At 62.2% G+C, this 85,147-nt stretch carries 92 protein-coding genes, 4 tRNA genes and 1 pseudogene (1 of these 97 cut by a window edge); 54 read left to right on the forward strand and 43 right to left on the reverse strand.

The genetic code is table 11. The features are described from left to right. On the reverse strand, positions 1–61 hold the beginning of the coding sequence (locus AC07SZ_RS28790) for a helix-turn-helix transcriptional regulator (RefSeq protein ID WP_065005069.1). It extends 731 nt beyond the left edge of the window; only the first 61 of its 792 coding nucleotides appear in the window; its start codon is at positions 59–61; its stop codon lies off the left edge, out of view. Positions 62–198: 137 nt separating this feature from the next. On the opposite strand from AC07SZ_RS28790, the gene AC07SZ_RS28795 reads away from it, so the two are divergent. The 6 genes from AC07SZ_RS28795 (at position 199) to AC07SZ_RS28820 (ending at position 6,849) form a co-directional block, all read left to right on the forward strand. Continuing rightward, on the forward strand, positions 199–1,542 hold the full coding sequence (locus AC07SZ_RS28795; RefSeq protein ID WP_065005070.1) for a glutamine synthetase family protein: 1,344 nt from the start codon (positions 199–201) through the stop codon (positions 1,540–1,542). Positions 1,543–1,584: 42 nt separating this feature from the next. After that, entirely contained in the window at positions 1,585–2,724 is a 1,140-nt protein-coding gene (locus AC07SZ_RS28800; RefSeq protein ID WP_494916941.1) for an ABC transporter substrate-binding protein, read from the forward strand. A gap of 84 nt (positions 2,725–2,808) precedes the next feature. Further along, the gene (locus tag AC07SZ_RS28805; RefSeq protein WP_056566631.1) at positions 2,809–3,918 is read left to right on the forward strand and encodes an ABC transporter ATP-binding protein; all 1,110 of its coding nucleotides are present in this window, start codon (positions 2,809–2,811) and stop codon (positions 3,916–3,918) included. Between the two features lie 3 nt (positions 3,919–3,921). Next, positions 3,922–4,800 carry an ABC transporter permease gene (locus tag AC07SZ_RS28810; protein WP_494916943.1) on the forward strand — a complete coding sequence of 293 codons (879 nt, stop codon included), beginning with the start codon at positions 3,922–3,924 and terminating at the stop codon, positions 4,798–4,800. Next, positions 4,797–5,627, forward strand: a complete 831-nt coding sequence (locus tag AC07SZ_RS28815; protein ID WP_056566626.1) for an ABC transporter permease — start codon at positions 4,797–4,799, stop codon at positions 5,625–5,627. Before AC07SZ_RS28810 ends, AC07SZ_RS28815 begins: the two co-directional genes overlap by 4 nt. 52 nt (positions 5,628–5,679) lie before the next feature. Then, the gene (locus tag AC07SZ_RS28820) at positions 5,680–6,849 is read left to right on the forward strand and encodes an iron-containing alcohol dehydrogenase (RefSeq protein ID WP_056566624.1); all 1,170 of its coding nucleotides are present in this window, start codon (positions 5,680–5,682) and stop codon (positions 6,847–6,849) included. Positions 6,850–6,878: 29 nt separating this feature from the next. Here the strand turns inward: AC07SZ_RS28820 and AC07SZ_RS28825 are convergent, their stop codons facing one another. Beyond that, complete coding sequence (locus tag AC07SZ_RS28825) at positions 6,879–7,982, reverse strand: NADH:flavin oxidoreductase/NADH oxidase (RefSeq protein WP_172373949.1); 1,104 nt, start codon at positions 7,980–7,982, stop codon at positions 6,879–6,881. Between the two features lie 153 nt (positions 7,983–8,135). On the opposite strand from AC07SZ_RS28825, the gene AC07SZ_RS28830 reads away from it, so the two are divergent. Beyond that, a complete protein-coding gene (locus tag AC07SZ_RS28830) occupies positions 8,136–8,714 on the forward strand; it encodes an NUDIX domain-containing protein (protein WP_494916945.1) in 579 nt (192 codons plus the stop codon). A gap of 185 nt (positions 8,715–8,899) precedes the next feature. Beyond that, complete coding sequence (locus AC07SZ_RS28835; RefSeq protein ID WP_494916947.1) at positions 8,900–9,211, forward strand: hypothetical protein; 312 nt, start codon at positions 8,900–8,902, stop codon at positions 9,209–9,211. Between the two features lie 45 nt (positions 9,212–9,256). On the opposite strand, the gene AC07SZ_RS28840 is transcribed toward AC07SZ_RS28835, so the two are convergent. Continuing rightward, a tRNA-Leu gene (locus tag AC07SZ_RS28840) sits at positions 9,257–9,342 on the reverse strand. Between the two features lie 282 nt (positions 9,343–9,624). Continuing rightward, positions 9,625–10,290 (reverse strand): outer membrane protein, encoded by a 666-nt coding sequence (locus AC07SZ_RS28845; RefSeq protein ID WP_172373948.1) that lies wholly within the window; start codon positions 10,288–10,290, stop codon positions 9,625–9,627. Positions 10,291–10,459: 169 nt separating this feature from the next. Here AC07SZ_RS28845 and ade point away from each other — a divergent pair, with 169 nt between their 5' ends. Beyond that, complete coding sequence (ade, locus tag AC07SZ_RS28850) at positions 10,460–12,277, forward strand: adenine deaminase (RefSeq protein ID WP_172373947.1); 1,818 nt, start codon at positions 10,460–10,462, stop codon at positions 12,275–12,277. Between the two features lie 20 nt (positions 12,278–12,297). On the opposite strand, the gene AC07SZ_RS28855 is transcribed toward ade, so the two are convergent. The 3 genes from AC07SZ_RS28855 to AC07SZ_RS28865 form a co-directional block, all read right to left on the reverse strand. Then, a complete protein-coding gene (locus AC07SZ_RS28855) occupies positions 12,298–13,461 on the reverse strand; it encodes an alpha/beta hydrolase (protein WP_056566609.1) in 1,164 nt (387 codons plus the stop codon). Between the two features lie 143 nt (positions 13,462–13,604). Further along, positions 13,605–14,678, reverse strand: a complete 1,074-nt coding sequence (locus tag AC07SZ_RS28860; RefSeq protein ID WP_056566606.1) for an alpha/beta hydrolase — start codon at positions 14,676–14,678, stop codon at positions 13,605–13,607. Positions 14,679–14,778: 100 nt separating this feature from the next. Next, complete coding sequence (locus tag AC07SZ_RS28865) at positions 14,779–15,102, reverse strand: hypothetical protein (RefSeq protein ID WP_494916951.1); 324 nt, start codon at positions 15,100–15,102, stop codon at positions 14,779–14,781. Between the two features lie 200 nt (positions 15,103–15,302). On the opposite strand from AC07SZ_RS28865, the gene ilvA reads away from it, so the two are divergent. Both ilvA and AC07SZ_RS28875 read left to right on the forward strand, forming a co-directional pair. Beyond that, positions 15,303–16,559, forward strand: a complete 1,257-nt coding sequence (gene ilvA, locus AC07SZ_RS28870) for a threonine ammonia-lyase IlvA (RefSeq protein ID WP_494916953.1) — start codon at positions 15,303–15,305, stop codon at positions 16,557–16,559. Continuing rightward, positions 16,556–17,110, forward strand: coding sequence for a DUF1697 domain-containing protein (locus tag AC07SZ_RS28875; protein WP_494916955.1), 555 nt, complete (start codon positions 16,556–16,558; stop codon positions 17,108–17,110). Before ilvA ends, AC07SZ_RS28875 begins: the two co-directional genes overlap by 4 nt. A gap of 1 nt (position 17,111) precedes the next feature. Here AC07SZ_RS28875 and AC07SZ_RS28880 read toward each other — a convergent pair whose 3' ends face one another. Both AC07SZ_RS28880 and gloA read right to left on the reverse strand, forming a co-directional pair. Further along, entirely contained in the window at positions 17,112–17,402 is a 291-nt protein-coding gene (locus AC07SZ_RS28880; RefSeq protein WP_056566595.1) for a DUF2218 domain-containing protein, read from the reverse strand. A gap of 131 nt (positions 17,403–17,533) precedes the next feature. Beyond that, on the reverse strand, positions 17,534–17,974 hold the full coding sequence (gene gloA / locus AC07SZ_RS28885; RefSeq protein WP_056566592.1) for a lactoylglutathione lyase: 441 nt from the start codon (positions 17,972–17,974) through the stop codon (positions 17,534–17,536). Between the two features lie 217 nt (positions 17,975–18,191). Here gloA and AC07SZ_RS28890 point away from each other — a divergent pair, with 217 nt between their 5' ends. The 3 genes from AC07SZ_RS28890 to AC07SZ_RS28900 are packed head-to-tail and all read left to right on the forward strand — an operon-like array spanning position 18,192 to position 20,163. Further along, complete coding sequence (locus tag AC07SZ_RS28890; protein WP_056566589.1) at positions 18,192–18,788, forward strand: cold-shock protein; 597 nt, start codon at positions 18,192–18,194, stop codon at positions 18,786–18,788. A gap of 24 nt (positions 18,789–18,812) precedes the next feature. Next, positions 18,813–19,376 carry a DUF192 domain-containing protein gene (locus AC07SZ_RS28895; protein ID WP_494916957.1) on the forward strand — a complete coding sequence of 188 codons (564 nt, stop codon included), beginning with the start codon at positions 18,813–18,815 and terminating at the stop codon, positions 19,374–19,376. Positions 19,377–19,395: 19 nt separating this feature from the next. Then, positions 19,396–20,163: an alpha/beta fold hydrolase gene (locus AC07SZ_RS28900; protein ID WP_494916959.1), complete on the forward strand. Its 768-nt coding sequence runs from the start codon at positions 19,396–19,398 to the stop codon at positions 20,161–20,163. 22 nt (positions 20,164–20,185) lie between these two features. On the opposite strand, the gene speB is transcribed toward AC07SZ_RS28900, so the two are convergent. Together speB and AC07SZ_RS28910 are read right to left on the reverse strand one after the other, a co-directional pair. Continuing rightward, entirely contained in the window at positions 20,186–21,151 is a 966-nt protein-coding gene (gene speB / locus AC07SZ_RS28905; RefSeq protein WP_494916961.1) for an agmatinase, read from the reverse strand. 101 nt (positions 21,152–21,252) lie between these two features. Beyond that, positions 21,253–21,858 (reverse strand): HD domain-containing protein, encoded by a 606-nt coding sequence (locus AC07SZ_RS28910; RefSeq protein ID WP_056566581.1) that lies wholly within the window; start codon positions 21,856–21,858, stop codon positions 21,253–21,255. 146 nt (positions 21,859–22,004) lie between these two features. Here AC07SZ_RS28910 and cysE point away from each other — a divergent pair, with 146 nt between their 5' ends. Further along, positions 22,005–22,853 carry a serine O-acetyltransferase gene (cysE, locus tag AC07SZ_RS28915; protein WP_056566866.1) on the forward strand — a complete coding sequence of 283 codons (849 nt, stop codon included), beginning with the start codon at positions 22,005–22,007 and terminating at the stop codon, positions 22,851–22,853. Positions 22,854–23,004: 151 nt separating this feature from the next. Then, on the forward strand, positions 23,005–23,208 hold the full coding sequence (locus AC07SZ_RS28920) for a DUF3126 family protein (protein WP_019857879.1): 204 nt from the start codon (positions 23,005–23,007) through the stop codon (positions 23,206–23,208). A 48-nt stretch (positions 23,209–23,256) separates the two neighbouring features. On the opposite strand, the gene AC07SZ_RS28925 is transcribed toward AC07SZ_RS28920, so the two are convergent. Further along, positions 23,257–23,988: a hypothetical protein gene (locus AC07SZ_RS28925; RefSeq protein WP_056566863.1), complete on the reverse strand. Its 732-nt coding sequence runs from the start codon at positions 23,986–23,988 to the stop codon at positions 23,257–23,259. A gap of 132 nt (positions 23,989–24,120) precedes the next feature. On the opposite strand from AC07SZ_RS28925, the gene AC07SZ_RS28930 reads away from it, so the two are divergent. Both AC07SZ_RS28930 and AC07SZ_RS28935 read left to right on the forward strand, forming a co-directional pair. After that, on the forward strand, positions 24,121–24,447 hold the full coding sequence (locus AC07SZ_RS28930; RefSeq protein WP_056566577.1) for a DUF6949 family protein: 327 nt from the start codon (positions 24,121–24,123) through the stop codon (positions 24,445–24,447). A 19-nt stretch (positions 24,448–24,466) separates the two neighbouring features. Beyond that, complete coding sequence (locus tag AC07SZ_RS28935; RefSeq protein WP_056566573.1) at positions 24,467–24,994, forward strand: gamma carbonic anhydrase family protein; 528 nt, start codon at positions 24,467–24,469, stop codon at positions 24,992–24,994. A 47-nt stretch (positions 24,995–25,041) separates the two neighbouring features. Here the strand turns inward: AC07SZ_RS28935 and AC07SZ_RS28940 are convergent, their stop codons facing one another. The 4 genes from AC07SZ_RS28940 to AC07SZ_RS28955 all read right to left on the reverse strand — a co-directional run bounded on the left by AC07SZ_RS28940 (position 25,042) and on the right by AC07SZ_RS28955 (position 28,324). Then, the gene (locus AC07SZ_RS28940; protein ID WP_494916963.1) at positions 25,042–25,794 is read right to left on the reverse strand and encodes an NYN domain-containing protein; all 753 of its coding nucleotides are present in this window, start codon (positions 25,792–25,794) and stop codon (positions 25,042–25,044) included. A gap of 257 nt (positions 25,795–26,051) precedes the next feature. After that, positions 26,052–26,660 (reverse strand): transglutaminase-like cysteine peptidase, encoded by a 609-nt coding sequence (locus AC07SZ_RS28945; RefSeq protein ID WP_056566567.1) that lies wholly within the window; start codon positions 26,658–26,660, stop codon positions 26,052–26,054. Positions 26,661–26,953: 293 nt separating this feature from the next. Beyond that, the gene (locus tag AC07SZ_RS28950; RefSeq protein WP_056566564.1) at positions 26,954–27,571 is read right to left on the reverse strand and encodes a PilZ domain-containing protein; all 618 of its coding nucleotides are present in this window, start codon (positions 27,569–27,571) and stop codon (positions 26,954–26,956) included. 120 nt (positions 27,572–27,691) lie between these two features. Continuing rightward, a complete protein-coding gene (locus AC07SZ_RS28955; RefSeq protein WP_494916966.1) occupies positions 27,692–28,324 on the reverse strand; it encodes a PAS domain-containing protein in 633 nt (210 codons plus the stop codon). Positions 28,325–28,745: 421 nt separating this feature from the next. Between AC07SZ_RS28955 and AC07SZ_RS28960 the strand changes: the two genes are divergently transcribed. Both AC07SZ_RS28960 and AC07SZ_RS28965 read left to right on the forward strand, forming a co-directional pair. Further along, the gene (locus AC07SZ_RS28960; RefSeq protein WP_056566558.1) at positions 28,746–29,504 is read left to right on the forward strand and encodes a rhomboid family intramembrane serine protease; all 759 of its coding nucleotides are present in this window, start codon (positions 28,746–28,748) and stop codon (positions 29,502–29,504) included. Positions 29,505–29,592: 88 nt separating this feature from the next. After that, complete coding sequence (locus tag AC07SZ_RS28965) at positions 29,593–30,024, forward strand: CBS domain-containing protein (protein WP_056566860.1); 432 nt, start codon at positions 29,593–29,595, stop codon at positions 30,022–30,024. 48 nt (positions 30,025–30,072) lie between these two features. Here the strand turns inward: AC07SZ_RS28965 and AC07SZ_RS28970 are convergent, their stop codons facing one another. After that, positions 30,073–30,330, reverse strand: coding sequence for a YjhX family toxin (locus AC07SZ_RS28970; protein ID WP_013895772.1), 258 nt, complete (start codon positions 30,328–30,330; stop codon positions 30,073–30,075). 281 nt (positions 30,331–30,611) lie between these two features. On the opposite strand from AC07SZ_RS28970, the gene gatB reads away from it, so the two are divergent. The 4 genes from gatB to AC07SZ_RS28990 all read left to right on the forward strand — a co-directional run bounded on the left by gatB (position 30,612) and on the right by AC07SZ_RS28990 (position 34,156). Next, positions 30,612–32,111, forward strand: a complete 1,500-nt coding sequence (gatB, locus tag AC07SZ_RS28975; protein ID WP_056566555.1) for an Asp-tRNA(Asn)/Glu-tRNA(Gln) amidotransferase subunit GatB — start codon at positions 30,612–30,614, stop codon at positions 32,109–32,111. A gap of 4 nt (positions 32,112–32,115) precedes the next feature. Continuing rightward, a complete protein-coding gene (locus tag AC07SZ_RS28980; RefSeq protein ID WP_056566553.1) occupies positions 32,116–32,607 on the forward strand; it encodes a GNAT family N-acetyltransferase in 492 nt (163 codons plus the stop codon). Between the two features lie 152 nt (positions 32,608–32,759). Beyond that, on the forward strand, positions 32,760–33,458 hold the full coding sequence (locus tag AC07SZ_RS28985) for an AIM24 family protein (RefSeq protein ID WP_172373944.1): 699 nt from the start codon (positions 32,760–32,762) through the stop codon (positions 33,456–33,458). Between the two features lie 353 nt (positions 33,459–33,811). Beyond that, on the forward strand, positions 33,812–34,156 hold the full coding sequence (locus AC07SZ_RS28990; RefSeq protein ID WP_172373943.1) for a VanZ family protein: 345 nt from the start codon (positions 33,812–33,814) through the stop codon (positions 34,154–34,156). A 40-nt stretch (positions 34,157–34,196) separates the two neighbouring features. On the opposite strand, the gene panC is transcribed toward AC07SZ_RS28990, so the two are convergent. Together panC and panB are read right to left on the reverse strand one after the other, a co-directional pair. Further along, complete coding sequence (gene panC / locus AC07SZ_RS28995; RefSeq protein WP_494916970.1) at positions 34,197–35,048, reverse strand: pantoate--beta-alanine ligase; 852 nt, start codon at positions 35,046–35,048, stop codon at positions 34,197–34,199. Continuing rightward, positions 35,045–35,893 (reverse strand): 3-methyl-2-oxobutanoate hydroxymethyltransferase, encoded by an 849-nt coding sequence (gene panB, locus AC07SZ_RS29000; RefSeq protein ID WP_056566542.1) that lies wholly within the window; start codon positions 35,891–35,893, stop codon positions 35,045–35,047. The genes panC and panB overlap by 4 nt, the downstream gene beginning before the upstream one ends. 228 nt (positions 35,894–36,121) lie before the next feature. Here panB and AC07SZ_RS29005 point away from each other — a divergent pair, with 228 nt between their 5' ends. From AC07SZ_RS29005 to AC07SZ_RS29015, 3 genes are all read left to right on the forward strand, one after another. Further along, positions 36,122–36,520 carry an NADH:ubiquinone oxidoreductase subunit NDUFA12 gene (locus AC07SZ_RS29005; RefSeq protein ID WP_056566539.1) on the forward strand — a complete coding sequence of 133 codons (399 nt, stop codon included), beginning with the start codon at positions 36,122–36,124 and terminating at the stop codon, positions 36,518–36,520. A 141-nt stretch (positions 36,521–36,661) separates the two neighbouring features. Next, positions 36,662–37,252 carry a DUF2155 domain-containing protein gene (locus AC07SZ_RS29010; protein WP_056566536.1) on the forward strand — a complete coding sequence of 197 codons (591 nt, stop codon included), beginning with the start codon at positions 36,662–36,664 and terminating at the stop codon, positions 37,250–37,252. 74 nt (positions 37,253–37,326) lie between these two features. Then, positions 37,327–37,710 (forward strand): hypothetical protein, encoded by a 384-nt coding sequence (locus AC07SZ_RS29015; protein WP_056566533.1) that lies wholly within the window; start codon positions 37,327–37,329, stop codon positions 37,708–37,710. Between the two features lie 12 nt (positions 37,711–37,722). Here AC07SZ_RS29015 and aat read toward each other — a convergent pair whose 3' ends face one another. The 6 genes from aat to AC07SZ_RS29045 all read right to left on the reverse strand — a co-directional run bounded on the left by aat (position 37,723) and on the right by AC07SZ_RS29045 (position 43,052). Then, entirely contained in the window at positions 37,723–38,340 is a 618-nt protein-coding gene (gene aat, locus AC07SZ_RS29020) for a leucyl/phenylalanyl-tRNA--protein transferase (RefSeq protein WP_056566530.1), read from the reverse strand. 12 nt (positions 38,341–38,352) lie between these two features. Next, positions 38,353–39,696 (reverse strand): acetyl-CoA carboxylase biotin carboxylase subunit, encoded by a 1,344-nt coding sequence (gene accC, locus AC07SZ_RS29025; RefSeq protein ID WP_056566529.1) that lies wholly within the window; start codon positions 39,694–39,696, stop codon positions 38,353–38,355. A gap of 10 nt (positions 39,697–39,706) precedes the next feature. Further along, a complete protein-coding gene (gene accB / locus AC07SZ_RS29030) occupies positions 39,707–40,168 on the reverse strand; it encodes an acetyl-CoA carboxylase biotin carboxyl carrier protein (RefSeq protein WP_056566525.1) in 462 nt (153 codons plus the stop codon). Between the two features lie 26 nt (positions 40,169–40,194). Beyond that, a complete protein-coding gene (aroQ, locus tag AC07SZ_RS29035) occupies positions 40,195–40,629 on the reverse strand; it encodes a type II 3-dehydroquinate dehydratase (protein ID WP_056566522.1) in 435 nt (144 codons plus the stop codon). Between the two features lie 145 nt (positions 40,630–40,774). Beyond that, positions 40,775–41,596 carry a DsbA family protein gene (locus AC07SZ_RS29040; protein ID WP_056566519.1) on the reverse strand — a complete coding sequence of 274 codons (822 nt, stop codon included), beginning with the start codon at positions 41,594–41,596 and terminating at the stop codon, positions 40,775–40,777. A 64-nt stretch (positions 41,597–41,660) separates the two neighbouring features. Beyond that, positions 41,661–43,052 carry a tetratricopeptide repeat protein gene (locus AC07SZ_RS29045; protein WP_056566516.1) on the reverse strand — a complete coding sequence of 464 codons (1,392 nt, stop codon included), beginning with the start codon at positions 43,050–43,052 and terminating at the stop codon, positions 41,661–41,663. Between the two features lie 147 nt (positions 43,053–43,199). Here AC07SZ_RS29045 and AC07SZ_RS29050 point away from each other — a divergent pair, with 147 nt between their 5' ends. Further along, complete coding sequence (locus tag AC07SZ_RS29050; RefSeq protein ID WP_056566514.1) at positions 43,200–44,348, forward strand: pyridoxal phosphate-dependent aminotransferase; 1,149 nt, start codon at positions 43,200–43,202, stop codon at positions 44,346–44,348. Positions 44,349–44,352: 4 nt separating this feature from the next. Then, entirely contained in the window at positions 44,353–45,300 is a 948-nt protein-coding gene (locus AC07SZ_RS29055; RefSeq protein WP_056566511.1) for a glutaminase, read from the forward strand. A gap of 134 nt (positions 45,301–45,434) precedes the next feature. Here the strand turns inward: AC07SZ_RS29055 and AC07SZ_RS29060 are convergent, their stop codons facing one another. Continuing rightward, on the reverse strand, positions 45,435–48,389 hold the full coding sequence (locus AC07SZ_RS29060; RefSeq protein WP_494916975.1) for an Rne/Rng family ribonuclease: 2,955 nt from the start codon (positions 48,387–48,389) through the stop codon (positions 45,435–45,437). A gap of 653 nt (positions 48,390–49,042) precedes the next feature. Here AC07SZ_RS29060 and AC07SZ_RS29065 point away from each other — a divergent pair. The 3 genes from AC07SZ_RS29065 (at position 49,043) to prfB (ending at position 54,232) form a co-directional block, all read left to right on the forward strand. Then, positions 49,043–50,305 (forward strand): N-acetylmuramoyl-L-alanine amidase, encoded by a 1,263-nt coding sequence (locus AC07SZ_RS29065; protein ID WP_494916976.1) that lies wholly within the window; start codon positions 49,043–49,045, stop codon positions 50,303–50,305. Between the two features lie 213 nt (positions 50,306–50,518). Continuing rightward, positions 50,519–52,975: a penicillin-binding protein 1A gene (locus AC07SZ_RS29070; protein ID WP_056566501.1), complete on the forward strand. Its 2,457-nt coding sequence runs from the start codon at positions 50,519–50,521 to the stop codon at positions 52,973–52,975. A 125-nt stretch (positions 52,976–53,100) separates the two neighbouring features. Continuing rightward, positions 53,101–54,232 (forward strand): peptide chain release factor 2 gene (prfB, locus tag AC07SZ_RS29075; RefSeq protein ID WP_155772406.1). Its coding sequence is split into 2 segments (ribosomal slippage): positions 53,101–53,166 and positions 53,168–54,232, totalling 1,131 coding nucleotides; the frame shifts between segments, so codons are not numbered across the junction. A 42-nt stretch (positions 54,233–54,274) separates the two neighbouring features. On the opposite strand, the gene AC07SZ_RS29080 is transcribed toward prfB, so the two are convergent. Then, on the reverse strand, positions 54,275–54,556 hold the full coding sequence (locus AC07SZ_RS29080) for a hypothetical protein (protein WP_494916977.1): 282 nt from the start codon (positions 54,554–54,556) through the stop codon (positions 54,275–54,277). On the opposite strand from AC07SZ_RS29080, the gene AC07SZ_RS29085 reads away from it, so the two are divergent. From AC07SZ_RS29085 to AC07SZ_RS29100, 4 genes are all read left to right on the forward strand, one after another. Next, the gene (locus tag AC07SZ_RS29085) at positions 54,528–54,905 is read left to right on the forward strand and encodes a hypothetical protein (RefSeq protein WP_056566494.1); all 378 of its coding nucleotides are present in this window, start codon (positions 54,528–54,530) and stop codon (positions 54,903–54,905) included. The genes AC07SZ_RS29080 and AC07SZ_RS29085 overlap by 29 nt on opposite strands. A gap of 109 nt (positions 54,906–55,014) precedes the next feature. Next, positions 55,015–55,383, forward strand: a complete 369-nt coding sequence (locus AC07SZ_RS29090) for a GFA family protein (RefSeq protein ID WP_056566491.1) — start codon at positions 55,015–55,017, stop codon at positions 55,381–55,383. A gap of 151 nt (positions 55,384–55,534) precedes the next feature. Continuing rightward, positions 55,535–56,185: a YiaD family glycine zipper/OmpA-like lipoprotein gene (locus AC07SZ_RS29095; protein ID WP_056566487.1), complete on the forward strand. Its 651-nt coding sequence runs from the start codon at positions 55,535–55,537 to the stop codon at positions 56,183–56,185. 242 nt (positions 56,186–56,427) lie between these two features. Beyond that, positions 56,428–57,036 (forward strand): hypothetical protein, encoded by a 609-nt coding sequence (locus tag AC07SZ_RS29100; protein ID WP_056566857.1) that lies wholly within the window; start codon positions 56,428–56,430, stop codon positions 57,034–57,036. Between the two features lie 157 nt (positions 57,037–57,193). On the opposite strand, the gene AC07SZ_RS29105 is transcribed toward AC07SZ_RS29100, so the two are convergent. Further along, positions 57,194–58,771 (reverse strand): DEAD/DEAH box helicase, encoded by a 1,578-nt coding sequence (locus AC07SZ_RS29105; protein ID WP_494916978.1) that lies wholly within the window; start codon positions 58,769–58,771, stop codon positions 57,194–57,196. A gap of 192 nt (positions 58,772–58,963) precedes the next feature. Continuing rightward, positions 58,964–59,737 carry an NAD kinase gene (locus AC07SZ_RS29110; protein WP_056566482.1) on the reverse strand — a complete coding sequence of 258 codons (774 nt, stop codon included), beginning with the start codon at positions 59,735–59,737 and terminating at the stop codon, positions 58,964–58,966. 303 nt (positions 59,738–60,040) lie between these two features. Between AC07SZ_RS29110 and AC07SZ_RS29115 the strand changes: the two genes are divergently transcribed. Beyond that, on the forward strand, positions 60,041–60,271 hold the full coding sequence (locus AC07SZ_RS29115) for a hypothetical protein (protein WP_056566479.1): 231 nt from the start codon (positions 60,041–60,043) through the stop codon (positions 60,269–60,271). Positions 60,272–60,492: 221 nt separating this feature from the next. After that, on the forward strand, positions 60,493–61,464 hold the full coding sequence (locus tag AC07SZ_RS29120) for an NAD-dependent epimerase/dehydratase family protein (RefSeq protein ID WP_494916980.1): 972 nt from the start codon (positions 60,493–60,495) through the stop codon (positions 61,462–61,464). Between the two features lie 33 nt (positions 61,465–61,497). Here the strand turns inward: AC07SZ_RS29120 and glf are convergent, their stop codons facing one another. Both glf and AC07SZ_RS29130 read right to left on the reverse strand, forming a co-directional pair. After that, the gene (gene glf, locus AC07SZ_RS29125; RefSeq protein ID WP_494916981.1) at positions 61,498–62,682 is read right to left on the reverse strand and encodes a UDP-galactopyranose mutase; all 1,185 of its coding nucleotides are present in this window, start codon (positions 62,680–62,682) and stop codon (positions 61,498–61,500) included. 22 nt (positions 62,683–62,704) lie between these two features. Then, on the reverse strand, positions 62,705–63,583 hold the full coding sequence (locus AC07SZ_RS29130) for a hypothetical protein (RefSeq protein WP_056566471.1): 879 nt from the start codon (positions 63,581–63,583) through the stop codon (positions 62,705–62,707). Between the two features lie 278 nt (positions 63,584–63,861). Between AC07SZ_RS29130 and AC07SZ_RS29135 the strand changes: the two genes are divergently transcribed. From AC07SZ_RS29135 to AC07SZ_RS29150, 4 genes are all read left to right on the forward strand, one after another. Next, positions 63,862–64,788: a hypothetical protein gene (locus AC07SZ_RS29135; protein ID WP_494916982.1), complete on the forward strand. Its 927-nt coding sequence runs from the start codon at positions 63,862–63,864 to the stop codon at positions 64,786–64,788. 287 nt (positions 64,789–65,075) lie between these two features. Next, positions 65,076–66,110, forward strand: coding sequence for an extracellular solute-binding protein (locus tag AC07SZ_RS29140; protein WP_494916983.1), 1,035 nt, complete (start codon positions 65,076–65,078; stop codon positions 66,108–66,110). 94 nt (positions 66,111–66,204) lie between these two features. Beyond that, the gene (locus tag AC07SZ_RS29145; RefSeq protein ID WP_494916985.1) at positions 66,205–67,632 is read left to right on the forward strand and encodes an amidase; all 1,428 of its coding nucleotides are present in this window, start codon (positions 66,205–66,207) and stop codon (positions 67,630–67,632) included. 133 nt (positions 67,633–67,765) lie between these two features. Next, positions 67,766–68,422, forward strand: coding sequence for a TetR/AcrR family transcriptional regulator (locus AC07SZ_RS29150; RefSeq protein ID WP_246738834.1), 657 nt, complete (start codon positions 67,766–67,768; stop codon positions 68,420–68,422). Between the two features lie 5 nt (positions 68,423–68,427). Here AC07SZ_RS29150 and AC07SZ_RS29155 read toward each other — a convergent pair whose 3' ends face one another. From AC07SZ_RS29155 to AC07SZ_RS29175, 5 genes are read right to left on the reverse strand one after another with little or no spacing between them, the layout of a single operon-like run. After that, a complete protein-coding gene (locus AC07SZ_RS29155) occupies positions 68,428–69,189 on the reverse strand; it encodes an MBL fold metallo-hydrolase (protein ID WP_065005073.1) in 762 nt (253 codons plus the stop codon). Between the two features lies 1 nt (position 69,190). Beyond that, the gene (locus tag AC07SZ_RS29160; RefSeq protein ID WP_494916987.1) at positions 69,191–70,255 is read right to left on the reverse strand and encodes an ABC transporter ATP-binding protein; all 1,065 of its coding nucleotides are present in this window, start codon (positions 70,253–70,255) and stop codon (positions 69,191–69,193) included. After that, positions 70,252–71,034 carry an ABC transporter permease gene (locus AC07SZ_RS29165; protein ID WP_494916988.1) on the reverse strand — a complete coding sequence of 261 codons (783 nt, stop codon included), beginning with the start codon at positions 71,032–71,034 and terminating at the stop codon, positions 70,252–70,254. Before AC07SZ_RS29165 ends, AC07SZ_RS29160 begins: the two co-directional genes overlap by 4 nt. Positions 71,035–71,036: 2 nt before the next feature. After that, the gene (locus AC07SZ_RS29170) at positions 71,037–71,903 is read right to left on the reverse strand and encodes an ABC transporter permease (protein ID WP_494916990.1); all 867 of its coding nucleotides are present in this window, start codon (positions 71,901–71,903) and stop codon (positions 71,037–71,039) included. 13 nt (positions 71,904–71,916) lie between these two features. Continuing rightward, complete coding sequence (locus AC07SZ_RS29175; RefSeq protein ID WP_172373932.1) at positions 71,917–73,008, reverse strand: polyamine ABC transporter substrate-binding protein; 1,092 nt, start codon at positions 73,006–73,008, stop codon at positions 71,917–71,919. Positions 73,009–73,098: 90 nt separating this feature from the next. Between AC07SZ_RS29175 and AC07SZ_RS29180 the strand changes: the two genes are divergently transcribed. Continuing rightward, positions 73,099–73,713 carry a TetR/AcrR family transcriptional regulator gene (locus AC07SZ_RS29180; protein ID WP_056566443.1) on the forward strand — a complete coding sequence of 205 codons (615 nt, stop codon included), beginning with the start codon at positions 73,099–73,101 and terminating at the stop codon, positions 73,711–73,713. 127 nt (positions 73,714–73,840) lie between these two features. Then, complete coding sequence (locus AC07SZ_RS29185; RefSeq protein ID WP_494916993.1) at positions 73,841–74,410, forward strand: DUF2569 family protein; 570 nt, start codon at positions 73,841–73,843, stop codon at positions 74,408–74,410. A gap of 50 nt (positions 74,411–74,460) precedes the next feature. Here AC07SZ_RS29185 and AC07SZ_RS29190 read toward each other — a convergent pair. Beyond that, a tRNA-Thr gene (locus tag AC07SZ_RS29190) sits at positions 74,461–74,536 on the reverse strand. Positions 74,537–74,670: 134 nt separating this feature from the next. Between AC07SZ_RS29190 and AC07SZ_RS29195 the strand changes: the two genes are divergently transcribed. From AC07SZ_RS29195 to AC07SZ_RS29205, 3 genes are all read left to right on the forward strand, one after another. After that, on the forward strand, positions 74,671–74,838 hold the full coding sequence (locus AC07SZ_RS29195) for a hypothetical protein (RefSeq protein WP_081294726.1): 168 nt from the start codon (positions 74,671–74,673) through the stop codon (positions 74,836–74,838). A gap of 66 nt (positions 74,839–74,904) precedes the next feature. After that, the gene (locus AC07SZ_RS29200) at positions 74,905–75,108 is read left to right on the forward strand and encodes a hypothetical protein (protein WP_056566437.1); all 204 of its coding nucleotides are present in this window, start codon (positions 74,905–74,907) and stop codon (positions 75,106–75,108) included. 222 nt (positions 75,109–75,330) lie between these two features. Continuing rightward, positions 75,331–75,636 (forward strand): BA14K family protein, encoded by a 306-nt coding sequence (locus AC07SZ_RS29205; RefSeq protein ID WP_056566846.1) that lies wholly within the window; start codon positions 75,331–75,333, stop codon positions 75,634–75,636. 67 nt (positions 75,637–75,703) lie between these two features. Here the strand turns inward: AC07SZ_RS29205 and AC07SZ_RS29210 are convergent, their stop codons facing one another. Continuing rightward, on the reverse strand, positions 75,704–76,138 hold the full coding sequence (locus tag AC07SZ_RS29210) for a hypothetical protein (protein WP_065005074.1): 435 nt from the start codon (positions 76,136–76,138) through the stop codon (positions 75,704–75,706). Positions 76,139–76,323: 185 nt separating this feature from the next. Further along, entirely contained in the window at positions 76,324–77,145 is an 822-nt protein-coding gene (gene bhcR, locus AC07SZ_RS29215) for an HTH-type transcriptional regulator BhcR (RefSeq protein WP_056566431.1), read from the reverse strand. A 211-nt stretch (positions 77,146–77,356) separates the two neighbouring features. On the opposite strand from bhcR, the gene gcl reads away from it, so the two are divergent. The 3 genes and pseudogenes from gcl to AC07SZ_RS29230 form a co-directional block, all read left to right on the forward strand. Continuing rightward, the gene (gene gcl / locus AC07SZ_RS29220; protein WP_494916996.1) at positions 77,357–79,138 is read left to right on the forward strand and encodes a glyoxylate carboligase; all 1,782 of its coding nucleotides are present in this window, start codon (positions 77,357–77,359) and stop codon (positions 79,136–79,138) included. 17 nt (positions 79,139–79,155) lie between these two features. Beyond that, positions 79,156–79,953 (forward strand): 2-oxo-tetronate isomerase, encoded by a 798-nt coding sequence (gene otnI, locus AC07SZ_RS29225; protein ID WP_056566423.1) that lies wholly within the window; start codon positions 79,156–79,158, stop codon positions 79,951–79,953. Positions 79,954–80,049: 96 nt separating this feature from the next. Beyond that, positions 80,050–80,982, forward strand: a pseudogene (locus AC07SZ_RS29230) (2-hydroxy-3-oxopropionate reductase); the annotation flags it as partial. Between the two features lie 119 nt (positions 80,983–81,101). Here the strand turns inward: AC07SZ_RS29230 and AC07SZ_RS29235 are convergent. After that, entirely contained in the window at positions 81,102–81,950 is an 849-nt protein-coding gene (locus AC07SZ_RS29235) for a TrmH family RNA methyltransferase (protein ID WP_494916998.1), read from the reverse strand. 202 nt (positions 81,951–82,152) lie between these two features. On the opposite strand from AC07SZ_RS29235, the gene AC07SZ_RS29240 reads away from it, so the two are divergent. Then, a tRNA-Tyr gene (locus tag AC07SZ_RS29240) sits at positions 82,153–82,237 on the forward strand. 90 nt (positions 82,238–82,327) lie between these two features. Then, positions 82,328–82,401: transfer RNA gene (locus AC07SZ_RS29245), tRNA-Gly, on the forward strand. 78 nt (positions 82,402–82,479) lie between these two features. Here AC07SZ_RS29245 and AC07SZ_RS29250 read toward each other — a convergent pair. Then, positions 82,480–82,938 carry a YidB family protein gene (locus tag AC07SZ_RS29250; protein ID WP_172373926.1) on the reverse strand — a complete coding sequence of 153 codons (459 nt, stop codon included), beginning with the start codon at positions 82,936–82,938 and terminating at the stop codon, positions 82,480–82,482. A 130-nt stretch (positions 82,939–83,068) separates the two neighbouring features. On the opposite strand from AC07SZ_RS29250, the gene AC07SZ_RS29255 reads away from it, so the two are divergent. Then, positions 83,069–83,326, forward strand: a complete 258-nt coding sequence (locus AC07SZ_RS29255) for a GlsB/YeaQ/YmgE family stress response membrane protein (RefSeq protein WP_056566410.1) — start codon at positions 83,069–83,071, stop codon at positions 83,324–83,326. A gap of 162 nt (positions 83,327–83,488) precedes the next feature. Here the strand turns inward: AC07SZ_RS29255 and AC07SZ_RS29260 are convergent, their stop codons facing one another. Together AC07SZ_RS29260 and AC07SZ_RS29265 are read right to left on the reverse strand one after the other, a co-directional pair. Beyond that, entirely contained in the window at positions 83,489–83,626 is a 138-nt protein-coding gene (locus AC07SZ_RS29260) for a hypothetical protein (protein WP_171883312.1), read from the reverse strand. Positions 83,627–83,745: 119 nt separating this feature from the next. Then, positions 83,746–84,633 (reverse strand): DMT family transporter, encoded by an 888-nt coding sequence (locus AC07SZ_RS29265; RefSeq protein ID WP_056566407.1) that lies wholly within the window; start codon positions 84,631–84,633, stop codon positions 83,746–83,748. A 293-nt stretch (positions 84,634–84,926) separates the two neighbouring features. On the opposite strand from AC07SZ_RS29265, the gene AC07SZ_RS29270 reads away from it, so the two are divergent. Continuing rightward, positions 84,927–85,147 (forward strand): GTP-binding protein (locus AC07SZ_RS29270; protein ID WP_246678039.1); only part of this gene is annotated, 221 nt, incomplete at its 3' end.

The following is an 85,147-nucleotide window of genomic DNA, read 5'->3' on the forward strand; positions in this document are numbered from 1 at the left end:
CGACCTCCTGGATCGCCGCGGCGATCTTCCGGTTCCACGGCGCAAAGCCTGCAATCACCACGATCTTTTGTCCTCTGGCCGGGCTTCTGGAGCCCGTTCGGGGCTGCCCTAATTTTCGTCTCGTCTATCCCTATCGGGATATTCAGTTGCGTGAAGGTCAACCCTAGCCTCGGGATGAAAATATCGAGGCGGGCATATATGTCGACAGTCAATGAAGCCGGTGCGGCCTTCGCGTCTGGTGTTGAAAAGCTTGGCGCCAGGGCCGTGCACATCGGCATGATGGACCCAGCCGGCGAATTTCGCGACAAGCTGGTCTCCGTCGACAAGGCAGTCAAGCTGGCCGCCAAGGGCTATCCGTTCTGCGAGGTCCTCTATTTCTGGGATATCGCCGAGAAAACCTTCATCGACGGCGCTTTCATCGACCGGCCGGCATTCCTCGATGCCGCGAGCCTGCGCAAATATCCGTTCGCGGAGGATGCCGCGCTCTGCATCGCCGATTTCTCGGGCGATTTCGGCAAGCGTTCGCCGCGCAATCTTTGCCAAAGGCTGATAGGGGATGCCGCTGAACTTGGCTTCGACGTGTTCTCGGCATTCGAATACGAGTTCTTCCTGTTCGACGAGACGCCCGAAAGCCTGCGCGCCAAGGGCTATCGCGACCTCACCTATTTCGCGCAGGGCAACCGCACCTATTCGCTGCAGACATCGGCCATCCATGGCGACCTGCTGCAGGGCCTGCACGATACGATGACGACTATGGGGATCGGCCTCGACGCCATCCACACCGAACTCGGGCCGGGATGTTTTGAAGCACCGCTCACTTATGCCAAGGGCTTGAAATCCCCGGACGACGCGGCGCTGTTCAAGAATTTCGCCAAGGCCTATTTCTCCCGCAACGGCCTGACCGCCGGCTTCATGTCGAAGCTTTCGCCGGCGCTGCCAGGCCAGTCCGGCCACCTGCATGTCTCCATGCGCGACCGGCAGGGCAATGCGGTGTTCGCCGATCCCGGCGCGCAGGATGGCATCAGCAGGCTCGGGCGTCATTTCATCGGCGGCCTGGTCGGGCTTATGCCGGAACTGCTGGCCATGTGCGCCCAAACAGTCAACGCCTACAAGCGGCTGGTGCCCGGCGCCTGGGCGCCGACCTCGGCCAATTGGGGTGTCCAGAACCGCACGGCGGCGGTGCGCGTCATCAATGACGAGCCCGAATCCACCCGCGTCGAGTTTCGCGTGCCCTCGGCCGACGCCAATCCCTATCTGGCGCTGGCGCTCTGCATCGGCGCTGGCCTTCACGGCATCCGCAACGAGATCGAGCCGCCGGGCGGCAGCGGCGAGAATTTCTATGCCGCGACCCCTTCGCTGGAGGCCGTCTTCCCGTCGGATCTCGGTCAGGCGGCGGAGCGGCTCAACGCAAGCACAGTCGCCCGCGAGATCTTCGGCGAGGACTTCATCGACAGCTTCGTTACCGGACGACGCTTTGAGTATGGCGAGTACCAGAAGCAGGTAAGCGAATGGGAGATCAGGCGGTACCTCGGCATCGTCTGACCGGGAGTTTTTGGGCTGATAACAAAGGAAGGGAACAGGCAAATGAAAAAGGGAACATCAGGCACCGGGGGCGTCGATCGCCGCGCGGTGCTGAAGGGCATGGGCGGCCTCGGGCTTGCGGTCGCGGGCGCCGGCATCCTCGGCATGCCGAAGGACGCATCCGCCGCCGAAAGCCTCAACTACATGTGCTGGGAAGGCTACAACGCGCCGTCAATCCTGGACCCGTTCCAGAAGCAGAAGGACGTCTCCATTTCCGTCGACCTGATCACCGACTCCGCGGGCGGCTTCGCCAAGCTCGCCGCCGGTGCATCGAAGGATTTCGACCTCGTTTCATCAGACAGTCCCTGGATCGCGCGCATGGGGCCGGCGGGCATCTGCCGCTACATCGACGACAAGGATTTCGCCGACCAATACGCCGAGTTCTACCCGCAGTTCCGTGCGCCCTTCACGCCCCTGCAATTCGAAGGCAAGGCAACAGGCTTGCCGACCCGCTGGGGCTGGGTCGGACCGACGGTCAACACCAAGTTCGACAAGCTCGAGACCTGGTCGAGCTACGCGCCGGTTTTCGACGCCGCCTACAAGGACAAGATCTGCCTGCTGGACTGGGGCGATTGGCCGATCATGCCGCTGGCCCTTTACGCCGGCGTCAATCCCTATGTCGAACTCGACCAGGCAGCACTGGACGAAGTGCGCAAGGTGCTGCGTGCAGCCTTTAAGAACACCCGTGCCATTGTCGCCGACCTGGCGATCGCCCAGAAAGGCCTGATCGATGGCTCGTTCCGGGCGCTGATCGGCGGCGGCACCTACGCCACCTCGTCGCTGCGCATGAAGGGCCACGACTACATCCAGTCGATCGTGCCCGAGCCGAGGAATGGCCTCAAGCAGGGCATCATCTGGATGGAGGCTACGGGCCTGATCGCAAACGGCCGCGACTCCAAGGTCGCCGCCGACTTCCTGAAATACATCGTCTCGCCGGAGGTGGCCAAGCAGTTGTCGATCACCGAGGCGACCTGCAATCTCGTTCCGAACGCCAAGACGGAAGCGCTGTTCTCGGACGCCGAGAAGAAGGCGCTGCAGATGGATTATATGTGGACGGCCTGGGACAACAGCCACTTCCACACCGTCGCGCCGAACATCGACGACATGCTGGCGATCTGGCAGGAAGAACTGGCCGCGCGTTGAACGTCATTTATTGAATTGAAGCCCGCGCGTTCCGGCGCGCGGGCTCCATCATATATTTTCACCCACATTCAGGGCGGGCGAGTTTTGACAACCGCAATCATCAATGCGCCAATCATCAATGCGTCTGGCATCGTCAAGGACTACGGCTCCATGCGAGCCTTGCATGGCGTGTCCCTCGACATCGGCGCGGGCGAATTCATGGCGCTTGTCGGCCCTTCCGGTTGCGGCAAGACCACGCTGCTGAAGATCCTTGCCGGTTTCGAGGACCCGACCGCCGGCGTGCTGGAAATCCAGGGCCAGAACATGCAGGGCGTGCCGGCCGCGAAGCGGCCGACGCGCATGGTCTTCCAGAAGCTGGCGCTGTTTCCGCACAAGACCGTGTCGGACAATATCGGCTTTCCACTCAAGCTGCAGAAGGTGGCGAAGGCCGAGATGGACCAGCGCATATCAGCCATGCTCGACCTCATGCACCTTAAGCGCGAGTATCTGACACGCTATCCCGTCCAGCTTTCCGGCGGCGAACAGCAGCGCGTCGCGCTCGCCCGCGCTCTGATCTCGCGCCCGAGCGTGCTTCTGCTCGACGAGCCGATGAGCGCGCTCGACGCGAAGCTGAAGAAATCGCTGCAGGCCGAGCTGAAGAAGCTGCATCGCGAACTCGGCACCAGCTTCGTCCTCGTTACCCACGATTTGGAAGAAGCCATGATGCTTGCCGACCGTATCTGCGTCATGCGCGCCGGCGAGGTCGTGCAACTGGGCACGCCGTCGGATATCTACTACCGTCCGGCCAACATGTTCGTCGCCGGCTTCATCGGCGAAACCAATTTCTTGCCGGTGGCCGTCTCGCGCGACGGCGGCGACGCAAAGGTTACTTCGCCGCTGGTCGGTGACAACGCAGCCGTGATCGCCGGGGAGCAGATTTCTCTCTTCCTGGGCAGTGCGGCGACAGCCCTGCTGGTTCGTCCCGAGACCATCCGTTTCGTCACCGGCGCGGCTGAACCAGGCGAATGGGTGCTGAACGGCACTGTCGAGGAGTATTTCATCAAGGGTTCGTCGACGCAGTATCGCGTGCGCGTCCCCGGCCTGGACAAGGCCGTGGTCATGGATCTCGCCGGCTCGCTTGATCTGCCGGCCAAGGTCTCCGACAGCGTCAGGATCGGCTTTCATCCGACCCGCAGCTTCCTGCTTTCGGAGTGAGCCGTGCGGACCGATAGCAAGCGCTGGGATGATCCGGTTCTCGTGGCTGCGGTGGCGCCGCTCGCGATCGTGATGCTGCTGTTCTTCATCATTCCGTTGCTCATGACGGTGGTGCTGTCGTTCCAGACGACGCAGTTCTATCGCCTGTCCTGGACCTGGGACCTCAAGGTCTGGACCGAAGTGTTCTCCAAGCCGCATTACTGGACCATCATGGCGCGAACCGTCGTCATGGCCTTGGTGTGCGTGGTCGTGTGCGTGCTCATCGCCTTTCCCGCCGCCTACGCGCTGGCGACGCGGCTCAGGGCCTATAATGCGCAGATCCAGATCCTGATCATCTTCGCCTTCCTGACCGACGCGGTGCTGAAAACTTTCGGCTGGATCCTCGTGCTCGACAAGAGCGGCGTCGCCAACTGGCTGCTGGCGCATCTCGGCCTCGGCCCGGAAGCGCTCAATCTCCTGTTCACGCCGACCGGCACGATGATCGGCATGGTCTATGGCCTCGTCGTCTATCCGATGTTCACCATCTATTTGTCGCTGGCACGCATCGACCGAGACCTGGTGCTGGCCGCCTATGATTCCGGCGCATCGCGGCTGCGCGCATTCTTCGAGGTGACGCTGCCGCTTGCCCGTCCCGGGCTCTATTGCGGCGCCGTGCTGGTCTTTGTGCTCAGCCTCGGCGCCTTCCTGGAACCGAAGGTGCTCGGCGGCGGCACCGCGCCGCTGGCTTCCGAGCTGATCCGGCAAAGCTTCGAGACGCGGGTCAACTGGCCGCTCGGTGCGGCGCTGACGCTGGTGCTGATCGTCATCGGTGCCCTGTCGCTGTCGATCGCCGCCTTTATCCTGATGCGCGGGTCGGCAAACCACGAAAGGTCTTTCCGATGATCCCGGAACGCCTGAAGGACAGGGTTGTCGACGTTTTCCTCGTCGGCACCATGGCGCTGCTGATCCTGTTCTTCTACGTGCCGATCCTCACGCTGGTGGTGTTTTCCTTCACCGACAGCCGCGTGCTGACCTTCCCGATCGAAGGTTTCTCGCTCGAATGGTATGGCGAACTGTTCCGCAAGCCCGACTTCCTGCCGGCGGTCGCGAATTCCGCGATCGTCGCGGCGGTCTCGACGGTCTTTGCCACGGTGCTCGGCTCGGCCGGCGCGGTGGCGTGGATCCGCTATCGCTTCCGCTTCCAGAACGTCTTCCGAGCCGTCAGCTTCCTGCCGTTGCTGTTCCCGCAACTGCTGCTCGGCGTGGTGATGCTGTTGTGGTTTTCGGTGCTCGGCAACTGGCTGGGCTTTTCGACCGGACTGGCGACGGTGATCATCGGCCATATCGTCTACATCACACCTTTCGCGCTGGTGATCGTGGCCGTGCAGGTCTACGGCTTCGACGAAACGCTGGAGGATGCCGCGCGCGATGCCGGCGCCACCGGCTGGGAAGTCTTCCGCGAAATCACTTTCCCGCTGTTGTGGCCCGGCATTCTCTCCGCCGCGACCTTCGCCTTTCTCCTTTCCTGGGGAAATTTCTACGTCTCCTATTCGCTGGCAGGCACGGCGCGCACGCTGCCGATCTTCGTCTACAGCGGCATCGCCGTCGGCTCCTCGCCGATCTATCCGGCGCTCGCCACGCTCAACTTCATCCCGGCCCTGATCCTGGTTTTCCTGGTCGACTTCCTGCGACGCCGGGCGCTCAAACGACAGAAGCTGGCGACAGCCTGACCTCAAGCCAATTTCCAAGCCAATTCCCAAGCCAATTCAAGGTAATGATCCCATGACCGCTTTCACCCCGGCCGTTTCCGGCAACTGGAGCTTCCCGACCTCAGTGCGCTTCGGCAATGGTCGGATCTCGGAACTTGCCGGCATCGTTCGCGAACTCGGCGCGAGGCGGCCGCTGGTCGTCACCGATGATGGCCTGAAGGCCCTCTTTCCGGTGCAGCGCACGCTCGAGGTGCTCAAGGCGAGCGGGTTGGATGCCGGCTTCTTCCACAACGTCAAGCCAAACCCGACCGGCGGCAATGTCGCCGACGGCGTGGCGATTCTGAAGCAGGGCCAGCACGACCTCGTCGTCGCCATCGGCGGCGGCAGCGCGCTCGATGCCGCCAAGGCGATCGCGCTGATGGCGACGCAATCCATCCCGATGTGGGATCTCGAGGATATCGGCGACAACTGGAAGCGTGCCGACACGTCCCACCTCGTTCCTGTTATCGCCATACCGACGACCGCCGGTACTGGCTCCGAGCTCGGCCGCGCCTCGGTCATTACCAACGAGGCCGAGAAGCGCAAGGTCATCGTCTTCCATCCGCGCATGATGCCGGATGTGGTGCTCATGGACCCGGAGCTGACCACCGGACTGCCCGCCCATATCACGGCGGCCACCGGTATGGACGCGCTCTCGCATGCGCTGGAAGCCTATTGCGCGCCGAGCTATCACCCCATGGCCGAAGGCATCGCGCTCAATGCCCTGAGGCTGATCAAGACCTGGCTTCCGGTCGCCGTGGAGGATGGGCAGAACATCGAAGCCCGTGCGCAGATGCTGATCGCGTCCGGCATGGGCTGCGTGGCCCTGCAGAAGGGCCTCGGCGCGATCCATGCGCTCGCCCATCCGCTCGGAGCCCTCCATGATACCCATCACGGCCTGCTCAACGCCGTGCTGATGCCCTATGTCGTCGAATTCAACGCCCCGGTGGTGGAAGAGAAGCTCGGCCTGCTTGCGCGCTTCCTCGACCTTCCGACGCACGATTCTCGCGCGGTCTTGGACTGGATCATCGAACTGCGGGTCCGATTGAACATCCCCGCCACGCTGCCGGGGATCGGGCTGACCGACATCGACGAGGAACGCGTCGCCACGATGGGCGAGAGCGACCCTTGTGCCGGCGGCAACCCGATCAAGCTTGACCGCGATAAACTGCGAGCCATCCTGCGGGCCGCCATATCAGGCTAATCCGCAAGGCACTGTCGGCAAAAGGCAAGTCAGCCGGCCGCCTTCATCCAGTGTTCCATCGTCGTCACCGAGCGGGCGAGCTGCGGTGCCGGATGGATCTTTTCGCTGAATGTGGCGGCCGCACGCCATCCCCAGCGCGGATCGGCAAGGAAGGCGCGCGCCAGCGCCACCATGTCGGCGCGGCCCTCGGCGAGAATTGCCTCGGCCTGTTTGGGATCGTCGATCAGCCCGACCGCGCGGGTCGGGATGCCGGCACCCTTGCGCACGGCTTCCGCCAGGTGCACCTGGTAACCGGGGCCGGTGGGCAATTTCTGCAAGGGCGAATTGCCGCCACTGGAACAGCAGAGATAGGCGACGCCCTCCGCCTTCAGTGCCTTCGCCACCTCGATCGCATCCTCGACTTCGAAGCCGCCATCGACCCAGTCCTTCACCGACAGCCGCGCGCCGAGCATCAGCTTCGGTACCGCTTTCTTCACCGCCCTGGCGATTTCGACGACAAGGCGCATCCGGTTTTCCAGCGAACCGCCCCAGCGGTCGGTGCGTTGATTGGACAATGGCGAGAGGAACTGGAAGATCAGGTAGCCATGCGCGGCATGCAGTTCGATGAAGTCGAAGCCGGCGCGTTCGGCCCGCCTTGCGGCTTGAGCGAATCGTTCGATGAGCTGCAGGATCTCTTCCTCATCCAGCGCGCGCGGCACATTCCAACCGGTGTCATAGGCGATGGCCGAGGCCGAGACGGTCTGCCACGGATCCTCGTTTGGCTGCAGCGGCCCGCCGCCCTCCCAAGGCTTGCGGTTCGAGGCCTTGCGGCCGGCATGCGCCAGCTGCGTGCCGAATTTCGTGCCTGGGGCGGCCACGCGCCTTGCGGCGTCCAGGGCACGACGGGCGGCGGCTTCATTGTCGTCGGAATAGAGACCCAGGCAGCCATGCGAAATGCGCCCGCGCCGCTCGACATCGGTCATCTCCACCGTGACCATGCCAGCGCCCGACATGGCCAGGTTCATCCAATGGTAAAGATGCCAGTCGCTGGCGCAGCCGTCCTCGGCGGAATACTGGCACATCGGAGCGACAGCGATACGGTTGGGGAAGGCGAGGCCGTCGAGCGTGATCGGCTGGAAAAGCGATGTTGTCATGAAAAGGGGCTCCGGGAGGGATATGCAGCTGTCTAGGCAATGGATCGAGGGCGCGCCAGACACGAGACGGTGAAACGTATTTTTGAACCATTCGCCTGCATTGCGCAAATACCGGTTGGCGGCTACGCCTCGACCCATAGCATGGAGACCATGATGGAAGACCGCATCCGCATCCGTTCGGAAGAAATCCTCTCCGACGACTGGGCTGTCCTGAAGAAGACTGTCCTCGATTACCGCCGGCGCGACGGCCAATGGGAGACGCAGGTCCGACAGACCTATGATCGCGGCGATGGCGCGGTGATTTTGCCATACGACCCTCAGCGCTTGACGGTGCTTCTGGTGCGCCAGTTCCGCTATCCCGCCTACGTGACCGGTCACCGCGAACCGCTGATCGAGGCCTGTGCCGGGCTGCTCGATGAAAACGATCCAGAGACCGCCATCCGCAAGGAGGCCGAGGAAGAACTCGGCTACCGGCTGCAACATGTGGAACGGCTGTTCTCGCCTTACATGAGCCCGGGCAGCGTCACCGAGCGGCTCTGGTTCTTCGTCGCGCGCTATTCGCCCGCCGACCGAATCTCGGCCGGCGGCGGCGCGCCGGAGGAGGGGGAGGACATCGAGGTTCTGGAAATGCCGCTGGACGAGGCGCTGGCCGGCATCGCCGACGGCCGCATCGTCGATGCCAAGACGATTATTCTGATCCAGCATCTGAAGCTGAACCCGATCCTTGCCTGACCGGTGTTCTGGCGCCCACAGACGACCTCATTGAGGGCCACAGGGCCGCTCCCGCGAAGAGTATATTAGCAATAAACGATATATTAATGGCTGTGATGCAGCCTTTGGCACAGAATGGGACACCTCCTCATCGACGTTCCCAGCGCCCTGGAGCGCGGGAGGCTTGACCAATGCGGAGCAAGCGCATGAGTGTCGGAGCAGCTCTCGAACAATTGCTGCGGTTGATTTATCGCCGAGCCATGAAATTGTCTGTGTTGCCGGAGGATGAAAGGGATCCGCACTACGATCTCATCCGTCTGTCATGTTGCGCGGCCGCCGAACGCATTGGGCAGAGCCCCGACCAGGCGGCCATTACGGCAAACGACATGGTTGAGTTTGTGCGCGCACTGGTCGGAATCATTGAGGTGGGCTGCGGACCAGACCAAGGGCGAGGCGCCGGTCAGCCGTCGCCTATACAACGTGCTGGTGGCCAAGAGAGCGGCACCACGCGCATCTAGCAAACAGGCAAGAAGGTCCCTGTGACGGTCGTATGGCTTTCATTATGGTGCGGACGACGGGAATCGAACCCGTACGATCAGAGATCGAGGGATTTTAAGTCCCTTGCGTCTACCAATTCCGCCACGTCCGCAGGCCCGCCCTTTTCAGATGTCAGACACAGGCCGTCAAGTCGTGTTCTTGAGCTGTCGGAAACGCGCACCCCATAGGAGAAAGCGTGGCGATACTGGTGTGATCGCGGAATTATCCGCGCCGCGCGCAATGAGTAAGGTGTTTGGACGGTGGATTTGATCCGCCGAGGCCGGCGTCTACCAGGCCCAACCCATTCCCCCGCCCACTGGGGGCGCCGGCCGCCCCTATCGTCGAATTGTTGACTGCGTCACAGGCGTCGCGCGCCTGTCGATGTCGGTAAGGATCAGAACTTGTAGCTGAGATTGATCCCGACGGTGTTCAGCTTCGTATCCTGGTCGCGGCCGACGAAATCGGCGGATCCATCATAGTGCTCGGAACCGAAATCATAATAGCGATACTGCGCGCCGACGACGAACTTGTCGGTCAGCGCATAGTCGACGCCGGCACCTACGGTCCAGCCGACATTCGTGCGTGTCTGGGAGAAGGCGGAGCCCGACGCTTGCGAGGTTTCGACACCGGCAAAGGCGATGCCGCCTATGCCGTAGACCAGCACCCTGTCCATGGCGTAGCCAGCCTTGGCGTTGACCGACCCGAACCACTTGATGTCGGTGCCGAAATTGTTCCCTGGCCCCGCTTCGGTCGCGCCGTCGACGGCGGAATAGTTGAGGTCGGCTTCCGCGCCGATCACCGCCTGGTCGAACTGCCAAAGCCCCGCGACGTGCCCGCCGACGAAACCGCCATCGATGTCAGGCGAGACGGAAAACGGCTCGCCCTCCGTTCCTGAGATGTCGGATTGGCCCCAGCCATAGCCTGCCTGCAGGCCGGCGTAGTATCCGGTCCAGTCGAAGCCTGGCGCGGTCATCGGCACGTCGACTGTCGGGTCGGCCGCGAAAGCCGGCATGGACAGGGCGGCAAGAAGACCGGCGCTTGCGACCAATAGGCGATACATTGAACTCCCCGGATGAAGAGCCAGAAAGATCCTTGGCAGGCAAGGTAGACCGATTTACGACAAAACGGAATCCATTTCTGGTTGCAGCCTGTGCGGCTCGCCGACCCGCGGTTTGGCGCTGGTCAAAACCAGGCAGGCTTGGCACAGTCGTGCAAACAGGAGTCCCTTCATGGCAAAGAAGCCGGCGGCGCATGCGACGAAACCCAAGCCCTGGACCGAGATGGCGACGCATCTGGTCGACGTTGCCATGGGGCGCAAGCCCGCCGACCTCGTCATCCGCAACGGCCGCTGGGTGAACGTTCACTCGGGCGAGATCATCGCCGGCACCGACATCGCCATCGCCGGCGGCCGTTTCGCCTATTGTGGGCCGAATGCCAGCCACGCCATCGGCCAGGGCACCAAGGTGGTTGATGCCGGCGGGCGCTATCTGGTGCCCGGCCTCTGCGACGCGCACATGCATGTCGAGAGCGGCATGGTGACGGTGACCGAATTCTGCCGCGCCGTCATCCCGCACGGCACGACGTCGATGTTCATCGATCCGCACGAGATCGCCAATGTGCTCGGCTTGCCCGGCGTGCGGCTGATGCATGACGAGGCGGTGGCGATGCCCATCAACGTGCATGTGCAGATGCCGTCCTGCGTGCCTTCGGCGCCCGGGCTGGAGCACGCCGGCGCCGAGTTGACGGTGGCCGATGTCGCGGAAGCGATGACCTGGGAAAACATTATCGGGCTCGGCGAGGTGATGAATTTTCCGGGTGTCGCCGCCAACGATCCGGTCATGTCGGGTGAGATCGCGGCGACGGTCCATGCGGGCAAGACGGTCGGCGGCCACTATGCGTCGCGCGATCTTGGCCTCCCGTTCCACGGCTATGTCGCCGGCGGACCCGAGGACGATCACGAGGGCACGCGCGCCGAGGACGCTATCGCCCGCGTGCGCCAGGGCATGAAGGCCATGCTGCGGCTGGGCTCGGCCTGGTACGACGTCGCCTCCCAGATCAAGGCGGTGACGGAGAGCGGCATCGATCCGCGTAACTTCATCCTGTGCACCGACGACAGCCACTCAGGCACGCTGGTGCACGAAGGTCACATGGATCGGGTGGTGCGCCACGCCATCAGCCAGGGGCTGAAGCCGGTGACGGCGATCCAGATGGCGACGATCAACACCGCCCAGCATTTCCGGCTGGAACGTGAGATCGGTTCGATCGCGCCGGGGCGGTTGGGCGACCTGCTGATTGTCTCCGATCTCGCGGCAATGACCATCGACGAGGTCTATGCGCGCGGCGTCAGGCTGGCCAAGGGCGGCAAGCTCGAGATCGACATTCCGGCTTACGACTACCCGAAGACGGCGAAGAACACCGTCAAGTTGGGCAAGAAGCTGAAGGCCGGCGATTTCGACATCGCGGCTCCCAAGGGTGCCAACGAGGTGCGGGTGCGGGTCATCGGCGTCATCGAGAACCAGGCGCCGACTCGGGCGCTGGAAGCGGATCTACCGGTCGAGGACGGGCTGGTCGCCATGGATCGCCGCAACGATGTCTGCCAGATCGCGCTCGTCGAGCGCCACAGGGGCACGGGCGGTGTCACCAACGCCTTCGTCTCCGGGTTCGGCTATATGAGCGATTGCGCCATGGCCTCGAGCGTGGCGCATGACGCCCATCACATCATCTGCGTCGGCACCAACAAGCGGGACATGGCGCTGGCGGTCAACCGGCTGGGCGAAGTCGGCGGCGGCGTCGTGTTGTTTTCCAAGGGCAAGGAACTGGCGCTGGTCGAAATGCCGATCGCCGGGCTGATGTCGGACGAGCGCGCCGAGATCGTCGCCGCCAAGGCGGAGAAACTGACCGAGGCAATGCGAAAGATGGGCTGTTCCCTGAACAACGCCTACATGCAGCATTCGCTTTTGGCGCTGGTGGTCATCCCGGAACTCAGGATTTCCGATGTCGGCCTGATCGACGTAACGACCTTCCGGAAGGTCGACCTGTTCGTCTGAGGCCAGGTACCGGCGCCTGCTCACCCGCCGGTGACGATGGTCAGCACCTTGAACGGCGTGGTGATGACGACCTCGGCGACTGAACCGACGGCCTTGCCGAGGCCCTGGCCGAGATTGTTGAGCTGTGCCGGGTCGGGCTCGTCGGAGGCGAGGCCGGCAGGGGTGCGCAGCCGGTCGCCGAGCAACTGCACCAGGATCGGATTGTCGGCGAATTTCGCGTGGTTGAGGCCACCGTCGCCGCCCTTGGCCTTGGTCAGGTCGACAACGGAGACGCCATAGCTGGCGAGGTCGGCCGCATTGCCATAGTCGCCGACACGCGGCTTGTCGCCAGAGATAAGTGAAGACAATTTGAGCGCCCGGTCATCGCCTGAAAGCAGCACGGCAAACGGCTTGTTCGGCTTGCCGTAGCGTATCATCTGCTTCTTGAACACGTCGACATCGATGTCGGGCGAAGCCAGGACGACATAGCCGAGCTTGCCGTCGAGATCGCGGTCGCCGGTGATGGCGAGCTGGCGCAGTGCCTCCATGGTCAGCCAGGTTCCCATTGAATGGGCGATGATGTCGATGCTCTTGACCCGCGTCTTGGCGAGCATCCTCAGCGTCGCCTCGAGGTCGTCGCGGGCGGCGTTGGCGCTGTCTTTGTCGTAGATATAGCCCGTCGTCTTGGCGCTCGACGCCCAGGAGAACAGAACCGGCGTGCCGGGATACTTCGTGTCGTGGGCGATCTGCGTCAGCCGGTAGATGCCATCGTCGAAGCCGTTGTTGAAGCCGTGCACGAACACCAGTGCGCGATCGCCGCGCATGGCGATGTCGGCGCCGACCGCCTTGGCGAATTGCGGGCCATCGCCATAGTGGACGACATTGGTGGCGGTGAATTGCTTGGCCGGGTTTGAGTTGGCCGAGCCCTTGGCCCGCTCGATGGCTCCGACCTGGTGGACCTTCGGCACGGTGACATCGACACGGGCGTAGCTGGTGGTCAACGAGCGATCGCCGTCGAACACCTGCCGTGGATCCTTGGTCGCCTGCTGGCGGGTGGTGGCGACAAAGATCTCGTGGGTGGCCGCGATGTCGGAGGCGGGAACCGTGACCGTCGTCTTGTTGAGCAGATCATGCGTGTTCTGGCCAGCACAGCCGGCAACGGCGAGCGCCAAGGCGACGACGAAACTCTTCAAGCGCAAGGTCAAGCGCCGGCTCCCGCGACGGGGGACGTCAAACGCATGACGTCGCACACCATTCCGATATAGCCAGAGGCCGGCGTGGTCCAGTTCAAAGTGGCCTGACACTGCCGCAAGGGTGAACGGACACGGCGAAATCCGTGGTGCCGCATCTATTGCCCGAGCAGGCTGATGCGGTCGGTCACGTCCCGGTCGCTGGCAAAGCCGTCATCCTCGCGCAGCCGCTGGCCGATCATCTTCACCAGCGCCGGATTGTCGGCGAATTTCGTATGGTTGAAGCTGTCGCTGCCTTTGACCTTGGAGAGATCGACGACCGTCACGCCATAGGAGGCAAGATCGGCGGCATCCTTGTAATCACCGACGCGCGGCCGCGAACCGGCGATCAGGCCGGAGAGTCTCAGCGCGCGGTCGTCGTCGGACAACAGCAGGATGAACGGCTTGTCGGGCTTGCCGTAGCGGCGCATCTGGCTCTTGAACACATCGACATCGATGTCGGGCGAGGCAAGCACCACGTCGCCGAGCTTGCCGCCGAGATCGCGGTCGCCGCTGATGGCCATCTGACGCAGCGTTTCCATGGTCACCCAGGTTCCCATCGAATGCGCGACAATATCGATGCGCCGCGCGCCGGACTGCTGCAGCATGCGCAATGTCACTTCGAGCTGGTCGCGTGCGGCGCTGGCACTTTCCTTGTCATAGACATAATCGGTGGTCTTTGCGCCCGAGGCCCAGGAAAACAGCACCGGCGTGCCCGGATAGCCGGAATCGTGGACGATCTGGGTCAGGCGATAGACCGCGTCGTCGAAGCCGGTGTTGTAGCCATGCACGAAAACCATGACGCGGCCGCCGCGCGCCGCGATATCGGCGTTGAGCGCGCTGGAGAATTTCGGCTGCGCATCGTAGCCGACGACCTCGGAAGCCATGAAATATTTGGCCGGATCATCCGATTTGCCGCGTGAGCGCCGTTCGATCTGACCAGTCTTGTGGAGGCCTGGGACGGTGACATTCACGCGCGCATAGTTCAGCGTCGCCGAGCGCTCACCGTCGAAAACCTTGTTGGGATCATCGGATTTCTTGCGCGTCGTGGCAATGAAGATGGAGTGGTTGCCGGCGATTTCGGTCACCGGCGCGGCGACGATGGCGCTGCCAAGCAATTCCTGCGTTTGCGGGCCGGCGCAGCCGGCGGCGAGCAAGGCGAGAACAACGGTAAGTATCTTCTTCAAAGGCACGTCTGAAATTCCACTCCGGCCAAAAGGCCCATCTACCCCCGCGACACCTCCCGGACAGGGAGAGTGCGGCAGAACTAAGTCGTGTCCCGTCGAAATGTGGTCAGCGGCTGCTTACGGCCATCGCAGTGTTGCGCGAAAGCCAAAATGGGAAAGCCGGAATGTTGGAGAAGGGCAGCACCTCCGGCTTGAGGCGGATGCCGACATCCGACCTGAAGGCGCGCCGCGCCTCGACACGGCTCCAGGCTTGGGGATAGCGCGCCGCGAGCCCCTCGCGCGGCGCGTCGTCGGCGAGCGCGATGCCATCCTCCATGTTGGCGGCATGCTCGCGGTCGCCATGGGTGTTTCGGGCGACCGGCGTCATCGCCGTCGGTTCGCCGAATTCCGGCAGCGACATGGATTTCAGACCGACTGATGCAACAGGCATGAACAAACGCCCCCAAGTGCTTGCAATGATTCTGCGAATGCCCTTTGCGCAAGGGCATGAAGGGCCGGACAATGGCGTTGCGGAGCCGGATATGCAATAGGCAGGGTCGGCTGCGCCGGATCAGCTTGCAACAGATAGGCGCTGTGCGGCCGGATCGATGACAGGTCTGTACGAAACATGCGGCACAAGGTGGCTTTCCGATGAGCAGTTTTTCCTCCCGCGTCGCCGTCGCCGCCGCGGCGCTCCGTCAGATCTTTCCGGAAACGCCGCTGCAGGAAAACGACTACCTGTCGAAAAAGACCGGCGCTCGGGTGGTGCTGAAGCGAGAGGATTTAAGCCCCGTGCGCTCCTACAAGATCCGCGGCGCCTTCAATTTCTTCCGCAAGGCGCTTGCCGCCGGCAACCAGGCTGACTTGTTCGTCTGCGCGTCGGCCGGCAACCATGCACAGGGTTTCGCGTTCGTCTGCCGCCATTTCGGCAAAAAAGGCGTGGTGTTCATGCCGGTGACGACGCCGCAGCAAAAGATCGACAAGACCAGGCTGTTCGGCGGCGATTTCGTCGAGATCAGGCTGGTCGGCGACTTTTTCGACGACTGCTATCGCGCCGCCTTCGAATTCACCGAAATCTCCGGTGCCCACATGGTGCCGCCCTTCGACCACAAGGACATTATCGAGGGGCAGGCGACGGTGGCCTATGAGATCGCGGACCAGATGGCCGGTGCGCGCATGCCTGACATCATCATGCTGCCAGTCGGTGGCGGTGGGCTCGCCGCCGGCGTCACCCACTATTTCGCCGATCAGGGCAGGGAGGCGCGCTTCGTCTTCTGCGAGCCGGCCGGGGCGCCGAGCCTGCACGACAGCCTCGCGGCCGGAAAGCGGCTGAAGCTCGCGAAGGTCGACAACTTCGTCGATGGCGCGGCGGTGGCCGAGATCGGCCGCGAACCCTTGCGGTATCTCAAGGACTTTGCCGCCGACATGGTGCGGTTGATCCCGGAAAACCGGCTCTGCGCGACCATGATCGAGATGCTCAATATCGAAGGCGTCGTGCTCGAGCCGGCCGGTGCGCTGGCGATCGATGCGCTGAAGGATTTTTCCAGGAAGGAAATCCGCGGCAAGACCATCGTCGCCGTGGTCTCGGGCGGCAATTTCGATTTCGAGCGGCTGCCGGACGTCAAGGAACGGGCGCTGCGCTTCGAGGGCCTGAAGAAGTACTTCATCATCCGCTTCCCGCAACGCCCCGGCGCGCTGCGCGATTTCCTCGAAATGCTGGGTCCGGACGACGACATCGCGCGCTTTGAATATCTGAAGAAGTCGGCGCGAAATTTCGGCTCGGTCCTGATCGGCATCGAAACCAAGGACCGCCGCAATTTCGACCTGCTGAAGGCAAACTTCGAGGCCGAAGGCGTCCAGTACCAGGATATCACCGACAACGAGACATTGGCGGGATTCATCATATGAGCGGCAAGGTTTTCATCGCGCTGTTTTCCGGCATCAATGTCGGCGGCAACCGCATCATCAAGATGGCGGAGCTCAGGTCGTTCTTCGAGGATCTCGGCTTTTCCGATGTCGCCACCTATGTACAGAGCGGCAATGCCGTGTTCCGGGCCGGCAAGGGCGACGCGGCCGCGCTAACCAGGCAGATCGAAACGGCCTTCGAGAAGAAGTGGGGTTTTCATTCCCGCATCATGGTGCGCGATCTCCCATGGTTCGAACGGCTGGTGAGTGAAAATCCCTATCCGGAAGCGGCCGCCGACCACACCAAGCTCCATGCTTATGCGCTGGAGCGTGAGCCCACCGTCGACGAGGTGGCGCGGCTGGCCGAAAAGTGCACCGGCCCAGAGCGCTTCGAGGTAAAGGGCGACGTACTCTACCTCAGCGCGCCCGATGGCCTCGGCAAATCCGTGTTTGCCAACCTCATTCCGCGCGTTCTGAAGGTGCCGGGCACCGCGCGCAACTGGCGCTCGGTGCTGGCGCTGCTGGAGATGGCCGGTCAGGCCGGCAAAACCTAGATCACGCCTCCGCCGGCTTCCAGTCGAAGGTCAGTTCCTCGCGGAAGGCGAAGCGCTTGATATGATCGGCGACCACGCTTTCCAGGCGCTCGAGCGCTCCTGCCTCATCGGTCGACACCGTGATGTGCAGTGCGGCCGCATCGGCATCCATGACGGTGCGACCAAGCGAGAGATCGATCGCGCCATGGTGCGGATCGAACTCGACCGGGAATTTGTGCGCCCAATGCTTGCACAATTGCTGCAGGTAGCGGCTGGCATGTTCTGTGGCGACGTCGGCATGGCTGGATGGCATGTGGAATTCTCCGCGGACGGGTGCCCGTTCCCTGACAATGGGCCGGCGCTGGCACGGCACGACACAGATAGGCAGTATCTTGCCGAGCGCAAAGGGTTGCCGGTCGGTGTTGCCTAGTGCCGGATCAACGCCTACCAGCTTCCGGTGTTCGCCATCGAAGCCCAGGGTTCGGCCTTGGCCTTCGCCGGGCCTTTCTGCAAAAGCTCGATCGAGATGCCGTCCGGCGACCTGATGAAGGCCATGTTGCCGTCGCGCGGCGGCCGGTTGATGACGACGCCATTGTCCATCAGATGCTGGCAGGTGGCGTAGATGTCGTCGACCTCATAGGCGAGGTGGCCGAAATTGCGCCCGCCCTTGTAGTCTTCGGGGTCCCAGTTGTAAGTGAGTTCGATCAGCGGCGCCTTCTCGTTGATGCCGCTCTGCTCGTCCTCGGAGGCGGCAAGGAAGATCAGCGTGAAGCGGCCCTGTTCGTTTTCATAGCGGCGGACTTCCTTAAGTCCGAGCTTGTTGCAGTAGAAATCGAGCGAGGCATCGACATCGGCGACGCGGACCATGGTGTGCAGATAGCGCATGTGTTTTCCTCGTTCTGTTGGGATGCGGCGCAACATAGGGTCGAGCCGTGCAAAGGGCAATCTGCCGGCGGCGGGCAATGCCGGCAAAGAACAAATCCGGTATTCGCGCAATGAACCGTGAAAAAAGGCACGGCAGGTCTTGCACACACCGGAAGCCGCGGTGTTAATCTGGTGTCAAGAATCAGTTGCGGTGTTCTTGCAAAAAGGGGGCATTCTTATGGGGGAAAAGGCCTCTTTGACGGGGCGGGCCGGAACCCTTGGCGACGCCTTGAAGCGCGATGAAGGCGGCGATGCCGCCGACCTGACCGAAATTGCCGGCGCCATCAAGTGGTTCGATGTGGCCAAGGGCTATGGGTTCATCCTTCCCGATGACGGTGTCTCGGGCGATATCCTCCTCCATGTGACATGCCTTCGAAAAGACGGCTTCCAGACAGCCTTGGAAGGGGCGCGCGTCGTCTGCCTGGTCAAACAGGGCGATCGCGGGCTGCAGGCATTCCGCGTGCTGTCCATGGATGTCACCACCGCTGTCCATCCCGCGGAAATGCAGGAACAGCGCACCCATGTCGCGGTGACGCCGGAGAGCGGGCTCGAACGCGCTTTGGTCAAGTGGTTCAACCGCACCAAGGGTTTCGGCTTCCTGACGCGTGGCGAGGGCACCGAGGACATCTTTGTCCATATGGAGACCTTGCGCCGCTACGGCATCACCGAGCTTCGGCCGGGGCAGGTTGTGCTTGTCCGTTTCGGTCGTGGTGACAAAGGCCTTATGGCCGCCGAAATTCACCCCGATATGGGCACCTTGCCGATCTCGCACTAGGGCGATTCCGGCCGAGGATTTCATATGGCTCACAAGAACTGGCTGACGGCGGGCGTGTTGTGCGCCGCTGCTGCCGTCATCATCGCCGCGGGCGCCTTCTTCTATTTCCAGGTCCCCAGCGCGGCCGACGGCCGGGCGATGATCCTTCCTGTCGACCCGACGCCGCTGGTCGCGGTGACGAAACAAGGCGAACGCTCCTTCTCGATCGAAGTCGCCGACACCGAGGCCGAGCGTGAGGCCGGCCTGATGTTTCGTGAGGACATGGCTGCCAATCATGGCATGCTGTTCGTCTTCGATGAGACACGCAATGTCAGTTTCTGGATGAAGAACACGCCGATGCCGCTCGACCTGATCTTTGTCGGCCAGGACGGCAGGATCCGCGCGATCAAGCAAGGGGAGCCGCAATCCGAGGCGATTGTGTCGCCCGGTGAACCGGTCCGCTTCGTACTTGAGCTCAAGGCCGGCACGGCCGCCAAGGACGGTATCGTGGACGGCGATCTGTTGCGCCATCCCGTGATCGGCACCGCGTCGGGGCCCGGCATGCCGCGGGCGGACAAGGGCGATTCTCCGAACGTCGATTCCGACTGAGAGCAGGGGTCGCCTTCCGATGCAGTTTTTTCCCCATGACGGGTTCGATCTTGCCTTCCTCGATCGCCAGCCGGTGTCGGGCGAGGGCGATCCCGTGCTCATGATCCACGGCTTCGCTTCGAGCCATTATGTCAACTGGGTGTCGCCCGGCTGGTTCAAGACGCTCAACGACGCCGGCTATCGCGCCATCGCCTTCGACAATCGCGGCCATGGCTCTTCATCCAAGAGCTATGACGAGGCCGACTATACGCCCGCGAAAATGGCATCCGATGCCGCCGCCTTGCTCGACCATCTCGGCATCGAACGGGCCCATGTGATGGGCTATTCGATGGGCGCGCGCATCGCGGCGTTCCTGGCCCTGTCCGATCCGGACAAGGTGGCGACGCTGGTCTTTGGCGGCCTTGGCATCGGCATGATCGACGGCGTCGGCGACTGGGACCCGATTGCCGCGGCCCTGCTTGCCGAGGATCCAGCCGCGACCACCCATCCGCGCGGCCGCTCCTTTCGCGCCTTCGCCGACCAGACCCGCAGCGATCGCCGGGCGCTTGCCGCCTGCATCGCCAAATCCCGGGAATTGCTTGACGAGACAGACATTGCCCGCATCGCCCAGCCGACACTGGTTGCCGTCGGTACGACAGACGATATCGGCGGCTCGCCCGACGAGCTTGCCGCCCTGATGCCGAACGCCAGGGCTTTCCACATCGAAGGCCGCGACCACATGCTGGCGGTCGGGGACAAGACCTTCAAGCAACGCGTGCTGGAGTTCTACGCCGAATATCCGCTTTGACCGCCCGCGCTGGTGCTTGCGCTTAGTCCGGTGCCCGTGCTGCCTGAACCGACTTCGCCAGCACGCACAGCAATTCGAACATCATCGTGGCACCCGCCAGCGCCGTCATGCCGGCGAGATCGAACGGCGGCGCCACTTCCACGACATCGGCGCCGACAATGTTCAGCCCGTCGAGCAGGCGCACCATTTCCTGCGCCTCTCGGGTGGTGAAGCCGCCGAGCTCGGGCGTGCCGGTTCCCGGCGCCATCGAAGGGTCGATGCAGTCGATGTCGAAGGTCACATAGGTCGGGCCGGTTCCGGCGATGGCGCGCGCTTCCTCCATGACGCTGGCGGCACCCCGCCTGACGAATTCCTCCATGTAGATGATGCGAATGCCCTGGGCGACCGCCCAATCGTGCTCGCCCGGTTCATAGATCGAGCCTCGGATGCCGATCTGCGCGACCCGTTTCGGGTCGAGCAGGCCTTCCTCGATAGCGCGGCGGAACGGCGTGCCGTGCGTATAAGGATTGTCGCCGAAATAACGGTCGTTGGTGTCGGAATGCGCATCGAAATGGATCATGCCGACCGCACGTTCCCTGGCGACGGCGCGCAGCACCGGCAGTGTCGTCAGATGGTCGCCGCCGGCGGCAAGCGGAATGGCGCCCGCCGTCACGATCGCGGCGATGCCTTCCTCGATGCGTTTCAACCCGTCCAGGAGATTGATGGGATTGACCGAGAGATCGCCGACATCGGCGACATTGGCGATGCTGAACGGTTCGGTCCCCGAGACGTGGTGGACGCGCCGCATGAGGCTCGACTGGTTGCGGATCTCGCGCGGGCCGTGGCGGGCGCCGGCGCGGTTGGTCGTGCCGCCATCCCACGGTATGCCGAGGAGAGCGATATCGAGCCCTTCGGCGCTCGCCACCGCCGGCAGCCGCATGAAGGTCGACAGCCCGGCAAAACGCGGAACGGCCGAGGCATCGACCGGCTGGAAGAACTTGCTACTCATCATGTCGGCACCTCAGAAGAGTTCACGTTTGACGATATCGGTGTCTCGCAGTTCTGCCTCCTTGGGCCGCGTGCGAAAGCCGGGAGAACCAGAGCGAAAAATCACGAAGGCTTCTGCAGGGTCTCCAGCGAGCGCGCCATGTTCAGCCTGGCCTGAGGCTCGAAGCGCTGGCGAAATTCCTGCGTATGGAAGATATGCGGGCGGGCGAGGAAATCCTTCAGCACGGCACCCCGTCCGGCACGCCACATCGGCTCCTCCACCCAGCCATATTCGCGGCGGACCGCGCGCTCATAGGCGTCGAAAGCATCCGGCGCGCTACCCAGGATGGACAGGTCCATGTCGAGGAAGAGGCTGGCGTCGCGTGTTGCCGCCGCGTTGTCGAACAAAGGCAATTGGTGCGTGGCGGTGGCGAGGATCATCGCGCTGATGCGGTTCAGACGCCCGGCATCGGTGCTGCCCACAAGCTTTTTCTCGGCAAGAGCTGCACTTCTGGCCTCATTGTCCTTGGCCTTGCTGTCGTAGATGGCGTCGTGGAACCAGATCGCCGCTTCAACCGCCCGGGGGTCGTCGAGCAGCGTTCGATAATCGCCGGCCAGCGCCAGCATCGCCTCGATATGGGCGAGGTTGTGGTAGTGGCGATCCTCGGCTTGGTAGAGCATTGACAACTCGGTTTTCAGAGCCGGGTCGATCAAGGGTTCGTTTTCCATGGCTGCTTGAATTCCTGCGAACCAAATCCATTTGACGAAGCACTAAGGAAAATTGAGTTCAATCGTGCTATGATCTGGCTTATATGTGCGGCCAGATAGCAGGCAAGCACAACAGGCAAGCCAGCAGGACGCAGGACGAGACGTCGATGAACAGCATCAGCATTTCCCGCCACAGCGCGTTGCAGCCGGTCGATCCGATCTGGCGTTCAATCCGCGACGAGGCGATGGACGCGGTCAACCGCGATCCGTTGCTCGCCGCCTTCCTCTATTCGACGATCCTCAACCAGGAGAGCCTGGAAGAGGCCGTCATCCACCGGATCGCGGAACGGCTGGCCCATCAGGATATCGGCTCCGATCTCATCCGCCAGACCTTCAAGACCATGCTGACCGACGACAAGGACTGGCCGACCACCGTGCGCGTCGACATCCAGGCCTATTACGACCGCGACCCGGCTTGCGACCGGTTCATCATGCCGGTTCTGTATTTCAAGGGTTTTCACGCCATCCAGACCCATCGGCTGGCGCACTGGCTGTGGAACCAGGGCCGCAAGGATTTCGCGCTCTACCTGCAGAGCCGTTCGTCCTCGGTCTTCCAGACCGACATCAATCCGGCCGCGCGCATCGGCAAGGGCATCTTCATCGATCACGCCACCGGCTTGGTCGTCGGCGAGACCGCGGTGATCGAGGACGATGTATCGATCCTGCACGGCGTGACGCTGGGCGGCACCGGCAAGGCAGGCGGTGACCGTCACCCCAAGATCCGCCGTGGCGTGCTGATTGGCGCCGGCGCCAAGATCCTCGGCAACATCGAGATCGGCCATTGCTCCAAGGTCGCCGCCGGATCGGTGGTGCTGTCGCCCGTGCCGCACAACAAGACGGTTGCCGGCGTGCCGGCCCGCGTGGTCGGCGAGACCGGCTGCGACCAGCCCTCGCGCCAGATGGACCAGCTCCTGCCGTCGCAGAAGATGGACCAGGTGATCAGTTTCGACATCTGATTTCCGCGCCGGCGCGCTGTCCGGCGTGATTGCGATTGTGCCCGGTAGCCGCCGCTTCCGGTGCAATACGGCCGGCTTGCCTTTACATCGCCATTGTCGACGTGCCAGAAGCGCCCTTCAAACCAGCAAGCCCGATGATCGGAGAAGACTGTTGAAGCCGGACGAAATCAGAAAGCTGGACGCCTATTTCAAGCGCGTCTTCCAGAACCCCAAGCTTGAGGTCAAGGCACGGCCACGCAAGGAAGATTCGGCCGAAGTCTATGTCGGTGACGAGTTCCTCGGCATCGTCTTCAAGGACGAGGATGACGGCGACTACAATTTCTCGATGGCGATCCTCGACATCGATCTGGGCTGAGCCCGCAAATCCAAAGACAGGCCGCGCCGGGCGTGGCCTGTCTTTGCATCAATGTCCGGTCTTCAGGAATCGCCCGGCCTCGGCCGTGATCGCCGCGTCGAGCGTCTGCCAGTCGCCGAGGAATTCCTTGGGAAAACGGTAGGTGAGGCTGAGATCGTTGCCGACATGGACGTCTCGCTCGCAAGGCGCCAGAGATTGATCGGCACTCGGCCCGCTCAGGCAGCGAGCCACGAAGGGATCCTTGCCCGGGCGCTTGCCGACAACCAGCACCTCGTTCAGATACCCTGATTTCTCGTTGAAACCGTAGACCGTCGTGCCTCCAGGTCCCGGAATGCCGGGCTGGACGATGAGCGCGCTGTAGATCGGCGCGAACCGGCCACTCATGTCGCGCGACATCATCTGCGGTTCGAAGGACAGGAAGACGATGTTCCTGTTGGCTTCCGAGTGATTGAAATCGTCGCGAGCAGCCTCGCTGTAGCCGTCCATCTGGGGATAGCGCAGATAAAGGTCGAGACGCGAGGCGATGCCATCGCGCCGGGCTTGGGCGAAACGGATGAAATTGGCCGGCACCGCGATGACATTGTTGCCGATGACGACCTGGCGGATGGTAGGATCATCCGTGTATCCGGCCATGGCGATCGAATGGCCGAACCATTTGCCGCCAAGGCTGATAGCCACGGACAGCAAGGCAAGTGCCGCGAAGGCGTAGAACACCCGCTTCATCAGCATGGAATCGACCACGGTGAGTTCCGGGCCGTCGGCGATCGCTGCCTGCTTCATCTCGGTCCTCATCCACCGCTCGTCCGCCATTCCAGTTGTGCCTCGGCGGCACACATCACGCGGCACGGCTCTTGCAGCCTTCCTGAAACGACTGTGCGATTTCATGGTAAATGGAAGGTTAAGGTGGCCCAGATGGAACTCTTCCTGTTTGCTTTTCTCGTCGGGCTGACGGTTTGCGGCCTGACGGGCTCGGCGATGGAACTGATATCAGGCCGCAAGGTCGCCTTCACCGAACCCTACGTATCGCCCTCGCATGTGCTGCGCTCGCTGGCAGCCACGGCTGGCGCCGGGCCGTTCATGCTGGTCAACGATGCCCTTGATGCGCGGCGTGAGGGTCGCATCTCGACCGTCGCGCTCTTGTCATGCGGCTGCACGGCGATTGCCTGGTCCCTGGCGCTGGGCATTGTCACGCTCGCCATTGCCTCATGGATGATCAGTCTCCTAGGGTCCGGCATCTGAGACGATTCGGAGACCGACAATGCCGCTTTATGCGATCGACGGAACAGAGCCCAGCTTCGAGGATGCGGGTTCAAACTGGATCGCGCCCGATGCGACGCTGATCGGCAATGTGCGCGTCGGCCGCAATGCCGGCTTCTGGTTTGGCGTCGTCATTCGCGGCGACAACGAACCTGTTGTGATCGGCGCTGACAGCAATGTGCAGGAACACACGGTCATGCACACCGATCCCGGCTTTCCGCTGACCGTCGGCGAGGGCTGCACGATCGGCCACCGGGCCATGCTGCATGGCTGCACCATCGGCGACAACAGCTTGATCGGCATGGGCGCCATCGTGCTGAACGGCGCCAGGATCGGCAGGAATTCGCTCGTTGGCGCCGGCGCGCTGGTCACCGAAGGCAAGGAATTTCCCGACAATTCGCTCATCGTCGGCTCGCCGGCCAAGGCGATCAGGGTGCTGGACGACGCGGCCGTCGACAGGCTGCGCGCCTCGGCCGCGCACTACGTCGCAAATGGCAAGCGCTTCAAGGCAGGGCTGAAGAAGCTTTGAGGTCATGACCCAACTGACAGGGTGCGGGGACGGCAGTCCCGCATGGATCAGGCGGATTTGTTCTTTCCTTTCCTTACGGTCGCAGGCTTGATTCGAATGCGCATGGCTCCCCCTTTGGGCGCTTCGATCTCGAATTCGGATGTATTCCTCACCAGGTCGCTCAGTTTGCCGAAACCGTAGGTGCGAGGGTCAAAGTCGGAGAAGAGGTTCGAGAGCTGCTTTCCGAACGTGCCGAGCAGCACCCAGCCATCTTCGCTGTCCATCTGGCCGATGACTTTCTTGAGTATCGGCAGCGCGGCACTGGATGATTGAAGCGGCTTCGATGCGGGCGCGGCGTCCGGGATATTCGCCGGGCCACGCAGAAGGTTTTCGGTGTAGATGAATCTGCGGCAAGCCTGCCGAAAGCTCTCCGGGGTTTTCTGCTCTCCGAACCCGAAGACATCGACACCCTGTTCGCGTATGCGCGCAGCGAGCCGCGTGAAATCGCTGTCGGAAGAAATCAGGCAGAAACCGTCGAAACGGCCGCTATGGAGCAGATCCATCGCGTCGATCACCAGTGTAATATCGGAAGCATTCTTGCCAGTGGTATAAGCGAACTGCTGCTGAGGAATGATCGCGTGCTTCGCCAATATGTCTGCCCAACTCTTGGACCGTGTGCTGGAGAAGTCGCCATATATACGGCGCACGCTGGCCTCGCCGATCTTCGCGATCTCCTCGAACAAACCGTCGGCAATCTTGGCGGAGGTGTTGTCCGCGTCGATAAGAACCGCAAGACGCGGTGATCGAGCTTCGGTCGGCATAAGGCCTCCTGCTGCTGATATCTTCTGGAGATATAGGGCGCGAACGCACCATGCCATGGAATTGGGATCAATTTTAGCAGCTACCCCGGAAATGGCGGAGCCGGCCCGGGGACGGGGCCGGCTCCTTTGACCCGGTCGTTGGGGACGGGGAGGGTGGGGACTCGACCGGGTTTCTCCTCAAGCGCGTCGCGATGCGCTTAATTTCTGTTCCATGCATGCCGCAAAACCGCTGCCGCTTTGGGCGACATGCTGGCGCACTAGCGGACGCTGGCGACCGCGTCGGAACGGCCGTCGTTGATCGTCACCCAAACGCCGGAGTTTTCCGTCGATTGACGCTTGAGATAGGTGTAGTCGGTGTCCGTCCAGGACAGCACCTTGGTTTCCAGATTGTCGAGGATGAACTCGCCGAGGCTGGTGCGCACGGTCAGCACGGCGTGGCCGTCGCCATTCGGCTGGCGTGCAACCGTCATCAGCAGATCACCCGCCGGCACGCCAGCGTCCATCAGTTCGCGGCGCTTCTCCAGCGCGTAGTCCTCGCAATCGCCGTAGCCGTTGTCGGGATAGGCCCAGTACTCCTCGACACCGTAGTTTTCCATGTCGGTGCGCGGCTTGATGCGGCTATTGACCGAATTGTTGATGCTGACGATCGTCGCCCAGAGTTTGCGGCTCAGGTCGACTGGGGCGCCCTTGGGCGTCTTCTCGTTGCATTCGCCAGGGATGCGCTGGCAGAATTCGTAGTGGCCGACAGGCTGCGTGGTACGGCCGCCGGTGTGCATATAGGCCGGTCCCGCGGCATATGCTGATCCCCAGGCGGAAAGCTGCATCGCCATTGCCATCAGCAACAGCTTGCCCCTCGTTTCTTTCATTTCTAGTCTCCCCGTTCGAAGGAGACATTGCCACATGTGGATTTATTTGACGCAAAAGCGCGAAGCAGACTTTAAGTAAAACGCCAGTAGAATAAACATAAAATTTGAATCATTTTAGTATTTAATTGTTTGGATTATCAGTTTGTGAAGAGCGTGAGGGCTTCGCTGCCCATGGGGCGGGTGGCCACTTTTGGGCTGCCGCGCGGTTCAGCCGCTTCCGGAAATTTTCCTGGATGATTGCCGCAACAAAAAACCGGCCGCGAAGGGCCGGCTTGATTGCTTGCCCGCGCCGGTCAGGCGCGGGGCGTGTTGAATTCGGAATCGAGCGTTTCGGGACGTTGGATGACGGCGAATTCTATGGCGACGCCATCCTCGAAATGACGAACGACCTGGCCACGCATGGTGCCCAGCATGACTTGGACGCCGATGGCCGGCTTGACGTCGATTTCGATCGCCGCGCCCGACAGCGACAGATCGATGATCCGGCACTGGTACTGACGGCCGTCGGTGAGTTGCAGCACGCTGGTCGGGTTGCGCGGCGCGACGCGTTCGTGGCGGCGGTCTTCCGGCAGGTCGAGTTCGTGCTTGTTGGCAAGCCAGGTCAACTGCGCCGCAAGCTTGTCCTTCTTGCGGTCGGACGCGATCACCGTCATGGCGAAGCCGTCCTGCAGCGTGCGTGTGACGACGCCTTCGATGCGGCCGATATGGTCGATATAGGCGATCACCTTTTCGCCGGGCATGCCGATGCGATCGGTGCGGAGCGCGACGTTACCGGGCGACATGTCGACGACCTGGCAAGGATGCTCGGTGCGGTCTTCCAGCATGAATCGCCCGTATATCTTGACCCGGACGCGCTGAAAGTTACGCCTTTCAGCTTGGGACGGCGCGTAGTCGACCGCCGCTGACCTCATGACTGCCTACACCCCGTTTGGCATTCCCGCGCGTCGATGCGAAGGACTTCACCGGAGAATTACAACAAAGCGGGTTAACAAAGGGGAAAAACGAGCCTGCGGCACCCGTGGCGTGATCAACTATTCCTCGCGCCCCCCGTCAAAGACGACGAGATGGCGGATGCGGCGCGCCCGGCCAAGCGCCGAGATCGTATCGGGCGCATCGAGTTCGGCTGGAACAAGCGAGGGGACGTCGATCGCCGGACGGTTGTTGAGCAGCTCTTTCTCCGGATCGATGACACGGATCGAATCGATCAGTGCGTCCGTGATCGGGTCGGCACCCAGCCAGAATGGCTTCTCCACGGCGCTGACCACGCCGAGGCAGCGCTGGTTTTCGATGCCGCCGTCAAGCGGCAAGGCAAGCAGTTCGAACTTGTTCGAGCGGCCGTTGCGGCTGAAGCCCTCGAATATGATCAACACGACCGATTTCTGATCGAAAACCCCATGAATCAGCCTTGAAACCAGGCGCTGATCCCTCTCGCGCCATAGTGACGGGAAGGAGAAACCCTTGAGTTCGCGGCCATAGCAGGCGCAGAGCCTGGTGCCGGCCAGGCGGAACACCGGCTGCCCACGTGTGTCCCTTTCCAGGATGAACGTATCGGCCAGCAACGACTTGATATCGGCCGGTTCGACTTCCGATCGCTTCGGGGCAGGGCGTCCGTCACGCAGACGGTTCCAATAATGGAACAGCGTGATCGATCCGTTTTGGTTCATGGTATGCTGCTCCGCGCATTCTGTCGTCTGATGTCCCATCGGTGAACAGAAGGGCGCCCTCCGATGACCTACATGCGTTGCGGAGCAGGAAGCGTGCCAGCGTCGTTAACACTTGTTCACGGGTCGGGGCCGTTAAGGTTAACAACTGGTTTACGTTGCGCCCGGGCAGGCCCCGTGGCACACCAAAACCACTCCAGAAGCGGTCGTTTCGCGACGATCGGCAGCACTTCAGTCAAGAGTTTTAGGGGAGCAGGGGGCTCGACCGGCCGTTCAAGGGAAACCTTGGACGGCTTCTTTTTTGATTCGCACCAAGGCGATTCGCTGTTTGCGGTTCCATTGACCATGATCTAGATGCTGGCCAGATCGAACCAGCCCCAGATCGAACCAGCCCCCATATCGAACCAATAGAGTGCGATTGCAGATGAGCGAACCGCAAGATCCTTCCGAGGGCGAACACGCCGAACCGATGCCGGAGCCCCGGCGCGAGCCGGTGTTCAATCTGCCGCCCGTCGTGCTGGCGGTGATCGGCATTTGCGCGGTCGTTTTCCTGCTGCAGCAATATGTGCTGAACGACGCTCAACAGATGACGCTGTTGTACGACGGGGCCTTCATCCCCGTCCTCTACACCGGCCAATACGGCTTCGACTGGTTCCTGCTCACGCGGCCCTTCACTTACGCCTTCATGCATGGCGGGTTTGCGCATATCGCCATCAATATGGTCTGGCTCGCCGCCTTTGGCTCGCCACTGGCCAATCGTCTCGGCGGGCTCTGGTTCGCCCTGTTCTTTGCGGCCACCGGACTGGCTTCCGTGGCGCTTTTCTGGGCCATGCACCCCTATGGCGAGGCACCGCTGGTCGGCGCCTCCGGCGCCATATCAGGCATGATGGGGGCCGCGGCGCGTTTCGGTTTCCGCACCGACCGATCGGCCGGCAAGGCTGCCTTCGCTGGCCCCGTGCTGCCGATCGCGGTCGTATTGCGCTTGCGCGGCGTCGTGATCTTTCTCGCCGTGTGGATGATCATCAATCTCGCCACCGGCCTGCTCGGCTTTGCCCCCGGAGTGGACGGACAGATCGCCTGGGAGGCCCATATTGGCGGCTTCGTCGCCGGCTTCTTCGGCCTGCGCTGGTTCGACCGCCGATGGCAGCCGCCCGAATGGGAGACCGCCGACCGCGGCACTTGAAATGCAACGGATCACGGCGCACGATGTTCACTCTTACGTGACAGCCGGTCTGGGCAGGGGGCCGGCAGGCGAAGCAGAGGAGGACGCCATGACGGTTAAGGCAATTCTGGAAAGAAAAGGCCACGACGTGCTGACGCTCGGGCCGAACGAAAAGCTCAGCGAAGCCATCCGCATCCTCGCCGAACACAAGATAGGCGCGCTGGTCATCACCAATGGCGATCGCAAGATCGTCGGCATTCTGTCGGAGCGCGACATCGTGCGGGTCGTTGCCAAGGAAGGTAGCGCCGCGCTTGATATCGCCGTGCGTTCGGCAATGACGCCGAAGGTGAAGATCTGCAACGAGAACCACACCGTCAACGAGGTGATGGAGATCATGACCAGGGGCCGTTTCCGCCATCTGCCGGTGGAAAAGGACGGCCTGCTTGATGGCATCGTCTCCATCGGCGACGTGGTCAAGCGCCGCATCGAGGATGTCGAGCGCGAGGCGGACGAGATCAGGGCCTATATCGCCACCGCCTGAGCGGTGAACGGAGCCGCCGGCCGGAAGCCCGACCGGCGGAACCATATGCTATCTGTTGTCGAGTTCGGAGCGGACGAGCTCGAGCCCGCGCCTTGTGATGCGGTAGGGACCGCCGCCAGACGACGAAACCGCCTTCTTGCGTTTCAGTTTTCGAAACAGGTCGAGATCGACGCCCGGATAGTGCCAGCCATCGCGGGTCAGGCATTTGACGGAGGCGATCCGTTTCTTCTGGTTCTTTTCGATTTCAATGCGTCCGCCCTGCGCAAGCAGGTGCAGGATGCGCTGTTCAGTGCGCGAAATATCCATGGGAGAGTTTCCGGGAAAACAAAAAATGCCGCCGCCGCGAAGCTTCGCGGCACGGGGTTTCAGGCTTTCTGCCCTGCCTCGCTAGGAGGTCAGGGCCCTACCGGGACTGAGCGTAAGTGGACATCCACTCTCCATTGGGATCAGCGTCCTATAAGCGAGAGCGGCTGAAAAGGCTAGCCTGCGGCTTTGCGCTTGTCTCTTTTGGCGGTTTGCACTAGCGAAGGCCAACACTCAAAATTTGCGAAAATCGCAATCTTCGCGAGCTAGAAGCGCAGGCCACCATGACCCTCATCGATACCCGCACGCCCGACGCGAAACGCCTGATCCCCGGCGCCACCGGCGACTGGGAAATCATTATCGGTCTCGAGGTGCACGCGCAGGTCATCTCGCAAGCAAAATTGTTTTCCGGCGCCTCGACCGCTTTCGGCGCTGCCCCCAACGCCAATGTCAGCCTGGTCGATGCGGCAATGCCCGGCATGCTGCCTGTCATCAACGAGGAATGCGTCAAGCAGGCGATCCGGACCGGCCTCGGCCTGAAGGCGCGGATCAACCACAAGTCCGTCTTCGACCGGAAGAACTATTTCTACCCCGACCTGCCGCAGGGCTACCAGATATCGCAGTTCAAGCAGCCGATCGTTGGCGAGGGCACGGTGATTGTTTCGGTCGGCCCCGACCGGCAGGGCGAGTTCGAGGATATCGAGGTGGGCATCGAGCGGCTGCATCTGGAGCAGGATGCGGGCAAGTCGATGCACGACCAGCATCCGACCATGTCCTATGTCGACCTCAACCGCTCTGGCGTGGCGCTGATGGAGATCGTCTCCAAGCCCGACCTGCGTTCCGGCGATGAGGCCAAGGCCTATGTCACCAAGCTGCGCACCATCATGCGCTATCTCGGCACCTGCGACGGCAACATGGATGAAGGCTCGCTGCGCGCCGACGTCAACGTCTCGGTACGCCGGCCCGGTGGCGAGTTCGGCACGCGCTGCGAGATCAAGAACATGAACTCGATCCGCTTCATCGGCCAGGCCATCGACTATGAGGCGCGCCGCCAGATCGCTATCCTGGAAGACGGCGGCAAGATCGATCAGGAAACGCGGCTATACGATCCCGTCAAGGGCGAGACGCGCTCCATGCGCTCGAAGGAAGAAGCGCACGACTACCGCTACTTCCCCGATCCCGATCTTCTGCCGCTGGAATTCGACCAGGCCTATGTCGATGCCTTGGCCAAAGGACTGCCGGAACTGCCCGACGACAAGAAGGCGCGGCTGATCACCTCGCTGGGTCTCTCGACCTACGACGCTTCGATCCTGGTCTCGGAAAAGTCGGTCGCCGACTATTTCGAGAAGGTGGCCGCCGGACGTGACGGCAAGCTCGCCGCCAACTGGGTCATCAACGACCTGCTCGGTCAATTGAACAAGGCGGGCAAGGACATTGAAAATGCGCCGGTTTCGCCCGACCAGCTTGGCGCCGTCATCGACCTGATCAAGGATGGCACCATCTCCGGCAAGATCGCCAAGGACCTGTTCGAGATCGTCTGGAACGAAGGTGGCGATCCACGTCAGTTGGTCGAAAGCCGAGGCTTGAAGCAGGTCACCGATACCGGCGCCATCGAGAAGGCTGTCGACGAAGTAATCGCTGCCAATCCTGACAAGGTCGAACAGGCGCGCGCCAAGCCGACCATGGCCGGCTGGTTCGTCGGCCAGGTGATGAAGGCGACAGGCGGCAAGGCCAACCCGCAGGCGGTCAACGACCTCGTCAAGGCCAAGCTCGGCATCGAGTAGAACCATGTTCGTCCGCACCGCCGGAGATCGCGACCTCGCCGCCGTCCGGGCGCTGCTGGTTGAAACCTGGCATGCGACCTATGACGCCATCTATGGCGCCGCCAAGGTCACTGAAATCACCGACCAATGGCATTCGATTGCTTCTCTGAGAACCAGACTGACACGGCCGAACAGCGAGTTTCTCGTCGCCGATGACGGCAAGCGCATTGGTGGCGTGGCTTTTGCCGAAGGCGCTGATGGCGGAGAATTGGTCGTGCTGAAACAGCTCTACGTGCTTCCAGTCCTGCAGGGCAGGGGCATCGGCGGCATGCTGCTCGACGAGATCATCGAGAGTTTCCCTGAAGCCCGCGCCATCCGCCTGGAAGTGGAAGAACAGAACAAGCGTGCCATCGCGTTCTACGAAGCGAACGGTTTCGTACGATCCGGCGATGCCGGCGAGCACACGGGTCCCTCCGGCGAACAGACACTGGTCTATCGCAGGCCGCTTGCCGGCTGAGCGCCATCTGCTGGCACTCCGTATCACCTTCTCGCGAGCGGCGCGGCATGTGCCCCGTTTTCGTTTGACGGCCTGAGGGTCACGCACCAAGCTGCTGCGCTGACCGTGCGGAAGCCGGAATGGGCTGGCGTGCAAGGCGGCGAGGGGGAACCATGCCAAGTTTGCCGGAACTGATGCCGACCCAGGTGTCGGACGAAACCTTTGGTGGCGTCACCTATCACATTGCGGGCGAACTGGTGCCCGTGCTTTCGGTCGACGTGACACGGATGCCGGTCTATTTCGAGCACCACATCCTGCTCTGGAAAAATTCCACCATCACCATCGGCCTGAAATCGCTCAAAGGCGCGCTGAAGCGCATGATGGCCGGTATGCAGATCTTCGTCACCGAGGCGTCGGGGGCGGGCATCATCGCCTTCAGCCGTGACGGGCCCGGCCACATCGTGCCGATCCATCTCAGGCGCGGCGAGGAGATCCAGGTGCGCGAACACCAGTTTCTCGCCGCCACCGGCAATGTCGACTACACGTTCGAGCGGGTACGCGGCCTGGCGACGATGCTGTTTGGCCAGAGCGGCTTCTTCATCGACCGTTTTCGCGGCGATACCGGCGACGGCATCGTCTGGCTGCACGGCTACGGCAATGTCTTCGAAAAGACGCTTGCCGCTGGCGAGACCATCGACATCGAGCCGGGCGGCTGGCTGTTCAAGGATGCCTCGGTCAGGATGGAAACCAAGATCGACCGCCTGTCGAGCGGCTTCTTCGGCGCCAATATGAACTTCATCGTCAATCGCTTCACCGGCCCTGGCCGGGTCGGCATCCAGTCCATGTATCTGCACATGCCGACAGAGGAGTAACTCCGACCAGTTCTGCCGCTCGTCGGGACCTTGCAACGCATAGAAGGAATCCGACCGTAAAGCGCATGTCGATATCCATCTTCGGTACCGCCGTGAAGAACGGAACCTCCGACCCATAGTCGCGTAGGAGCGCGGGGTCGCCGCAGGACACCGAAATCGAGCCGAATTGGTCGCCGTGCCAGCGACCGACGTTGGCTACCGAATCGTATATGGCCTCGACGCCCTGCGGCAGGGCGCGGTCGATCGCATTCGCCAACCTGGACATGGGCCCTCTCGTACCGCCTCCGGTCCCCAATCCGCTCCTGCGTCATCCCAGCATTTGCTGTGCCGGCTCACGACGGATATGCAGGGGCATGATAAAACTGTTCCGCATCGCGGCGCTGGTGCTGCTTGTCATCATCATTTTCGCGACCTTGTCGCCGATCCAGATGAGACCGCACATAGCCGAGGCGAATATCGAGCGTGCCCTGGCCTATGTGCTGTTGGGCTTCGCGCTGGCGCTCAGCTTCCCCAACAGAGTGTATCAGACCTCGATCTTTGTGATTGCGACTGCCGGCATACTGGAATTGCTTCAGATCATCGATCCCGGCCGCCACGCGCATCTTGCCGATGCAGTCGTGAAAGCATCGGCTGGGATTATTGGGGTCCTCGTGGGGCAATTATTGGTAAGGACCGGCGGGCGGATAGGCGTGAGGTAGGCGCGGCAGGAAGCTGAATGCAGTCGATCGACCCTTTGCCCTAGACCCTGGGAATTTCCACATTGTCGATCAGCCGCGTCTTGCCAAGCCAGGCAGCGGCGAGGAGGCGTCCCGTGCTGTCGCGGCGCCAGGGCGCAAGCGTCAGGCTTTCGCGGGCCTCGACATAGTCGATCTTCTGGAAGCCGGCGGCGATCAGGGCACGACCGGCTCGGCCGGTTGCACCGTCTCGATGTACGCCGGCCGCCAACGCCGCCGCCGCTTGGCGCAGAATCACGTTGAGTTGGCGAGCGACCGCCAGTTCACCCTCGTCGAGATAGGCGTTGCGCGACGACATGGCGAGGCCATGGGCGTCGCGTATGGTCGGGGCGCCGTTGATCTCGACGGGCAGGTCAAGGTCGCGGCAGAGCTGCCTGACGACGCAAAGCTGCTGATAATCCTTTTCGCCGAAGACCGCGTAGTCGGGCGCTGCCTGGAGGAAGAGCTTGGCGACGACGGTGGCCACGCCTTCGAAAAAGGTGGGGCGAAAGTCCGATTCGAGCCCGGCGGACGGGCCACCGACCGAGATCCTGGTGGCAAAGCCGGCGGGATACATCGCGCCAACCGTCGGCGTGAAGGCAAGATCGGCCTTGACCGTCGCCAGCAGATCCAGGTCACGGGCAAGCTGGCGCGGGTACTTGTCGAGATCCTCGCTCGGTGCGAACTGCGTCGGGTTGACGAAGATCGACACCACGCAGCGCTCTGCTTTTTCGCGCGCGATCCTGATCAGGGAGAGATGCCCTTCATGCAACGCGCCCATGGTTGGAACCATGGCGACGCGCAAGCCGTCGCGCCGCCAGTCGCGAATCCTGGCGCGAAGTGCGGCAACGCTATCGACGACATCGGGCCGGCTCATGCTCGGTCTCCGCCATTGGTGGTTGAGCCGGAAAAAACATGCGCAGGACCGGGGAATGTCCGATTTCGCACCTCCGATGCGTACTGCTCGGCGGCGTGCGCGATCACGCTGCGCAGGTCGGCGTATTCCTTGACGAATTTCGGCACACGGTCGACGGTCAGCCCCACCATGTCGTCGATGACGAGGATCTGGCCGTCGCAGTCGCCGCTGGCGCCGATGCCGATGGTTGGAATGGCGATGCGGTGGCTGATGTCGGCGGCGACCGCCTCGATCGTGCCTTCGATGACCACGGAGAACGCGCCAGCCTTTTCTACGGCGAGCGCATCAGCCATCAACGCCGCGATCGTCTCGTCCGTGCGGCCCTTGATCTTGTAGCCGCCGTCCTTCTCCACCGATTGCGGCAGCAGGCCGATATGGCCCATGACCGGAATGCCGGCGGCCACGATCGCCGCGATCTGCAAGGCCATGTCGACGCCGCCTTCGAGTTTCACCGCCTGGCAGCCGGTCTCGCCAATGATGCGTCGCGCCGAGGCCAACGCCTGCGCCGCCGAGTCCTCGTAGCTGCCGGCCGGCATGTCGACGACGACACAGGCCCTGGCCGAGCCGCGCATCACGGCTTGCCCATGAGCGATCATCATCTCGAGCGAGGCGCCCAGCGTCGTCTCGTGACCATGCAGGACCATGGCGACGCTGTCGCCGACGAGGAGCAGGTCGACATGGGGATCGAGCAGGCGAGCGACGGGATAGGTGTAGGCCGTAAGGCAGACCAGTGGCGTGCCGCCCTTGCGGCGGCGAATCAGCTCGGCGTCGATCCTAATGTCGGTGGTCGGCAATTTCGTGGCCAATCGTCACCTCCTTCGGCCCATGGCCGGATTGATACCCGCATGGGCGCGCTGAGCTTTAGAAAGAGCGGAAAGGCTTGGCAAGCGTGCGTCCTTCCGCCTCTGGAGATCACAGGCTTGTGTCGGGTCGCTGGCGCGCCATTTGCGCGCTCCCCACGGCAAAACCCTTGCCTTCCCGAAGGCCTGACGCCATAAGCAGGAAACAGGCGCCGTCGGCGCGAGGGTTCTGAGATGAAGACTTTCCTGACGCAGTTTTTCACCTGGTGGAACAGCCAGACGCTGGGAACACGCCTGCACACCTGGCGGTACGGCAAGCGAGTCGGCCAGGACGAGGCCGGCAATGTCTATTACGAGGGCGGAATCGATTCGGAAGGCCGCACGCGCCGCTGGGTCATCTATCGCAACTATTCCGAAGCCTCGGCCATCCCGCCAGGCTGGCACGGCTGGATCCATCACCGCGTCGATGTCGCGCCGCCCAGTGACGAGTACAAGCCGCGCGACTGGCAGAAGCCGCATCAGCCCAATCTGACCGGCACGCCGGCGGCATATCGCCCGAAGGGCTCGGTGCTGACGAACCAGCATCGCCCGCAGGTCACGGGTGACTATGACGCCTGGACGCCCGGGTCGTAACGGGCCCCGTCCGCAGCGACGCAAAGTGCAGGCCGGTCCTTTATCGCCACAATTGGTGTTTAGCTGCTTGCTGATCAGAAAACGGCGACTAGCCTTGGTGGTTGACGGAATCACCCGGGCGCGAACCACCGGTACCCTTATATGAGCTTTTTCAACCTGATATCGACGGGCGGCTTGGCGTTAGCCGCCAGCCTCGCCGTCAGCACAGCGGCGTTTGCTGCTTCGCCCGCGCCTGCCGCGCCCGCACCCGCGCCGGCGGCTCCCGCGGGGTCGGATCGCATAACCAACCCGGTCGCCGAGTTCGCCGGCATCGACAAGATCACCGGCCGCATCATCACCTTCGACGTCTATATCGACGAGACGGTGCAGTTCGGCGCTCTGCAGGTGACGCCGCGCGTCTGCTATTCCCGGCCGCAGACAGAGGAACCGAAGACCGATTCCTTCGTCGAGGTCGACGAGATCACGCTCGACCGCAAGATCCGTCGTATCTTCACCGGCTGGATGTTCGCCGAAAGCCCCGGCCTCAATGCCGTCGAACACGCCGTCTATGACGTCTGGCTGAAGGAATGCAAGCAGAAGTCGGATGTCCCTTCGCCCGGCGCCACCAAGGCTGACGCGACCAAGGCCGACGCTTCGAAACCTGCGGCCAAGCCGACCACAGCCAAGCCTGCCGCCACATCGGATGTGGAACAGCCCGCCCCCACGGAACCGGATACGTCAGACACCAACTGATCCCCCGGAACCGTCGTGTCCATCATGCGTTGGATCACGGACGATGCGCATTGATGCGCCCGGAGGATAGACCGATGTCGGACAGCAAGCGGATCACGGCCAGCAAGAAAGAGCTGCTTGAGCTCGAAAGAGGGTTCTGGACCGGCGACGCAGCCTACTACGCCGCCAACGCCGATACGGAATGCCTGGTGGCGTTTCCTCAGATGGCAATGGCGATGGACAATGCAGACTTGGCCAAGACCGCGACCAAGCCCAACCGCTGGCGCGATCTCGATATGGAACTCAAGGGAATAATCGAGCCGGGCAGCGATATCATCATGCTGACTTACGAGGCGCACGCGACGCGGGAAAATGGCGAACCCTATGCGGCATTGGTGAGCACCGGCTATGTCCATCGCGTCAACGGCTGGAAGATGATGTTCCATTCGCAGACGCCCATCGAGGCTGCGGCCAAGTAGGGGTCTTGATTCCTACGGAAAAAAGATCGCCTCGCCCTTCAGTGCTTCGGCCAGCATCTTTTCGTATTTGCCGCGCGGCACATCGACGGCGCCAAAGTGCTTCAGATGCTCCGTGGTGAATTGCGTGTCGAGCAGCGCGAAGCCGCGCGCCTTCAGGCGCTCGACGAGGTAGACCAGGCAGATCTTCGAAGCATCCGTTTGTTTGGAAAACATGCTTTCGCCGAAGAACACCCGTCCAAGCGAAACGCCATAAAGGCCGCCGACCAAGTTGTCCTCGCGCCAGGCCTCGACCGAATGGCAGTGGCCCATGCGGTGCAACTGCACATAGGCCTCTCGGATCGGCGCGTTGATCCAGGTCGAGCGCCGTTCCTCACGCTTTTCGGCGCAGCCATCGATCGTTGCCTCGAAATCGAAGTCGAAACGGATGTCGAATGGGTTTTTGCGGATTGTCTTCTTCAGGCTTCTGGGCGTGTGAAAATCATCGAGGGGAATGATGCCGCGCGTTTCCGGCCGCACCCAGAAAACCTCGGGATCCCCGGCGCTTTCGGCCATCGGGAAGACGCCCGAAGCGTATGCCTTGAGCAGGAGGTCGGTCGGGATGCGATAGCCGGGCGCGTAGGGACGGGTCATCGCGTCCCCGGACTACTCTTCCTTGGCCAGGTATTTTTCCAGCCAGTGGATGTCATAGTCGCCATTGGCGATGTCGGCATTGCCGACGAGGTCGCGAAACAGCGGCAAGGTCGTCTTGATGCCGTCGACGACGAACTCATCCAGTGCCCGCCGCAGCCGCATCATGCATTCGACGCGGTTGCGCCCGTGAACGATCAGCTTGCCGATCAGGCTGTCGTAATAGGGCGGGATCTTGTAGCCGGAATAGACACCCGAATCGACGCGAATGCCGAGACCGCCCGGCGTGTGGAAATGCGTGATCGTGCCGGGCGAGGGGGTGAAGGTGCGGGGATCCTCGGCGTTGATGCGGCACTCGATGGCGTGGCCGTTGAACTTGATGTCTTCCTGCTTGACCGAAAGACCGCCGCCGGAAGCGACACGGATCTGCTCATGCACGAGATCGATGCCAGTGATCGCTTCCGTCACTGGATGCTCGACCTGCAGGCGCGTGTTCATCTCGATGAAATAGAACTCGCCATTCTCGTACAGGAACTCGATCGTGCCGGCGCCGGAATAGCCGAGATCGGCAATGGCCTTGGCACAGATGCCGCCGATGCGGGACCGCTCCTCGGCGTTGAGCGCCGGCGAATTGGCCTCTTCCCAGACCTTCTGATGGCGGCGCTGCAGCGAACAGTCGCGCTCGCCGAAATGCACGCCACCGCCAAAGCCGTCCCCAAACACCTGCACCTCGATGTGGCGCGGCTTCTGCAGATACTTCTCGATATAGACGGCATCGTCGCCGAAGGCGGCACCCGCTTCCGAGCGCGCCGTCTGCAACGCGATCTCGAGGTCCGCCTCGGTGAGTGCAACCTTCATACCGCGCCCGCCGCCACCGGCCGAGGCCTTGATGATCACGGGATAGCCGATCTCGGCGGCAATGCGCTTGGCTTCCTTCTCGTCGGTCACCGCGCCGTCGGAGCCTGGCACCACGGGGATGCCAAGGCGCTTGGCGGTCCGCTTGGCCTCGATCTTGTCGCCCATGATGCGGATGTGGTCGCCGGACGGGCCGATAAAGGTGATGTTGTGCGCCGCCAATATGTCGGCGAATTTGGCGTTCTCCGACAGGAAGCCGTAGCCCGGATGCACGGCGTCGGCACCGGTGATCTCGCAGGCCGCGACGATCTGATGGATGTTGAGATAGCTGTCGCGCGACGGCGGCGGGCCAATGCATACGCTCTCGTCGGCGAGCCTGACGTGCATGGCGTCGGCATCGGCGGTCGAATGCACCACCACCGTCTGGATGCCGAGTTCCTTGCAGGCACGCAGCACCCGAAGCGCGATTTCGCCGCGATTGGCAATGAGGATCTTCTGGAACATCCTGCCAGCTCTACTCGATCACGACGAGCGGCATGCCGTATTCGACCGGCGTCGCGTCCTCGAACAGGATCGCCGTTACCGTGCCGGCGCGAGGCGACGGGATCTGGTTCATCGTCTTCATCGCCTCGATGATCAGCAACGTCTGGCCTTCCTTGACCTTCTGGCCGATCTCGATGAACGGCTTGGCGTCGGGCGAGGGCGCCAGGTAGGCGGTGCCGACCATCGGCGAGGCCACCGCGTTCTTCGACACGTCGACCGCTGCCGGCGCCGCTGATGCCGCGGGCTGGGCGGCAGCCGCCGGCGCATAGGCCGGCGGGGGTGCGGCGATGGCATGGACGGCGGGTGCCTGCCGCGACACGCGTACCTTCAGGTCGCCCAGTTCAACCTCGATCTCGGTCAGGTTGGTGTCGTTCAGTATGCCCGCCAGATCGCGGATCAGCTGCTGGTCAACACCGGTTTTCTTTATCGACATTTTCGAGCCTTCTGTTTGTTGGCCGGTCATAGGCGTGCGGCCAGCGCCTGTAGCGCCAGCGTGTAGCCGAGCGGCCCAAAGCCACAGATCATGCCGACGGCGACCGGCGCGACCATGGAGACGTGGCGGAATGATTCCCGCGCATGGATGTTGGAAAGATGAACCTCGGCGACCGGCAGCGGCGCGACCGAGCGGATGGCGTCGTGGATCGCGATCGAGGTATGGCTGTAGGCGCCTGGATTGATGACGATGCCGGCGGCCTTGTCGCCGGCTTCCTGGATCCAGTCGACGAGGTCGCCCTCGTGGTTCGACTGGCGGAAATCGATCTCAAGCCCGAGCGATGTGCCCGCCTGCTTGCAGTCGTCGGCGATGGCGGCAAGCGTCTTGCCGCCATAAATGCCCGGCTCGCGCTTGCCGAGCGCGTTGAGATTGGGACCGTTCAGGACGAAAACCGTTTTCAAAAAAGCCGACCTTTTCCGGCGCCGGTGTCAAACCGGCGCGCTGGCTCTCTATAATGGGCATAGTCGCCCGCGGAAAGAGCGCAAGTGCGTTCTTTCACTGTCCACAACAGGCCGAAATGCGCCCGTGAAGAAAACTCCCGGCCGATCAAAGCGCGGCTTTCGCCGCCTCGATCTTTTCCGCCAGCACTTCCTGCCCGAGAGCCCCGAACACGACTTCGTTGCCGACCACATAGGACGGCGTCCCGGTGATCGCCAGCTTGTTGGCAAGATCATAGGTCTTGGCGAAGGCTTCGGTGATCGACGGGTCCTTCATCTTCTCGCGCAGCGTCGCCTCGTCGGCGCCGAGTGAAACCGCGATCTTGATCGCGGCCGCTTCGGTTGCGCGTCCCTGGCCGCCGAGCAGCGCATTGTGGAACTCGCCGTATTTTTCAGGCTTCATCAGGTGGAACGCCATGGAGACGACGCTCGCCTTTTGTGAGTCCGGTCCGAGGATCGGGAATTCCTTGAGCACGAAGCGCAAATCCGGATCGGCCTTGGTCAGCGCCCGCATGTCCTCGATGGCACGTTTGCAGAAGCCGCAATTGTAGTCGTAGAACTCGACGATGGTCACCTTGCCGTTCGGGTTGCCGACAATGCCGTCGAAGCTGGAGTTGAAGATCTGCTCCTTGGCGTTCTTGATGACGCCGAGCGCGGCGAGGCGTTGCTCTTCCTTTTGCTTAGCCTCCAGCGCGTCCTGCACTTCAAGCAGCACTTCCGGGTTCTTCAGGAGATAGTCGCGAATGATTCCTTCGACCTCGGTGCGGTCAATCTTGGTATCGGCCCCCGCTGTCTGGACAGGCTGAGCCGTCTCCGCAGGCTGCGCCGTCCCGGCCTTGGCAATCTGTGGGCTGCCGGCCACGAAACCGAAAGCCAGCATGGCAAGGGCTACAGCGATCCCCGTGGTGCCCAGCAGCAGTGCCTTTTTCATCGTTTTCGTTCCTTTTGCCTGTTTCCCGGTCCCGCTGTGTCGCAGCGCGTGGCCGGAAGGTTCACTAGATTTTGCCTGACGATTTGTAATTTATGATGTCCTGCGCACGGATCCAGCGCGGCTCGCCGCGCTTCATCTGCTGCTGCGCCCGCATGGCGAAGATCTTCGCATCCTTGTAGTTGCCGGAATAGAAATGACCCTCGGCCGTGGCAAGCTCGGCCCCCGGTATGTCACCCAACTCGCCATAAGCCTGCGCCAGGTAGCGATATCCAGCGGAGTTTTCCTTGTCTCGCCCCAGACCGTTGTTGATCTGCACGACGGCCTTCTTCAGCGAATCGGGCGTGCCTACGGCCATCAGGGCCTGGCCGAGCGAGACAGGCAGCAGGCCGGACCGCGCCGGATCGAGGCTGACCGCCTTGGCGTATGCTTCGGCCGCATCCTTGGGCTTGTTCGCCTTCATCAGTATGTCGCCGCGCAACTCCTGGAAATAGGCGTTCTTGGGCTGCGCCTTGATCAGGGCGTTGGTCTTGACGAGCGCCGCGGCAATGTCGCCGTAAAGATAGGTGGACTGGGCATCGCCGTACTGTGCGGCAAGGCTGCCCCGCATCTTTTGCATCAGTCGCGCCGCCGCGGCCTGGCCGTCCATATAGACGGCGATCTTGACCCGCATCATGTCGTGGCGCTGCTGCAGCGCCGGAGGGTCGACCTTGTCGACATTGGGGCTCTGCTTCACCAACACTTGGAGATTTGCGATGCGTTCCTGCGGCATCGGATGGCTGATCCGATAGGGATCGACCTGCGTGCCCGACAAGGACAGCGCGCTCTGGAAGCGGGCGAAGGTCTTCAGCATGCCCATGCCGGACTGGCCGGTGGCGTTGAGATAGGTGATAGCCGAACGGTCGGCGGTCGTTTCTTCGGTGCGCTGGTAGGCGAGGATGCTGCGTTGCGCCATCTCGCCGCCGCCAGCCGCCACGCCCATGCCGGCGCCGGCAAGACCGCGGCTGTTGGTGGTCGCGCCAGCGACCATGGCGCCCGCGCCAAGCAAGGTGGCGATGATGGCCATCGTCTTGGCGCGCTCGAGCTGGTCACGCAGTTTCTGCTGGTGGCCGCCGGCGATATGACCGGCCTCGTGCGCGATGACGCCGATGATCTCGTTCGGCGTCTCAGCCGTCATCAGCGCGCCTGTGTTGATGAACAGCCGGCGTCCGGTGACGAAGGCGTTGAAGCTGGAATCGTTGACCAGGACGATGTCGATGCCGTCATTCGCCAGCCCGGCAGCCTTGAAGATCGGCCGAGCGTAATCGCGCACCAGAGCCTCGATCTCGGCATCGCGTATGACAGGCACGTTCTGGGCGAAGGCGGTGACTGAACTCGCCACGGCAACGGCGACGCCGAGCGAAAACGTCGCGAAAACGCGCGCTGCCTGGGCAATCGTCGATCTGGGGCGGCTCAACATGACGTGTCAACTGGTAGACGAGCGGGCGAAAGATGAAAAGTCGGCACCGGAAAAACTTCCTCAACTTGTGATCCTCACATCAATCGGGCATTTGTGCGGCGCATGCATCAAGGGAATGGCGTGCTCAACTGTCGGGACAGGGGTAAAATGGTCGTTTCGCTCTCACGCCGTGGCAATGTCGAACCGTTCCACGCCATGGATGTCCTGGCCGAAGCGAACAGGCTGAAGGCTCAAGGCGTGCCGGTGATCTCAATGGCGGTCGGCCAGCCCTCCGATCCCGCGCCAGCACGGGTTCGCGCCGCGGCCGCCAAGGCCTTGCAGGACGGGCGCATAGGCTACACTGACACGTTGGGGCTGGCCGGTCTGCGCAAGGCGATCGCCGAGCACTACGCGGATCACTATCGGCTTGAGGTCGAGCCCGGCCGGATCGCGGTGACCACCGGATCGTCGGCGGCCTTCAATCTCGCCTTCCTGGCGATGTTCGATCCGGGCGATCGCGTAGCCATCGCGGCACCCGGCTATCCCGCCTATCGCAACATCATGGCGGCGCTCGGCATCGATGTGGTCGAGATCGAACTCGGCGAAGCGGCCTATCTGCATGCCGGTCACCTGGAGGCAGCGCACCGCGAGAAGCCGCTGAAGGGGGTTCTTTTCGCGAGCCCGGCCAATCCGACCGGCGCTGTTATACCGGCCGACGAACTGTCGGCGCTGGTCAATATGGCGGAGACACTGGGGATCGCCGTCATTTCCGACGAGATCTATCATCGATTGGCCTATGGCGCGCCCGACACCACGGCACTCGCCTTCGGCAACAGCGTGACCGTGATCAATTCCTTCTCGAAATACTATTGCATGACCGGCTGGCGCATCGGCTGGATGGTGCTGCCGGAAGAGCTGGTGCGGCCGGTCGAGCGGATCGCCCAAAGCCTCTACATCTCGCCGCCGGAATTGTCGCAGATCGCTGCGATCGAGGCCTTTGCCGCGACCGAGGAGCTGGAGGCCGTCAAGGGCCGCTACGCCTGGAATCGAGAGCTCTTGATGAAACGTCTGCCCGAACTCGGCTTTCCGCTGGCCGCGCCGATGGATGGCGCCTTCTACGCGTTTTGCGACGTCACCCGGCACACCAATGACAGCATGGCCTTCGCGCGCAAGATGCTGGCCGAGGCGCATGTGGCGGCGACGCCTGGCCGCGACTTCGACACCCAGGCGGGGCACCGCACGATGCGTTTTTCCTATGCCGGCAGCCACCATGACATGGTCGAGGCTATGTCGCGCATCGAACGCTGGTTGAGGTAGCACCATGCCGGAACTCGAACTGGCCCCCAAACTTGATCAGGCATTGGCCGAGGTCGCGGCCGAAATGGCTGAACGGACCGATCGCGGCGATGTCGCGACCTACATTCCTCAATTGGGCAAGGTCGACCCAAGGAAGTTCGGCATTGCCGCCGTCACCAACGATGGTCGTGTGCTGATGGCCGGCGATGCCGACCAGCCTTTTTCCATCCAGAGCATCTCGAAGGTGTTCACATTGACGCTGGCGCTCGGCAATGTCGGCGACGCGCTATGGAAACGGGTTGGACGCGAGCCGTCGGGCAATCCGTTCAACTCGATCGTCCAGCTCGAGCACGAGAACGGCATTCCGCGCAACCCGTTCATCAATGCCGGCGCCATCGTCATCTCCGATATCCTGCTTGCCGGCCATCAGCCACGCGAAGCGATCGGCGAGATCCTGCGCTTCATCCAATTCCTCGCCGACGACGAGACCATCATCATCGACCGCGAGGTGGCGGCGTCCGAACGCGCCACCGGCTATCGCAATTTCGCGCTGGCCAACTATATGAAATCCTTCGGCAATCTTCATCACGCACCGGAACTGGCGCTGGGCGTCTATTTCCACCATTGCGCTATTGCCATGAGTTGCCGGCAACTGGCGATGGCCGGCCGGTTCCTTGCCAATGGCGGCAAGAACCCGGCGACCGGCCATTCCGTGGTGTCGGCGGAGCGCGCGCGGCGCATCGGCGCCATGATGCTGACCTGCGGCCACTATGACGGCTCCGGGGATTTCGCCTTCCGCGTCGGCATTCCGGGAAAAAGCGGCGTCGGCGGCGGCATATTGGGCATCGTGCCGGGTGTCGCCTCGCTTGCCGTCTGGTCGCCCGGCCTCAACGCCAATGGCAATTCCAAGCTGGGGTCGATCGCCCTGGAGAAGTTGGCCAGGATGATGAACTGGTCGATTTTCGCCCCTTAGCGCGGTTCCGGGAAGGCGTGGGACGGTTTCCCATTCCTCGCAGTGTGGGAACACCTGACATGAAAAATCCCGCGCCGTCCTTCGATCGGCGCGGGATTTTCGTATCAAAAAATCACTTCAACCAGTTGAAAGGCTTAGAAAAAGCCCTTCCGCTGCCACCAGCCGGCGCGCTTCGGCTTTTCTTCGGTCTTGGCTTCCGGCTCACTGGCGACGGTCGAGGAAACCACCGGCACGACCGGTGCATCGATTGCCGCTGGCTTGCGTCGTGACGGCCGGGCCTTCGAGGGCTCTTCCTTGGCGGCCGCAATCACTTTTTCCTCGGCGACCGCCGCGGGAGCCTCGGCCGGCGCTTCCACAGCCGCTTCGACAACGGCCGTCTCGACGGCGACCTCGGCGGCTGCCTTCTTCGGCTTGGCTGCGCGACGCGGCTTCTTGGGCTTCTCGGTGCTCGGCACCTCTTCGCTCACCGCAGCCACCGGCTCTTCCGCCACGACAGCAACAGCCGCCGGCTCGATCGAGGCAGGCTCGCTCTCGGAAGCATCAGCTTCGGAAGGCTCGGTTGTTTCGCCGGCACTTGCCTCGGCCTCGCCTTCGCCGTCTTCGCGACGGTTGCGCTTGCCGCCGCGCTTGCCGCGCCGACGCTTTTTGCCCTGGCCGTCATCCGAAGCCTGTGCCGCCTCGTCGGAAGCGCTGGCAGCGATCGGAGCGGCGTCGTCCGTTTCGGTGTCGTCATCGTCCGCCGCGTTTGCCGCTTCGGCGAAATCTCCGGCCGGAGCCGAGGTGGATGAGCCATCCGCCGGAGCGCCATGTTCGCGATCCCGATCCCGGCCGCCGCGACGTCTGCGGCGCTTGCGGCGCTTGCGGTCGCGGCCTTCGCCGTCCTCGCCACCGACAGGTCGTGGCTGCTGGTTTTGCTGCGGCTGCTGGCGTGGCTGCTCGGCCTGCGCTGGTGCCTCATCATCTTCCTCGATGACGACAATCTCGTCCTCGGGCTCTTCCGGCTCGACATAGGCCGGCAGGCTGCGGACCTCGACAAAGCCCTCGGGCTTTTCAGCCAGGGCGCCGCGGAAGATCGCATAGTGCTGCGCGCCAACCGTATCATCAGCCTCGATGGTGATGGTCAGGCCGAAGCGGCTTTCCAGCTCCACCAACGTGCCGCGCTTGTGGTTGAGCACGTAGAGCGCGGTCGCGGCCGGCGTGCGGACCGTGATGTGGCTGCGCGAATCCTTGAGCAGGAATTCCTCGATCGCCCGCACCACCATCAGCGCGACCGACGAATCGGACCTGACATGGCCGGTGCCGCCGCAATGCGGGCAGGGCTTCATGGTGGATTCCAGCACGCTGGCGCGGATGCGCTGCCGTGACATCTCCATCAGGCCGAAATGCGAGATCCGGCCGACCTGGATGCGGGCGCGGTCGTTCTTGAGATGATCCTTCAGCCGCTTCTCGACGGAGCGGTTGTTACGGTTCTCCTCCATGTCGATGAAGTCGATGACGATCAGGCCGGCGAGATCGCGAAGCCTGAGCTGGCGGGCAACCTCTTCGGCCGCTTCCAGATTGGTGTGGAGTGCCGTGTCCTCGATTGAGTGCTCCTTGGTGGAGCGTCCCGAATTGACGTCGATGGCGACCAGCGCCTCGGTCTGATTGATGATGATGTAGCCGCCGCTCTTCAGCGTCACCTGCGGCTGCAGCATGCGGTCGAGTTGCGCCTCGATACCGTTGCGCACGAAGATCGGCGTCGTGTCGCGGAACGGCTGAACCACCTTGGCGTGGCTCGGCATCAGCATGCGCATGAAGTCCTTGGCCTCGCGATAGCCTTCCTCGCCCGAGACAAGGATCTCGTCGATGTCCTTGTTGTAGAGGTCGCGTACCGAACGCTTGATCAGGCTGCCTTCCTCATAGACGAGGGCAGGAGCGGTGGACTGGAGCGTGAGATTGCGCACGTTCTCCCAGAGCCGCATCAGATATTCATAGTCGCGTTTGATCTCCGCCTTGGTGCGGCTCTCGCCGGCGGTGCGCAGGATCACGCCCATGCCTTGCGGCACTTCGAGATCGGCGACGACCTCCTTCAGGCGCTTGCGGTCGACCGCGCTGGTGATCTTGCGGGAAATGCCGCCGCCGCGTGCCGTGTTGGGCATCAGCACCGAATAGCGGCCGGCAAGCGACAGATAGGTGGTGAGCGCGGCGCCCTTGTTGCCGCGTTCTTCCTTGACGACCTGCACCAGCAGGATCTGCCGGCGCTTGATCACTTCCTGGATCTTGTACTGGCGGCGCACCGGCTTGCGGCGGTTGCGCACTTCTTCCAGCGCATCCTCGGCGCCGACCGATTCGATCTCGTGGTCATCCGGATGCGAGGACTGAACTTCCTCCAGCATGCCGCGGTCATTGTCGCCGGACGTTGCTTCAGTGGCCTGTTCCGTCTGCGAGACAGGCTCGGAAACCACGTCGCCTTCGACAGCGGCGGCTATCGATGTCGGGCCACCCTCGCGGGTTTCGGTTTCGTCCTGCTCGCCGGAACCTTCATCATGGCCGGACGTATCGGCATGCTCCGACGTATCTGAATGTTCCGATGTGTCGGCTGCGTGTTCGATGATCTGGGAAGTGTGGGAGATCTCCTCGACAACGATGTCGCCATTGTCGCTGCCTTCACTCGACTCGCCGGAGCCTTCGCCTGCCTCGCTCGCATCGCGCTTGTGTTCGGCCCGGTCACGGCTCTTGCCGCCGCGCCGGCGCCCGCGCCGGCCGCGATCGCGGCTCTGGCGGTCATCGCCGTCGCCGTCCTCGTCCTCTTCGTCCTCGGCCTCCTGCGCTTCGGCGCGCAGCAGTGCCTGACGGTCGGCGACCGGGATCTGGTAGTAGTCGGGGTGTATTTCACTGAAGGCGAGAAAACCGTGACGGTTGCCGCCATATTCGACAAAGGCTGCCTGAAGGGAGGGTTCGACGCGCGTTACGCGGGCGAGGTAGATGTTTCCTTTGAGCTGCTTCTTGTCCTGGGATTCAAAGTCGAATTCTTCGATACGGTTACCGCGTACGACGACAACTCGTGTTTCCTCCGGGTGGGAGGCGTCTATCAGCATTTTGTTGGGCATTATTTCGTTTCCCCCCGGCAGCCGTCAGCCGCAGCTGGCGGGGCAAAACCCGCTGCTGTGTGTCTGGATGAGAGTGGGTGCCGGATAATTGAATGTCCGCCGGACGGTGCCTGCGTGTCATGGCGGTGCCGCCCGCAGCCATACTGGCGCGGTTTGATGCGGACCTTTCCATGATTGCGCTTGAAGCCATCGTCACCAGCAGAACCTTTTGAACCAAAGCCCGGAAACCGGACCAGCTTGTTTGCTCGTACAGAGCCGGCACGGGAACAAACCCGGCCGTTTTCCTCACGCAGGCGATTCCCCCGCCACGGGAGCACACCTGCGAAATTCGTCGCAATCACTTGAAGCCTTTTCGCGTGAAGCGAAAGGAGCCGCCTTTCATCTAACCCTGTAGCAGGAAGCTGCGGAGGAGGGCGGTTCCAGGATTGCAGTGATCCACTATCGCTTTTATGATTTGGCGGGGTGGAAGGCAACCCCGATTTCCGATGCCGGCAAAAAGCAGTTCCGTAACGTAAGCCTGGTTCCGATCCTTGCATGAAAAGGCTTGGTTAACCTTCTCTGGATACCAATCGTTAATCGAGTTCGCGGCCTAACCGGCACTTCGACGAAACGAGCGGGCGCCTGGCGCCAAACCGGGAGCGACTGGAAGAGAGATGGGACTGGCGGACTTCACAGACAAGGGATGTCGTGTTGGCGGCCGGATTCTCGGCGCTTTCTGTCTCCTGCTGCTGGTCGTGATTTCCCAGGCGTTTTGCTCCGTTGCCAATGCCGCCGACGCGCCGCTGGTGGCCAAAGGCTACAAGATGGCGGGCGATGCCACCAAGATGCGCATCGTCTTGGATTTCGATCGCGAGCCTGACATCAAATGGTTCCTGCTGCGCGGACCCAATCGCCTGGTGATCGATCTGGCGAATACCAGGCTGGCGATCGACGCCAAGGACTTGAAGCCGCGCGGCCTGGTCAAGAGTGTGCGCCTGGGCGAGCTAGGTGAAGGCGTTTCGCGGCTGATCCTCACCGGCAAGGGACCGTTCGCCGTCGACAAGCTGGATGTGCTCAAGAATGAGGACGGAACCGGCTACCGCATTGCCATCGACATGTCGGCAGCCTCCGAACGCGAGTTCGACGCCGCCCTTGCCAACCAGGCGCTGACCACCGGTTCGACTGTTTCGACCGACAAGGGTGGGCGGGTCGGCACCGGGCCGGTCTCCAATCCGGGCCATCGCTTCACCGTCGTCATCGATCCCGGCCATGGCGGCGTCGACGGCGGGGCCGAGGGTCTGAACGGCACGATTGAGAAGAATGTGACGCTGGCCTTCGCCACGGAGTTGCGCGACAAGCTAGCGGCTATCGGCAAATACGATGTCTTCATGACGCGCGACACCGATGAGTATCTGCGTCTGGACGACCGCGTGCGCATTGCCCGCCAGCATGAGGCCGATCTGCTGATTTCGATCCATGCCGATACGATCAGCGTCAAGGGCATCCGCGGCGCCACCGTATATACGGTCTCCGACAAGGCATCGGATCCCGAGGCGCAGGCGCTTGCCGACCGCGAGAATCTCTCGGACCAGTTTGCCGGTATGGTCATCAAGGACGATAACAAGGAAGTGACCGACATCCTGATCGACCTGATCCGCCGCGAGACGCACACCTTCTCGATGAGTTTCGCCCACACGCTGGTCGGCCAGCTTTCGACCAGCGTCGGCCTCATCAACAATCCGCAGCGTTCGGCGGGATTCAAGGTGCTGAAGGCGCCGGACGTGCCATCCGTGCTGGTCGAACTCGGCTATCTCTCGAATGCCAAGGACGAAGCGCAACTGCTCGACGCCGAATGGCGCGGCAAGGCCGCACAAAGCATCACCAACGCCGTGGCGCTGTTCGCTTCCGCCCGTGTCGGAACGGGGACCGGAGGTTGACATGCCTGGCGGCGCCTGCAACCTAGGGCAGCGTTGCTGGATGACAACACCCGGTGCCTTTATTTGCGGCTCGAGGTCATGAAAGCAGGCCTTGCCGTATTTTGTCCACATGGCGGCGACATGGGTTTTCGATTACGGATTGGGACCGGTTCGAAAGCTTGCGTGGAAGGCGGCTTCGTTTAGGGAATTCCCGAACCAAGGACTGGAGCGGGTATGATTCGTCTCATTGGCTATTTTTTCGGCATCGGCACGACGCTGGCCCTTTTGGTCGCGGCGGGCGTTGCGATTTACATCAGCCATCTGTCGAAGGATCTGCCCGACTACGAGGTGCTGGCCAAATACGAGCCGCCGGTGACGACCCGCATCCATGCCTCCGACGGCTCGCTGATGGCCGAATACGCGCGAGAACGGCGCCTCTACCTGCCGATCCAGGCGATCCCGGATCGCGTCAAGGCGGCCTTCCTGTCGGCGGAAGACAAGAATTTCTATAATCACCCCGGCATCGACGTGACCGGTCTTGGCCGCGCCATCATCGTCAATCTGCAGAATTTCGGCTCGGGCAGGCGCCAGGTCGGCGCGTCGACGATCACCCAGCAGGTGGCCAAGAACTTCCTGCTGACCGCGGACCAGACCTACGAGCGCAAGATCAAGGAGATGATCCTCGCCTTCCGCATCGAGCAGGCCTATCCCAAGGATCGTATCCTCGAGCTCTACCTCAACGAAATCTTCTTCGGTTTCGGTGCCTATGGTGTCGCTGGCGCGGCGCTCACCTATTTCGACAAATCGGTGAACGAACTGACCGTCGCCGAGGCTGCCTATCTGGCTTCGCTTCCGAAAGGCCCCAACAACTACCATCCCTTCAAGCATGCCGATCGCGCTATCGAGCGCCGCAACTGGGTCATCGACCAGATGGTCGAGAATGGCTACGTCACGCGTGAGGAAGGCAACAAGGCCAAGGCCGAGCCGCTCGGCGTGACGCCGCGCCGTACCGGCACCTATCTCTTCGCGGGTGAATATTTCACCGAAGAGGTGCGTCGCCAGATCATTGCCCGCTACGGCGAGAATGCACTGTACGAAGGTGGCCTGTCCGTCCGCACCACGCTTGATCCGAAAGTTCAGCTTATCGCCCGCAAGGCGATGCAGAACGGCTTGATCAAATACGATACGCTGCGTGGCTATCGCGGGCCGGTGAAGTCAATCGACGTGTCCGGTGACTGGGGCGTCCCGCTGGGAGCGGTCAAGGGACTGGAAGATGTTCCCGAATGGTCCCTGGCCGTCGTGCTCGACTCCTCGGCGTCCGGTCTCTCGATAGGGCTGCAGCCCGCACGCCAGGCGTCGGGCGATATAGTGAAGGAACGCGTCGAAGGTACCGTCAGCAAGGACGACATGGGCTTTGCCATGCGCCATGTGGTCGACGGCAAGACGGTCAAGGCCAAGTCGCCGGCCGATGTGCTGAAGCCGGGCGACGTCATCTTCGTCCAGAAGAACGAAGGCTCGGACAATACCTACAGCCTGCGCCAGGTTCCAGAGGTGGAGGGCGGTCTGATCGCCATGGATCCGCACACCGGCCGTGTGCTGGCCATGGTCGGCGGCTTCTCCTATGCCCAGTCCGAGTTCAACCGCGCCACCCAGGCCATGCGCCAGCCCGGCTCCTCGTTCAAGCCGATCGTCTATTCGGCCGCGCTCGACAATGGCTATACGCCGGCCTCGGTGATCATGGACGGACCGATCACCATCCAGAGCGGCAACACGACCTGGACTCCGAAGAACTATGACGGCACCGTCGCCGGGCCGGCAACGCTGCGCTCCGGCATCGAGAAGTCGCGCAACCTGATGACCGTGCGGCTTGCCAACGACATGGGCATGAAGCTGGTCGTCGAATATGCCGAGCGCTTCGGCGTCTACGATCATCTGGCGCCATATCTGCCGATGGCGCTGGGCTCTGGCGAGACGACCGTCATGCGCATGGTTTCGGCCTATTCGATCATGGCCAATGGTGGCAAGTCGATCAAACCATCGTTGATCGACCGCATCCAGGACCGCTACGGCAAGACCGTGTTCAAGCAGGATGAGCGCGGCTGCGAAGGTTGTAACGCGCCTGAGTGGAAGAATCAGCCGGAGCCGGAGCTGGTCGACAATTCCGAGCAGGTGCTCGATCCGATGACTGCCTACCAGATCACCTCGATGATGGAAGGCGTGGTGCAACGCGGCACCGGCGCCACCATCGGGGAACTGGGCCGCCACATCGCCGGCAAGACCGGCACCACCAACGACGAAAAGGACGCCTGGTTCATCGGCTATACGCCGAACCTCGTGGTTGGCTTGTACATGGGCTACGACACGCCGCGCGGCCTTGGCCATGGCGCCACCGGTGGCGGTCTGGCCGCCCCGATCTTCAAGGACTTCATGCGCGTGGCACTCGACGGCACGCCCAATGTCGACTTCAAGGTGCCGGACGGCATGAATCTGATCGCCATCAACCGCAAGACCGGCATGCGTGCCACGTCGGGCGATCCGGGCACCATCATCGAGGCCTTCAAGCCGGGCACCGGTCCGGCAGACAGCTATTGGGTGATCGGCATGGGTGCCGATGGCTCCAACGCATCGGGCGGCGCACTGTCGCCACAGGCGAACCAGGCCATCCAGGACGGCGGCGGCGGCCTCTACTGACGGGGCTCGATGCCGCCTGTTGGGCTGGCCGGGGGCCGGCCCATTTCGCTTTACACATGGCGGCGCCGTCCCTATGTATCGCGCCGACCCAAGCGTCACTCCAGCAACAGGACGAATACCAGGCCATGCGCGCGGAAACGCAGAATATTGTCGACGAGATCAGGCAGGCGATAACCCTGCTGAGGAGGCATCTTTGACTGGGATCAGGCCATAAAGCGGCTTGAATACCTGAATGTGCGGGCGGAGGACGCCAGCCTCTGGAACGAACCGCTGGAAGCCCAGAAGCTGATGCGCGAGCGCCAGAGCCTCGAGGAAGGCATCGCGGCGGTCAAGGGCCTGACGCAGGCGCTGGAAGACAATATCGGCTTGATCGAGCTTGGCGAGGAAGAAGGCGACGAGGGCATCGTCGCCGAGGCCGAAGCGGCGATCCGGTCGATGCAGGGCGAGGCGAAGGCCCGCCAGGTCGAGACGCTGCTGTCGGGCGAAGCCGACGCCAACGACACCTATCTCGAAGTTCATGCCGGCGCCGGCGGCACCGAGAGCCAGGACTGGGCCTCGATGCTGTTGCGCATGTACACGCGCTGGGCCGAGCGCCGCCGCTTCAAGGTCGAGGTGCTGGAAGTGCATGATGGCGAAGAGGCTGGCATCAAATCCGCTACTCTCTTGATCAAGGGCCACAATGCCTATGGCTGGCTGAAGACGGAATCGGGCGTCCACCGCCTGGTGCGCATTTCGCCCTATGACAGCAATGCGCGTCGCCATACGTCCTTCTCCAGCATCTGGGTCTACCCAGTCGTCGATGACAGGATCGAGATCGATGTTTCGGAATCGGATGTGCGCATCGACACCTATCGCTCGTCGGGTTCCGGCGGCCAGCACGTCAACACCACCGATTCGGCCGTGCGCATCACCCATATCGCCACCGGCATCGCGGTCGCCTGCCAGGCTGAGCGTTCACAGCACAAGAACAAGGCCAAGGCCTGGGAGATGCTGCGCTCGCGGCTCTACGAGGAAGAGCTGAAGAAGCGTGAGGCCGTCGCCAACGCTACCGAAGCCTCGAAAAGCGACATCGGTTGGGGCCACCAGATCCGTTCCTACGTGTTGCAGCCCTATCAGCTGGTCAAGGATCTGCGCACGGGCGTCGAAAGCACCAGCCCGTCAAGCGTTCTCGATGGCGATCTCGACGACTTCATGGAAGCCTCGCTGTCGCAACGCATCGAGGGCGGCGCCGGTGAAGCCGTGGCGGATCTGGACTAGAACCGTCCACCACTGATCCGGATTGCGATGGCTTGCTCTTTCTCAGGAGGAAGCGGGCCAACGCCTAGGATCTGTCATGCTTATCAACGGCAGAAAGTTGCTGCCTTGTGCGGCCAGCGCCTCATGCAGCGATTTCTTGCGCCGACTCACATTTCGGCTCACCATCAAGGCGGAAGAGACAAAAGCATTTATGGCCGGTCGCGGCATATCTGCTGACGATTTGGCCGCTGGGAAGACACGTTCCGGGAACGGGCAAGCAAGAAACGCTTGAACCTCGTTTGAAAGGAACGTTCCCATGTTTGCCGCCAATTCCAGATCGGCCATCGCCGTTCCATCGGTTGGCCAGCTTGTCATTCCCCTGTGCGCGGCGTGTGTGATCGCGCTGCTGTCGGTGCCTGCCTTGGCGCATGATGCCAAGCCGACCGCGGCCAAGCCGCAAGGTTGGAGCTATCCGTTCGCCTGCTGCGCCAACTACGACTGCCACGAGGTGTCGCAGACTTCGATCAGCGAGCGCCCGGAAGGCTATGTCATCAAGGATACCGGGGAGGTGCTGGCTTACAGCGACAGGCGTATCAAGGATTCGCCCGACGGCGAATTTCACTGGTGCGCGCATGAGGCCGGGCTCGATGCCGGCAAGACCATTTGCCTGTTCGTGCCGCCATCATCCTACTAGGATTTCCGGTCGGCTGGTCAGGCGTGGAGCCTGCTGACGGACAGTTGTCAGGATCGCTTCTTTATGATGCCCTGCCGCATGGGCGGCGGACAATGGAGAGGTGACGTCGATGACCATCAAGGGAAGCTGCCACTGCAAAGCGACGACATTCGAGGTTTCAGAGGCTCCGCGGACGGTGACGCAATGCACCTGTTCGTTCTGCTCGAAACGCGGCTCGCTCTGGGCCTACTACACCCCATCGCAGTTCAAGCTCATCACGCCACTGAAAAACGTTACCTTCTATCAGTGGGGCTCGAAAACCGTAAAGCATGGTTTTTGCACAACTTGCGGCTGCGGCACGTTCACCGAAACGCCGGATTGGTCGACCGGCGAGCCGGATTTCGACAATCCCAAGATCAGCGTCAATTCGCGGCTGTTCGATGATTTCGATCTCGACAAGGTCGAAGTGGTGGTCATCGACGGCAAGAATCTCTGGTAACCGGCCAAGCCGGTCGTCACGTGACTGACCTCGGGAAAAGCCGTCGCGGGCGTTTTTCCTGTTCCGCTTTTCGCCGCAATTTATGTTACAAGTCGCGGGAAGGGCTGATTTGGCGCCGTAGAAAAAGGCGCGACTTGGAGAGGGACCATTTATGAAGAAGACCGTGCTCGTCGTCATGGCGACGGCTTTGCTCGTGAGCGCCTGCACCACCACCGATCCGTATACGGGCGACCAGAAGATTTCCAACACGGCCGCCGGTGCCGGTCTCGGCGCCCTCGCAGGCGCGAGCCTCGGTCTGCTTGCCGGCGGCAATGACCGCCGCAACGCGCTGATTGGCGCTGGCATCGGTGCGCTGGCCGGTGGCGCCATCGGCGCGACAATGGATCAGAACGAGGCGGAATTGCGCCGGCAGCTCCAGGGCACCGGCGTCAGCGTCACCCGCAGCGGCGACCAGATCATCCTCAACATGCCGTCCGACATCACCTTCAATGTAGATCAGGATGCGGTGAAGCCCGGCTTCTATCCGGTGCTGAATTCCGTCGCACTGGTGCTGAAGAAGTTCCGCCAGACGACCGTCGATGTCTTTGGCCATACCGATTCGACGGGCGGTGAGCAGCACAATTTCGATCTGTCGCAGCGCCGTGCGCTGGCGGTTGCCAACTATCTGTCCGGGCAGGGAGTCGATCAGCGCCGCTTCGCCGTTACCGGCTTCGGCAAGACGCGTCCGATCGCGTCCAACGCGACGGCCGAAGGCCGCGCCCAGAACCGGCGCGTCGAGATCCAGCTGTCGCCGCTCACCTGATCGTTCGGCAAGCGAATGCGAAACGGCCCCCACGGGGGCCGTTTTTGTTTGAGGCACTTCGGTGCTCTTCAGGCTGGCGCGCCAGAGAATTAGCTATCTCTAAATAACGGCTTTCCCACGGGCTTGGAAAGGAATAGCATCATTGCTGTTCCAGAGGGGATGAGGCGGTACAGCTTGGCCGCGCAATCAAACATTTTCCCGCCTCGGTCTTGCACGGCCAGATGAATATCTGGGAGGAATGCATGACAAGAAAAGCTCGCCTTGGGCGTTGCGGCGTCCTCGTTTTGGCCGGCCTTCTCGGCGTATCGTTCGACGCTGCCACGGCCCAGGCCGAAGAAGCCAACAAGGCCGACATCGAAGCGTTGAAGAAATCGTTGGCCAAGTATGAAGACTACACCGCGGCTGTCCGCGACCTCTATCTGTCGACCGTCGGGTGCGTTTACTATGCCGGCGAAAAGATATCCGGCGCGATGTTTTATCCGAAAGGGGCCATGGGCATCCATTTCGTCAACGTCCCAAGTGTCGGCCAGAAACTCGACCCGATGAAGCCCAACGTCCTGATCTACGAGCCGACCAAGAAGGGTCTGAAATTGGTCGGCGTGGAATGGCTGGTGCCTTTGACGCCGGATATCAAAGAGCCGCCGAAGCTGTTTGGCCAGACCTTCATGGGACCGATGGAGGGACACTATCCGCTCATCCCGAGGGAGTTCGTCCACTACGATCTTCACGCCTGGCTGTTCAGGGATAATCCGAACGGCATGTTCAGTCCGACGAACCCGAACGTGAAATGCAACAAGGCCGAGTTTCCGATGCTGGAGAAACCGACCAAGATGATGCCTGGGCCAATGTAACGGGCGAGGCAAGCCAACCCTGGGCATCCAGGAGTGGCGCCGGTTTCAGCAGAGCGACATGCATGAAGCGTGTCGTCCAGGCTGGGAGCCGATGCATTTTTTGAGTTCGTCGGGAGGGCATGCCGGCTGGCCGGCCTGCCCTCGAAAGCGGTCCGGATTATACCTTGGCGACGATGCGCATGAAGGCCGGCATGTCGTCGCCGAAGCCCACGGTCGCGTCGTTGTCTTCCTGCCGGTGGCGGGCAGGGCGGTTGCCATCGCGCTGCGGCCTGGTATCGCCTCGTTCCGGCGCGCGATCCGCGGAGCCCTTGCGCTCGCCATTTTCCGAGCGGATTGCATCCTTGCGCGCGCGCCTGTCGCCGATATCGGCGACAGGCGTCTCGGCCACATCGGCCTGTTCCTGCTGTGCGATTACCGGAGGGGTATCTTCCTCGCCATGTCTGGCGCGGCGTTCGCCGCCCTTCTTGCGCTCGCCCCTGTCCTTGCGATCATCGTCCTTGCGGCCGGCGCGGCGCGGCGCGCCTTTGCCCCGGCGCGGCGCATCGTCTTCACCCTCGCTGGCGACCACGGTCGACAGGTCACCGTCATGCCACTCGATCTTGTTGCCGATAAGCCGTTCGATGGCGTCGATATACTTGGTGTCGGACTTGGTCGCGATGGTGAAGGATTTGCCGGAGCGCCCGGCGCGGCCCGTGCGGCCGATACGGTGGACATAGTCCTCGGCATGGATCGGCACGTCATAGTTGAAGACGTGGCTGACATCGGGGATGTCGAGTCCGCGCGCGGCGACGTCCGAAGCCACGAGATAGCGAAGCTTGCCGTCACGGAAATTGGCCAGCATCTGCATACGGGCACGCTGGTCCATGTCGCCATGCAGGGCGCCAGCATCGAAATCATACTTCAGCAGCGAGCGGAACAGTTCCGACACCTCGACCTTGCGGTTGCAGAAGATGATGGCGTTCTTCAGCTCCGCGTCCTCGGCCCGTATCAGGTTGCGCAACGTCTCGCGCTTGTCCCACGGCTTGGAGCCGGATTTGACCAGCCGCTGGATAATGTTGGTGGCGGCGGACGCAGCCTTGGAAACCTCGACACGCACCGGTGCGTGGAGGAATTTTTCCGTCAGCTTGGTGATCTCAGGCGGCATGGTCGCCGAGAAGAACAGCGTCTGCCGGGTGAACGGGATCATTTCGCAGATCCGCTCGATATCGGGAATGAACCCCATGTCCAGCATGCGGTCGGCCTCGTCGATGACGAGGATCTCGACGCCATTGAGCAAAAGCTTTCCGCGTTCGCGGTGGTCGAGCAGGCGGCCGGGGGTCGCGATCAGCACGTCGGCGCCACGCTCCAGTTTCTTGTCCTGTTCGTCGAACGATACGCCGCCGATCAGAAGCGCGATGTTGAGCTTGTGATTCTTGCCGTATTTGACGAAGTTTTCCTCGACCTGCGCGGCAAGCTCACGCGTCGGCTCCAGGATCAGGGTGCGCGGCATACGGGCGCGGGCGCGGCCTTTTTCCAGCCGAGTCAGCATCGGCAGCACAAAGGAGGCGGTTTTGCCGGTGCCGGTCTGGGCTATGCCCAGCACGTCCTTGCCGAGCAGGGCGTGCGGGATGGCACCGGCCTGGATCGGAGTCGGCTGCGTGTAGCCGGCATCGGTAACTGCGGAAAGCACCTTCGGCGACAGGCCGAGGTCTGAAAAGGTCAACGCTTCTTGAGCGATCGTGGTGTCTGAGGACAAGTGTTGTTGTCTTTGGCTGGTTCGGGGAGGCGCAACGTTATTCGTCGCGGCAAGCGCCACGCGCTTGCAAGATTGGCATTGCGATTAGGCGCAAGTCCGCGATTTGTCAACAGAAACGGGCGGGATTGGCGCGATTGTGAACTTGTAACCTTAATCGCTATGCCTAATACGGCCGCTTGTCTGTGTGCCGGCTCAGTAACGGAACTGTTCGGCCAGGATGCGCTCGTTCCAGGAATGATTGGGATCGAACAGCAATGTTGCCGTTGCTGTCGGCGACTCGCGAACCGTTACCGAGGTCACCGCCTTGACCTCCGTATGGTCGGCGGCGGCGTTCACCGGTCGCTTTTCCGGCTCCAGAATGTCGAAGCGTACGGTCGCCTTGTTGGAGAGCAATGCGCCACGCCAGCGGCGCGGGCGAAACGGGCTGACCGGCGTGAGCGCCAGCAGTGGGGCGTCGAGCGGCAGGATCGGCCCATGCGCGGAAAGATTGTAGGCGGTCGATCCGGCCGGCGTCGCGATCATCACGCCATCGCAGTTCAGCTCTTCAAGCCGTATCTGCTCATCGATGGTGATGCGAATCTTGGCGGTCTGGTAGGACTGGCGCCAAAGCGCCACCTCGTTGATCGCCAGTGCGGAAACCGTTTCACCCTCCGAGGTGACGGCTTGCATCTCCAGCGGGCGGATCGTCTCGGCGACGGCGGCCGCGATGCGTTCGGTGAGGCCGCCGGAACGATACTCGTTCATCAGGAAACCGATGGTGCCACGGTTCATGCCGTAGACTTTCTTTCCCGTCCCCATCGTGTCGCGCAGTGTCTGCAGCAGGAAGCCGTCGCCGCCCAGAGCCACGACAACCCCGGCATCCGCGACGGGACATTGGCCATAACGCGCCGACAGGCTCTCCAGCGCCGCCTTGGCGTCTGCTGTGTCGGACGAGACGAAGGCGATGCTGTTGGCGGCTGTGCTCATGGCTCCCCGATCGCGACCGATTGGCGGCGGCGGGTCTGGCCGCGCAGCGCCGGGGTAGCATGGTGCGGGCGGGTCTGCAAAGGGAGCCATCGTGCCGGCCGGCAAGACCATGCCGCGACGGCATCGCCCGCACCGGCAGGTCGCGCTTCATGTCATGGCTTGAGCGAATGTGATGGTTAAGAGGGGGCTTAAGCTCTCGTAAAGCCCGATCGATCATGTTAGCCGGCATGGGTGGCGTGGGGCGCCCGCAGCATCGCTGTATCCTTCGGGAGACCAAGAGGGGCGCTGTGGCACTTTTGTTTTGTGCGCAAGATCTCCTGGACGATTCCGGTCTTCGGGGGCACGCACCAGCCAGACGAGGCCGACATATTGCCGGTAACACGCCTGATCATCGTCTTTGTCATGCTGGGTAGCTTCGCGCTGGTCTTCGCCGAGCTTGTGCGCCGGTCCGAAGAATTGAGCATCAGGCCACAGCCCGCGGCGTCGCGCTGCGGCGATGCCGCGGGAATGCCTTGCCCGCAAAAGGCACTGTAGCCCGCGGAAATACGTTTACCCATCCGCACTATATATCCGGTGATGGTCTCATCCTCGGACAACCGGCCCGCGGCCGGCGCGAAACAGTTTGATCGTTGCAATTGCGGCATCGATGGAAGCACTGCTAGAAGTCCTTCGGATCTGGATAGGACAGGTTCCCATACTCTTTGGGAAACGGGCCTACCGGGACGTTGAACGAAGAGTTTCTGGAGGGAATGCGCATGCCACGCAGCGTGTTGGTTTCTGGTGGCTGCGGCTTCATTGGCTCCCATCTTGTCGATCGCCTGTTGCGGCGCGATGATCTGGAAACGCTTGTTGTCGTCGACAATCTGTGGACCGGATTGCAAGACAACATTGCCCATGTCTCGGACCCGCGGTTCAGCCTGCGGATCGCCGATGCCGAGAGCTTCACCGCCAGCCAGCATTTCGACGAGATCATCCATCTGGCGTCACCAGCTTCGCCTGTGTGGTACATGCGCGAGCCGGCGCGCACGATCAGGGCCAACATAGGCGGCGCGCTCAATCTTCTGTCGCTGCTCAAGCCTGGCGGTCGCTTCTGCTTCACCTCGACTTCGGAAGTCTATGGCGATCCTCTGGTCTCGCCGCAGCCGGAGACCTATCGAGGATCCGTGGACTGTACCGGGCCGCGGGCCTCCTATGACGAGAGCAAGCGCTGCACCGAGGCGCTGCTGTTCGAAGAGCAACGCGTCAGCGGCCTCGACTTGCGCGTCGTCAGGCTGTTCAACACCTATGGGCCGCGAACGCGTATCGATGACGGCCGCGCCGTTTCGAATTTTGTCAGCCAAGCCCTGACCACGGGAATCCTGACCGTCTATGGCGATGGCTCGCAATCGCGCAGCTGGGGCTACATCGACGATATCGTCGATGGGTTGGAGCGGTTCTTCTGGCGCGACGGCATCTCGCATCGGGGCCCCTTGAACATCGGCAACAATCGCGAGGTCTCGGTTCTCGAGACCGCGAAATTCGTCAGTTCGCTTGTTCCGGGCAGCCGCATCGAACACCATCCGCCTGTCCCGCAGGATCCCACAAACCGGTGCCCTGACCTGACCATGGCAAGACAGGTGCTTCCCGATTGGGAGGCAAAAACCGGCTACCAGGAGGGGATCCAGCGCACCTTCGAATGGTTCCGCCGGCAGCTTGCGACCGACGGGAGATCGGTGGCATCAGCCTGAGCGGCTGATTTTTTACGAGTCAGGCCAGACCCGTCATGGCGACCGCGAGACAGAATCGAGCTTGCCGGTAAAGTAGGGTTCAAGCACGGTTTCGAAAGCCTTCAAGGCCGCGCCGATCGCCTGGTGCATGTCGAGATACCGGTAGGTGCCCAACCGTCCGCCCAGATGCAGGTATTTCTCGGCGGCCGCCCGTTCGAGATAGCGACGGTAAACCGCCTGATCCCGGCGTGTATCGATCGGATAGTAGGGCTCGTCGGCGCGGCCGGCAAAACGGGAATACTCGCGGCCGATGAGTGTCTTGTCGCTCTTGTGCTGACGTTCCGGATTGAAATGCCGGAATTCGACCACGCGGGTGTAGGGCACGGTTTCGTCGGCATAGTTCATGATCGCCGTGCCCTGATGATCCGGCGTGTCCATGACCTCGAGATCGATGTCGATGGTCCGCCAGCCGAGCTCGCCCTCCGAATAGTCGAAATAACGGTCGATCGGACCGGTGTAGACGACCGGCAGGTCTTTTGGCAGCAAGGGTTTGATATCGAAAAAATCGACGCCAAGCCGTGTTTCGATGAGCTCATGCGCGAGCATCTTTTCGAAGATCGCCGTATAGCCATCCACCGGTTGGCCCTGGAAACGGTCGTTGAAGTAGCCATCCTCGAACGTGTAGCGGACCGGCAGACGGGCGATGATCTGCGCCGGCAGTTCGCGCGGATCCGTCTGCCATTGCTTGGCGGTGTAGCCCTTGATGAAAGCCTCGTAGAGCGGACGGCCGACCAGCGAGATCGCCTTCTCCTCGAGATTGGCCGGCGGGCGATCGCCAAGCTCCACCGCCTGTCCGGTGATCATGCCGCGCGCCTCGTCCGGGCTCAGCCGCTTGCCGAAGAACTGGCAGATCGTGGCAAGGTTGATGGGCAGCGGATAGACCTTGTCGCGATAGGTCGAAAATGCGCGATGGCGATAGGCCGTGAAGCCGGTGAAGCCGCGCAGGTAATTCCAGACCTCTTCATTGGATGTGTGGAACAGATGCGGCCCGTAGCGGTGGATCTCGACGCCGGTGGCGGGATCCTCCTCGGTGTAGGCATTGCCGCCGATGTGCCGGCGCCGGTCGATCACCAGCACGCGCCGGCCGAGTTGCGTGGCGATGCGCTCGGCGAGCGTCGCGCCGTAAAAGCCCGCGCCGACAATGAGAATGTCGGCTTCGCTGAGCAGGTTCTTGTCCATTCCCGGATCTGCCGACTTATGGTTAGAGTTTGATCTGAGACAGTTCGACCGGCCTGGAATACTGCCTGCGCAGCAGGTGCCAAAGTCGCCTTTTCCACTTGTGCAGCTGACGAAAAGCTCTTCGGCCCAGAACATAGTCAGCCACCATGCGCAAGCCGATAATCGGCCGCGATCGCCAACGCCTGCCTTTGAGATCAACGGCCTCGTAAGACAGGGGAAAGAACTCGCCAAATCCATATCGCAACCCGAGTTGGCGGAGTTCCGACTCCGCCGTGTGGCCGGACCCGAGCATCGTGGTAGCCAAGTGAACTCCAACTGGCCGCGTGTGGCGGACAGGTAAGGCGTCGAATACGGCGGATGTTCCAAGGTTTCGTACGGCAAGCCGCGTCCACAAGGAGTCGAGACCGAAACCCCCCATGGAGTGTTCGAAAAGCGGTAGCATCTTGGCCACGATGTCGGACCTTATGCAGGGAGCCATGACCTCGATCTTGTCGACCAGGCGAAATTCGAAACTCTTGCAGCGAAGAAACGGCAGGTGGGTGTAATAGCTATCCAGCGTCAGTGCTGGCTGGCCGACGTGCAGGTCGAACCGGCGCATATTGACGAACAAAGCTTCGATGGTCGCCCGGTCGGCCTCGATATCGTCGTCCGGGAACCAGATATATCGGTAGTGATCTAGCAGTTCGGGCCGCTCCGCGAACAGAGCGTGTATGCCGTCCCATTTTCCGCCCTTGTAATCGACACGGTTTTCACAAGGCAGACGAAACGCTGACGGATCGCTGCCGTAGTAGCTGACTATCAAATCGAATTCACAGCGAGGATCGTCCGCCCCCCATCCGCGATGAAGAGAGTTGTCATCGGCCCTGACGACGACGAGATTGCGGCAGGCTGCGTTTGTCATGGGCCCGGAATCGGCGTTTGTGCCTTGGTCTCTGCTACTGTCATGGCGAGCCCCTACACCAAAGCCGGATGAATGCGAAGAGCCACGAATGGAGGGATTCTCGTCTGGCATTGTGCAGACGGATGTCTTGCGCCGTGCTTCTCGGCTCGTCGAAGCGTCGAACCTCTCTATCGCTCAGGCCTGCGCGGAAAACCGTTTCACACTTTTCCAGGACTTGCTTTAGGCTTGCCATGGGTCGCTGGCCGACCAGGACAAGCGACCATTGCTGGCAGGACCTCATGAAGCTGATTGTTGTGACCCCGGCAGGCCGCGAGAAGTACCTACGCCTGCTCAGCCACCATGTTCTGAAAAGTCCTGAGGTGCACGAATGGCATCTGTGGGACAATTGCCGCAACGAAGCCGATCGGGCCTATCTCCAGCGATTGGCTGCCAGCGATCCGCGCTGCAAGATAAAGACGGTTCCGAGCGCCGACGGCAGCATCGATGTCATCGGCAGATTCTTTCGCTTCTGTGACGATGCCGACGCTCTCTATCTGCGCCTCGACGACGATGTGGTCTTTCTGGAGGAGGGCTTCCTTCCCAGGTTCAAGGCGCGGGCCCTGGCGGAAAAGGGAGCGGCCCTCTGGTATGCGCCGCTCATCATCAACAACGCGGTCTGCAACAGCTTGATCAAGAATCTTTCCAGGGTCCTGATCGAGGGACCGCTCACCTGCCAGGCGATGTGTCCCTATTCCTGGGCTCATGCAAGCTTTCCAGAGGCGCTTCATCCGGTCTTCATCGAGGCTGTCCGGACGAACCGGCTGGGTGATTTCCGTGTGCCTGACCGGGAAATCAGACTGGGACGCTTCTCGATCAATGCGATCGGTTTTTTCGGGTCGGATATCCTGGAGACCGGCGAGCTTTTCTTCCCGCCGGGAAATGACGAGGAGGAATGGCTGTCAGCGACCTTGCCGACGAAGCTCGATCGGCCGGGAAAGGTTTTCGGCGATCTGGTCGCCGCGCATTTCAGCTTCTTCACCCAGGAGCAGCGTCTGCTGCAGACCAGCATCCTTGACGACTATTATGCGCTCGCCGGCCTGCCGGCTCCGCTTTACGAGAAGCCGGTTGTCCAAACGAGATTGAAGGACCGTCTGAGACCGTGGCGCAAGCCAAGGAATCGCGGTCCGAACTATCGGATTTCACTTCCCGCCAGCAGGGATGGCTGAAGCCCCGCGCGGCCTTCATCCGCTGCTCACTGTGTAGAACCGTGGCGGGTGACGGACAGCGACACGGCAATGCCGGTGTAAAGATATTGACTGTATAGTTAGTTATAATCTAGCTTCAGACCAATGACCAAGTTGGCCAGCTGGCATCCGCAGTGAATGGCCGCGAAGAGGGGAATTTTGACTGCCGGTCGGCTCGCCATGGGCTGAATGGCATCGCCAGGCTTGTTCATCAGCAGGAGACGGACCGAGGCGGCAACGCGGCCGGTCCCAACAATGGGAGCACTAGCATGAAATGGAAACTGACCGCGGCGGCCCTGGGGCTGTCGCTGCTTGCCGCGACAGGCGCGGCCCGCGCCGATGGCGAACTCAACATCTACAACTGGGGCAACTACACCAGTCCGGACCTCATCAAGAAGTTCGAGGAGACCTACAAGATCAAGGTCACCGTAACGGACTACGATTCCAACGACACCGCATTGGCCAAGGTCCGCCAGGGCGCATCCGGCTATGACATCGTGGTGCCGTCAGCCAGTGTCGTGCCGATCTGGATCAGCGAAGGTCTGCTGATGGAAACCGATCCCAACAAGATGGAGAACTTCAAGAATGTCGATCCGCGATGGGTCGATGTGCCCTTCGATCCGGGCCGCAAATACACAGTCCCATGGCAGTGGGGCACGACAGGCATTTCGGTGAACAAGTCGGTCTATGCCGGCGACCCGAACACGTCAGCGATCTTCCTCGACCCGCCGCCTGAGCTCGTCGGCAAGATCAATGTCGTGCCCGAAATGGGTGACATCATGTTTCTCGCCATCGCCTACGAGGGCGGCAAATACTGCACCGACGACATGCAGGTGCTGAAGAAGGTGCACGACAAGCTGGTCGAGGCAAAGGCGAAGTGGCTGTCACTGGACTATGCGGCTGTCGACGGCCTGGGCAGGGGCGACATTGCCGCCGGCGTCAACTGGAACGGCATATCGCTGCGCGAGCGGCTCGAGAACGCCAAGATCGTCTACGGCTATCCCAAGGAAGGTTTCCCGATCTGGATGGACAATGTAGCCGTCCTCAAGGACGCCAGGAATGTCGAGAACGCCAAGCTCTTCCAGAACTTCATCATGGACCCGAAGAATGCCGCGATGATTTCGGCTTTCGCCCGCTATGCAAACGGCATCAAGGGCTCCGAGGCTTTCATGCCGGATGACATGAAGACGGCGCCCGAAGTGGCAATTCCGGCTGAATTCGCCGCCAAGGGCCAGTTCATGCCGGCCTGTCCACCGGATGTGCAGGCGCTCTACACGAAGATTTGGACCGACCTCCAGAAATAGCGCCGCCAACACCAACGAACAGCCACCGGACCGCGATGCGCGGTCCGGCAACCCTTCATGCCAAGTGCGATCTCACGATCGCGGGAGACTTCCGATGTCCGATCTCGACCTTTGCTACATGCCGGCCAATGAGGCGCTGCGGCTGTTCAAGGCGAAGAAACTGTCGCCCGTCGAATTGATGCGGGCCACCATCAGTCGTGCCGAAGCCACCAGATCGGCGATCAACTGCCACACCTTCACGCATTTCGAGGAAGCGATGGAGCTGGCCGCCAAGGCCGAGGCGAAATACGCAAAGGGCGCCAGGACCGGCGCGCTCGAAGGGCTGCCCATCGGCATCAAGGACGAGAGCTACATCAAGGGCAAGCCGACCTCGCACGGCTCGCTGCTGTCGAAGGATGCCATTGGTGGCCACACCTCGACCATGAACGAACGCATCATGAAGGCTGGCGGCATCGTCCATGCCCGCACGGCGACACCGGAATTCAGCTGCGCCGGCTATACTTGGTCGAAGCGGTGGGGTGTCACCCGCAATCCATGGAATCGCGACTTCACGCCGGGCGGCTCCTCAGGCGGTTCGGCTGCAACGCTCGCTTCCGGCACATCGGCGATCGCCACCGGCTCTGACATCGCCGGGTCCATCCGCATTCCCGCCTCGGCCTGCGGTCTTGTCGGCTTCAAACCGCCTTACGGCCGCAATCCGGACGAGCCGCCCTTCAACCTCGATTTCTATTGCCACACCGGGCCGCTGGCGCGAAACGTCAGGGATGCGATCCTGCTGCAGAATGTCATGGCCGGACCAAGCCCCCTCGACATCGCCACGCTGCGTCCCAAACTGCGCCTGCCGCTCGACTACAAGCCGATCAAGGGCTGGAAGATCGCTTTTTCGATGGATCTCGGTTCCTTTGAAGTCCATCCCGACGTGCGGAAGAATACGCTTGCCGCCTGCGATGTGTTCCGCGCGCTGGGTGCCACGGTCGAGGAGGTCGATCTCGGGTGGGGTGATGAAGTGCTCAAGGCCGGCATCGCTTATCTCGAGCACCTGTTCGGGGCCTCCCTGTCGCAACTGCTCAAGAAGCACGGCAAGGACATGACCAGCTATGCCAGGCAGTTCGCAGAGGACGGGCAGAAATCCAAGGCCACGGAGTTTGTCGCGACCCTCGATGTGGCGGCACGGATGTACCAGACGCTTGGTCCGTTGCTCGAGACCTACGACGTGCTGATCTGCCCGACGAACGCGCTTCCCGCGGTGCCGGCGGAGTTCGACCAGACCAGTGACAAGGTCGAGATCAACGGCAAAGAGGTGAACCCCTCGCTGGGATGGGTGATGACGACGCCGTTCAACATGCTGAGCCGCTGCCCGGTCCTGACCATACCGTCGGGCCGCGCCGCCAATGGCGTGCCGACTGGCATTCAGATCGTCGGCCGCACCTATAGCGACGCCGATGTCTTCCGGGCAGGGTTGGCCTATGAAACGGCGCAGGGCCAATGGTATGGAAACGCGCGGACACGGCCGGCGCTTTGAGCGATTTCCGCGATGAGCCGGCGTGCCATATGCCGAAGTAACTTATGCGGCGGGATAGTTCCGCCGCCGGTCCGAAAGGCCTGACGAAATGGCGCAACGCAAGCCAACGGCAAAGCCGGAGAAACGTAAGGCTGTGGCAACGAAGGGCGCGGCAAACGATGCGGCGCCGCCCAGGGACCGTCGGCGCGAGCGTGGCGAAGCGAGTGTGCAGCGCATCATCGACGCCACCATCGAGCTCATCGCGGAGGAGGGCCTGGCGAGCGTCACCATGCAGCGCATCGCCGAACATGTCGGCTCGTCCAATGCGCTGGTCGTCTTTCATTTCCGCAGCAAGGAGAATCTGTTCCGGGCGGTGCTGCAGTATCTCAGCGATCAGTATGATGCGCTCTGGGTCACGCTGGTGCGGGCACCCGGCCTGTCGCCGGTTGAACGGTTATTGGGCGCGGTCGATTGCGCGCAACGCTTCGCCCGGCAGCACCCGAAATGGGTTTCTGTCTTCGTCGTGTTCTCCAGCGACCGCAAGAGCATGCAGATTTACAATGAAATCGGCCTGCCGAGCGACCTGGCCTACACCGCCGAAGCGCGCGAGCTGCTGGTCGAGATTTCGCGAAGCGGCGGCTACGCTGGCGTCGACATACAAACCTTGTCCGAGAGCCTGAATTATCTGGTTCACGGCGCGTGGTATTGGGATCACCTGAACCCTTCCAGCCGTGACACGGATGTGCTGCGCAAGACCATGCTGCTCCTGCTGCATCAGGCATTTCCACGGCATTTCGAATTGATGCGTTGATCTGACTACGGGGACTGCCGCAGATGGCAGCCTGCCTGCCGCTTCCGCGCCAGGTATTCGTCTATAAGCTGGCGGTAGCGCACCTTGCCGAAGCTCGGAAAATGGCCGCCATGCACGACCGAGACATCAAGGTCGCGCATGGCGAGCAGTGTCGCCACATAGTCCGGGACATCCGAGTGGTAGGCGTCGTCGATCAGCGGGCCATCATAGACGATGTCGCCGGACAGCAGGATGCCGGTCTTCTCCTCGTAGAGCGCGATGCCTCCGGGTGAATGGCCGGGTGTGTGGATTACCTCGAAGGCTCGGTCGCCGAGATCGACGACATCGCCATGTAAGAGCAGACGGTCGGCAGGGGCGGGCAGGATCCGGTAGCGGGACGACTCCCAACCCCGCGGCAATCGATCAAACATATCGTCGGTCGCATAGCGGTCAGCCACTGTCCATTCATTGCGCGGATCGGCGAGGATCTCCGCCTCGGCACGGTGCACGCAGCGGTCGGGAAATTCGTGATGGCAGCCGATATGGTCGAAATGCGTGTGGCTGGCGACGCAGGTCAGCTTGCGCTCGCTCACCAAAGGCACATGCGCGCGCAGGCTGAAATGGCCAAGACCGGTGTCGAACAGCAGATCACGGTCGCGGCCGCGCACATGCCAGATGTTGCAGCGGAAGAACGGCTTGATCCATGGCTCGTGGATCAGCGTGACGCCGTCGGCCATGCGGATGGTCTCGTACCAATCAGCGGCGTCGATGGCCGGAAAACTTCCCATTTCAGTCCGCCAAAACGATGATCTGGTCGGTATCGCACGAAACGGCAACCGTGTCGCCGGGCTGAACGGTGGCTGACGCTTGCAGCTTGGCGATGAACTGCAGCGAGGGATCTTCGGCGGAAATGGCAAGCACGCGCTTGAAACTGCCCTGGAAGACCACGTCGCTCACTTCTGCCGTGCCGAGACCCGCGGTACCCGCGGCCCCGCCGAGAATGAGATGCTCCGGCCGTATGGCCAGCGCAATGGCCGAACCCGCGGGCAAAGTGCCGGGCACCAAAACCGGTCCGACAGGCGTCGTGACGGTGATCGTCCTGTCCCTGGCGTCCGTCACCTTGCCGGCAAGGATCGTGCTTTCACCCATGAAGGTGGCCGAAAAGCGCGTCGCCGGCCTGTGATAGACGCGCTCGGGCGGGCCTTCGTCCTCGATGCGGCCATCGTTCATCACCACGCAGTGGTCGGCCAGCGCCATCGCCTCCTCTTGGTCGTGGGTGACATGGATGAACGCGGTGCCGACGCGTTTCTGGATCGCTTTCAATTCGTCCTGCATCTGCCGGCGCAGTTTGAGGTCGAGCGCACCGAGCGGCTCGTCGAGCAGCAGAACCGCCGGCTCGATCACCAGCGCACGCGCCAGCGCCACGCGCTGCCGCTGGCCGCCGGAAAGCTGGTGCGGCTTCTTGTCGAAGGCGGAGCCCAGCCCGACCAGCGCCAGCGCCTCGCGCGCCCGGGCGGCGCGTGTCGCGCCGTCGACGCCCTGCATGCGCAGCCCAAACCCGACATTGCCACCGACGCTCATATGCGGAAACAGTGCGTAGTCCTGGAACACGGTCGTCGTCGGGCGCCTGGCCGGCGGCGTCGAGGTGCAGTCCGCGCCGCGGATGAACACCTTGCCCTCGCTGGGTGTGACGAAGCCGCCCAGGATAGAAAGCAGCGTCGTCTTGCCGGAGCCGGACGGGCCGAGCAGGATCGTGTAGCTGCCGGGCTCGATCCGCAGCGAGATGTCTTTCAGTACGGCCAGCTGCCCGAAACGGTGCGAGACGTTGCGGATGTCGACCAGGGGCGCGCTCATGCCGGCTTTCTCCGCAACAGGGTCAGTTCGAACAGCACCACCAGCACGATGGAAACGGCGAAGACCAGCGAACCGACGGCGTTGGTTTTCGGGTTGAGGCCGGAGCGCAACAGGTTCCAGATCTCCACCGGCAGCGTGGTATCGAAGCGCGTCAGCAGGAAGGAGATCACGAACTCATCCCAGGAGAAGGTCATCGACAGGAAGAAGCCGGCGAAGATGGCCGGCGCCATCACCGGCACGGTGATGAGGAGCAACACCTTCCATTCCGGCGCGCCGAGATCGCGCCCGGCGCGTTCGATGTTGATCTGGTGGTCGCCCATCTGGCTGTAGATGATGGCGAAGCACAGCGGCAGGTTGATCACGACATGGCCGATGCCGGCCGCCAGCAGCGATTTCGGCACGCCGGCCCAGTTGAACAGCACCAGGAGGCCCATGCCGATGATGAGGTAGCTGACCGTCAGCGGCAGCGTGATCAGACCGCGCAGCAGGCCCGAGCCCGGCAGCACGAAGCGAGCGAAACCCCAGGCCGAGAGGAAGCCCAGCGTGACGGCGGCGGCCGAGGAAAGCACCGCAACCATCAGCGAATTGACCAGCGCCGAAGTCAGCCGGGCGTCGGAGAGCACCGCGTCGTACCAGCGCAGCGACGGGCCGGTGAAGGGCGGAATGGGGAAGGAGGTCGACTGCAGCGAGAACAGCACCAGCACGACAACCGGCAGGAAGATGAAGCCGTAGACGGCAAGCGCATAGACCCAGGAAACGGCGCGGACGAACTGGCGCATGGTCACGCCCGCTCGATCTTCAGCCAGCGCGCGCAGGCAAGATAGGCGATGCTCACCACCGCCATCAGGATGATCGACAGCGCCGAGGCCAGCGGAAAATCGCCGCGCCGGCCGATCTGCATCATCACCAGTTGCGGCATCAGAAGCTCATTATTGCCGCCGAGGATCTGCGGCGTGATGTAGTCGCCGATGCACAGCACGAAGGTGAGGAAGGCGCCGACCATGATGCCGGGCAGGGTCAGCGGCAGGACGACATGCAGGAAGGTCCGCACCGGCCCGGCGCCGAGATCGGCGGCCGCCTTGCGGTAGCTCGGGCTGAGCTGCTTGAGGTTGGCGAAGATGGTCAGCGTCAACAGCATGACGAAGAAATGCACGAAGCCGGTGACGGTGGCCAGGCGCGTATTGGCCAGCTGCAGCGGCTCGGAGATGAGACCCGAACCGGTCAGCACGCGGTTGATGACACCGTTCTGCGCCAGCACCAGCAGCCAGGAATAGGAGCGCACGACATAGGAGGTCCAGAACGGCAGTACGGCCAGCATCAGCGCCAGCCGCTGCCAGCGTTCCGGCACCTGCTCGGCGAGGATCCAGGCGAAGGGATAGGCGAGCAGCACCGAGACCACGGTGACGATTGCCGTCACCTGCAGCGAGTTGACCATCGCCTGCCAGTAGGACGGGTTGGTGAAGAACTGGCTGTAATTGGCAAGTGTGAAGCCGCCGCCTTCATGCGCCGTGAGGCTGGAAAACCCCATGGCGATGAACGGCAGCACGAAGAACAGCAGCGTCCAGCCAAGCGCCGGCGTGACCAGCGCCCAAGGCAAGGCGCGACCCGCCCGTGGCGGGGCACGCCCGTTGTGTCCAGCGGAGCTCATCAGCGGCGGGCGCTCACTTCGCCTGCAGCATTTCAGTCCACATATCCTGCATCTTCTTGTCGAGTTCGGCATTCGGCGCCGGATAGGACTGGGCGCGGGCAAGGAAACCCGGCTGCTCGTCGAAACGCAGGATCTTCTTCTGATCGTCGGTCAGCGCTGCCTTGGTGTTCGACGGCATGCCCCAATAGCAGGAGGAAGTGGCAAGCCGCGCTTGGCCTTCCGGGCTCAGTATGTACTGGATGAACTTCAGCGCCATGTCCTTGTTCTTGGAATCCTTGAACATGGCCAGCGACTGCGACCAAAGCACCGCGCCCTCTTTCGGGATCGAAAAATCCAGCGCCGGGTTTTCCTTCGCCAGCCCCGCCGTCACCCATTCGCCGCCGCCGACCAGAATATCGACTTCGCCGGTGGCGAGTGCCGTCTGGCTGGCGGTCACTTCGCCGACCAGCTTGGCGTTGGCCTTCATCTTGAGGAGCTCTTCCTTGAGGGCGGGCAGGTCGGCTTCGGTGAGGTCAGCCGTCTTCTTGCCGATGGCGAGCGCCGCCATGCCGATGACGGGCAGGTAGTAATCGTAGATGGCAACCTTGCCCTTGTATTTGTCTGATGTCAGCGATGCCAGGGACTGCATGTCGGCCGGATCGACCTTGGTCTTGTTGAAGCCGATCGTGTTGTAGCCGAACTTTTCGGTGATGCCGTAACGCTTGCCGCCCACCACTGTGGAGCCGTCCATCTTCACCTGTGGGAAGAGGTCGGTGAAGGGCAGTTTGTCTTCCGGCAGCGGCTCGAACAGGCCCTTTTCGACGCCGCGCGGCACGTCGATGCTGTCGATCACCATCACGTCCCAGTCGCCTGGCTGCGACTGCTCGACGATCGCGAGACCGGCGCCGGTGCCCTCGAATTCCTTGACGTTGACCTTGACGTTGTTGGCCTCCTCGAAGGGTTGCAGCAGCGCCGGATCGGAATGGTCGCACCAGATCAGCGCGTTGAGATCGGCGGCCTCGGCGAGGCTGCCGGCGGCAAGCAGCAGTGCCGTGGCGGCGCATGCCGCGTGCAAGTGGCGCTTCAGGACGGACAGCGGATTCCCGGCTGCGGATTTGATGGACATCGAGTGTTCTCCCTTGCCTTTGTGGCTTCTTGCAAAAAATTGAACCAATTCTAAAATTGAGTCAATTCTGTTTTTATGGCAAGAGGCGATATGAGCGGATTGCGGGCAAGGCAAAAGGCGGACCGGCACAGGCGCATCATCGAGGCGGCGGCGGCGCTCTTTCGCGAGGCCGGCTATGAGGGTGCCAAGATCGAGGCAATCGCCGCCCAGGCCGAGGTCTCCGTCGGCACGATCTACAATTACTATGAGAACAAGGGCGACATCCTCGGCGCCATCGTCTCGCTGGAGGTCAACGAGGTGCTCAATGCCGGGCGCGGCGTCGTCGCCCGGCCGCCGGCCAATGTCGGTGATGCGCTGGACACGCTGGTCGGCATCTATATCGAGCACTCGCTACACTATCTCAGCAAGGAGATGTGGCGGCAGGCGATGGCGATCTCGACGCAATTGCCCGACAGCCCGTTCGGCCAGGCCTACACCGCGCTCGACCGCTCGCTCACCGAACAGATCCGCGCGCTGATCGCCAGGTTGCAGCAGATCGGCCTGGTACGGCAGGATATAGACGGGGCAGCCCTGGGCGAACTGATCTTCAACAACATGAACATGATGTTCATCGAATTCGTGAAGCGCGACGAGGCCAGGATACCGGAACTGCGCGCGGCGATACGCCGGCAGAACCGGATATTGGTGGCGGCGATCGGGGTTTAAGGGAGTCAGGAGCAGACAGGAGAAATCCTTGTCTCGGCATCCAACGTCTCTCGATGCGAGGCTCGCCTCTTGAGTTGAAACTGAAATCTGATACAACTTGAGAGGGTATAAAAAGGGGGAGAGGTAGATGGGGGCGTTTTCCATCTGGCATTGGGCGATCGTGCTGCTGTTGATCGGCGTGCCTGTTTTCTTTGCCGTTCGATCAGCCGTGAAGCCGTCGCAGAACCCTGAGGCTCTTGTGGGCTTCGGCGGTTGGCTGATGCTGCTGGCGATCGGTCAGGCATTGTCGCCGCTGCGCACACTGGCCGACTTCGCCAATTCGGCCGACGGCTACCAGCAACTCATGGCCCTCTCCAATGGGCCACTGGTGGTGTATGGCGAGGTTGCCCTCAACCTCGCATTTCTGGCGCTTCAGCTGGTTGTGCTTGTGTCAATGCTTCGGCGCAGCCATCGCTTTCCGCAATTGTTTCTGCTTCAGTGGCTTGCGATCCCTGTCGTCTTTGTCCTGGACACGATCTGGATCGCCTCCATTCTGAGTGTTCCGGTGAGCCAGGTGCTCGCAGGCGATGCGCTGGCGGCACCGATAGTTTCGTTTGTTTTGACAGGCATCTGGGTCGCGTATGTCTACAGGTCCGTCAGGGTGCGGAATACGTTCACCCGGACGAACGTATCGGCCCATCCAGTGGGTGCCTCCTAGGGAGGCCGCGCTCGGAAGATTTGGACGCTCGGGGAATCGTCGGTCAGAGCTGGTGCCCCCGGCAGGAATCGAACCCGCGACCTTCGGTTTACAAAACCGCTGCTCTACCAGCTGAGCTACAAGGGCATGGCGCCCCGTTAGCATATTTCGTGCGTCAGTAAAGACAAAACTCCATTTTCAGTTACCCGCAGCGTGCTGAAATCCACCAAGACGCTTCCTACATAGACACCAGGTGCAATCGCTTCGGACTGGAGTGTCGCATGATCAGGCTTGTCATCATTCTCCCCATCGTCGTCATCGCCTGGATGCTGCTGGTCAAGCTCATCAGCGACGTGAGGAAGGCCAATGTCGACTGGACCGGCGTGACCACGATCATCGGCTTTATCGCGCTCGCCTTCTGGCTGCGTCACATCACGGGCATGGGGTGAGGGTAGTCAACGGCGGGCTGCGACCTCGTGTGATCCGCCTCTCGATCAAGGATCCGGGAGATCATCATGTTCAAGCGCACTCTGACATCAGGCCTCGTTGCCGTTTTCGTCGCCACCGGCGCGCTTGCCGGCACCGTCGGCACGTCGTCTGCTCACGGTATGCATAATCATCATCACAACCATCACCACAAGAAGCACTTCAAGAAGCATTGGTGGTGGCACCACAACCATCATCACCACAAGCACGGCAAGGTGATCATTTTCCTTTGATGGAGGGACCCACTTCTCCTCACAAGGGCGGCTTCGGCCGCCCTTTTTCATTGGATGCGCCCTTCGTTGGATCGTGGGACGAAACGAGAGATACCGGGTGAGGGTACGACCGGGCCGGCTCTGCAAAAAATCGAAAAAAGATTCGAACCTTTTCCTGCGCGGCAACGACAGATGATCAAGAGGCGGATGGATCGCCTCGGTCAACGAAGCAAGGAGATCATCATGTTCAAGCGCACACTCGTTTCCGGCCTCATCGCCACCACCGCCGCCACCACCATGCTGGTCGGTACCGTTCAGCCTTCGGCGGCTCATTCGCATCACCACGACCTCGGCATCGGCATCGCCGCCGGCGTCGGCGGGTTCGTCCTGGGCAGCCTGCTCGCCCAGCAGCCGCCGCGTACCGTCTATGTCGACGAAGACGGCGGTTCCTGGCACGTCCGTCGCTGCTTCGATCGTTACTCCAGCTACGATCCGGACTCCGACACCTATGTCGGTTACGACGGCTATCGTCACTACTGCCGGCTCTGAGGGGAGGACTGTTCAACAACAGAAAGGGGGCTCGCGGGAGCCCCTTTTTCCGTTGGCTCACAAATGCTTACAGTTGGGTTTTCGAGCTGGAATCGGACATTGGCAATCCGGCTGCGCTGCATGTGCTGCCGACAATATGCCTCGTTTCCGAAGCGTCGCCCATGGCGACGAGTTCGAAGCTGCTTCCCGAATCCGGGTAGATCTTGGCAATGAAGGCTTGGTCGCGGCCGTAGCCGCCGGAGGGATCCTTGCCGTTGACGAAGCCGCAGACGACGATCTCCTTGCGGCCGTTCAGCGTCCGCTCGCCGGCAAGCATCCTTCCGAACTTGGCGGAGGCAGGATCCGGCAAGCGCTGACGGATGCCGGTGGTTATGATCTCCTCCAGGGCAAGCGGGATCGGAATGGGTTCGACCCGCTGGCCTCCGCCGGCATCAGGTCGAGGTGCCGCCGCTACGCATCCGCAAAGTGAAGCCGTAAGCACGAGCTGAACCGTTTTCCGCATCCGTGCCCTTTCGCATGCATTCGAACGCCGCGGCAAGGCGGCGTCATGCTGCCGGTGGTTTCCAGCGATTTTGCGAACGTCCAGTCGGCCATTCAAGCGCCAGCAGAGGGGAGAGTGGCCTTGACGAGCAGGACCTCGGGGGACCGGACTGCGACCAGGAACGCATTGCCTGGGCAAGCTGCTGATCAACCGGCTTGCGCGCCGCCGATCATCCTGGTCACTTCGGCCGCGGCACCGCGCACCATCGGGCCGATCTCGGCCAGCCGCTCCGGCGTCACCCGCACGGTCGGCCCCGACACGGAGACACCGCCGATCGGCTCGCCGAATTCGTTGAAGATGGCGGCGGCCACGCAACGCATGCCGGGGTGCCGTTCCTCGTCGTCGACCGACCAGCCGCGTTGCTTGATGACGGCCAGGTCGTGGGCAAGGGCAGGGATCTCGGACAGCGTCTTGTCGGTGAAGCGCTGCAGGCCGGCCTTGCGCAAGATGGTCCCGACGCGCTCCGGTTCGAGATGCGCCAGCACCGCCTTGCCGATGCCCGACGCGTGGAAGGGGCTGCGTGTTCCCGGGCGGAAGAAGGCGCGGATCGCCTGGTGCGTCTCGACCTGGCTGACGAACACCACGCAATCATCCTCGGCGACACCGAGATTGGCGGTCTCGCCGGTCTTTTCCATCAGTTCCTGCATGACGATGCGGGCGCGGTCGACCAGCTTGCGGCGGCGCAGGAACGCCGCGCCCATGCGGTAGGTCTCGACGCCGATCGACCACAACTGGTCTGATGTGTCGAACTCGACCATGCGGTGGTTTTCGAGCGTCGTCAGCATGCGGTAGGCGGTGGAGGCGGCAAGGCCGCTTTGCGCCGATATCTCGCTCAGCGACAGGCCGTTGCCCTCCGCCACGATGGCCAGGATGCGCAACGCCCGGTCGAGCGATTGCACCGAACTGGCCTCGGATGGCCCGTTGAAAGCGCGGGGCCGACCACGCTGCCGTTTCTCGGTGGTTTCCATGACGCCAGTCTCGCCGATTTCTCCAAACGTGCAATGAAAAAGTTTTTCAATTGGGCGGGAGAAAAAATCCTGGAAAACCAAAAAACAAACGAAATCAAGGTATAGGAGCCATTTTATAGAAATGAAAAAATATTCTGGAAAAATTGAAAAATAGCCGGCTTGCTGACATCCTCAGTCATCCAACAACGACAAACCCAGTGGAGGCCGGAAAATGGCCAGGATGCGCGCTGTCGATGCGGCGGTTCTTGTTCTTGAGAAGGAAGGTATTTCCTGCGCCTTCGGCGTGCCGGGCGCGGCGATCAATCCGCTCTATTCGGCGCTGAAGGCTCGGGGCACCATCCGCCATGTTCTCGCCCGCCACGTCGAGGGCGCCTCGCATATGGCCGAAGGCTACACCCGTGCCAAGGCGGGCAATATCGGGCTGTGCATCGGTACGTCGGGTCCAGCCGGCACCGACATGATCACCGGGCTCTATTCGGCATCAGCTGATTCCATACCGATCCTGTGCATCACCGGCCAGGCACCGCGTGCACGGCTGAACAAGGAGGATTTCCAGGCGGTCGACATCGCCGCCATCGCGGCACCCGTCGCCAAATGGGCGGTCACCGTCATGGAACCTTATCTCGTCCCCATGGCGCTGCAGAAGGCATTTCACCTCATGCGCTCGTCGCGGCCTGGCCCGGTACTGATCGACCTGCCGGTCGACGTGCAACTGGCCGAGATCGAATTCGACATCGACGCCTATGAACCGTTGGCGCCTTTCAAGCCGGCGATGACGCGGGCCCAGGCGGAAAAAGCGCTGACCATGCTCAACGCGGCCGACAAGCCGTTGATCGTCGCCGGCGGTGGGATCATCAATGCCGATGCATCCGACCTGTTGATCGAGTTCGCCGAAATCACCGGCGTTCCGGTCATCCCGACGCTGATGGGCTGGGGCGCGATTCCGGACGACCACCGGCTGATGGCCGGCATGTGCGGCCTGCAGACGTCGCATCGCTACGGCAATGCGACGATGCTGGAGGCCGACTTCGTCTTCGGCATCGGCAACCGTTGGGCCAACCGCCACACCGGCTCGGTCGACGTCTACACCAGGGGCAAGAAGTTCATCCATGTCGACATCGAGCCGACACAGATCGGACGCGTCTTCGCCCCGGACCTCGGCGTTGTGTCCGATGCGGGTGCCGCGCTGAAGATGCTGCTCGACGTCGCCACCGAGTGGAAGACGGCCGGAAAGCTGCGCGACTGGTCCGGCTGGGCAAAGGAGTGCCAGGGCCGCAAGAGGACGATGAAGCGCAAGACGCATTTCGACCAGGTGCCGCTGAAGCCGCAGCGCGTCTATGAGGAGATGAACAAGGCGTTCGGCCGTGACGTCACCTATGTCACCACGATCGGTCTGTCGCAGATCGCCGGGGCGCAGTTCCTGCATGTCTACAAGCCGCGCAACTGGATCAATTGCGGTCAGGCCGGCCCGCTCGGCTGGACGCTGCCTGCCGCGCTTGGCGTTCGCGCAGCCGACCCGGACCGCACCATCGTGGCGCTGTCGGGCGATTATGATTTCCAGTTCATGATCGAGGAACTGGCGGTCGGCGCACAGCATAAGCTGCCCTACATCCATGTTGTCGTGAACAACGCCTATCTCGGCCTGATCCGCCAGGCGCAGCGCGGCTTCTCGATGGATTATGAGGTCAGCCTCGCCTTCGAGAACATCAACCGGTCAGGCGATCCGGAGGCGGGCTATGGCGTCGACCATGTCGCCGTGGCCGAGGCGATGGGCTGCAAGGCGGTCCGGGTGCGCAGGCCCGAGGAATTCGCCGCCGCCTTCAGAGAGGCGCAACGGCTGATGAAGGAGCACCAGGTTCCCGTCGTGCTCGAATTCATCCTCGAGCGCGTCACCAACATCTCGATGGGCACCGAGATCGACAAGATCACCGAATTCGAGGACCTTGCCGAACATCAGGAAGACGCCCCGACCGCGATCGTGATGCTCGACTGATAAGAGGGACAAGAAGAATGCCACGTTTTTCAGCCAACCTGTCGATGCTTTTTGGCGAGCATGATTTCCTCGATCGCTTCGACGCAGCAGCGCGCGCGGGCTTCAAGGGCATCGAATATATCGGCCCTTACGACCATGCGCCCGAGGTGGTGGCCGCGAGGCTGAAGAAGAACGGCCTGACCCAGGTGCTGTTCAACCTGCCGGCCGGCGACTGGGGCAAGGGCGAGCGCGGCATCGCCGTACTGCCGGACCGCGTGCCGGAATTCCGCCAGGGCATCGCCGAGGCGATCACCTATGCACAGGCGCTCGGCTGCCCGCAGGTGAATTGCCTGGCCGGCATCGCGCCTGCCGGCGCCGACCGCAAGGTGCTGGAGGATGTTTTCGCCGAAAACCTGGCCTTCGCCGCGGAAAAACTGGAGCAGGCCGGCATCCGGCTGCTGATCGAGCCGATCAACACCCGCGACATTCCGGGCTTCTTCCTGAACTATTCAGAACAGGCGCTGGCGCTGATCGACCGGGTCGGCTCAAGAAACCTGTTCCTGCAATACGACATCTATCACATGCAGATCATGGAGGGGGATCTCGCCCGTAAAATCGAGGCCAACCTCGGCCGCATCGCGCATATCCAGCTTGCGGACAATCCCGGCCGCCACGAGCCGGGAACGGGCGAGATCAATTATCCCTTCCTCTACGACCACATCGACCGCATCGGCTATTCCGGCTGGATCGGCGCGGAATACAAGCCGAAGGCCGGCACCGAGGCCGGACTGGGCTGGTTCCGGGACTTGGCCGGGCAGGGAAGCGCGGCGGCTTAGGCGGAGCGCTTCGCTTCTCCCCGTCACTATACGGGGAGAAGGTGCCGGCGGGCGGATGAGGGGCAGCGCCAACCTTCGACGAGTTCGAGCAGAGACTTCAGGAGAACCATAATGGAAACCATAGGCTTCATCGGCCTCGGCATCATGGGCGCGCCGATGGCGGGGCATTTGCTGGATGCCGGCTACAAGGTCATCGCCAGCGATCATCGCTCCAAGCCGCCGGCGGATCTCGTCGCCAAGGGGCTGAAGTCGGTCTCCGGCCACGCCGCCGTCGCCAAGGAGGCCGACATCATCATCACCATGGTGCCGGATACGCCGCAGGTCGCCGATGTGCTGTTCGGCGAGAATGGCGTCGTGGACGGGCTGGCAAAAGGCAAGCTGGTCATCGACATGAGCTCGATCTCGCCGATCGAGACCAAGACCTTCGCCAAGAAGATCAACGAGCTCGGCTGCGACTATCTCGACGCGCCGGTGTCCGGCGGCGAGGTCGGCGCCAGGGCGGCGTCGCTCACCATCATGGTCGGTGGCGAGGACAAGCCCTTCGAGCGCGCAAAACCCGTCTTCGAGAAGATGGGCAAGAACATCACTTTGGTCGGCCCGAACGGGGTCGGCCAGACCACCAAGGTCGCCAACCAGATCGTCGTCGCGCTGACCATTGAAGCCGTCGCAGAAGCGCTTGTTTTTGCATCGAAAGCCGGCGCCGATCCGGCCAAGGTCAGGCAGGCGCTGATGGGTGGGCTGGCAGCCTCGCGCATTCTCGAAGTGCATGGCGAGCGCATGGTCAAGCGCACCTTCGCGCCGGGCTTCCGGATCGAACTGCACCAGAAGGATCTCAACCTGGCACTGGAGGGCGCCAAGGCGCTCGGTGTGTCATTGCCAAACACGTCGACCACGCAGCAGTTGTTCAATTCCTGCGCCGCCAATGGCGGCGCGAAGGAAGATCATTCGGCGCTCGTCAGGGCCCTGGAACGGATGGCCAATTTCGAGGTTGGCGGCGAAGCAGCCTCAGTTCGCGGCAAAGCGGCATAGGTCGGGAGAAGGCGACGTAACGTTCCCAAGTCGCCAACTTCCGTCCGTCGAAGAACGGGTTTCGGCGTCTGTCGCCGGGACCCGTTCTCGTTTGGAGCAAATAGTCTGCCGCTTTCGGCTCAGCCGCGCTTCAAGAATGCCCGCGCCGCATAAAGGCTCACCGCCGCGGCGTTCGACACGTTGAGCGAGCGGATGGCGCCGGGCATATCGAGCCGCGCCAGCGTCGTCACCGTCTCGCGCGTCTTCTGGCGCAGGCCCTTGCCTTCGGCGCCGAGCACCAGCGCGATCCTGTCGCCGGCAAAGCTGGTCTCGAGTTCCGCCGGCCCGTCCGAATCAAGCCCGATCGTCTGGAAGCCGGCCTCATGCAGTTGCCCGAGCGCGTCGGCCAGGTTCTTCACCTCGATCTGGTCGATATGTTCCAGGGCGCCGGAGGCGGATTTCGCCAGCACGCCCGATTCCTGCGGGCTGTGGCGCGCCGTGGTGATCAGCGCACCGGCCCCGAAGGCGACCGCCGAGCGCAGGATGGCGCCGACATTGTGGGGATCGGTGACCTGGTCGAGCACCAGCACCAGCTTGGTGTCGCCGAGCGCGTCCAAGCGCTTGGGCTTCAGCGGTTCCGCCTCGATCAGCACGCCCTGATGCACGGCATCCGATCCGGTGATCTTGTCGATGTCCCTGGGTTCGACCAGTTCCGCCTTGAAGGGCAGGGCGGCAAGATCGGCAATCTCGAGACGCTCGGCCGCATTGCGCGTCACCAGCATTTTGCGAATCTTGCGGCGCGGATTGTCGAGTGCCGCCCGCACCGTGTGCAGGCCATAAAGCCGCACCAGGCCGTCGGCGGTGTTTTCGCCGGGCGGAACGGGCTGGCGCGGCCGGAACGCCGGCGCGCCGCCGCTTTTCTCGTCGCGAAAGGCGCGGCGCAGCTTGGCGTAATGGGTGTCTTTCGGGGTGTTGGAATTGTTGCTCATGGCCGGCTTCTATAGCTGTCTCCCATGACCAAGGATATGCCTTGTCGCCGCAGCCGGCGAACAACATCGAAAAACCCTTCCTGCGCGGTTGACACCCATTGGCCTTGCCGCCATAAGGCGCTTCGCTGATTTCGGAGAAGACATCTATCTCGGGCTCCGGGATCGGCAAGAATGCCTCGTTGCATGGCTCCGGCGGCAGACTGGAGAGGTGCCCGAGTGGTTAAAGGGGACGGACTGTAAATCCGTTGGCTTAGCCTACGTTGGTTCGAATCCAACCCTCTCCACCACTGCCGGCCCGGAAGCCCTGAAACGAGAAAAGCATCGGGCCGAAAAGTGCATGGCGCTTTTCGGGTGAATCCGATACTTCAGTGCAAGGCGCGGGTATAGCTCAGTGGTAGAGCAGCAGCCTTCCAAGCTGAATATGCGGGTTCGATTCCCGCTACCCGCTCCAGATTTTCATCCCCGCCATCGGTAAGCCCGGACACTGCGCGACCAAACGCGCAGCGCTTCAGGCATAATCTGCGCCGCGTCAGCTGTTGAACGCCGATGCCACCTGGTGCTGCTGAGGCACCTGGCCGTTCGGTGTCAGTTTGTCGACGATGCCAGGCAGGGCGGTGGACAGCTGCTTGAGCAGCTCCTGTTCGTCCAGCCCGGTGCGTTGCGCGATCTCATGGATGACTTGCGGCCCAAGCGCGGCTCCGAGATCATTGGCGTTGATCGACTGGTTCTGCCCGGTGCCGACCCAGGAGTCCGCAGTGTTGCCGTGGCCGGCATCCCTGAGCTTGTCGAGCAGGCCGCCCAGACCGCCGAGCAGGCCGCCATCACTGGCGGTGGTTCCGGCAGGGGTTGGGTCGGCTGGCGCAGGCGCTTGATCCGGCTGTTCGGCACTTCTGCCGCTCAGCATCTTTCCGACCAGCAATGCGCCAAGCGCGATCATCAGCGGTTTGGTGATGTTGCCGCCGGGAACGGCGTTGTCAAAAAGTCCCATAGTGGATCCTCCATCTCAACCAAGCCCGGCCCATCCGCAACAATGGCGCATCCGGCCGGAATTTCAAGCTGGCTTGAGGTTTTGACAATCATATGAAAATGTCGGGGCGGCGGGGGATGGAGAGGAAAAAATGTCAATCATCAGCTGGATCATACTCGGCGTCATCGCCGGCTTCCTGGGCAGCAAGATCGTCAACAAGACTGGCCAGGGCATGATAATGGATATCGTGCTTGGCATTGTCGGCGCCATTGTCGGCGGCCTGATCTTCAGTGCCTTCGGCGCGTCGGGCGTCACTGGCCTCAACATCTACAGCCTGATCGTCGCGGTGGTTGGCGCGGTGGTTGTGCTGTGGGCCTACCATCAGTTCAGCGGACGCCGGACGCTTTAGGGCAATTCCAGGAAAAGTGTTAGGCGGTTTTCCCATAGGAATTGCGCCAAAACAAAAGGCTGGAGCGGTCGCCGTTTCCGCGAAACGGTGGACCGCTTTAGGCGCAGGGCGGATCGTCCGAAATTCGAATTTCGGCCGAGGCAAGACCTGCTTCGGGCTTGCCTATGGCATCAGCACCGCATCGGCCGCGGCGAAGAAGATCAGCGTTCCCGCGATGAATACCGCCCAGCCGACCAGCGATTTGCGAATGGCGGCCTTGTGCTCGGCGTCGGAACTCTTGTTCTGGTCAAAATCGGTCATGGGGAACCTCCCTTGGCTGAATTGATCATGTCTTCGCCGAAATGGACGATACATGGCCGAATAGACGATCAATCTGGCCTCTGCAACAGCGGCGCAAGACAGGCGCGATGGCGCCGATACTAGGCTACGACAGTCAGCCTCCGTTTGCGCTGGTCCAGCGACACGATCGTCAGTCCGCTGGCCACCACCAGCAGGATGCCGCAGACCGCCAGCGTGTTAGGGAACTGCCCGAACACCAGCAGGCCTGAAATGACGGCCCAGACGGTGAAGCAGTAGTAGAACGGCGCCACCGCGCTGGTCGGCCCGACGCGATAGGCCATGAAGATGAAGAAATGGCCGAAGATCAGGAAAAACCCGGCACCGGCCATCAGCAGCAAATGGCGCCCCTCGGGCATGACCCATTGCTCGGATATCAGATGCGCGGCACCCGCGCCGACCAGCACCACCAAGACGGCGGAAATCGCCACGATCATCCCGGGCACTTCCGCGGGGACATGCCTGCCGGCAAGGTCGCGCGCGGCCGACAGCGCCGCGTTGCCGAGCGCCAGCAGGGCATAGACCGAAATGCCTTGCATGGTCGGCTGCGCCACCATCAGGGCGCCGATGAAGCCGATCCCGATCAGCGCCATGCGCTGGCCGCCGATGCGTTCGCCAAACAGGATCGACGAGCCGACCAGCATCAACAGCGGCGTGATTTGTCCGAGCGCGGTGGAATCGGCGATTTGCATGTTGGCGAGTGCAACGACATAGCAAAGAATCGCCGCCAGCTCGAGCAGGTTTCGGCGCAGCACATGGCCGTCGAAGATCAGTGGAATCTGCTTGCCATAGCCGAGCAGGAACAGCAGCGGGAAGCCCCAGAGTGTTGCCGCGGCCCCGCGCAGGAACAGCACCTCGTAGGAGGGCAAGCCCGCCGTTGCGAGTTTCATCATCGTATCGTTGACGAGATACGACCCCGTCGAAACGATCATGAACAGCGGGCCGCGGATTGAAGCAGGGATGAAATGCATGAGGTCAGGAGATCAGACGTCGGTCGCCACCGCAATGGGCCATCAGTCGGCCGCGAGCCGGACAGGGATCGGCGGGCAAGAGCGCTTGACGCATACCTCGATCGGCCTCCCTGTCACCCATTTCATTTCGTGCCGAGCCTTCCTATATCAGCGCCACATCCCGCAATCGGATCCCAGGTTCGGACTGAGTGAGACGGCACCCAGCCAAAAGACGCTTGTGTTTTTTGGCCTTTGTCGCTAATCGCCCCGCATTCGACTGAACTGAAGGTCAAGGCCGTCCAAGGAAAGAGACTATGGCAAAAGGTAAATTCGAGCGCACTAAGCCTCATGTGAACATCGGCACGATTGGTCACGTTGACCATGGCAAGACGTCGCTGACGGCGGCGATCACGAAGTATTTTGGCGAGTACAAGCGCTACGACCAGATCGATGCGGCACCGGAAGAGAAGGCGCGCGGCATCACGATCTCGACGGCCCACGTCGAATACGAGACGGCCAACCGCCACTACGCCCA

The sequence above is a fragment of the Mesorhizobium sp. GW821-FHT07A06 genome, assembly GCF_059419085.1.

Excerpts from the sequence above, each read along its gene's own strand:
- AC07SZ_RS28795 (WP_065005070.1), top strand. The coding sequence starts at position 199 with ATGTCGACAGTCAATGAAGCCGGTGCGGCCTTCGCGTCTGGTGTTGAA.
- AC07SZ_RS28800 (WP_494916941.1), top strand. The coding sequence starts at position 1,585 with ATGAAAAAGGGAACATCAGGCACCGGGGGCGTCGATCGCCGCGCGGTG.
- AC07SZ_RS28815 (WP_056566626.1), top strand. The coding sequence starts at position 4,797 with ATGATCCCGGAACGCCTGAAGGACAGGGTTGTCGACGTTTTCCTCGTC.
- AC07SZ_RS28820 (WP_056566624.1), top strand. The coding sequence starts at position 5,680 with ATGACCGCTTTCACCCCGGCCGTTTCCGGCAACTGGAGCTTCCCGACC.
- AC07SZ_RS28825 (WP_172373949.1), bottom strand. The coding sequence starts at position 7,982 with ATGACAACATCGCTTTTCCAGCCGATCACGCTCGACGGCCTCGCCTTC.
- AC07SZ_RS28830 (WP_494916945.1), top strand. The coding sequence starts at position 8,136 with ATGGAAGACCGCATCCGCATCCGTTCGGAAGAAATCCTCTCCGACGAC.
- AC07SZ_RS28835 (WP_494916947.1), top strand. The coding sequence starts at position 8,900 with ATGAGTGTCGGAGCAGCTCTCGAACAATTGCTGCGGTTGATTTATCGC.
- AC07SZ_RS28845 (WP_172373948.1), bottom strand. The coding sequence starts at position 10,290 with ATGTATCGCCTATTGGTCGCAAGCGCCGGTCTTCTTGCCGCCCTGTCC.
- ade (WP_172373947.1), top strand. The coding sequence starts at position 10,460 with ATGGCAAAGAAGCCGGCGGCGCATGCGACGAAACCCAAGCCCTGGACC.
- AC07SZ_RS28865 (WP_494916951.1), bottom strand. The coding sequence starts at position 15,102 with ATGCCTGTTGCATCAGTCGGTCTGAAATCCATGTCGCTGCCGGAATTC.
- ilvA (WP_494916953.1), top strand. The coding sequence starts at position 15,303 with ATGAGCAGTTTTTCCTCCCGCGTCGCCGTCGCCGCCGCGGCGCTCCGT.
- AC07SZ_RS28875 (WP_494916955.1), top strand. The coding sequence starts at position 16,556 with ATGAGCGGCAAGGTTTTCATCGCGCTGTTTTCCGGCATCAATGTCGGC.
- AC07SZ_RS28880 (WP_056566595.1), bottom strand. The coding sequence starts at position 17,402 with ATGCCATCCAGCCATGCCGACGTCGCCACAGAACATGCCAGCCGCTAC.
- gloA (WP_056566592.1), bottom strand. The coding sequence starts at position 17,974 with ATGCGCTATCTGCACACCATGGTCCGCGTCGCCGATGTCGATGCCTCG.
- AC07SZ_RS28890 (WP_056566589.1), top strand. The coding sequence starts at position 18,192 with ATGGGGGAAAAGGCCTCTTTGACGGGGCGGGCCGGAACCCTTGGCGAC.
- AC07SZ_RS28895 (WP_494916957.1), top strand. The coding sequence starts at position 18,813 with ATGGCTCACAAGAACTGGCTGACGGCGGGCGTGTTGTGCGCCGCTGCT.
- AC07SZ_RS28900 (WP_494916959.1), top strand. The coding sequence starts at position 19,396 with ATGCAGTTTTTTCCCCATGACGGGTTCGATCTTGCCTTCCTCGATCGC.
- speB (WP_494916961.1), bottom strand. The coding sequence starts at position 21,151 with ATGAGTAGCAAGTTCTTCCAGCCGGTCGATGCCTCGGCCGTTCCGCGT.
- AC07SZ_RS28910 (WP_056566581.1), bottom strand. The coding sequence starts at position 21,858 with ATGGAAAACGAACCCTTGATCGACCCGGCTCTGAAAACCGAGTTGTCA.
- cysE (WP_056566866.1), top strand. The coding sequence starts at position 22,005 with ATGAACAGCATCAGCATTTCCCGCCACAGCGCGTTGCAGCCGGTCGAT.
- AC07SZ_RS28925 (WP_056566863.1), bottom strand. The coding sequence starts at position 23,988 with ATGAAGCAGGCAGCGATCGCCGACGGCCCGGAACTCACCGTGGTCGAT.
- AC07SZ_RS28930 (WP_056566577.1), top strand. The coding sequence starts at position 24,121 with ATGGAACTCTTCCTGTTTGCTTTTCTCGTCGGGCTGACGGTTTGCGGC.
- AC07SZ_RS28935 (WP_056566573.1), top strand. The coding sequence starts at position 24,467 with ATGCCGCTTTATGCGATCGACGGAACAGAGCCCAGCTTCGAGGATGCG.
- AC07SZ_RS28940 (WP_494916963.1), bottom strand. The coding sequence starts at position 25,794 with ATGCCGACCGAAGCTCGATCACCGCGTCTTGCGGTTCTTATCGACGCG.
- AC07SZ_RS28945 (WP_056566567.1), bottom strand. The coding sequence starts at position 26,660 with ATGAAAGAAACGAGGGGCAAGCTGTTGCTGATGGCAATGGCGATGCAG.
- AC07SZ_RS28950 (WP_056566564.1), bottom strand. The coding sequence starts at position 27,571 with ATGAGGTCAGCGGCGGTCGACTACGCGCCGTCCCAAGCTGAAAGGCGT.
- AC07SZ_RS28955 (WP_494916966.1), bottom strand. The coding sequence starts at position 28,324 with ATGAACCAAAACGGATCGATCACGCTGTTCCATTATTGGAACCGTCTG.
- AC07SZ_RS28960 (WP_056566558.1), top strand. The coding sequence starts at position 28,746 with ATGAGCGAACCGCAAGATCCTTCCGAGGGCGAACACGCCGAACCGATG.
- AC07SZ_RS28965 (WP_056566860.1), top strand. The coding sequence starts at position 29,593 with ATGACGGTTAAGGCAATTCTGGAAAGAAAAGGCCACGACGTGCTGACG.
- AC07SZ_RS28970 (WP_013895772.1), bottom strand. The coding sequence starts at position 30,330 with ATGGATATTTCGCGCACTGAACAGCGCATCCTGCACCTGCTTGCGCAG.
- gatB (WP_056566555.1), top strand. The coding sequence starts at position 30,612 with ATGACCCTCATCGATACCCGCACGCCCGACGCGAAACGCCTGATCCCC.
- AC07SZ_RS28980 (WP_056566553.1), top strand. The coding sequence starts at position 32,116 with ATGTTCGTCCGCACCGCCGGAGATCGCGACCTCGCCGCCGTCCGGGCG.
- AC07SZ_RS28985 (WP_172373944.1), top strand. The coding sequence starts at position 32,760 with ATGCCAAGTTTGCCGGAACTGATGCCGACCCAGGTGTCGGACGAAACC.
- AC07SZ_RS28990 (WP_172373943.1), top strand. The coding sequence starts at position 33,812 with ATGATAAAACTGTTCCGCATCGCGGCGCTGGTGCTGCTTGTCATCATC.
- panC (WP_494916970.1), bottom strand. The coding sequence starts at position 35,048 with ATGAGCCGGCCCGATGTCGTCGATAGCGTTGCCGCACTTCGCGCCAGG.
- AC07SZ_RS29005 (WP_056566539.1), top strand. The coding sequence starts at position 36,122 with ATGAAGACTTTCCTGACGCAGTTTTTCACCTGGTGGAACAGCCAGACG.
- AC07SZ_RS29010 (WP_056566536.1), top strand. The coding sequence starts at position 36,662 with ATGAGCTTTTTCAACCTGATATCGACGGGCGGCTTGGCGTTAGCCGCC.
- AC07SZ_RS29015 (WP_056566533.1), top strand. The coding sequence starts at position 37,327 with ATGTCGGACAGCAAGCGGATCACGGCCAGCAAGAAAGAGCTGCTTGAG.
- aat (WP_056566530.1), bottom strand. The coding sequence starts at position 38,340 with ATGACCCGTCCCTACGCGCCCGGCTATCGCATCCCGACCGACCTCCTG.
- accC (WP_056566529.1), bottom strand. The coding sequence starts at position 39,696 with ATGTTCCAGAAGATCCTCATTGCCAATCGCGGCGAAATCGCGCTTCGG.
- accB (WP_056566525.1), bottom strand. The coding sequence starts at position 40,168 with ATGTCGATAAAGAAAACCGGTGTTGACCAGCAGCTGATCCGCGATCTG.
- AC07SZ_RS29040 (WP_056566519.1), bottom strand. The coding sequence starts at position 41,596 with ATGAAAAAGGCACTGCTGCTGGGCACCACGGGGATCGCTGTAGCCCTT.
- AC07SZ_RS29045 (WP_056566516.1), bottom strand. The coding sequence starts at position 43,052 with ATGTTGAGCCGCCCCAGATCGACGATTGCCCAGGCAGCGCGCGTTTTC.
- AC07SZ_RS29050 (WP_056566514.1), top strand. The coding sequence starts at position 43,200 with ATGGTCGTTTCGCTCTCACGCCGTGGCAATGTCGAACCGTTCCACGCC.
- AC07SZ_RS29055 (WP_056566511.1), top strand. The coding sequence starts at position 44,353 with ATGCCGGAACTCGAACTGGCCCCCAAACTTGATCAGGCATTGGCCGAG.
- AC07SZ_RS29060 (WP_494916975.1), bottom strand. The coding sequence starts at position 48,389 with ATGCCCAACAAAATGCTGATAGACGCCTCCCACCCGGAGGAAACACGA.
- AC07SZ_RS29065 (WP_494916976.1), top strand. The coding sequence starts at position 49,043 with ATGGGACTGGCGGACTTCACAGACAAGGGATGTCGTGTTGGCGGCCGG.
- AC07SZ_RS29070 (WP_056566501.1), top strand. The coding sequence starts at position 50,519 with ATGATTCGTCTCATTGGCTATTTTTTCGGCATCGGCACGACGCTGGCC.
- AC07SZ_RS29085 (WP_056566494.1), top strand. The coding sequence starts at position 54,528 with ATGTTTGCCGCCAATTCCAGATCGGCCATCGCCGTTCCATCGGTTGGC.
- AC07SZ_RS29080 (WP_494916977.1), bottom strand. The coding sequence starts at position 54,556 with ATGGCCGATCTGGAATTGGCGGCAAACATGGGAACGTTCCTTTCAAAC.
- AC07SZ_RS29090 (WP_056566491.1), top strand. The coding sequence starts at position 55,015 with ATGACCATCAAGGGAAGCTGCCACTGCAAAGCGACGACATTCGAGGTT.
- AC07SZ_RS29095 (WP_056566487.1), top strand. The coding sequence starts at position 55,535 with ATGAAGAAGACCGTGCTCGTCGTCATGGCGACGGCTTTGCTCGTGAGC.
- AC07SZ_RS29100 (WP_056566857.1), top strand. The coding sequence starts at position 56,428 with ATGACAAGAAAAGCTCGCCTTGGGCGTTGCGGCGTCCTCGTTTTGGCC.
- AC07SZ_RS29110 (WP_056566482.1), bottom strand. The coding sequence starts at position 59,737 with ATGAGCACAGCCGCCAACAGCATCGCCTTCGTCTCGTCCGACACAGCA.
- AC07SZ_RS29120 (WP_494916980.1), top strand. The coding sequence starts at position 60,493 with ATGCCACGCAGCGTGTTGGTTTCTGGTGGCTGCGGCTTCATTGGCTCC.
- glf (WP_494916981.1), bottom strand. The coding sequence starts at position 62,682 with ATGGACAAGAACCTGCTCAGCGAAGCCGACATTCTCATTGTCGGCGCG.
- AC07SZ_RS29130 (WP_056566471.1), bottom strand. The coding sequence starts at position 63,583 with ATGACAAACGCAGCCTGCCGCAATCTCGTCGTCGTCAGGGCCGATGAC.
- AC07SZ_RS29135 (WP_494916982.1), top strand. The coding sequence starts at position 63,862 with ATGAAGCTGATTGTTGTGACCCCGGCAGGCCGCGAGAAGTACCTACGC.
- AC07SZ_RS29140 (WP_494916983.1), top strand. The coding sequence starts at position 65,076 with ATGAAATGGAAACTGACCGCGGCGGCCCTGGGGCTGTCGCTGCTTGCC.
- AC07SZ_RS29145 (WP_494916985.1), top strand. The coding sequence starts at position 66,205 with ATGTCCGATCTCGACCTTTGCTACATGCCGGCCAATGAGGCGCTGCGG.
- AC07SZ_RS29155 (WP_065005073.1), bottom strand. The coding sequence starts at position 69,189 with ATGGGAAGTTTTCCGGCCATCGACGCCGCTGATTGGTACGAGACCATC.
- AC07SZ_RS29160 (WP_494916987.1), bottom strand. The coding sequence starts at position 70,255 with ATGAGCGCGCCCCTGGTCGACATCCGCAACGTCTCGCACCGTTTCGGG.
- AC07SZ_RS29165 (WP_494916988.1), bottom strand. The coding sequence starts at position 71,034 with ATGCGCCAGTTCGTCCGCGCCGTTTCCTGGGTCTATGCGCTTGCCGTC.
- AC07SZ_RS29170 (WP_494916990.1), bottom strand. The coding sequence starts at position 71,903 with ATGAGCTCCGCTGGACACAACGGGCGTGCCCCGCCACGGGCGGGTCGC.
- AC07SZ_RS29175 (WP_172373932.1), bottom strand. The coding sequence starts at position 73,008 with ATGTCCATCAAATCCGCAGCCGGGAATCCGCTGTCCGTCCTGAAGCGC.
- AC07SZ_RS29180 (WP_056566443.1), top strand. The coding sequence starts at position 73,099 with ATGAGCGGATTGCGGGCAAGGCAAAAGGCGGACCGGCACAGGCGCATC.
- AC07SZ_RS29185 (WP_494916993.1), top strand. The coding sequence starts at position 73,841 with ATGGGGGCGTTTTCCATCTGGCATTGGGCGATCGTGCTGCTGTTGATC.
- AC07SZ_RS29195 (WP_081294726.1), top strand. The coding sequence starts at position 74,671 with ATGATCAGGCTTGTCATCATTCTCCCCATCGTCGTCATCGCCTGGATG.
- AC07SZ_RS29200 (WP_056566437.1), top strand. The coding sequence starts at position 74,905 with ATGTTCAAGCGCACTCTGACATCAGGCCTCGTTGCCGTTTTCGTCGCC.
- AC07SZ_RS29205 (WP_056566846.1), top strand. The coding sequence starts at position 75,331 with ATGTTCAAGCGCACACTCGTTTCCGGCCTCATCGCCACCACCGCCGCC.
- AC07SZ_RS29210 (WP_065005074.1), bottom strand. The coding sequence starts at position 76,138 with ATGCGGAAAACGGTTCAGCTCGTGCTTACGGCTTCACTTTGCGGATGC.
- bhcR (WP_056566431.1), bottom strand. The coding sequence starts at position 77,145 with ATGGAAACCACCGAGAAACGGCAGCGTGGTCGGCCCCGCGCTTTCAAC.
- gcl (WP_494916996.1), top strand. The coding sequence starts at position 77,357 with ATGGCCAGGATGCGCGCTGTCGATGCGGCGGTTCTTGTTCTTGAGAAG.
- otnI (WP_056566423.1), top strand. The coding sequence starts at position 79,156 with ATGCCACGTTTTTCAGCCAACCTGTCGATGCTTTTTGGCGAGCATGAT.
- AC07SZ_RS29235 (WP_494916998.1), bottom strand. The coding sequence starts at position 81,950 with ATGAGCAACAATTCCAACACCCCGAAAGACACCCATTACGCCAAGCTG.
- AC07SZ_RS29250 (WP_172373926.1), bottom strand. The coding sequence starts at position 82,938 with ATGGGACTTTTTGACAACGCCGTTCCCGGCGGCAACATCACCAAACCG.
- AC07SZ_RS29255 (WP_056566410.1), top strand. The coding sequence starts at position 83,069 with ATGTCAATCATCAGCTGGATCATACTCGGCGTCATCGCCGGCTTCCTG.
- AC07SZ_RS29260 (WP_171883312.1), bottom strand. The coding sequence starts at position 83,626 with ATGACCGATTTTGACCAGAACAAGAGTTCCGACGCCGAGCACAAGGCC.
- AC07SZ_RS29265 (WP_056566407.1), bottom strand. The coding sequence starts at position 84,633 with ATGCATTTCATCCCTGCTTCAATCCGCGGCCCGCTGTTCATGATCGTT.